The organism is Sediminibacillus halophilus, assembly GCF_900103695.1.
Lineage (GTDB): Bacteria > Bacillota > Bacilli > Bacillales > Amphibacillaceae > Sediminibacillus > Sediminibacillus halophilus.
The window spans coordinates 115,343-230,685 of sequence record NZ_FNHF01000004.1 but is presented as its reverse complement, the minus strand read 5'-3'; the positions used below and the strand labels follow the sequence as shown (position 1 = coordinate 230,685).

The 115,343-nt window shown below is 43.0% G+C and carries 112 protein-coding genes (1 of these 112 cut by a window edge); 32 read left to right on the top strand and 80 right to left on the bottom strand.

The window, feature by feature from the left end; translation table 11 throughout:
• The first annotated feature begins 95 nt into the window (after positions 1–95).
• The 3 genes from mreBH to BLR82_RS15015 all read left to right on the top strand — a co-directional run bounded on the left by mreBH (position 96) and on the right by BLR82_RS15015 (position 3,179).
• Complete coding sequence (gene mreBH / locus BLR82_RS15025; RefSeq protein WP_074600291.1) at positions 96–1,103, top strand: rod-share determining protein MreBH; 1,008 nt, start codon at positions 96–98, stop codon at positions 1,101–1,103.
• A 99-nt stretch (positions 1,104–1,202) separates the two neighbouring features.
• Positions 1,203–1,547, top strand: a complete 345-nt coding sequence (locus tag BLR82_RS15020; RefSeq protein ID WP_074600290.1) for a DUF1428 family protein — start codon at positions 1,203–1,205, stop codon at positions 1,545–1,547.
• Positions 1,548–1,703: 156 nt separating this feature from the next.
• The gene (locus BLR82_RS15015) at positions 1,704–3,179 is read left to right on the top strand and encodes a UDP-N-acetylmuramoyl-L-alanyl-D-glutamate--2,6-diaminopimelate ligase (RefSeq protein ID WP_074600289.1); all 1,476 of its coding nucleotides are present in this window, start codon (positions 1,704–1,706) and stop codon (positions 3,177–3,179) included.
• A 60-nt stretch (positions 3,180–3,239) separates the two neighbouring features.
• On the opposite strand, the gene BLR82_RS15010 is transcribed toward BLR82_RS15015, so the two are convergent.
• Positions 3,240–3,875 (bottom strand): uracil-DNA glycosylase, encoded by a 636-nt coding sequence (locus BLR82_RS15010; RefSeq protein ID WP_074600288.1) that lies wholly within the window; start codon positions 3,873–3,875, stop codon positions 3,240–3,242.
• Between the two features lie 88 nt (positions 3,876–3,963).
• Positions 3,964–4,182 (bottom strand): YdbC family protein, encoded by a 219-nt coding sequence (locus tag BLR82_RS15005; protein ID WP_074600287.1) that lies wholly within the window; start codon positions 4,180–4,182, stop codon positions 3,964–3,966.
• A gap of 90 nt (positions 4,183–4,272) precedes the next feature.
• Between BLR82_RS15005 and BLR82_RS15000 the strand changes: the two genes are divergently transcribed.
• Positions 4,273–4,500 carry a DUF2164 domain-containing protein gene (locus tag BLR82_RS15000; RefSeq protein ID WP_074600286.1) on the top strand — a complete coding sequence of 76 codons (228 nt, stop codon included), beginning with the start codon at positions 4,273–4,275 and terminating at the stop codon, positions 4,498–4,500.
• Between the two features lie 26 nt (positions 4,501–4,526).
• Here the strand turns inward: BLR82_RS15000 and BLR82_RS14995 are convergent, their stop codons facing one another.
• From BLR82_RS14995 to BLR82_RS14960, 8 genes are all read right to left on the bottom strand, one after another.
• Positions 4,527–5,033: a GNAT family N-acetyltransferase gene (locus tag BLR82_RS14995; RefSeq protein ID WP_074600285.1), complete on the bottom strand. Its 507-nt coding sequence runs from the start codon at positions 5,031–5,033 to the stop codon at positions 4,527–4,529.
• A 139-nt stretch (positions 5,034–5,172) separates the two neighbouring features.
• Positions 5,173–5,700, bottom strand: a complete 528-nt coding sequence (locus BLR82_RS14990; protein ID WP_074600284.1) for a hypothetical protein — start codon at positions 5,698–5,700, stop codon at positions 5,173–5,175.
• Positions 5,701–5,804: 104 nt separating this feature from the next.
• Positions 5,805–6,026, bottom strand: a complete 222-nt coding sequence (locus BLR82_RS14985; RefSeq protein WP_074600283.1) for a hypothetical protein — start codon at positions 6,024–6,026, stop codon at positions 5,805–5,807.
• Positions 6,027–6,061: 35 nt separating this feature from the next.
• Entirely contained in the window at positions 6,062–6,358 is a 297-nt protein-coding gene (locus tag BLR82_RS14980; protein WP_074600282.1) for a DUF5658 family protein, read from the bottom strand.
• Positions 6,359–6,533: 175 nt separating this feature from the next.
• The gene (locus tag BLR82_RS14975) at positions 6,534–7,208 is read right to left on the bottom strand and encodes a TasA family protein (protein ID WP_074600281.1); all 675 of its coding nucleotides are present in this window, start codon (positions 7,206–7,208) and stop codon (positions 6,534–6,536) included.
• A gap of 25 nt (positions 7,209–7,233) precedes the next feature.
• On the bottom strand, positions 7,234–7,830 hold the full coding sequence (gene sipW / locus BLR82_RS14970; protein ID WP_074600280.1) for a signal peptidase I SipW: 597 nt from the start codon (positions 7,828–7,830) through the stop codon (positions 7,234–7,236).
• Positions 7,827–8,711: an amyloid fiber anchoring/assembly protein TapA gene (gene tapA / locus BLR82_RS14965; protein ID WP_074600279.1), complete on the bottom strand. Its 885-nt coding sequence runs from the start codon at positions 8,709–8,711 to the stop codon at positions 7,827–7,829. The genes sipW and tapA overlap by 4 nt, the downstream gene beginning before the upstream one ends.
• 115 nt (positions 8,712–8,826) lie before the next feature.
• Complete coding sequence (locus BLR82_RS14960; protein ID WP_074600278.1) at positions 8,827–9,444, bottom strand: CalY family protein; 618 nt, start codon at positions 9,442–9,444, stop codon at positions 8,827–8,829.
• A 333-nt stretch (positions 9,445–9,777) separates the two neighbouring features.
• On the opposite strand from BLR82_RS14960, the gene BLR82_RS14955 reads away from it, so the two are divergent.
• From BLR82_RS14955 to BLR82_RS14940, 4 genes are all read left to right on the top strand, one after another.
• Complete coding sequence (locus BLR82_RS14955; RefSeq protein WP_074600277.1) at positions 9,778–10,116, top strand: helix-turn-helix domain-containing protein; 339 nt, start codon at positions 9,778–9,780, stop codon at positions 10,114–10,116.
• Positions 10,117–10,145: 29 nt separating this feature from the next.
• Positions 10,146–10,292 carry an anti-repressor SinI family protein gene (locus BLR82_RS20635; RefSeq protein ID WP_083334879.1) on the top strand — a complete coding sequence of 49 codons (147 nt, stop codon included), beginning with the start codon at positions 10,146–10,148 and terminating at the stop codon, positions 10,290–10,292.
• A 152-nt stretch (positions 10,293–10,444) separates the two neighbouring features.
• On the top strand, positions 10,445–11,050 hold the full coding sequence (locus tag BLR82_RS14945) for a YdcF family protein (RefSeq protein WP_074600276.1): 606 nt from the start codon (positions 10,445–10,447) through the stop codon (positions 11,048–11,050).
• Between the two features lie 17 nt (positions 11,051–11,067).
• A complete protein-coding gene (locus BLR82_RS14940) occupies positions 11,068–11,943 on the top strand; it encodes an aminoglycoside 6-adenylyltransferase (protein ID WP_245693834.1) in 876 nt (291 codons plus the stop codon).
• Positions 11,944–12,265: 322 nt separating this feature from the next.
• On the opposite strand, the gene BLR82_RS14935 is transcribed toward BLR82_RS14940, so the two are convergent.
• Together BLR82_RS14935 and sda are read right to left on the bottom strand one after the other, a co-directional pair.
• The gene (locus BLR82_RS14935; RefSeq protein WP_074600275.1) at positions 12,266–13,009 is read right to left on the bottom strand and encodes a Cof-type HAD-IIB family hydrolase; all 744 of its coding nucleotides are present in this window, start codon (positions 13,007–13,009) and stop codon (positions 12,266–12,268) included.
• 936 nt (positions 13,010–13,945) lie between these two features.
• On the bottom strand, positions 13,946–14,077 hold the full coding sequence (gene sda / locus BLR82_RS14930) for a sporulation histidine kinase inhibitor Sda (protein WP_083334878.1): 132 nt from the start codon (positions 14,075–14,077) through the stop codon (positions 13,946–13,948).
• 240 nt (positions 14,078–14,317) lie between these two features.
• On the opposite strand from sda, the gene BLR82_RS14925 reads away from it, so the two are divergent.
• The 3 genes from BLR82_RS14925 (at position 14,318) to BLR82_RS14915 (ending at position 19,558) form a co-directional block, all read left to right on the top strand.
• On the top strand, positions 14,318–14,653 hold the full coding sequence (locus BLR82_RS14925; RefSeq protein WP_074600274.1) for a helix-turn-helix domain-containing protein: 336 nt from the start codon (positions 14,318–14,320) through the stop codon (positions 14,651–14,653).
• Between the two features lie 410 nt (positions 14,654–15,063).
• A complete protein-coding gene (gene thpD / locus BLR82_RS14920; RefSeq protein WP_074600273.1) occupies positions 15,064–15,954 on the top strand; it encodes an ectoine hydroxylase in 891 nt (296 codons plus the stop codon).
• Positions 15,955–16,519: 565 nt separating this feature from the next.
• A complete protein-coding gene (locus BLR82_RS14915; protein WP_074600272.1) occupies positions 16,520–19,558 on the top strand; it encodes an efflux RND transporter permease subunit in 3,039 nt (1,012 codons plus the stop codon).
• A gap of 121 nt (positions 19,559–19,679) precedes the next feature.
• Here BLR82_RS14915 and BLR82_RS14910 read toward each other — a convergent pair whose 3' ends face one another.
• The 3 genes from BLR82_RS14910 to BLR82_RS14900 all read right to left on the bottom strand — a co-directional run bounded on the left by BLR82_RS14910 (position 19,680) and on the right by BLR82_RS14900 (position 25,159).
• Complete coding sequence (locus tag BLR82_RS14910) at positions 19,680–20,564, bottom strand: SMP-30/gluconolactonase/LRE family protein (protein WP_074600271.1); 885 nt, start codon at positions 20,562–20,564, stop codon at positions 19,680–19,682.
• Between the two features lie 135 nt (positions 20,565–20,699).
• Complete coding sequence (gene ppc, locus BLR82_RS14905; protein ID WP_175486827.1) at positions 20,700–23,432, bottom strand: phosphoenolpyruvate carboxylase; 2,733 nt, start codon at positions 23,430–23,432, stop codon at positions 20,700–20,702.
• A gap of 209 nt (positions 23,433–23,641) precedes the next feature.
• A complete protein-coding gene (locus BLR82_RS14900) occupies positions 23,642–25,159 on the bottom strand; it encodes a DUF4179 domain-containing protein (RefSeq protein ID WP_074600269.1) in 1,518 nt (505 codons plus the stop codon).
• A gap of 197 nt (positions 25,160–25,356) precedes the next feature.
• Here BLR82_RS14900 and BLR82_RS14895 point away from each other — a divergent pair, with 197 nt between their 5' ends.
• Positions 25,357–26,031: a serine/threonine protein kinase gene (locus BLR82_RS14895; RefSeq protein ID WP_074600268.1), complete on the top strand. Its 675-nt coding sequence runs from the start codon at positions 25,357–25,359 to the stop codon at positions 26,029–26,031.
• A 298-nt stretch (positions 26,032–26,329) separates the two neighbouring features.
• Here BLR82_RS14895 and galU read toward each other — a convergent pair whose 3' ends face one another.
• Together galU and BLR82_RS14885 are read right to left on the bottom strand one after the other, a co-directional pair.
• Positions 26,330–27,220 (bottom strand): UTP--glucose-1-phosphate uridylyltransferase GalU, encoded by an 891-nt coding sequence (gene galU / locus BLR82_RS14890; protein WP_074600267.1) that lies wholly within the window; start codon positions 27,218–27,220, stop codon positions 26,330–26,332.
• Positions 27,221–27,375: 155 nt separating this feature from the next.
• Entirely contained in the window at positions 27,376–28,953 is a 1,578-nt protein-coding gene (locus BLR82_RS14885; protein ID WP_083334889.1) for an alpha,alpha-trehalose-phosphate synthase (UDP-forming), read from the bottom strand.
• Between the two features lie 446 nt (positions 28,954–29,399).
• On the opposite strand from BLR82_RS14885, the gene BLR82_RS14880 reads away from it, so the two are divergent.
• Positions 29,400–30,356, top strand: a complete 957-nt coding sequence (locus BLR82_RS14880; RefSeq protein WP_074600266.1) for an LCP family protein — start codon at positions 29,400–29,402, stop codon at positions 30,354–30,356.
• Positions 30,357–30,402: 46 nt separating this feature from the next.
• Here BLR82_RS14880 and BLR82_RS14875 read toward each other — a convergent pair whose 3' ends face one another.
• The gene (locus tag BLR82_RS14875) at positions 30,403–30,633 is read right to left on the bottom strand and encodes an excisionase family DNA-binding protein (RefSeq protein ID WP_074600265.1); all 231 of its coding nucleotides are present in this window, start codon (positions 30,631–30,633) and stop codon (positions 30,403–30,405) included.
• Positions 30,634–31,126: 493 nt separating this feature from the next.
• Here BLR82_RS14875 and BLR82_RS21120 point away from each other — a divergent pair, with 493 nt between their 5' ends.
• Entirely contained in the window at positions 31,127–31,288 is a 162-nt protein-coding gene (locus BLR82_RS21120; RefSeq protein ID WP_175486826.1) for a hypothetical protein, read from the top strand.
• A gap of 82 nt (positions 31,289–31,370) precedes the next feature.
• On the opposite strand, the gene BLR82_RS14870 is transcribed toward BLR82_RS21120, so the two are convergent.
• The 4 genes from BLR82_RS14870 to BLR82_RS14855 are packed head-to-tail and all read right to left on the bottom strand — an operon-like array spanning position 31,371 to position 34,735.
• A complete protein-coding gene (locus BLR82_RS14870) occupies positions 31,371–31,907 on the bottom strand; it encodes a thioredoxin domain-containing protein (protein WP_074600264.1) in 537 nt (178 codons plus the stop codon).
• Positions 31,894–32,442: a MauE/DoxX family redox-associated membrane protein gene (locus BLR82_RS14865; RefSeq protein ID WP_074600263.1), complete on the bottom strand. Its 549-nt coding sequence runs from the start codon at positions 32,440–32,442 to the stop codon at positions 31,894–31,896. Before BLR82_RS14865 ends, BLR82_RS14870 begins: the two co-directional genes overlap by 14 nt.
• Entirely contained in the window at positions 32,443–34,251 is a 1,809-nt protein-coding gene (locus BLR82_RS14860) for an ABC transporter ATP-binding protein (RefSeq protein WP_074600262.1), read from the bottom strand.
• A 13-nt stretch (positions 34,252–34,264) separates the two neighbouring features.
• Entirely contained in the window at positions 34,265–34,735 is a 471-nt protein-coding gene (locus BLR82_RS14855) for a thioredoxin domain-containing protein (RefSeq protein ID WP_074600261.1), read from the bottom strand.
• 483 nt (positions 34,736–35,218) lie between these two features.
• On the opposite strand from BLR82_RS14855, the gene BLR82_RS14850 reads away from it, so the two are divergent.
• Together BLR82_RS14850 and BLR82_RS14845 are read left to right on the top strand one after the other, a co-directional pair.
• Positions 35,219–36,475 carry a helix-turn-helix domain-containing protein gene (locus BLR82_RS14850; RefSeq protein WP_074600260.1) on the top strand — a complete coding sequence of 419 codons (1,257 nt, stop codon included), beginning with the start codon at positions 35,219–35,221 and terminating at the stop codon, positions 36,473–36,475.
• A 174-nt stretch (positions 36,476–36,649) separates the two neighbouring features.
• Entirely contained in the window at positions 36,650–37,135 is a 486-nt protein-coding gene (locus BLR82_RS14845; protein ID WP_074600259.1) for a hypothetical protein, read from the top strand.
• Positions 37,136–37,234: 99 nt separating this feature from the next.
• Here BLR82_RS14845 and BLR82_RS14840 read toward each other — a convergent pair whose 3' ends face one another.
• Positions 37,235–38,719: a methyl-accepting chemotaxis protein gene (locus BLR82_RS14840; RefSeq protein ID WP_074600258.1), complete on the bottom strand. Its 1,485-nt coding sequence runs from the start codon at positions 38,717–38,719 to the stop codon at positions 37,235–37,237.
• Between the two features lie 189 nt (positions 38,720–38,908).
• On the opposite strand from BLR82_RS14840, the gene BLR82_RS14835 reads away from it, so the two are divergent.
• Positions 38,909–39,952 (top strand): ketopantoate reductase family protein, encoded by a 1,044-nt coding sequence (locus BLR82_RS14835; RefSeq protein ID WP_074600257.1) that lies wholly within the window; start codon positions 38,909–38,911, stop codon positions 39,950–39,952.
• A 195-nt stretch (positions 39,953–40,147) separates the two neighbouring features.
• Here BLR82_RS14835 and BLR82_RS14830 read toward each other — a convergent pair whose 3' ends face one another.
• The 5 genes from BLR82_RS14830 to BLR82_RS14810 form a co-directional block, all read right to left on the bottom strand.
• Positions 40,148–42,121: a methyl-accepting chemotaxis protein gene (locus tag BLR82_RS14830; protein ID WP_074600256.1), complete on the bottom strand. Its 1,974-nt coding sequence runs from the start codon at positions 42,119–42,121 to the stop codon at positions 40,148–40,150.
• A gap of 319 nt (positions 42,122–42,440) precedes the next feature.
• Positions 42,441–43,214 (bottom strand): DUF817 domain-containing protein, encoded by a 774-nt coding sequence (locus BLR82_RS14825; RefSeq protein ID WP_074600384.1) that lies wholly within the window; start codon positions 43,212–43,214, stop codon positions 42,441–42,443.
• A gap of 86 nt (positions 43,215–43,300) precedes the next feature.
• Complete coding sequence (locus tag BLR82_RS14820) at positions 43,301–43,522, bottom strand: helix-turn-helix domain-containing protein (RefSeq protein ID WP_074600255.1); 222 nt, start codon at positions 43,520–43,522, stop codon at positions 43,301–43,303.
• Positions 43,523–43,532: 10 nt separating this feature from the next.
• Positions 43,533–44,015 carry a DUF2975 domain-containing protein gene (locus BLR82_RS14815; RefSeq protein WP_074600383.1) on the bottom strand — a complete coding sequence of 161 codons (483 nt, stop codon included), beginning with the start codon at positions 44,013–44,015 and terminating at the stop codon, positions 43,533–43,535.
• A gap of 364 nt (positions 44,016–44,379) precedes the next feature.
• On the bottom strand, positions 44,380–44,880 hold the full coding sequence (locus BLR82_RS14810; RefSeq protein ID WP_074600254.1) for a hypothetical protein: 501 nt from the start codon (positions 44,878–44,880) through the stop codon (positions 44,380–44,382).
• A gap of 172 nt (positions 44,881–45,052) precedes the next feature.
• On the opposite strand from BLR82_RS14810, the gene BLR82_RS14805 reads away from it, so the two are divergent.
• Positions 45,053–45,775, top strand: a complete 723-nt coding sequence (locus BLR82_RS14805) for a class I SAM-dependent methyltransferase (RefSeq protein WP_074600253.1) — start codon at positions 45,053–45,055, stop codon at positions 45,773–45,775.
• On the opposite strand, the gene BLR82_RS14800 is transcribed toward BLR82_RS14805, so the two are convergent.
• Together BLR82_RS14800 and BLR82_RS14795 are read right to left on the bottom strand one after the other, a co-directional pair.
• Entirely contained in the window at positions 45,772–46,020 is a 249-nt protein-coding gene (locus BLR82_RS14800; RefSeq protein ID WP_074600252.1) for a DUF3949 domain-containing protein, read from the bottom strand. The two genes, BLR82_RS14805 and BLR82_RS14800, sit on opposite strands and share 4 nt — an antisense overlap.
• A gap of 138 nt (positions 46,021–46,158) precedes the next feature.
• Positions 46,159–46,920 carry an SDR family oxidoreductase gene (locus BLR82_RS14795; RefSeq protein ID WP_074600251.1) on the bottom strand — a complete coding sequence of 254 codons (762 nt, stop codon included), beginning with the start codon at positions 46,918–46,920 and terminating at the stop codon, positions 46,159–46,161.
• A 190-nt stretch (positions 46,921–47,110) separates the two neighbouring features.
• On the opposite strand from BLR82_RS14795, the gene BLR82_RS14790 reads away from it, so the two are divergent.
• Positions 47,111–47,722 carry a TetR/AcrR family transcriptional regulator gene (locus tag BLR82_RS14790; protein WP_245693832.1) on the top strand — a complete coding sequence of 204 codons (612 nt, stop codon included), beginning with the start codon at positions 47,111–47,113 and terminating at the stop codon, positions 47,720–47,722.
• Between the two features lie 347 nt (positions 47,723–48,069).
• Here the strand turns inward: BLR82_RS14790 and BLR82_RS14785 are convergent, their stop codons facing one another.
• The 10 genes from BLR82_RS14785 to BLR82_RS14735 all read right to left on the bottom strand — a co-directional run bounded on the left by BLR82_RS14785 (position 48,070) and on the right by BLR82_RS14735 (position 63,415).
• Positions 48,070–49,743, bottom strand: a complete 1,674-nt coding sequence (locus BLR82_RS14785) for an alpha-glucosidase (protein ID WP_074600250.1) — start codon at positions 49,741–49,743, stop codon at positions 48,070–48,072.
• Positions 49,744–49,757: 14 nt separating this feature from the next.
• Complete coding sequence (locus tag BLR82_RS14780; protein WP_175486825.1) at positions 49,758–52,016, bottom strand: glycoside hydrolase family 31 protein; 2,259 nt, start codon at positions 52,014–52,016, stop codon at positions 49,758–49,760.
• Positions 52,017–52,020: 4 nt separating this feature from the next.
• The gene (locus tag BLR82_RS14775; RefSeq protein WP_074600248.1) at positions 52,021–55,356 is read right to left on the bottom strand and encodes a glycoside hydrolase family 31 protein; all 3,336 of its coding nucleotides are present in this window, start codon (positions 55,354–55,356) and stop codon (positions 52,021–52,023) included.
• A 74-nt stretch (positions 55,357–55,430) separates the two neighbouring features.
• Positions 55,431–56,699 (bottom strand): ABC transporter substrate-binding protein, encoded by a 1,269-nt coding sequence (locus BLR82_RS14770; RefSeq protein ID WP_074600381.1) that lies wholly within the window; start codon positions 56,697–56,699, stop codon positions 55,431–55,433.
• A 40-nt stretch (positions 56,700–56,739) separates the two neighbouring features.
• Positions 56,740–57,585 carry a carbohydrate ABC transporter permease gene (locus tag BLR82_RS14765; protein WP_074600380.1) on the bottom strand — a complete coding sequence of 282 codons (846 nt, stop codon included), beginning with the start codon at positions 57,583–57,585 and terminating at the stop codon, positions 56,740–56,742.
• Positions 57,586–57,630: 45 nt separating this feature from the next.
• Positions 57,631–58,506 carry a carbohydrate ABC transporter permease gene (locus BLR82_RS14760; RefSeq protein ID WP_074600247.1) on the bottom strand — a complete coding sequence of 292 codons (876 nt, stop codon included), beginning with the start codon at positions 58,504–58,506 and terminating at the stop codon, positions 57,631–57,633.
• Between the two features lie 19 nt (positions 58,507–58,525).
• Complete coding sequence (locus tag BLR82_RS14755) at positions 58,526–59,743, bottom strand: ROK family protein (RefSeq protein ID WP_074600246.1); 1,218 nt, start codon at positions 59,741–59,743, stop codon at positions 58,526–58,528.
• A gap of 697 nt (positions 59,744–60,440) precedes the next feature.
• The gene (rlmD, locus tag BLR82_RS14745; protein ID WP_074600244.1) at positions 60,441–61,838 is read right to left on the bottom strand and encodes a 23S rRNA (uracil(1939)-C(5))-methyltransferase RlmD; all 1,398 of its coding nucleotides are present in this window, start codon (positions 61,836–61,838) and stop codon (positions 60,441–60,443) included.
• A 191-nt stretch (positions 61,839–62,029) separates the two neighbouring features.
• Positions 62,030–62,311, bottom strand: coding sequence for a DUF4260 family protein (locus BLR82_RS14740; RefSeq protein WP_074600243.1), 282 nt, complete (start codon positions 62,309–62,311; stop codon positions 62,030–62,032).
• Positions 62,312–63,064: 753 nt separating this feature from the next.
• Positions 63,065–63,415, bottom strand: a complete 351-nt coding sequence (locus BLR82_RS14735; RefSeq protein ID WP_074600242.1) for a hypothetical protein — start codon at positions 63,413–63,415, stop codon at positions 63,065–63,067.
• 439 nt (positions 63,416–63,854) lie between these two features.
• Between BLR82_RS14735 and BLR82_RS14730 the strand changes: the two genes are divergently transcribed.
• Complete coding sequence (locus BLR82_RS14730; RefSeq protein ID WP_074600241.1) at positions 63,855–64,142, top strand: YhdT family protein; 288 nt, start codon at positions 63,855–63,857, stop codon at positions 64,140–64,142.
• Positions 64,139–65,572, top strand: coding sequence for a sodium/pantothenate symporter (gene panF / locus BLR82_RS14725; protein WP_074600240.1), 1,434 nt, complete (start codon positions 64,139–64,141; stop codon positions 65,570–65,572). Before BLR82_RS14730 ends, panF begins: the two co-directional genes overlap by 4 nt.
• Positions 65,573–65,635: 63 nt before the next feature.
• Here panF and BLR82_RS14720 read toward each other — a convergent pair whose 3' ends face one another.
• From BLR82_RS14720 to BLR82_RS14710, 3 genes are all read right to left on the bottom strand, one after another.
• Positions 65,636–66,133: a hypothetical protein gene (locus tag BLR82_RS14720; RefSeq protein WP_139186976.1), complete on the bottom strand. Its 498-nt coding sequence runs from the start codon at positions 66,131–66,133 to the stop codon at positions 65,636–65,638.
• A 352-nt stretch (positions 66,134–66,485) separates the two neighbouring features.
• On the bottom strand, positions 66,486–67,022 hold the full coding sequence (locus BLR82_RS14715) for a GNAT family N-acetyltransferase (protein ID WP_074600238.1): 537 nt from the start codon (positions 67,020–67,022) through the stop codon (positions 66,486–66,488).
• Between the two features lies 1 nt (position 67,023).
• Positions 67,024–67,743: a GNAT family N-acetyltransferase gene (locus BLR82_RS14710; protein WP_074600237.1), complete on the bottom strand. Its 720-nt coding sequence runs from the start codon at positions 67,741–67,743 to the stop codon at positions 67,024–67,026.
• Positions 67,744–67,860: 117 nt separating this feature from the next.
• On the opposite strand from BLR82_RS14710, the gene BLR82_RS14705 reads away from it, so the two are divergent.
• The gene (locus tag BLR82_RS14705) at positions 67,861–68,718 is read left to right on the top strand and encodes a LysR family transcriptional regulator (RefSeq protein WP_074600236.1); all 858 of its coding nucleotides are present in this window, start codon (positions 67,861–67,863) and stop codon (positions 68,716–68,718) included.
• 125 nt (positions 68,719–68,843) lie between these two features.
• A complete protein-coding gene (locus tag BLR82_RS14700) occupies positions 68,844–69,761 on the top strand; it encodes a class I SAM-dependent methyltransferase (RefSeq protein ID WP_074600235.1) in 918 nt (305 codons plus the stop codon).
• Between the two features lie 207 nt (positions 69,762–69,968).
• On the opposite strand, the gene BLR82_RS14695 is transcribed toward BLR82_RS14700, so the two are convergent.
• The 3 genes from BLR82_RS14695 to BLR82_RS14685 are packed head-to-tail and all read right to left on the bottom strand — an operon-like array spanning position 69,969 to position 72,605.
• Positions 69,969–71,771, bottom strand: a complete 1,803-nt coding sequence (locus tag BLR82_RS14695; protein WP_074600234.1) for a M3 family oligoendopeptidase — start codon at positions 71,769–71,771, stop codon at positions 69,969–69,971.
• Positions 71,772–71,812: 41 nt separating this feature from the next.
• Positions 71,813–72,142: an HIT domain-containing protein gene (locus BLR82_RS14690; protein WP_074600233.1), complete on the bottom strand. Its 330-nt coding sequence runs from the start codon at positions 72,140–72,142 to the stop codon at positions 71,813–71,815.
• A 25-nt stretch (positions 72,143–72,167) separates the two neighbouring features.
• On the bottom strand, positions 72,168–72,605 hold the full coding sequence (locus tag BLR82_RS14685) for an RDD family protein (RefSeq protein ID WP_074600232.1): 438 nt from the start codon (positions 72,603–72,605) through the stop codon (positions 72,168–72,170).
• A gap of 183 nt (positions 72,606–72,788) precedes the next feature.
• Here BLR82_RS14685 and BLR82_RS14680 point away from each other — a divergent pair, with 183 nt between their 5' ends.
• Positions 72,789–73,301, top strand: a complete 513-nt coding sequence (locus tag BLR82_RS14680) for a hypothetical protein (RefSeq protein ID WP_074600231.1) — start codon at positions 72,789–72,791, stop codon at positions 73,299–73,301.
• Between the two features lie 86 nt (positions 73,302–73,387).
• On the opposite strand, the gene BLR82_RS14675 is transcribed toward BLR82_RS14680, so the two are convergent.
• From BLR82_RS14675 to BLR82_RS14640, 8 genes are all read right to left on the bottom strand, one after another.
• On the bottom strand, positions 73,388–73,942 hold the full coding sequence (locus BLR82_RS14675; RefSeq protein WP_074600230.1) for a cysteine hydrolase family protein: 555 nt from the start codon (positions 73,940–73,942) through the stop codon (positions 73,388–73,390).
• Positions 73,943–74,056: 114 nt separating this feature from the next.
• A complete protein-coding gene (locus tag BLR82_RS14670; protein ID WP_074600229.1) occupies positions 74,057–74,608 on the bottom strand; it encodes an alpha/beta hydrolase in 552 nt (183 codons plus the stop codon).
• 102 nt (positions 74,609–74,710) lie between these two features.
• The gene (locus BLR82_RS14665; RefSeq protein ID WP_074600228.1) at positions 74,711–75,406 is read right to left on the bottom strand and encodes an aspartate/glutamate racemase family protein; all 696 of its coding nucleotides are present in this window, start codon (positions 75,404–75,406) and stop codon (positions 74,711–74,713) included.
• Between the two features lie 485 nt (positions 75,407–75,891).
• On the bottom strand, positions 75,892–76,467 hold the full coding sequence (locus tag BLR82_RS14660) for a histidine phosphatase family protein (RefSeq protein ID WP_074600227.1): 576 nt from the start codon (positions 76,465–76,467) through the stop codon (positions 75,892–75,894).
• A gap of 14 nt (positions 76,468–76,481) precedes the next feature.
• The gene (locus tag BLR82_RS14655; protein WP_074600226.1) at positions 76,482–76,772 is read right to left on the bottom strand and encodes a hypothetical protein; all 291 of its coding nucleotides are present in this window, start codon (positions 76,770–76,772) and stop codon (positions 76,482–76,484) included.
• Between the two features lie 127 nt (positions 76,773–76,899).
• Complete coding sequence (locus tag BLR82_RS14650) at positions 76,900–77,742, bottom strand: ion transporter (RefSeq protein WP_074600225.1); 843 nt, start codon at positions 77,740–77,742, stop codon at positions 76,900–76,902.
• A gap of 162 nt (positions 77,743–77,904) precedes the next feature.
• Positions 77,905–78,225, bottom strand: a complete 321-nt coding sequence (locus BLR82_RS14645) for a hypothetical protein (protein ID WP_139186975.1) — start codon at positions 78,223–78,225, stop codon at positions 77,905–77,907.
• Positions 78,226–78,255: 30 nt separating this feature from the next.
• Positions 78,256–79,650 carry an alpha/beta fold hydrolase gene (locus BLR82_RS14640; RefSeq protein ID WP_074600223.1) on the bottom strand — a complete coding sequence of 465 codons (1,395 nt, stop codon included), beginning with the start codon at positions 79,648–79,650 and terminating at the stop codon, positions 78,256–78,258.
• A gap of 109 nt (positions 79,651–79,759) precedes the next feature.
• Between BLR82_RS14640 and BLR82_RS14635 the strand changes: the two genes are divergently transcribed.
• From BLR82_RS14635 to BLR82_RS14610, 6 genes are all read left to right on the top strand, one after another.
• Positions 79,760–80,038, top strand: a complete 279-nt coding sequence (locus tag BLR82_RS14635) for a DUF1433 domain-containing protein (RefSeq protein ID WP_175486824.1) — start codon at positions 79,760–79,762, stop codon at positions 80,036–80,038.
• 18 nt (positions 80,039–80,056) lie between these two features.
• On the top strand, positions 80,057–80,398 hold the full coding sequence (locus tag BLR82_RS14630; protein WP_074600222.1) for a DUF1433 domain-containing protein: 342 nt from the start codon (positions 80,057–80,059) through the stop codon (positions 80,396–80,398).
• Positions 80,399–80,421: 23 nt separating this feature from the next.
• Entirely contained in the window at positions 80,422–80,760 is a 339-nt protein-coding gene (locus tag BLR82_RS14625; RefSeq protein WP_074600221.1) for a DUF1433 domain-containing protein, read from the top strand.
• Positions 80,761–80,845: 85 nt separating this feature from the next.
• Complete coding sequence (locus tag BLR82_RS21115; protein WP_074600220.1) at positions 80,846–81,136, top strand: DUF1433 domain-containing protein; 291 nt, start codon at positions 80,846–80,848, stop codon at positions 81,134–81,136.
• Positions 81,137–81,151: 15 nt separating this feature from the next.
• The gene (locus BLR82_RS14615) at positions 81,152–81,490 is read left to right on the top strand and encodes a hypothetical protein (RefSeq protein ID WP_074600219.1); all 339 of its coding nucleotides are present in this window, start codon (positions 81,152–81,154) and stop codon (positions 81,488–81,490) included.
• A gap of 19 nt (positions 81,491–81,509) precedes the next feature.
• Complete coding sequence (locus BLR82_RS14610; protein ID WP_074600218.1) at positions 81,510–81,776, top strand: hypothetical protein; 267 nt, start codon at positions 81,510–81,512, stop codon at positions 81,774–81,776.
• Between the two features lie 250 nt (positions 81,777–82,026).
• Here the strand turns inward: BLR82_RS14610 and BLR82_RS14605 are convergent, their stop codons facing one another.
• Positions 82,027–83,022: a tRNA dihydrouridine synthase gene (locus tag BLR82_RS14605; RefSeq protein WP_074600217.1), complete on the bottom strand. Its 996-nt coding sequence runs from the start codon at positions 83,020–83,022 to the stop codon at positions 82,027–82,029.
• A gap of 261 nt (positions 83,023–83,283) precedes the next feature.
• Here BLR82_RS14605 and BLR82_RS14600 point away from each other — a divergent pair, with 261 nt between their 5' ends.
• Together BLR82_RS14600 and BLR82_RS14595 are read left to right on the top strand one after the other, a co-directional pair.
• A complete protein-coding gene (locus tag BLR82_RS14600; RefSeq protein WP_026569252.1) occupies positions 83,284–83,745 on the top strand; it encodes a DUF4879 domain-containing protein in 462 nt (153 codons plus the stop codon).
• A gap of 13 nt (positions 83,746–83,758) precedes the next feature.
• A complete protein-coding gene (locus BLR82_RS14595) occupies positions 83,759–84,100 on the top strand; it encodes a hypothetical protein (RefSeq protein ID WP_074600216.1) in 342 nt (113 codons plus the stop codon).
• Between the two features lie 148 nt (positions 84,101–84,248).
• Here BLR82_RS14595 and rlmD (BLR82_RS14590) read toward each other — a convergent pair whose 3' ends face one another.
• From rlmD (BLR82_RS14590) to purH, 25 genes are all read right to left on the bottom strand, one after another.
• A complete protein-coding gene (gene rlmD / locus BLR82_RS14590; RefSeq protein WP_074600215.1) occupies positions 84,249–85,628 on the bottom strand; it encodes a 23S rRNA (uracil(1939)-C(5))-methyltransferase RlmD in 1,380 nt (459 codons plus the stop codon).
• A 248-nt stretch (positions 85,629–85,876) separates the two neighbouring features.
• Entirely contained in the window at positions 85,877–86,812 is a 936-nt protein-coding gene (locus tag BLR82_RS14585) for a diacylglycerol kinase (RefSeq protein WP_074600214.1), read from the bottom strand.
• Between the two features lie 255 nt (positions 86,813–87,067).
• Complete coding sequence (gene gatB, locus BLR82_RS14580) at positions 87,068–88,498, bottom strand: Asp-tRNA(Asn)/Glu-tRNA(Gln) amidotransferase subunit GatB (RefSeq protein ID WP_074600213.1); 1,431 nt, start codon at positions 88,496–88,498, stop codon at positions 87,068–87,070.
• Positions 88,498–89,967 carry an Asp-tRNA(Asn)/Glu-tRNA(Gln) amidotransferase subunit GatA gene (gene gatA / locus BLR82_RS14575; RefSeq protein WP_074600212.1) on the bottom strand — a complete coding sequence of 490 codons (1,470 nt, stop codon included), beginning with the start codon at positions 89,965–89,967 and terminating at the stop codon, positions 88,498–88,500. Before gatA ends, gatB begins: the two co-directional genes overlap by 1 nt.
• Before the next feature lie 15 nt (positions 89,968–89,982).
• Positions 89,983–90,273, bottom strand: coding sequence for an Asp-tRNA(Asn)/Glu-tRNA(Gln) amidotransferase subunit GatC (gene gatC, locus BLR82_RS14570; RefSeq protein WP_074600211.1), 291 nt, complete (start codon positions 90,271–90,273; stop codon positions 89,983–89,985).
• 484 nt (positions 90,274–90,757) lie between these two features.
• A complete protein-coding gene (gene putP / locus BLR82_RS14565; protein WP_074600210.1) occupies positions 90,758–92,272 on the bottom strand; it encodes a sodium/proline symporter PutP in 1,515 nt (504 codons plus the stop codon).
• A 551-nt stretch (positions 92,273–92,823) separates the two neighbouring features.
• Positions 92,824–93,033, bottom strand: coding sequence for a hypothetical protein (locus tag BLR82_RS14560; protein WP_074600209.1), 210 nt, complete (start codon positions 93,031–93,033; stop codon positions 92,824–92,826).
• A gap of 12 nt (positions 93,034–93,045) precedes the next feature.
• Positions 93,046–94,311 carry a helix-turn-helix domain-containing protein gene (locus BLR82_RS14555; protein WP_074600208.1) on the bottom strand — a complete coding sequence of 422 codons (1,266 nt, stop codon included), beginning with the start codon at positions 94,309–94,311 and terminating at the stop codon, positions 93,046–93,048.
• Positions 94,312–94,557: 246 nt separating this feature from the next.
• Positions 94,558–96,105 carry an L-glutamate gamma-semialdehyde dehydrogenase gene (gene pruA / locus BLR82_RS14550; protein ID WP_074600207.1) on the bottom strand — a complete coding sequence of 516 codons (1,548 nt, stop codon included), beginning with the start codon at positions 96,103–96,105 and terminating at the stop codon, positions 94,558–94,560.
• A 119-nt stretch (positions 96,106–96,224) separates the two neighbouring features.
• Positions 96,225–97,340: a CamS family sex pheromone protein gene (locus tag BLR82_RS14545; protein WP_074600206.1), complete on the bottom strand. Its 1,116-nt coding sequence runs from the start codon at positions 97,338–97,340 to the stop codon at positions 96,225–96,227.
• Between the two features lie 12 nt (positions 97,341–97,352).
• Entirely contained in the window at positions 97,353–99,356 is a 2,004-nt protein-coding gene (ligA, locus tag BLR82_RS14540; protein ID WP_074600205.1) for an NAD-dependent DNA ligase LigA, read from the bottom strand.
• Between the two features lie 15 nt (positions 99,357–99,371).
• The gene (gene pcrA, locus BLR82_RS14535; protein ID WP_425440907.1) at positions 99,372–101,585 is read right to left on the bottom strand and encodes a DNA helicase PcrA; all 2,214 of its coding nucleotides are present in this window, start codon (positions 101,583–101,585) and stop codon (positions 99,372–99,374) included.
• A 26-nt stretch (positions 101,586–101,611) separates the two neighbouring features.
• Positions 101,612–102,301 carry a heptaprenylglyceryl phosphate synthase gene (gene pcrB, locus BLR82_RS14530; protein ID WP_074600203.1) on the bottom strand — a complete coding sequence of 230 codons (690 nt, stop codon included), beginning with the start codon at positions 102,299–102,301 and terminating at the stop codon, positions 101,612–101,614.
• A 297-nt stretch (positions 102,302–102,598) separates the two neighbouring features.
• Complete coding sequence (locus tag BLR82_RS14525) at positions 102,599–103,186, bottom strand: class I SAM-dependent methyltransferase (protein WP_074600202.1); 588 nt, start codon at positions 103,184–103,186, stop codon at positions 102,599–102,601.
• A gap of 40 nt (positions 103,187–103,226) precedes the next feature.
• Positions 103,227–104,126: an NAD(P)/FAD-dependent oxidoreductase gene (locus BLR82_RS14520; RefSeq protein ID WP_074600201.1), complete on the bottom strand. Its 900-nt coding sequence runs from the start codon at positions 104,124–104,126 to the stop codon at positions 103,227–103,229.
• 64 nt (positions 104,127–104,190) lie between these two features.
• Positions 104,191–104,634 (bottom strand): Rrf2 family transcriptional regulator, encoded by a 444-nt coding sequence (locus BLR82_RS14515; RefSeq protein ID WP_074600200.1) that lies wholly within the window; start codon positions 104,632–104,634, stop codon positions 104,191–104,193.
• 436 nt (positions 104,635–105,070) lie between these two features.
• Positions 105,071–105,913 carry a DUF4037 domain-containing protein gene (locus BLR82_RS14510; RefSeq protein WP_074600199.1) on the bottom strand — a complete coding sequence of 281 codons (843 nt, stop codon included), beginning with the start codon at positions 105,911–105,913 and terminating at the stop codon, positions 105,071–105,073.
• 29 nt (positions 105,914–105,942) lie between these two features.
• The gene (locus BLR82_RS14505; protein ID WP_074600198.1) at positions 105,943–106,626 is read right to left on the bottom strand and encodes a VOC family protein; all 684 of its coding nucleotides are present in this window, start codon (positions 106,624–106,626) and stop codon (positions 105,943–105,945) included.
• 13 nt (positions 106,627–106,639) lie between these two features.
• On the bottom strand, positions 106,640–107,044 hold the full coding sequence (locus BLR82_RS14500; protein ID WP_074600197.1) for a VOC family protein: 405 nt from the start codon (positions 107,042–107,044) through the stop codon (positions 106,640–106,642).
• A 216-nt stretch (positions 107,045–107,260) separates the two neighbouring features.
• A complete protein-coding gene (locus tag BLR82_RS14495) occupies positions 107,261–108,247 on the bottom strand; it encodes a Gfo/Idh/MocA family protein (protein WP_074600196.1) in 987 nt (328 codons plus the stop codon).
• 70 nt (positions 108,248–108,317) lie between these two features.
• Complete coding sequence (locus tag BLR82_RS14490) at positions 108,318–108,632, bottom strand: YerC/YecD family TrpR-related protein (RefSeq protein ID WP_074600195.1); 315 nt, start codon at positions 108,630–108,632, stop codon at positions 108,318–108,320.
• Positions 108,633–108,671: 39 nt separating this feature from the next.
• Positions 108,672–109,736 (bottom strand): DUF3048 domain-containing protein, encoded by a 1,065-nt coding sequence (locus BLR82_RS14485; protein WP_074600194.1) that lies wholly within the window; start codon positions 109,734–109,736, stop codon positions 108,672–108,674.
• Positions 109,737–109,789: 53 nt separating this feature from the next.
• Positions 109,790–111,532: an adenine deaminase C-terminal domain-containing protein gene (locus tag BLR82_RS14480; protein WP_074600193.1), complete on the bottom strand. Its 1,743-nt coding sequence runs from the start codon at positions 111,530–111,532 to the stop codon at positions 109,790–109,792.
• A 964-nt stretch (positions 111,533–112,496) separates the two neighbouring features.
• Positions 112,497–113,768: a phosphoribosylamine--glycine ligase gene (gene purD / locus BLR82_RS14475; protein WP_074600192.1), complete on the bottom strand. Its 1,272-nt coding sequence runs from the start codon at positions 113,766–113,768 to the stop codon at positions 112,497–112,499.
• Between the two features lie 77 nt (positions 113,769–113,845).
• On the bottom strand, positions 113,846–115,343 hold the 3' portion of the coding sequence (purH, locus tag BLR82_RS14470) for a bifunctional phosphoribosylaminoimidazolecarboxamide formyltransferase/IMP cyclohydrolase (protein ID WP_074600191.1). It continues 35 nt past the right edge of the window; only the last 1,498 of its 1,533 coding nucleotides appear in the window; its start codon lies beyond the right edge, outside the window; its stop codon occupies positions 113,846–113,848.

The window sequence follows — 115,343 nt, the reverse complement described above, 5'->3', positions numbered from 1 at the left end:
AAAACCAATAAATCCCACGCTGTTCACCCCCATAAACCAAAATGCGGGAGAGAAAAGCTATAATTGAAAATTGTCATCAATGGAGGAAATGATATATGTTTTCTAACGCTGAGATTGGAATCGATTTAGGAACTGCAAATATATTAGTGTACACAAAGTCTAAAGGAATTGTTTTAAACGAACCCTCTGTGGTCGCTATTGATATGGAGTCAAAAAACGTTGTAGCTGTGGGCAGTGAAGCGAAAGAAATGGTCGGGAAGACACCACAAAACATTGTACCGATCCGCCCGTTGAAGGACGGCGTTATCGCGGACTATGATGTCACAGCCCAAATGCTTAAGGAAATTTTGAAAAAAGTCAGCAAGGTCGCCGGTTTGTCAATGCGCAAGCCGACGGTAGTCGTTTGTACACCGTCTGGAAGCACGTCTGTGGAAAGACGAGCGATCCATAACGCCGTGAAAAGTTATGGCGCCAAGGAAGTACATCTTATTGAGGAGCCGGTTGCTGCTGCCATAGGCTCTGACCTGCCAGTGGACGAGCCTGTCGCCAATGTTATCGTTGATATCGGCGGAGGTACTAGTGAGGTCGGCATCATTTCCTTCGGAGGCGTGGTGTCATGTCGTTCTGTTCGCACCGGAGGGGACAAAATGGACGATGAAATCATTCAGTATATCCGCAAGCACTACAATATTTTGATTGGAGAAAGAACAGCCGAAAACGTCAAAATGGAAATCGGTTATGCCTTGATTGACCATGACGAGTTGTCCATGGATATTCGCGGCCGCGATATGGTTACCGGTCTGCCGCGTACGATCACGATCACTTCCACGGAAGTGCAAGACGCTATTAGAGAATCGTTGGAGGCGATCCTGGAAACCATCCGGACAACACTGGAAAACTGCCCTCCTGAGCTGAGCGGGGACATCGTCGATCATGGTGTCACGTTGACAGGCGGCGGTGCACTGTTAAAAGGCATGCAAAAATGGCTGGCTGATGAAATTTCGGTACCTGTCCATATTGCCCCGAATCCACTTGAATCGGTGGCGATCGGAACAGGTCGTGCGCTGAAAATGATCAACAAATTGCAAAAAGCAGCGAAATAACGCTTCCTGCATATTTTTTACGGTGAATACATGCAATCTGCTTCTTTTTCACACTTTATTCTGCCTATTCATATAGTGAAGGAAAAGGAGTGGGTTGCTTTGTTCACTGTTGTCTCTTTTTACCGAGTAAAGAAGCATCATACAAACCAATTTATCGCCCTTAATCAACAAGTCGGTGTGATTAATATGTCTCACGGCGCAATTGAACATGAAATTTATCTTCCTTCCAGTTCCGATGCGGCAGCAGGCTTAACCTCTTACTTACAAACGGGAGCAGATGAGGATCTTTTATTCGGACAAATTACATTCCGTAATCAGTCCCACTATGAAGAGGTTTCCGGGAAATTAAAAGAAGATGAACAAATCCAACTGCTTACCCGTGAACTAGCTAAGCTGATCGATACATCGCATATCGTAACAGCTTCTTTTTCATCTGAAAAATAAAATCCAGCTAACCATCCAATATACACATCATAAGATTAGTTGCTTGTAATCTTGGGTATAGGGGTACTATCGGAGAGAGTCTCCTGCCCATTATCCGGAAAACAACTACATATAATGGACAAGCCAAATAGACATTTTGGATTGAGAGGTTGCGATATGAATACAGCTGAACTACTTTCATCACTTAAAATCAAACAACTATATGGAACATTGCCTGAAGAAGTGACTGCGATCCATAACGATTCCAGGCGGTCAGTCCCGAACAGTATTTTCATCTGTACACGCGGGTTTACCGTTGACAGTCATGATTTTTTCCAGCAAGCAATAGATAACGGGGCCTCGGTTATTATCGCCGAAAAAAAATTGGATGTCGACTTGAGCAAGGCAGCGCTTGTCGTTGTCAATGACACTTATAAGGCCACTGCTATTCTTGCCAATCATTTTTATGATTTTCCTTCTACAAAAATGAAGCTGTTTGGCGTGACCGGAACGAACGGTAAAACGACGGTAACGAACTTGATTCACTCCCTTTTGCAGAAGGATGGGAGAAAATCGGCTGTATCCGGAACAATCGGCGTGGAATTATCCGACGAGAAAATCACAAGTGCCAACACGACCTGTGATGCGCTGACCAATCAACGGATACTACAGCATGCGTTGGATCAGGATATCGATCATATGGCTATGGAGGTCTCTTCACACGGGTTAAGCCAGGGCAGACTTTGGGGTGTCGATTTCGACATCGTGGTATTCACCAATTTAACCCATGATCATTTAGATTATCATGATACGATGGAACAATATGGCTACGCAAAGGGACTTTTATTTGCCCAGTTGGGGCAAGATATGACCAAAACCAAGTATGCGGTGCTCAATCAAGACGATGCATGGTTCGATACGTACAGGGCGGCCACTGCAGCAGAAATTATTTCCTACAGCCTGCAATCGCCTGCAGATTTCCAGGCAGAAAATATCCGCTATTATCCAGAGAAAACGGTCTTCACCCTGCAATCCCCTGAGGGATCTTATACGGTCTCGATGAACCTGCTCGGTGAGTTCAATGTCTACAATGTGCTCGCAGCAATAGCCGCTTTGTACGCGCACGGCGCGTCGGTGAAACATCTCGTCCAATTCATCGGGAAACTGCCGCCAGTTGACGGGCGGATGGATAAGGTTGACATCGATGCCCCCATATCCATGTATATCGACTATGCCCATACACCAGATGCAATTGAAAAAGCAATTGATTCCGTAGTACCTTTTAAAGAGAATCGGTTGATTTTCATGGTCGGTACGGGCGGTGACCGGGATGAATATAAGCGACCAGCCATGGCCGAAAAAGCGTCCCGGGCAGATTATGTGATTCTGACGGTCAATGATCCTCGATTCGAAGAGGAAGAGGCGATTTTACATGACATGGAAAAAGGGATGAAACACGCCAATTACGCGATGATTGCCGATCGTAAGGAAGCAATCAGCCATGCAATCGAACAAAGTGAACCTGGAGATATTCTTATTTTTGCCGGCAAAGGACAAGAGGATTATCAGATTATCGAAGACACCAAATATCCGCACAGTGACCGCAAAATCGTAGAAGAACAATCGCTGCTTAAATATGGAAGTCTGGAATAGTACTGATTTATATTAATTCATGTTTAGCAAAAGGACAGCCTAACTGATCAGTTGGATGCATCAGAGGCTGTCCTTTAGTTGCTTTAAGCGATCGATATCCTGGTAGGCTTTTGTTTCCAATCGACGTGCATACAAGATTGCCGCCGGGTGGTAAATGGGAAACACGCGATAGGTTTCTTCTGTCAGCCTGTAAACCGGTTGATCAAGGCCCGCCAATTGCATAATCGGGATTTCAAACAAACGGCCGGTAACTTCCTGCATACTTACATCCCAGCCGGTCAACCGCCATACTGCAGTCTTTCCCATCGGAATCAATAGCTTCGGTTTTACCTGTCGGATTTCTTCATCCAAAATCGGCGCATGGGCGAGTATTTCTTTTTTATTCGGGGTGCGATTGTAATTTTTGGTGACGGGCTCGCCTTTCACTATTTTTTCAACAATTTTATATGGCCTGCTCCGTACGGCACTTGTAATGAATACTTCATCTCTGGTTACGCCCAGCCTGTCCAAATAGCCGGAAAAAATCTTTCCTGCCTGTCCGATGAATGGCCTGCCAATCTCCAGTTCCGTCTTACCTGGCGCTTCGCCGACAAACATCAAATCGGCTGCTTCAGGACCACGCCCCCGTACAAACCCCTCACAAGCATAAGGACGCATCCGCTCCTTCGCCAACTCAATTAGATCCTCCGAAAGCATCCAGCTCCCTCCTAACTGTGGGGTCAGTCCCCCACCACTCTACCAAGACGCAGTGCTACTAGAGTGGGGGACTGACCCCGCGTGATTTTTAATCGAGGTTTTCGAGTGCTTTTTTTAGGTTTTCTGCTTCTTCTTTGGTCAAGGTGATACCCTTCCCCATTTTTTCATGATCCGGAGCCCAGTCTCGTATGTCATATTTCGGATCTCTGCCATTCCAACTGACCAGGTTCAATTCCTTTTTCCAGCCTTTCGGTGATTCAGAAATCACTCCGATTGTTTCGATAATTTCATAGTCTAATGCTGCCATTAGGCTGCCTCCTTTTCTTCTATCTTCCATGCAATGACTCTGCTATACTCAAACTAACTACTATATTATCATTCCCTGGAGGGTTTCACGATGAAACAAAGCTTTGAACTCACACCTCAACAGAAAGAAGATATGACCGCTGCAATTAAAGCCTACTTTTCCAAAGAAAGGAATGAGGATTTAGGGGATCTTGCAGCATCGCTTATTCTGGATTTCTTTATGGAAGAGCTTGCCCCGAAGTTTTATAATATCGGTGTGGAGGATTCCCACGCTTTCCTATCTGCAAAACTGGAGGATATTTTCGAGATACAAAAATGACCCACCTCCGTCTCCAACTGAGCCTATCAACGATTTTCCACATGGTAAATCGCTATGGTCTTGTTCCACTTGGTAATGTTTTTTATGTATTCCATGCCGATTCTCCTGGCAACCTTAATGGATGGCTGGTTGTCAGGATCAATCAAAGAGATCAATTTGTCACATTTCAGATGATTAAACCCATATTCCTTACAAGCCAGGGCCGCTTCTGTCGCATAGCCCTTCCCCCAATGCTTTCTCACGAATAAATAACCGATTTCCATCTGTACATTTCCGTCGACTTTTTGTGGAACCAATCCGCACATCCCTAAAAATTCTCCTGTGGCCAAATCCTCGACGACCCACAGCCCGACGCCGAATTTCCGGTAATTATCGAGCGTCCAATTTATCCAAAAGTTCCCCTCTTCGTCGTTCTTCATACTCGGATAATAACGCATCGCCACTGGATCAGAAAAAATTTTCATTATGTCAGCATGATCGTCCCATTTCATCAAGCGCAATCGCAATCGCTTGGTTTCCGTTACTACTGCCATTCGATATCCCCCTAGTCTTCCATTATTCTTCCGCTTTCATCCTTTCCCTTCCAGGATACACAATAGCTTTCGAACATGCACCCATACAAAAAGCACCCCTCTTTTAACGTTCAAAAAGAAGTGCTTCATTTCCTACTATTCAATGAACACCGGATTGCTTGTTATCCGTTCCATCCAGGTAGAAGTCAATATCCTCCACTTGAAAAAGGTCGACTTCGTCCGCAACCAAGCCTGTTTCGTCCCCCAGACCAGCCTGCTTCACCTCATCACTGGTCAAAATGGCTTTATCCTGCAACAAGGCAAGCAGCTTTTCATTGGCCCGTTTCAGCTTGATGACTGTATCTGCCAAGTCCTCTTTTTCCTGCTTCCCATAAAACTTCTGCAGCTCTTTGGTTCTGTCTTTTTCAACCAGTGTGGCTCTCCATTTAACAAAATCTCCGTGATCGGAATAAATGATTTTGCCAAAACGCATCGGTCTCACGTAATCGGCGATCATCACATGGAAACCCTCTCCGTTCTTGGCCGAATATTCCCTGATTTTATCGAGTTTTCGATATTCTTCCCTGGTCAATTTAACATTTATCGTTAACATATACTGATCCGACTGCTCTTCTTCCCATTTATACGCCTGTAAGGGAATCTCATTGATTAACAAATGCAACGACATCTTCAACGCTCCTTTCCCTGTTGTCGATCCAATTCCTATACAATAAGTATAATACATTTGTCACAGTTTGTCGGTACGAGCAGTCTATTCTTCAGGAAAAATCCTTAAATATAGGTCGAAAAAGCTGGTGGATGATCTGGCTGTTGTCGATAGCGCACTTTTAGCTTATCTGTCTGGTAATCGTTCCGCGGCATATCTCGTGGATCATTCGGATCGCGCGCCTTCAGATGGGATAAATCTTGGTTACAGACAGGGCAAAACCAGCCGCCGATTTTGGTACTGCTGTACGAAGGCTGGGAACAACGATTACACGTTTTTCGATACATGACAAGAACCTCCTTCTGTGTCTATGAATATGCCATCAGGTTAGCTGCCATAACCAGAAACCATGCATCAGGCAGATAACCGAGTACAGCAAGGCTGCCGCACACGACAGCACCCTTGCCACTAGTGATCGCGGAAGCTTCTGTATCACACAAAAACCGATAAGCATCGTGGACAACAGTAGTTTCACGAGCAAGAAAAAAAGTGGACCACTCTGGTAGAGACTTTTCATTAACGGATTTGCTTCCGATATATATTCATACTTGATTCCCAGGAAGGTAATCACACCATCCAACAAATTAAGCAATGCCAAGTACATGAAACACGTTTTCATCCAATTCCCCGTTTCTCATAGAGAAGTCAGGCATCCCGATTTGCGACCTTTGCTAAAGACATGCTAGATCTAAACCTTTTATATTCTCCCTTTTAAAAAGGACGTTCTTTATGAAGAACGTCCCTTGTATAGAAAAAGGCCCTGATTATTGGGGGTAATGCAAGACCTTTTTCAGCTAACTTATTTTTATGCCCTTCCTGCTGCGTCTGCTGTACAGATAAATGGCTGCCCCGGCAAGGAACAAAGCTGTACCAGCAATCAATAGATTAAACATGTGGGTTGCGGTATCAGGCAGGTTTTTACCTCCACTTGGAGTAGTACCGTCCGGTTCACCTGAGCTTGAGTCTGATCCGGTATTTGGTGAAGTACCGACTGGCGGGCTTCCCTCCGCACTAACTATGATGGCAAAATCACTGATTAGCCCTTGAAATTCGTTGCCAAGCTCTGCCGGAAAATCAACGGTGAATGTCAATTCCTCCTGATCATTCACAGTCAGCGGTCTTTTCTCCAAATCGGTAAAACCGGCAAGGCTGCCGCTGTATAAAGACTTTTCTCCATCTTTTACTTGAAGCATCAAGGCTTTATACAATTTTTCTGATCCTGATTTAAACTGGGCTGAAAGGTAGTAGTCCATATCCTGGGTACCCTTGTTTTGGATGGTGTAAGTCCTGGTTGCCCAGTCACCAGGTTTCATATTGTCCACATCGAATAAGATGTCTGTTGGCAAGGTTTCGATATCTATTTCGTTACTACTGGCGAACGATTTGTGATAACCGACTGTAGAAAAAATCATGATAAAAACCACTAGACCGCATGCCGTTGTAAAAAGAAACCGGGCTTTATTTTTCATCCTTCTCACCCTCTATCTTTATCAATTATGACTCCGTTGTTTCTTCCTGATTTGCAGCTGCTGCTTTTTTGCTTTTAGCATCAAGCTGGGAGATGGTCTGCCAAATAGTGAACCCAGCATAGCCCAGCAGGAGAAATCCCGGCAGTATCAAAAGCAATGCACTTCCCTCTTTAGACTGGGCAAAACTTATAAAATAACCGACAAAAGGAATTGTGAACCCAGTGTACTCGCCGATGACATTCTGCGACAAAACCGGTTCTCTGTCTGCAGCATCGTTATTATCCCCTTTTGTTTCATAAAGAACGTTGTCACCACTGCTTGTAACGTCGACGATTCTATGGGTGATCAGCAGTTCCTCTTCTGTCTGAAACGTAATTACGTCGCCTTTTTCAAAACGTGTCATATCGCCGCCTGGCTTTACCGCAATGATGGAACCTGTTTTAATGCCTGGCTCCATGGAACCTGATAGGACTGTTTTCAACTGATAGCCCATCACTTGTGGCTCGCCGCCAGATGCTTTCGATGAAATAACCACGAACACCATAAACAGGAGTGTCGCAAATAATGTAAAAGTTACGAGGCGGCTGAGCCACCTCATGATCCATTTCATTCCTTTCTTCATTCCTTGTCACCCTCGCTCTTTTCTTTGGATTGCGATTCTTCTTGTTCCTTCGCTTTATCCTGCTGGCCTTCGGAAGACTCTGTTTTGGTGTCTGTAGCTTTTACCTGCTTTTCCTCAGACTGCTTTTTCTGATCCTGTTGTTTTTGTTCCGATTCTTCTTGGTTATCCCCGATTGTTTTGTCAGAATCCTGCTTATTGTCCTCTACTTTTGGTTCCTCTTTTTCGGTTCTCTCGGTCTTATTGCTGTCTTTTTCTTCGGTTGCCTTGTCTTCTGACTCAGTCTTTTTCTCAGCTTCTTCCGCAGGCTGTTCCTCTACCTTTTCATCCTCACTGGCTTTCTCTTTATCCGATTTCTTGCATTCTACTTGGATCGTTTCGCTCCAAAGTTCCCCTTTGCCCGGATGTCCTTCAACCTGATAAGCTTTGAATTTATAATTTCCATGTTCTCCAGCCAAGAATGTCAACTCGACTTCCTCGCCGCTTTTCAATTTCTTTATCGTACCTTCATCCGTTTCCAACTCCAGTTTCTTCCCTTTTTTCGGATTTCCATCGGCTGCATAATACACCTCATAGCTAGAGGTGACCTTCATATCTTCTCCGCCGTTTTTAAGCTTGACTTTGATTTTTTCCGGTTCACACGCTTCCACCTTTTGATCTTTTTCACCAAGGAAAACAAGTGAACTCTTATCCCACTCATCTGTCTCCCACTCGCCAATCGGGATTTTCGTGATCGCTTCGGCAGTATCGTTAAAGTACGCTCCAGTCGGAGATGTCAGCAACGCAGCACTGAACACGGCGGCATACCAGATTGCAAGGATTTGCAAGGCTATCACAGCCTTTTTGTATTTTCTTTTATATTTTGCTAAACGCGTGCTTCGCATGTGGGAGCCTCCCTAATATTTATTCTTTCTTATCAATATACAAAGTTGGTTGCCTATTCATGAGAAAGAATAAGGATGGAAAGGTGAGGGCTAATCACCTTTCCAGAAAATCAGCTTATCTGCTTTCGCCAGCTTCTTGATGGGCTTCAAAAGTCCATTCAAGCTCTAGAGAGTCGCCTTGGAATTGATTTTGATCTTCGCCATTATCTACAAACTCGAATTGCACATAAAGCGTGTCGGAATCACCAGCTTGCAATCCATCATTTTCTTCAAACCATGGAACGAAGATATGATTTTCCACTGCGTCTGGAGACATGGATTTCAGTTCTGCCAAGGTGGTTTTGTAGATAATATCATCGGAAAGCAAATCGTTTGGCGGAATAGTAGCCTTGTCGTCGTTCCAAAGGAAGTTAACCCGGATATGTTCACCGAAATCTTCCGTGTTATCATCCTGGGCATCGCCTACGGAATAATTAGTGCTAAGCAAAACTTCTGCAATATCCAACGACCCTGTGTTTTGTAATTCAAAAGACCTTGTCATCCAGTCACCTGGCTTCAAGTTATCTACATCAATGATGGTTGTTGGTTCTGCATTCAGGTCCAATGTACCAGCAGCAAAGGTGCTATTTGTTTCGGCAGTATCGCTGAAATACGCATATGTACCTCCTCCGATCAAAGATAATCCAAGCGCTGCCGACATAACTCCCATACCTAGTTTCTTTTTAACGCTCATTCTTTCTCCTCCTCTTTCTTTCCTTTTTTATATTTTGAACTCCTACCTACTGAAGGAGTTGCAAACAAGGAATGCATCTGTTCGTTATTCATTCTTGGTTGTTCTTTTTAAAGAACTAACAATTGGAGTATATTCCATTATCGCTAGATTGAAAAACCGCAAATTCATCCATATTTCTTAATTAAGAACGATTATCGTTCGTTTTCAAGAAAATACGCGCGTTTTCTTTCTATTTTGTATTTTTTATAGAACGTATTGTTTTATATAATGAACAAAACAGCATCGTATGCATTTGCTCTGTTCTTTATTACAACCAAAGATGGGAAGAAAGCCATGATTGGTAACCGGGTTAGAAACCAAAGGAAGAAAAAAGGGTACTCGATTACAGAGCTTGCCAGGGCGGCGCATGTGTCAAAGTCTTATCTGAGCTACATAGAGCGTGACATACAACAAAATCCGTCCCTTCAAATACTATCCAAGATTGCTTCAGCGCTTGATACGAGTATTGATTACCTGCTGGGACAGCAGCCAGAGGATAACAAGAAGACCAAAACAGCCAAACTAGATAAAGAATGGGAGGGACTTTTTCAAAAAGCGATCGAGGAAGGCATGAGCAAAGATGACTTTCGGGACCTCATGGAATACGTCAAATTCAAGAACTGGCTGGATTGAAAAGAAAATGTCCATAATGGGGGAAAACAATGAGAAAAACGAATGAACAAGATTTTCTGGACCAGGAATGGATGCAACTGATTCTCAACGCTAAAGGACTTGGAATGACCCCGGAGGAAGTTCGCAGCTTTCTCCATGCTAACGACAGAATAAAAGAGAGAACCATAAAAGAATGAAAGCACTCAGCTTAAATCTCTCAGAGATTTAGGCTTTTTTATTATATTTTTAGCAGGAACAGGCGCTGATTCCTACTGGGGTATGATACATTTAAATGGAAAGCTACATATTCTAAAGAAAGACAACCAATCCATTGGAGGTGAGGTGACAAATGTACATTTCGGAACTGAACGAAAACAAGCTTACCGATGCCCAACTGGAAACGTTATTGTTTTCCGGTGTGGAGGATGACAACCAAAGCGGGGATTGTATCGTAGTGGCCGGCAGCAGTATGGCTGTCCAGTACCGGCTCCCCAAAGCCATCGAGCTTTACAAGCAGGGGCGCGCCGGGAAGATCCTGTTCTCTGGTGGTGTGAAGTGGGAAGAAAAAACCGTTCCTGAAGCAATCGAATTGAAAAACGAAGCAATGACACTGGGCATTCCGGAAGAAAATATTCTAACCGAAGACCTGTCCCGGCATACGCTGGAGAACGTACTCGCCTCCCTGCTCGTGCTGGATCGTGCTTTCCATCTGTATAAAATTGAAAGACTTCTAATCGTAACCGCATCCTATCATATGAAAAGACTTTACTTAACCATGAAGACCTATATGCCAGGTTGGATAGCCTTTTCTTTATGTCCTGCAGATGATTTTCTGACCAGCAAAAACAATTGGTTTCAAACCGAACATGGAAGAAAACGCGCCTATGCCGAGGCGATTAAAATCATTCGTTATGTGAAACAAGGAGCGTTGATAGATGAACGAATTGGCGAGTAATAAAGAAGGGGGATTGTGTGATTTCTCAAATAACCTTTGATGATCTGATAGACCGTTTTGTTCTCTATGCAGAAGAAAGTGAAAACATTCGTGCAGCCTTCCTTGTCGGTTCCAGAGCAAGAGTAGAAATGCCGGCAGATGAATGGGCGGATCTCGACCTTGTCGTTTTCACTAAAAACCCTGCCCTCCTTTTAAACAATACGAACTGGTTGTCACACCTCGGGAAACCTGTTATTACCTTTCTGGAAAGGACTGCTGTCGGAGATAGTACGGAACGAAGAGTTTTATTTGAGGGGGGACTGGATGTCGACTTTGCCTTCTTTCCAGTGGCCTCCTTACCTGAGCTGGAAAAAAATGCGGAAGTTCTCGATGTTCTTGCCAAAGGGGTAAAAGTAGTAATCGATAAAGATGACATCACCCGGTCGATCATCCAAAAAGCAGAGGCGCTACCACCCAGTGATCGAGGGGTGGCGACTATGGATATAGAAAATCTCATCCATGATTTTTGGTATCATGCATACCTGGCAGCAAAAAAGTTTCGACGGGGAGAACTGTTGGACGGGAAGTCCATTTGTGATGGCTATATGAAAGATTGCCTTACCTTAATGATGAAGGTGCAAGTTAAAGCACGTAAAGATGCCGACTTCCAAACCTGGCATGGCTATCGTTTTTTTGAAAGGTGGACGGGGCCAAAAGTCAGTGAAGAGTTTAAGAAGCTGTACGCACGCTACGAGCTGAAAGAAATGTGGGAAGCTTTGAAAAACACCATGGATTTTTTCCGTACGATTTCCGCTGATGTTTGCAGACAATTAAATATCGTCTATCCTAACGAAGCTGCAGAATACGCAACGGAACTAGTTGATACGTTGAACGACAATCGTGACGGTACCTAAGAAATGCGGAAACGCCTTGCTCACTCCCGTCAAGCTTAAGCAAATCCTCGGAGGGGCGCTTTCTTGCCGCACAGAGGACTTGTTTAAGACCTCGAGGGGTTAGGCGTTGAAGCTGGACGAAGAAATGCGGAAACGCCTTGCTCACCCCCGACAAGCTTAAGCAAATCCTCGGAGGGGCGCTTTCTTGCCACACAGAGGATTTGCTTTAGACCTCGAGGGGGTAGGCGTTGAAGCTGGACAGCACTACATCGGAAATTTATACTCGTACCCTGAAATAACAAACGCCTGGATTAGCATCCAGGCGTTTGTTGACTTGCGGAGATTACAGAATCCAATGTTCGATTGCTTTGGCAACTCCGTCATGATTATTATCCGTTGTAACCCAATCGGCAGTCTGTTTTACTTCTTCCTGAGCATTGCCCATCGCTACTCCAAGTCCTGCCTCCTGAATCATTTTAATGTCATTAAGACTGTCACCTACAGTCATTACCTGATCCAGCGTAATGCCCATCAACCCGCAAATTTTTTCAAGGGCTCTCGCTTTGTTGATGCCAACAGCGTTAATTTCGATATTCATCGGATGGGAATTACTAAGCTCAAGCAAATCGTTTCCTTCCAATTCTTCTAGGATTCGATCTTTGACCTCTTCACTGTCGATATCGATTCCGACTTTAAGCCATTCGTACCCTTCTAAATCAGTCGGGAACTCTCCACGGAAGACTTTTTCTGTGGAGGCCATCCATGCGCGTGTGCCATAACGTTCATTAAGATCGACCAGTTTTTTAATGGTTTCGATATCTAAAGACTGGCGGGATACCAGTTCACCTTCTGAAGTCCAAATCTCACTCCCATTTACGGTGATCAAATAAGAAGAAAGATTCAAAGATACGGCATGCGCTTCGCAGGATGACCGGTGACGTCCGGTGGAAAGAACAACCTCCACCCCTTTATTGCGGGCTTCAGTAATCGCCTTGCGATTCGCTTCCGAAATCTCCTCGTTCGAATTCAGCAACGTTCCGTCCATGTCTAATGCAATTAATTTTATGTCAGGTTTACTTACCACCAAAACAACTCCTTTAGTATGAAATCATCTGTATTAAATCCTCAACCCTCCCCATTATAATACAAAACATCAAAACTGCCAGTCCAGCCAACCGGTAGCAGGAGAGGGATCAGAGATGGGGTCAGTCCCTCTCATCTTCTATCCTGGGAAAAAGCGGTCACTTCCGAAATGGGAGGGACTGACCCCATCCTCCAAAAAAGCCACCCTCAATAAGGCTAGATTCCTGCCAGGTCACTACTTTTCTCGGTTAAAGGTATGTCCCCCGAATGGCCCTTCACTCTAACTATATGGCTCTCAGTGTCTGACCCTCCGCCTTTTCTTTTACCCGGTTTTCTGGCGTTTATTCCTGTTTTGGGGCCTGACCCCCGTGTGCTGACCCCCTTGTGTTTTTCTGGGTAATTTTTATCATTCTATTTTTTGGAGGGTTAAGGTAAGGCCGGGATGGGTATATTTTGTATGTGCACATAATGGAAGTGAACATATAGAGTATTGACATTCCACCGGCAGAGTGTTATATTTAAAAATAGACTTCGCCAAAGAAGTAACTTACTAAGAATGACAAGTCTCATTAAACTGGCATTCTGCTTAGTTTTTAGCAACACTTATTCACACTGGATCGGCTTCGGAGCCGTGAGGATGTAAGAGAGGTAGGGCTTACGTCGTTTAAGTTTTAAAAACATCCAGGTGGAACTTAGACCGCGGCAACATTCATTTGGTTTGATACTTGTTAAAAGAAGACAAGTTGCTTATAGTGTTCATAAAATTAGGCGCTCCCAATTTATTGGGGGCGCCTTTCTAATTCACGCTTATTGTCTGATTTGCCTGTCCTGGTACCTTGTACATAAAAGCATGAGGGTTCTTCCTGATCGTTTGGTGATTATTTCTCCGAGACGTTTATATGTTTGATCAACCTGTCTTTCCCTTAGCTTTCAGCGTTCTTCACTTCGGTACAAACAGGCCCCGATACACCAAGGCCTTTTCCAGCAGGGATATAAAATCCTTTTCCAAATCCAGTTCTAGCGCTTTCAAATAAGCGTCCATCAAAATATCATCTGACAAGCTATCAAACATTTTTACATCACCTTTAACCAATAGTTATTTCATTCAATTTAAAGTTGTGTCTAGTTGAACTGCAACAATACCTACTTATTTCCATCTCTACTTATCCATAAGGTTTTTTACCAATAGGGATAATTGCCTATAAACATCTTACTAAAATACCTATAGTATTTCAACGCTTACAAAACACTATTTATAGTATCTTCGATTGTTCCCGAATACCATGTATATTTCTAGTATAGAGGTGATAGTATGCACCAGAAGCCAATTTCGGTAGTAATAGGAGAACGGCTCAGAGCAATCAGGAAACAGCAAGTACTTAGTCAGGAAGAACTGGCTCATTTGTCCGGATTACATCCCACCTATATAGGCCAGCTTGAAAGAGGAGAAAAAAACCCTACCATCAATACCATTCACAAAGTTACCATTTCATTGGGGATTCCTATTTCCGAGCTTTTCCATCTCGCTGAAAATGTTAAGGATGAACAGATGAATACCCTCTTACATTTAAACCAATTAGGTGAAGAAGATCGCCAGGCACTAATTAAAATTATCGATGTTATGTTGGAATGGAAAAAAGCAAAATAAGCGATAGAAAGAGGGTCCCTCATGAGGAGAACCCTCTTTTTTTCGCGAACTTTCCCAAAAGAGCTTACAGCCACATCCTCCACCTTGCTCAACCAAGCACTAGATAAACAACTCAAGTGCTAAATATTTCTTCTCAATCGCCTTACAGACAGCTGTATTGACCGAGAATCGCTCTCAGCGATTTTGCCAATATAGCCTTTGTCTATTAGGGTTGGAGGTGAGATAGTTTTCTGAATGTTTATAAAAAAAGGAGGTGGCCTTCTCCGCTTGGACTACCGGACACTAACACATAGGTGATTAATTTCGAGGGGTCCGGATTTGTTTGGACAGACTTAGAAGCTAGTTTCTTACTTAGCAGAAAGGCAAACTGAATCATTCCAAAACGAAAAATCAAAAAGGAGTGGCGATTTATGCAAGATCTATATCCGTCCAGAAAAAGTCAGGAAGTCAGCATAATTCCGAGAAAGGACCCGATCATTCATGCTGGAGAAGGTCAAGAAAATCATTCTCCACTTTCACAAGAACAGATAAACTCGTATGAAAAAAACGGCTTTTTGATGTTGGAGAATTTCTTTTCGGAAACAGAAGTAAAAGAAATGAGTAAAGAAATCTACGGCTTGGCTGATGAATACAAGCAATCGGACAAACCGGAGGTCGTCCGCGAACCGACCAGCGAGGAAATCCGTTCTATTTTTGCCGTACACCAGAACAGTGATTATTTTGATAAGGTTTCTGCAGACCAACGACTGCTCGATATCGTCAATTACCTGCTCGGAGGCGATGTCTACGTCAATCAGTCCAGAATCAACTATAAGCCAGGGTTTACCGGAAAAGAATTTTATTGGCATTCCGATTTCGAAACCTGGCATGTCGAAGACGGAATGCCGCGGATGCGTGCGGTCAGTGTATCCATTGCATTGTCTGACAACTATTCCTTTAACGGACCGCTAATGTTGATTCCTGGTTCACACGAGCATTTTATTTCCTGTATCGGAGAAGCACCTGAAGACCATTATAAAAAATCATTAAAAATGCAGGAGTTCGGCGTACCAGACCACGACAGCATGCGTTGGCTCGCCGACGAATATGGCATTTCGGTTCCGACCGGACCAGCAGGCAGCGTGCTGCTATTCGAGTGCAATACGATGCACGGCAGCAACAGCAATATCACGCCATTCGGTCGCAATAACTTGTTTATGGTGTATAACAGTGTGGAGAACAGGCTGGTCGAACCATTCTCCGGTGCAGCACCTAGACCTGAATTCATCGCAGCTAGAAAAAAACTCCCGGTACTAGGCTGATTTCTATAAAGCGTCTTACCACCTTAACACAAAGTAAAACCATCAGCGTCTTCCATACGCTGATGGTTTTTTCATTGGCATAAGAGTGCCATAGCAAGTAACGAGAACAAGGGAACATATGTAAGAGATCGTATTTTCACAACTGGCAAAACCTTTTCCTTCTCGCGATAAGAAATGAAATTTCTAAAAGTTCTCAGAACACCTATTCGACATATCGAAAGCCCAATACATAAATGAATGGATGACCATGCAAACGCAATGCCGACTCAGGGCACCCTTTTTTACTAGAATTGCCTTATCGGTCTAAGGGCTTAGCCGAGATACATCCAAAGATCATTATGCAACGAATAAAGCAAAGGTAAGATATACATGCGATGGAAAAGGCATGTGAAACGAGGCAACGTTTGTTTCCCTTAAGAATTCATGAACTTTTTACTGTTTCTCCCCAAGAAGTTAACACCTAGGGTTTAACATGAGATTTAACTACTTACCTCTGCGGAACAAAGCAGAAATAGATGTTCGTTGTCATTGTGCGGGTTCCACAAAACAATCAAGGAGGATGTAAATGAGGCTTTTGGATTTTTTTTTAAAACGAAAGATTTTAATCGGGCTGTTGGTAGTACTTATCTTGATGATTGGCAGCTATGCTGCCGTTAAGTTAGACAAAGAGTTGATGCCTGCAATCGACATGGACGGCGCCTACGTAGAGATGCTTGCAGGAGAAATGGCGTCTGCTGATGTAGAACGTTCAATTACCACTCCAATCGAAAAACAGTTGCTGGCTATAGACGGTGTAACAGGCGTTGAATCAACAACAGGTATCGGAAGAAGCTCCTTGCAGGTAACCTTTGATAGTGGAAAAGGCGATGCCCTTTATCCAAAAGTAGAATCGGCGGTTAATGCTGCTGCAGCCGACATGCCTGCAGTTGACCATATCGAAACAGGTCGTTACGGTTCCAACCAAAACTACGAGTTTTACATGGATGTTTCCGGCGGATCGATGGAAGAAATGACTACTTTCGCCCAAGATGTACTGGAGCCCAGGCTGGAGGATTTATCCGAGGTGCGTGATGTATCACTATCCGGGATTGAAGAACATGAAGCAGTGATTGCTTTCGATGAACAAAAGCTAATGGATCATGCACTGGATGCCCAACAAGCGGTTCAGGCTATACAGGCAGCCAATAGTGAAGCGACGCTGGGAAGCTTCAGCAAAGACAAAGACTCTCCAGCCCTTCGTTGGGATACCACTTACACCGATTTACAAGACATCGAAAATACAGAAATCGCAACAAATAACGGGGTTATCCATTTAAGGGATGTTGCCGAGATATCACTGGAGCCTGTTCAAGATGGGTCGTTCGTCTGGAAAAATGGCAGCAAAGACTTTATTTTCGTTCAAGTGGGCCGTACAGATAGTGTCAGTCAAATTGAGATGGCTGAAGCAGTACGCGCTGAAATAAAAGAAATCAAAGATGCAGATCTAGTCAATGGTTTCGAGCTTCATGAGATGGTAGCCCAGGCTGACTATGTCCAGGATTCCATAGATGGTGTTAGTAACAACATATTAATTGGCGGAATCATCGCAATTGCTGTTTTGCTATTATTCCTGCGAAATATCCGGGCAACTGCAATCATCGCCCTGTCGATACCGACTTCCATCCTGTTAACCTTCACGGCCATGTGGCTGTTTGATTACAGCTTTAACATGTTGACCCTGATCGGACTCGGATTGGGAATCGGCATGATGGTTGATTCATCTATTGTTATTCTCGAATCCATTTATCGAAAAAAAGAAGCAGGTCTATCAAATCGACAGTCGGTGCTACAAGGGACAAAGGAAGTAGCCACTGCCGTGTTCGCTTCGATGCTTACCACCATTGTCGTGTTTCTTCCTATCGGGTTGCTTGGAGGAGAAGTTGCCCAATTTATGATTATGTTGTCCCTGGTGGTCGTTTTCACCTTAACCAGTTCGGTCATCGTTTCCTTTACGTTGATTCCCGCTCTTTCTGAAAAATTTTTGAAATTCGGGAAAAAGCAAACCACGCTAAAGGAAGGGAAAATGATGCGGCTATACCAGCGCATGCTTGCTTGGACAGTTCGCAAAAAGCGTTATAGCTTGTCGGTAATCGGTCTGTTTTTCGTCTTATTTGCCGCATCCCTGTTCCTGGTCACCAAGCTACCAATGACTATCATGCCGGACGTTTTCAACCGCTATTCCGAATTGATGGTCGAAACGGAAACCGGGACTTCACCAGAAGAAAAAGAAACGCTAGTTCAGAAAATAGATAACAAATTGCAGGAAATCGGTGATGTGGAAACAAACTATGTCATGGACAATGGCGATATGCTTTATGCCATTATCAACATGACCAAAGGCGAAAATATCACCCGTGAGCAAAAGGAAATCAACGAGGATATCATGGCATCACTGCGCAGCCTGGAAGACGAAACACCGTTAACCAATGTTCAAAGCGCCATGACGGGCGGCGGTGGTTATCCAGTTCAAGTCCATATTTCCGGCGAGGATTTTTCCGAATTGAACAGGATAACCAAACAGTTTATCACCGAATTAAAGGAAATAGAAGGAATTGTCGGGGTTACCCATTCCATAGAAAATGCTTCTCCTGAACAAGTTGTGGAGCTGAAAAAAGAAAAGATTGAGGATGCCGGCTTGTCGCAAGGACAAATCAAACAGTATATCGAGCAGGCATTTCTGGACATACCGGTAGGTGAAATGGTCACCGAGGATGAAACCATATCGCTTACAGCTGCCTGGAATGATGAAACAGTCAGTCAAAAACAATTCCTGGAGAAGAAGATCCCCACAGCGAAAGGGGAACAGGAATTATCTGAATTTGTCTCGTTGAGAACAGTTGAAACACCGAATGAGATTTCTCATACAAATGGAGAACGATATGTGTCGGTATCTGCCGATATTGAGGGTAAAGACTTGGGCACGATAAACCGGGATGTACAAAAACTGATTGATGACTATGAGTTACCTGGCGGCTATTCAATATCGGCGGCAGGAGACCTGGAACAGCAGCAGGAACTAATAATGGATATGGCAGTAATTTTCCTTTTGGCTATTTTCCTTGTCTACCTGGTGATGGCTGTTCAATTCAATCATCTCGCCCATCCGCTTATTGTCATGTCGATTATCCCAATGACAGTAGTAGGGGTTATTGTCGGTTTATTTCTTACACAGCGCGAACTAAGTATCATGTCAGGCATGGGGATCGTCATGTTGATCGGCATCGTGCTTAACAACGCCATTTTACTGATTGATCGCACTAATCAACTACGCAAGACCGGGTCTAATGTAGAGGAGGCTTTAGTGGAAGCGGGAAAAAACCGGATTCGCCCGATATTCCTGACTACACTGACGACTGCCGGCGGAATGCTTCCATTGGCGTTTGCTTCTGGAGCATCCGGTAACTACCAGGCGCCTATGGCAACGGTAATTATTTCCGGCCTGCTGTTCGCAACCTTTATTACGTTGTTCCTTATTCCAGCAGTCTACCGGCTGTTCACTCGCAACAAAAGGAAGCAAATACTGGAACAAGAACCGGTCCTTTCAACAGAAGAAGAGGTCATCTAACTCCCCTCTTACCAAAGAGTTTTCTATTTAAAAGTCTGTGAGAAACGAAAACTTCTCACAGACTTTCTTTTCAGGTATGACCTTCTCCTTACTAGAAGCAAGCATTGCCATTACCACCCCACTAGGATTGATCAGCAAACTTATTACTGGCCGCTCCTTTTACATCAAGCTTGATCCAAAACAAGCCTCCGGCATGGGGCTGCTGTTTCAGTTGCTCTGCTCTTAAGTGCTCACGCGCCGTGGTGATATACAGCTCATCCAGATCAGCTCCTCCAAACGTACAAGACGAAACATGCGCTGCTGGCAGTTCTATTGTCTGGAGGCACTTTCCAGTCTCCGGATTCCACCTGCCAACTCTGGCGCCGCCCCATTGTGCAATCCAAAGCATCCCTTCCTCGTCGATGGTCATTCCATCTGGCGCTCCCTGCTCTTCCGGAATACGAATAACCGTTCTTCGATTGGAAATGGCCCCGGTTGTCGGCTCATAATCAAACGCATCGATCTTTTGAGTGGGCGTATCTGCGTAATACATCGTCTTTTTCTCTACCGACCAGGCTAATCCGTTAGAAATCGTTACGTCTGATACCATCTTGTTTACCGTATGATCTGCGTCGATTCTATATAAGGAAGCTGCCCCCGGCTTGGCGTTCAATTCCATCGTTCCGGCCCAAAACCTTCCTTCCGGATCACATTTCCCTTCATTAAAGCGGTTCTCCGGCTTGTTTTCCTCGGGGCTGGTGATCAAGGTTAATTCTTCGTTCTCCGGATTCCACTGATGAATTCCATGATGCATCGCCAATAGCAGGTTCCCGGAAGCTGTCATGGTCACTGCGCTCACAAACTGATCAAATTGAATTGCTTCATCCTTTCCACCACCCGGCGAAAAAACATGCAGCTGATGGTTATTGATATCCACCCAATATAGCTGATTTCGATTTGCATCCCAGTATGGACTCTCTGCTAACTCTGCTTTAGCGTCGAATAGTAAAGTTGCTTGTGCTGTCATATTTATTTCCTCCTTGCTACATGAAAGGTTAACTTGCCGTGATAGCTGGTCAGAGGCAAGCCACACCTTATACTTTATCCAATCAAATAAAAATCCCGGGCAATAGATACCCTATTACCCGGGGCTGTCTTGTTATCAACCGGTGTTGCGCAAGCCGGCGGCAATACCGCTAATGGTCAGCAGAGCTTCCACAAGCAGGTCATCATCCGGATCTTCTTGTTCCCGCAATTCTTTGATCAAATTGACTTGTAGCAAGTTCAACGGATCGACGTATGGATTCCGGCGATGAACCGATTCTTGGATATTCACCGTATTGTCCAGCAGTTCCTGATTTCCTGTGATTTTCAACAGAACTTCTTTCGTCCTATTATATTCCTCCACGATGTTACCGAAAATCCGATCAGCAATTTCCTCATCCTCCACCAAGGCTGCATATTCCTTAGCTGTCGTGATGTCCGCTTTCAACAAGGCCATCTGAAGGTTATCGACGGTCGAACGGAAAAACGGCCACTTTTCATACATTTCCTGCAGCTGATGTAAATGTCCGGCACTTTCCGAAGCGTAGCTGTTCAACCCGGTTCCAGCCGCATACCACGCCGGTAACAATTGCCTGCTTTGCGTCCATGCGAAAACCCACGGAATCGCACGTAAATCTTCAAACCGGTTCCGGTTTTTCCGGCTCATTGGACGTGATCCAATATTCAGAGCACCTAATTCATTCAGCGGGGTTGCCTGATGAAAGTAAGTCAGGAAGTCTGGATCACCGAACACGAGTGACTGGTATTTTTTCAGGGAAACATTGGAGATATCCTCCAAGATGCTCCGCCATTCCTTTTCCTCAAGTTCGTTGCCAGCGACAAACCCGATTGTATTGTCGACTGTTGATTCCAAAAGGGTTGAAGTTGCCTGCTCCAAGCTACGATAGGCAATATCCTCCAATAAATAGCGAGAGGAGAGCACTTCTCCCTGCTCAGTAATTTTAACCCCGTCACCCAATGTTTCTGGCGGCTGGGACAAGATACTGCGGTTCAATGGACCGCCGCCCCTACCCAGCGAGCCACCGCGTCCGTGGAAAAACTTCAGCCCGAGGCCGAACTTTTTGGCTACATCGTGAATTTCTTGCTGCGCCCTGTACAATCTCCAGTTGGCAGTGAGCGTACCTCCGTCTTTACTTCCGTCGGAATAGCCCAGCATGATTTCCTGCTGATTGCCATGCTTTTTTAAGTGGCTGCTATAGCACTCCATCCGGAACAACGTTTCCATGATTTCCGGCCCAGCAATCAAATCATCTACCGTTTCTAACAACGGGGCAACATTCAAGTGCGTTTCCACCGAACCATCGGCATGTACCCGATATATACCCGCCTCTTTTGCCAGTACAAGAACTTCCAACAGATCGCTGGCCGATTCGGTCATACTAATCAAATAGACCGTGATAGCATTCCGGCCGAATTCATCATGGGCATTTTTAATCATTTGGAAAACCTTGAGCATTTCCTGGGTTTCCTCAGAATAATCTTCATTCAATAGCAACAATGGCCGAGGATCATTCAGAACGTCTTCAAGCACTTTCTGCTTTTCCGTTTCCGACAGTGATGCATAATCATCGGCAAGTTGGACTTTCTTCAGGATTTCCGTTATCGCCGCTTCATGCTCTCCACTATGGTTACGTACATCCAGCGAAGCCAGATGGAAGCCGAATAACTGCACCTGTCTGATTAATTTGCCAAGCGCCTTCCACTCTCGATCGACAGGCTGGTGCGACTTGACACTATCCTCAATCAATTGCAGATCGTCCAGGAGCTCGGCTGCATCCTGATAACCTATAGCCGATTTCCCTGTCTCTTCAAGCCGCTTCAGCATTACCGCAAATTTACGGCGGTATATTTCTGCCTCGACAGCCCATGCCTGACCATTCTCCATGTACTTGGCCTCATCTTTTTCAACGGAATCTACCAGTTCTTTACTGATGACCACCCGCTCGGTCGAATGACTGAAACGCTTCATCAGCTGTACAATGATTTCTTTGTACTTTTTCAATGCCAAATTGCGTTGTTTGTGTAAGGTTTCCCAGGTTACTTCCGGTGTTACATTCGGGTTGCCGTCTCTGTCACCGCCAATCCAGGAACCAAAGTGCAGAAAGTTTGGCACTTTCCAAGAGCTGCTGTCGAAGTTTTCCTTCAACTGTTCTTCCAGCTCCTGATGGATTTCTGGCAGCACATCAAAAAATGTTTGATCGAAATAATATAAACCGTTACGCACTTCATCCATCACTGTTGGTTTTCTATGTCGCAGTTCATCTGTCTGCCAAAGAATGGTCACTTCGTTCACCAGACCATCTTCCAGCTCTTTCCGTTCTTTACTGGTAAGCTGGGGCTGATCAAGTTTTTGCAGTAAACTGGCAATTTGTTTTTGAATTTCCAGTACAGAATGCTTCGTTGCTTCCGTCGGGTGGGCTGTAATGATTAATTCCAGGGATAACTCATCGAGCACCTGTTGAATTGTCTCTTCATCGACTTGTTTATTTTTCAACGAAACAACAGCGCTTTCAATCGAACCGGGTTGTGCCATTTCTCCTTCTTGTAGCTGATATTCCCTGCGCCTGCGAATGCGGTGGTTTTGCTCGGCGGCATTGATCAAATGAAAATATACCGAAAATGCCCGAATAACCTGTTGCCGCATAGGCGCCTTCAGGTTTGCGATTTCCTGTTTCAACGCTTTATATGTGCCTTCATCATATTCATTACGAAGCTTTTTTGTGGTGACCCGGATCTTTTCCACTTTTTCCAAGAGTTCAGGTCCGCCATGATGCAACAATACCTCTCCAAGAATATTACCCAATGCTTTCACGTCTCGCCTTAATGACATACTACTGTCCCTTTCCTTTTCTAAAGTTTGCAAAGTGTCACCTTCCCCTAAATCTTCTGAATTTCGTAAACGTTGTCTTATTCCTATTCTATAATGAATCGGCGAAAGTATCACGGAAAAACCATCGATTAATCTAGAAACGATATAGATTAAGAAAATATTAATCTATTAATTAGATATTAATTGTAACACTTTGCTTTCTCCTCCACCTATAAGTCCAAAGAAATGGTTTCTGTCGGAAAGTACGTTTTTTGGTAACTGCTTATCCTCACTTCTATCGGCTTCACCTCTTCCGTACCATTCCCATCCAATGTATAAGTATTTTCCAGCGGAAAATAACGGAGTTTCTGCATCTCGTCCCACGTTTGAACCTGATTCGGGTCATATTCGTTTCCATGTTCATCCACAAGAATTCCGTCCTTTTCCTCCTGTGTGATCGACATACTTTCCGGATCGGTACGAATATCATACTGAACCCGTTCAAATTCTCTATCCTGATCCCAGTCCTCTTTGATGGTTACACTGGTTTTTCCATCGATTTTTATATCGGTTACCGTAATTTCTGTGCCCTTAAAGGTAAAGGATTGGGGTTCATCTTTATCCGGATCGATTGGGAAGGATTTGTCGGCCGCGATATATTCTTCTATCCTGGCAATACCAAGCTCCAGTGAGTCTTCCGGGGCACGATACATCGATTTGAACAGTGCATGCTCATGCACCCATTGGTCGTCCAGTTGCTGTTCCTCCGCATAGACCATGCCCAGGTCTTCCCGCTGATAAGTTTGCTTTTCACCGATTAAACGGTCAAAATAAAAGAACTTGTCGTTTCCATCCGGACCATGTTGATATTTATAGTCGACCATCGTGCCAGTCGGCCCAATACTTACTTGGTCGATGACAATCTGGTTCCCTTCAATTTCCGCCTCTATGTTCACAGGTTTCTCGATTATGTCCTCTTTGTCCGCTTCAATAGTGAACTCCCATTTACCATTTAGAGCAGTGCCCGTTGAATGGGAAGCACCGTACTGGTATGGATCGTTCGAATCGGCTAAGTCTTCAGCAGAAACCTCCCTCAGCGTGCTGATTTCCAAATCAAAAGCAGCGCTGTCTTCCTTGATCGGCGCCAAGGCAATACGCCCACGATACTTGCCCTCCTGCTGTTGTTCATCATCGTTTAAACCATTGACAAGCTGTCCGTAAGAACGTCCGATGTCAAAAACGCCCTTTTCACTGTTGATTCTTGGAGGCTGGGAATAATCCAGCCGGAGCAACCTATCTTCTTTATGGTCCTCCACTTCATAGTAAACAAAAGTTTGAAAATCATCGGCAATTACGTGGGTGATGGTTACTTCAACGCCCTGATCCTGCTGACTGACGTGCACTTCATTTCCGATACCATATTGTTCAACCTCCGCCAAACTGTCTTCTGTCGGCATCCGCATGCTCTTCCACCAATCCGCAGCTTTGTTCACTCCACCAAAAGCAAAAGCTGCAACTGTCAGACAGAAGCATCCGATCAACACAATTCCCCAAAATCTCGGAGTTGTTTTTGCAAACCATTCCTTTATCCCTTTTCCACTCTTCACCTGATATTCCTGGAAATACTGACGACAATCAGGGCATTGACTGACATGCATTTCTAATTTTTCTTTTTTCCTGTTCGACAGTTTTCCTTGTTTATACCTTTTGACTACCCGTCTCGATTGTTCACAGTCGATTTTTTCCACCTACTTTTCTCTCTCAATTCCCATCTTTTTATATTCGACAATATCCTGCTTCACTCCTGTCACCTTCTACTTTTTTCTGGTAAATGGAAATCAATCTTTTCTTTTGATAAAAGAAAAAACTAACGAATGACGGGTCTCTTATCGTATAATGGTAAGAAGAACATGGATATTAGTGCCGGGTAAAGGGCGGGAACAAGATGACAGAATGGAAGCTGGCCGAACAAGCTTTATCGCAAATCGAAGTTCATTCCACGACTGACAATAAGCTGGTAACCGTTACTGGAAGCATGAATGGATTGACGATTGCCGGGATTGGAACGGATGCGGCAGTTTTCCGTTTTCATTCACTTCCCGGTTATGCCTTTAAGCTTTATGCAAATGAAAAAATTGCTAAAAAAACGATTGAATATCAAGTTTATCAGCAGCTGGGGCAAAACCGGCATTTCCCTGTCTGTTATGATGCCGGGGACCGTTATCTTGTATTGAGTTATGAACCTGGTATTACGTTATACGATTGCCTGGTCCGCGGTATTTCAATCCCTCGCCAATTGATAACGGATGTGGAAGCTGCCCGTCAGTATGTACGATCTTCAGGCCTCAATCCACGCGATATTCACCTGAAAAACATTCTGATGCAGAACGGCCGGGCGAAATTACTGGATGTTTCCGAGTATATAAAGTCTGGCAGTGACTACCGTTGGGATCATTTAAAAAAGGGCTATGACTTGTACTACCACCTTATCGAGGGAAAACCTGTTCCTATCTGGTTGATCGATCGAATCAGAAAATGGTATCAACCCGGAAAAGGGCAGGTTCCAGCTTTTGAGGAAGTTGTTATGCGCGCAGCCAAGCTGATGAAATCGAGAAGATGACAGGGGAGTAAACTAAAAGGCTGGTTCCGATCCACAAACCTTGTCCCTCTTTCCTTCCCAATAGGCTAATAGCAATTGCTTAATCCCCCTCTAGATGGTACATCTCCCTGGGGACTACTAGTAAGCCAGACATGCCAAGAGGTGGATTGGAATTACGGAAAATGAGGGTTCAGCCCAGCAGTTGCGCAAGGCGACTAACTTCTGTTTCATTTGAGTGGAGTGCCGTAGCTATACCCCTTCATATAGAAAAAAGCAGATGACTGCGTGCCTGCTTCCACGCCAGTCGTCTGCTTGAGTATTAATTGATGCTGTTTTCTACATCTTTCTCTTTTAGTGCTTTGCGAAGGAATTCGGTAAGCTGTTCGCTCATTTCTTCATCCTGAAGCGCCATTTCGATGGTACTTTTGATAAAGCCGAATTTTTCCCCTACGTCATATCGCTTACCTTCAAAGTTATAGGCAAACACGCGCTGGATGGTATTCAAATGTTGAATCGCATCCGTAAGCTGAATTTCACCACCCGCACCTTTTTCCTGCTTATCAAGATACATGAAAATTTCTGGTGTCAGAATGTAGCGTCCCATAATAGCCAGGTTGGATGGCGCAGATCCTTGAGGCGGCTTTTCCACAAAGTCCGAAACTTCGTACAGGCGCCCGTTCTCGCTGGAGGGATCGATGATACCATAGCGTTGCGTCTCGTCCTCTGGAACAGATTGTACGCCGATGACAGAAGATAAGGTTTCATCATAGATGTTCATTAACTGTTTCAAACAAGGGACGTCTGATTGAACAATGTCATCCCCCAACAGGACAGCAAACGGTTCATTCCCGATAAACTTCCGCGCACTCCACACTGCGTGTCCAAGGCCTTGTGGTTCTTTCTGACGGATGTAATGAATGTCCACTTTTGCAGGCTGTTTGATTTTTTCCAGTAAGTCATATTTTTCTTTTCTTCTAAGATTTTCTTCCAATTCAAAGGAATAATCAAAATGGTCCTCAATAGCACGTTTACCTTTACCAGTCACAATGATAATGTCTTCGATGCCAGCTTCTACTGCTTCTTCCACGATATATTGAATCGTCGGTTTGTCCACTATCGGAAGCATTTCCTTCGGCATCGCCTTTGTCGCCGGCAAAAATCGTGTTCCTAACCCTGCTGCTGGAATGATTGCTTTTTTGATTTTGGTCATTTACTCTCACCCTTTTGCTGAATTTTGTTTGTCTTGTCCGTACCATGATTCAGAAAGGAAAAAGCCCTTTCCGGCATTTGCCTGGGAAAGCTCCTTTCTTGTTCATCTTATCAACTTCTATTATAACAGAATGTAAATTTTTTCATAAATTTTCTTTAGTCAATTCCCAAGTCATGCAGAATGTCGCTCGCCCAGCGGTCGACATCGTATTCAAACACATGATCCCGCATTGTGCTCATCCGGCGTTTCTGCTCCTCTTCCGATGCATCCCAGGCTGCTTTGACTACTTCCTTCATGCCATCGATATCATGCGGATTGCATAACCACGCATCTTTCAGTTCCTGAGCAGCGCCGGCAAACTCACTCAAAATCAGGTTCCCATTTCCAAAAATGCGGGAAGCGACGTATTCCTTACATACGAGGTTCATCCCGTCTCTAATCGGCGTTACCATCATCAAATCAGCGATGCGGAACAACGCGGCAAGTTCAGTACGGTTTAAGGAGCGCGGGATATAATCGACAGCCGGTAGTCCAAACCGTCCAAATTCTCCGTTAATGCCGCCGATCTCCCTTTCCACTTCTTCACGGAGTTTTGCATAGCTTCTAACCCGTTCACGAGACGGCGGTGCCACTTGGACGAGGACTACTTCCTCCGGATCCAGCATGCCATCAGCAAGCATTTCGCGATAAGCTTTCAAGCGTCGGTCAATGCCTTTGGTATAGTCCAAGCGATCGACACCAAGGATGATGCGGCGGTTACCAAGTTCACTAAGGTATTGATGGATCAACTTTTCCACCTCAGCACTGCGCGCCAGGTTGTCATACTCCTTACTGCTGATAGAGATAGGATAGTCGGCGACTTTTACTTTCCGGCCGTCTTTGGCGACAACCGTATTTTCCGTCGGGGATAGTCCGAGGAAGTCACGGGTCAAATCAAGGAAGTTACGAGCAGCTCCTTGTACTTGGAAACCAATCAGGTCTGCTCCGAGCAGTCCTTCCATCACTCTGCTTCTCCAAGGTAGTTGGGAGAACAACTCTTTTGGTGGAAAAGGTATATGCAGGAAGAATCCAATCCGGACATCCGGCCTTAATTCCCTTAGCATTTGCGGGACAAGCTGCAGCTGGTAATCCTGAATAAACACGGTACCGCCTTCTGCTGCTTCTTTGGCCGCAGCATCGGCAAAACGCTGGTTCACTTCCACGTATTTATCCCACCAGCTACGATCATATATCGGCGTTACCATGGCATCATGGTAAAGCGGCCAAAGCGTTGCATTGGAAAAACCTTCATAGTATTCTTCTACATCCTCTTGCGTCAGTTCGATCGGCACTATTTTCATGCCATCCTCTCTAAATGGTGCTGGCGGTTCACTGGTTCCTCCAGCCCAGCCAATCCAGGCTCCTTCTCTCTTCTTCAACATTGGTTCCAATGCTGTAACGAGTCCGCCTGGCGACCTTTTCCATTGGACATTTCCATTTTCGTCTGTATAACTATCTACCGGAAGCCGGTTCGCCAACACAAGAAATGTCGAACCTTCCTGCTCTTTTTTATCTTTTTTACGTTGTTGTTTATTTTGACTTGTTTCCGCGTTATTTTCCTGCAATGTACTGGTACCTCTATTAACTTTTATCGATTTATTATCATATGCTGTTTTTCCTGTTTGTATTTCCTGTTCAATAACCGCAGATGAATTCTCCGGCGATCCTTTCTCTACGTGTTTCACTGGTTTCATTTCCCCATCCTCCTTGATAATATTGTCAGAAAAATAACTGGTAACCAATAGATACCCCTTCTTTTTCTGGGTAAAACAAGTTTTATTTTGGCTGGAGTGGCAAGATCTTCTTTGCAGGGAGAAATTGAGGCGAAAGTCCGAGAATGAAAATAGTATGGGGAGCTTTTTACTGGTCTAAAGGCATATAATAAAGAAGAACTTGAGGACTGAAATGTCTGTAGTAAGTCACATTATAGATCAATTGTTAAGAAATCGTTACAGTTTTGTAAGGTAGTCTGACAATAGTTTCTACAATTCACCTTTTCTTCCTGTCAGATTTCCGGAAATGATTCACAATAAGAAAACCACCAGGATACTATAGTTATCTTCCACAACATTATGGTAGAATAATGTTGAAAGCTGTCCGAATAGTGGACCGCTATTTAAGCAAATTAGGAGAGTTTCTCATGACAGAAGTAAATGATAAAAGGTTGGAATATAGAAGAAAGAGGCGTAAACGCAAAAAAAGAAGACGTTTTATTGCCATCTTTCTGTTGCTTATACTCGCAATCGGCGGATATTCCGTCTATCAATGGTATCAAGCAAAGTCGACAGCTGAAGAAAAACAGCCAAAAGAAGAGTTCGAATTTCATGGAGCGGAAGAAACAGCCGACAATTTCAACGTACTGATGATGGGTGACGATTCACGCGGCGATGAGCCTGCGCGCACGGATACGATTATGATCGCCCATTATGATTCCAGTTCGAAGCGTCCGAAAATCGTATCGATTATGCGAGACACCTATGTTGAAATACCAGGTCACGGCTATAACAAGATCAATGCGGCTTATGCGATTGGCGGCCCTGATTTACTGCGCGAAACGATTAGCCATAACTTCGGAGTAGATTTGCATTACTATGCAATTGTCGGTTTTGAAGGATTTGTCGATGTTGTCAACACGATTGCTCCAGATGGAATTGAAGCAACGGTAACGCCGGAAATGACCCAGGATAAAAAAGCGCTCGGGATTCAACTGGAAGAAGGAACACAGAAGTTGAATGGAGAAGAATTACTCGCGTATGCCCGCTTTCGTCACGACGAGAAAAGCGATTTCGGCCGAGTACAGCGTCAGCAGGAAGTCATCCAGAAGCTTACCGACAAGGTGAAAAGCGTCTCAACTGTCACCAAGCTTCCCGAACTGGTTGGGTTTGCTCAAGGGTATATTGATACCAACGTTCGTACTGGTTTGATTACCAGTATGGCAAAAGATGTCGTGTTGGGAAAAACGAAGGAATTTGAAACATTGAGAATTCCAGAGGACGGCTCTTATGAGGATGTTCGATATGAGGGCGTCGGTCTGGCATTATCGATAGATGTGGAACACAATGCGGCCTTGATGCAGGACTTTCTACACGACGAATAATCAAAAAGATGCTAGATGCCACGTATGGCGTCCAGCATCTTTTCTTTTAATCTTCATCCTTCACATCAATATCCTCCGGCAAGGGGTCAGCAAGGTATTCCTGAATCATCTGCTTGTACTTTTCCATTTCTTCCAGATGGGAAACAAACTGTTCCTTGTTGATCAGGTACTGCTCGCCATCATGGATGGCACGGATACGGTTATGCAAAATCAGCGTTTCGATCACCGACTCTTTCACAGATAAATAGTCAGCCGTTTCTTTCACCGTTAAATACATAGCATCACCCTCTTTTCTTTGGAAGTTTTGCTCCCTCCGCCTGGATTCATTTTCATTCTCTAGTATCTGTTTTCTCCCTTCTATTGTGGCAAAAACCAACACAGATTACCAGCAGATAGACACTGGATACTATATTGTAAAACCGACTCATCCTCAAGTTCTTAAACAAGCCACCCCAACAGTATACTATTAAAGAAGAAACAACCGAGTAACTACCGGGGGGTCAGTCCCCAAACAGAAAGAGTCTCCCCCAGCTCGGACCCGGGGGGACTGACCCTCCACAGGCGTTTTTTATCACTTTCGACTGGGGAGGTATTCCGGGAACCCTGTCACGAGGCGGTTTTGTAAATTCGAGGGTCTGTCCCCATTCAAGGTCAATCCAACTGCGCACACCGAGTCGGGGACTGACCCCCTTTATTTCTGAACTCTTTATCGTTATTCGGCCCTTTTATTCCTGTATTTATTCACAAAGAGGAAGAAAGGAGGGGGATTAGTGAGGGGGATGGATTGGCAGTTGGTTTTGTTTGTTGGTACTTCTTTGATGCAGGAATACTGGCTGTATTTCGGCCTGCCTCGGGTTTATTTTTGGGATGTAAAGAGCGAGCTTTATCGCAATACAGGGGTTCCAGAGGATGAGGATCATCGAGCGGCATAGCTTCTGGCAATGAACAAAAAAGAAGCATCCCGGTGCATGAGGTTTCCTTTGCACAGGACTGCTTCTTCTTAAACATTTGTGGTTAGCTTGCTTTAAAATAACGCTCGCCTACGATTTCACTGAATTCCTCCACATTCGTCCTTAACAGCATTTTTTCAATTATTCTGCCGTTTTCAATAGTAAGAACGGCCGGAAAATCAGTTATCCCATAATTTTTAATCACCGTTTCTGATGTTACCAGGTGGATTTGCTCAGAAAGTTGAGCCGAATTCTGCACGATTTCTTCTTTTGAAAAAATAAAGACATCAATACCAAGCGTCGTTTGTTCTTTTATATAAGAAAGGATTTCTTTACATTTAGAACAAGACGGCTGCAAAAACAGGAGGACTGCTTTCTTGTCCGCTCTTAACGTCACAATGGCATTTTTGTGATCGTATTCACGAAATGCAGGGGCAATATCTCCTTCTGTCACGTTGCTCCCCCGTAACTTGATGTTCATATTCGCTTCTAGCTGATTCAACTTTGTTATATAAGAACCGACCAATCTCGCCAGCAGAAAAATGATTGCCATCTGAATAATCATAAACGTCCAAAGCAACAGTTCATTAAAATTGGCCATGTGCATCATCTCCAGTTAAGGATTTGTATTCACCATTCATATCTCCAATTTTCGAAAGAGTCGCAAGCATCAACAAGATAACAAAGGCAATCAGCAATGAAAGGAATAGTCCATATAAATCATTGAAAGGGAAGAATGTATGGTTAAACGTGGTAACGACCATTCCAATCAACGCTACATTCCTCAGAATCAAAAGGTATGACATTCTATGGTTTCCCAATATGCCTCCACACCCGCAATCCATCTCTGTATTTCGTTCGATCAGGTTATTAAGCACTGCAATCGAATAGATCACTAACAGAATAACTGCCAAAACCACCCCTGCCCTTCTTTGTATAGATAACAGCAGCGAAATACTAACGAAACTTTCCCCGGTCACCGCCGCCATGGCGGTGATTTTAGTGATCATCCCATTCCGCTTGATAATTGTTTGGACCTTGGTATGAAAGGATTTGAAAGCGATTATTTTTGATGCAGCGGTAGAAATAAACACCAATATCAATGTCCATGTAAAAGCAGAAGTCAGAAGTTCCATTCAACCACTCCCTCTTAGGCCCGTTTCCGTTTGATACCATTGCGCCTGGGTATTATACATATCGTAATAGCTTCCCTTCACTTGCATGAGTTCTTCATGCGTGCCAAGCTCCTTGATTCGTCCATTTTCCATCACCAGAATCCTGTCAGCAAACCTGGCGGCGGACATTCGGTGTGAAATGTACAATACTGTTTTTTCTCTAGTTATCTGTTGAAATTGATTATAAATTTCAAGTTCGGATATAGGGTCTAGCGATGCGGTCGGTTCATCCAGTACAATGACCTGGCTGTCCCTATAAAGCGCACGTGCTATGGCCATTTTCTGCCACTGTCCGCCTGAAAGCTCTTCTCCCTGTGTCAAAAATCTGCCTAACTGGGTATCATAACCTTCCTCGAACTCTTCAATAAACTTATCGGCACCGCTTAATCTGGCTGCCTGCTTCATTTTTTGCTCATTTATTTGGTCCAACTCTTTCCCAACAGCAATGTTTTCACTAGCTCGAAAAGAATATCGGATAAAGTCCTGGAAGATGACCGTTGTGTTTTTATGTAATTCTTTTTCACTTATTTTCGTCATGTCGATTCCATCATAGAAAATCAAACCTTTGGTCGGCTGATAAAGTCCAAAAAGCAGATTGACCAATGTTGTTTTCCCTGAGCCGTTTTCTCCTACGATTGCAATTTTTTCTCCCTGTTTTATCGTGAAAGAAATGTTGTCAAGCGTATCATTGTTTGCATTTGGATACCGGTAGGATACATTTTCGAACCGGATTCCTTTTTCTAAAGCAGCCGGGAAAGGCAATGTCCCGGATTGGTGCCCGATTCTGCTTTCCTCAAAATCAAGAAATTCGAAATAATCACGGATATAAAAACTGTCTTCATAAAGGCGGGCCAAGTTATTGGAAATTTGCCCTATTGCTTCCTGGGTCCCCTGTACTGCCTGTCCAATTGCCACAAACTCGCCAATCTTGACCGTCGTCGTCCTGATAAGCCATATAATCACGAGGGCTGCCCCTGCATACATCAGTGCAGTCAATGAATCCAGCCCTATTTCTGCATATTGTTGTCTCTTGATCAAAGCTAATTTTTCACTTGCATTTTTTTGGTATTTTTTCGACCATCTGCCGAGCAAGTAGTCGGCAATCCCAAACAGCCTTGTTTCTTTTGCAGCCTGTTTGTTGTTCATTAAATATTCGATATAGTTGATTTCTCTGGCGGCAGGGGTTTGCATGAACATCAGCCAAAAGTTCTTCCTGCCGTAAATTGCCTGGACGATAAATATCGGAATTGCTCCAAATACGCTGATGACCACCAATATCCAGTGAATCGTAAACAAAAAAACAAGAAAGGATACAATCTTGATAGCCGCCTCACCGATATTCAGGAGGTTCCTCAACGGAGTTAAAAACTTTGCCCCAGGACTGCCGGTAACCCGCTCCAAATGATTGTAAAACTCCGGAATATCATAAAAAGAATATGGAGCAGCCATCGCTTTCCGGGAGCTCAACGCTTTTAAATCATGTTCTAGAACAATTTGCACCTTGTCATCCATGAAACTCTTCAAACCGTCCATTATCGAACTAAGCAACATAATGGAAAATTGAATGGACAGCAATATGAAAGCACCGCTAAAGTCTGCGCTTTCCTGTTGGATGATTACCGCCACAGTGTTAATCAACTCTTTCATCACCCAAACAAGTGCTACAGGCGCCAAACCACTGACAATGGCAAATATAATAGAACATATCACCCATAGCTTCGCTCTCTCCCAAACAAAGCGGATGGCTCTAAACATGCTTTTAAAATTCATGGTATTCCCCTCACTACTCCTGATTGTTATAGTCTACGCCAACCCTGGATACCACTCCCTGTTCATCATAGCTAATAAAAGCAGGTGTAAAGGTGAGTTTCATTTTATTAAAATGTTCCTTATTCAACCGGTTCAACCTGATCACATCCTTGTATTTATCCACAAACCTTTCTGTTTCCCCCGAGGAAGTCTCGTTCACATACAAAGACAGGTTAGCAGGATAATAATCTGCATCCTCGATAATCTCCTCGAGCACTAAGTGACACGGCGGGCAAGAGGGAGATAAAACAACAACGCATCCCTTTTCTCCAGGCTCTGCCGGAACGGTGTCGATATAATCCGTCAGTTTTTCTCCTTCTAAGATGCTCCCTTTGAAAGAATCATGTTTTGCACTTTCCGCGTGAAGCCGTCGAAAGCTTCGCAAAATCTGTATCAGGATGATGATGGCAAACATAAACCAAGGCAACATTATTCCGTATTCCACTGGTCATCCCCCTTTAACTGAAAGAGGAGAAGGCGGCAGCCTCCTCCTGAATATTAACATCCGCAATGCTTAAATACGGGTTTTCCTCCAATTTCCACATAAGTACCTTGATAAGGGGAAGAACAGCGGTAATCACTAAGGCAGTACACCGGCACTCTTTCAGGGCCTCCAGGAGATTTTACACCAATTAATTTCGAGAATAATTTTGACATAATAACCACTCCTTCTACTATTTTTGAGAATATTCTCATAATTATCGTAGCATGACTCGTCCCAGAAAGGTATTGAGAAATAAATGTCAAGAAGCCCCCTGTTATAGAGCGCTTTCTCTTTCCTTTTTCTCAACTTCTTAGGATTGGAGAAACGCAATAACTGGAAAAAGAAGAAAATTTTATTGTATTGAGAAAGTTTTGAAAATATAATTGTGATAATAGTACTTTTTGACATTATATTTCTCAATACAATGTTTAGGAGGAACTTGTTATGATTGGAGATAAGATTAACTATTATCGAAGACAGCGCAAAATGACGCAAGAGGATTTGGCACAAGGGATATGTTCTATTTCCTATCTAAGCAAAGTTGAGAACAATAAGATGGAGCCAAGCGAGGAGATTCTCTCCCTTCTGCTAGGAAGACTGGATATTGATATCCCTCTCGAAAACAAGCAAACATTAAGAGTGCTGACGGAGGCAATCTTCCATTGGTATGAGGTTCTTCGGGAACAAGACATGAAAGCAGCAGATAATCAGTATGCCGAATTGAAGTTAAAAGTAAAAACCTCTACCAATATAGAGATTAAACTAACATTTGCAGTATTTGAATTCCGGTATTTTTTGTTGAAGCAAGATATTAAACAAGCACAAAACCTGGCTGAGTTCTTACAACAATATCAGGATGACCTCCCCCCAAAGTTGGCCTATTACTACCATTCTTTCAACAGCATTTATTTCTATCTTCAACATAACTACCAACAGGCATTAAATTTTTGTAATAAAGCAATTGATTTAGGCAATCTTATTGCAGAAAAAATAGAACCAGAGGTTTATTACCAGGCCGCCTTGATTTACAGCCGGCTTGCCAAAACGCCTCTCGCCATGTCACTGGCCGAAAAAGCACTCTATTTATTCACGGAGACAGGAAATATTAAAAAATGCATAAGCTGTCAAATTATTATCGGGGTTTGTTTGAACCGGCTGGAGCAGCCAGAAGAAGCAAGAATCAAGTTCACAAAGGCCCTTCATTTGGCTAGAGAGCTTAATATCATAACCGCCCAGGCTTATCTTTATCATAACATCGGAATATTGCATAGCAGCTTACATAATAAATCAGCGGCAATTGACTGCTTTTCAACCAGTTACGATATTAAAATTAATCATCAAATAAAAAGTTACCTGAATACTGTTTACCATCTAGCTCAAGAATTTTCCTCTATACAGGAAAACGACCGAGCCCTTGAATGGATAGCAAAAGGATTGTCCAACTGCGAGAAGTTGCCAACCGATCGCAAAGATTTCTTAATGCTTTGCATTTTAAAGTTCCAAATCCTTGGTGCTGTGGAGCAATTGGTACATTTTATCCACAATGAGGCCATTCCTTTCTTTAAAAAAAGTAAACTATGGTTGCAGGAATGTGAATGCCATGAAATTCTCGGCGATTACTATTCAAAAGTACATCATTACAAAAAATCCAGTTATTATTTTTCTGAGTCGAACAGGCTCAGGAAAATGAATACAATATAACTTCAAGGAGGATGGAATAATGAAGAAAAAATTAGTCATCTTATTTTGCACTGCGATGATGGTACTGCCGATCATGCTTATGGAAGAGGATTTGCCAGATCCAATCGTTCCCCCTTCCCAACAGGATGTTTAATAAAAAGTAACCCACATCAAGTCTGACGCTCAGGAGGTATTATGAAAAAAACACTGCTATTCTTACTGCTATCACTCACGCTGCTTGCTGCCTGCTCGAATGCAGATTCAAAAGAAAGCTATTCAGTCGAGGACGCCCTGGAGAACGGTGATGTAATCGCCCAGCATCAAGCCAACAGCTTCCAAGAAATTGCACAGGGTGCTGTCGAAGTAGAAAATGCTGACAAGCTCTTTCAACTGATGAATAATGTGGAAGAAAACAAAGAAGACGAAGTAACGATTTCGGTGTTTGATCTCGATGGGAGCCACAGCGAAAATAAGATTTCCTATAATGGAGAAACCATCACATTCGAAAATAACTATGGCAACTATGAGCAATCCCCTGCTGGTACATACGAATGCTCCTACATATCACAACGGGGCCCTATCGTCTATCTAAGTTCATGTACTGCGGAGGATGGAACAGAGCTTTCCACAATGATCGGTTTTGTCGGAACAGAGGAAGCATTTCGCGAAGCGCAAAACTAAACGTTCACCAAAAAAGGAACAGTTACGGTCCTGCCGCCGACTGTTCCTTTTTCATTCCCCTTAATATTTTTCATACTCCATAATGAAACGACCGATTTCTTACTTGTTGTTGACCATATCTTTCAACTCACCACTTAGCTTATTAATCTCTGCTACAGCGTCGTTAATCGCAGCGATCAACTCATGTTCATTTTCCAGTGTCGAAACAATCTCCTGGGTGGATGCCGCATTCTCTTCCGAGATATTTGCTACATTTTCAATTTGGGTCTGAATCTGTGCGAAGTTATCCGTTGCCGACTTGATTTCATCCATTCCTAACGAAAGCTGTTCGTTTGTCCCCTGGAAGGAATCCTTCATTTCCTCAAAAACCTGCGAGACCTCGGTTAACAGCTTTTGTCCTTCTGCTACGGCAGCCTCACCCTGGCTCGATTTCTCTTGGGCTTCCTGTGATTTATGGAAAAGCGTATTGGTTACCTCGGTAATATCCACGGTGATGTTTGCGCTTTGCTCCGCCAGCTTACGTACCTCATCTGCTACGACAGCGAATCCTTTTCCTTGCTCACCGGCCCGTGCGGACTCAATTGCAGCGTTCAATGCTAGTAGATTCGTTTGATCGGCGATTTGTTTAATGCCTTCCAACAGGGAGTTGACAGTTTCCAAGCTCGACTGCAAATCCGAAACCGTTACTGTTGTTGTCCCAATCGCTGAATTTACCGTAGTAAAGTGTTCTGTGACCTGGTTGATTTTATCCCAGCCGTCTTGCACTTTATTATTCATGACGCCCGACTGATCGGCTATCTGCTGGGAAATCGCAATCGTCTGATTGGTTTTTTGCAGTGAACTCCCCATCGATTCACTAACCATCGTAACGCTGTTCGCTTCTTCCTGGATACCGGCAGCCATTTGCTGGACCGAATCCAAGATATTATGACTGGAATCATAAATAGTAGAAATATTGGTGTTAAAATTACTTATATTGCTCTCCAACGTAGCGGTTCCTTCTTCGATCGAACGGAACGTTTCTTCCAGTTTCCCTATTAACTGCTTTGCTTCCAGTTCCTTTTCATAGGACGCATTGATCAACTCACGACCCCAGTTGGTCAACAAATACAGAGAAGCCAATACCCCATTGACCAATACAAAAACAGTGATGAATCCTTTGAAATTATCATCTACACTCAGCAACTCAGCAGAATTGAACAAATATGTCATCACTAGTCCGATGTCGACTACGATTCCGAACACAAGGATCAATTCTTTCTTAAAATAAAGTGCAATCATGGCGATCGATAATAGTAGTAAATAGTGCTTGTTCAACGCATAGCCATCTGTAAAGAAAAGTGCGATGACAACCAAGTAAGGCAGTAATGCGAAAATAAATCCTTTCCAGTATGTACGAATCGGCAAAAAGTAGTTACCCACCGATAGTAAAATAACAAGTACCCCTGCAATAATAATGCCCATGCTATCACTAAGCCCGCGCTCGATGACAATCGGGATGACTAACAGAAAAACGACAATTAACAGCAACACCAAGTTGACTTTATGTACCCGCTGCGTATTATAGCTATCATGCTGTTCCATACAATCTCCCTTTCCCCTATCAATCTGAAATTAAAGAATATTTTTCCGTAGTTTCCATCGTAATACATTTTACCCATAAAAGGAATACAATTTGATAAAATATTCCCATTTTGTTATAATTTTAATGTTTTTTACCATATTTTTTAGGTCTATTCACCTAATCATTCATACACCATGGGAGGTTTTTCAATGAGGATTGCAGTTATGGGAGCCGGGTCTTTAGGAACAATAATTGGTGCTTATTTATCAAAAGGAAAGAAGCAAGCAGTGGATTTAATCGATGTAAACCAGGAGCACGTTGATGCGTTGAATAAGTCAGGGGCAACGATAGTTGGTACAGTGGAGGAAACAATTCCCGTAACAGCCATTACCCCCGCTGAGATGAACGGTGTTTATGATTTGGTATTACTGCTTACAAAGCAGGTCTATAACGATCAAGTATTGGTAAACCTTAGGCAGTACATAAGCGAAGAAAGTATCGTTCTTTCTTTGCAAAACGGTGTGCCGGAAGAAGGACTTGCAGCGGAACTGGGGGAAAAACGCGTCGTTGGCGGTTCAGTGGAATTCGGCGCTACCTGGATCAAACCCGGGGTATCAGAGTTGACAACCGCAGCAGAATCCTTCAAAGCCAACGCTTTTCAAATCGGAGAATTGGACGGCAGCATCACGGAACGAGCGGAAAAACTGAGGGACGTCCTTAATCTTGTAGGGGGAACAGAAATCTCCACAAACCTGATCGGCACGAAATGGTCCAAGCTGTTGGTCAACGTTGCAATGAGTGGTACTTCTACCGTGTTCGGCTGTACTTACGGGGACGTGCTGGCAAATGACACGGCTGTAACCAGTGCGGTCATGCTTGCGGATGAAACTTTGGAAGCCGGACAAGCATCAGGTGTAGAATTCACCTCTATTGCAGGCATCGATGTTGCCAAGACATTTAAAATAAACAAGGACAAGAGCAACCTATCAGAGGTAATCAGCATGGCAAGAAAAGTATTTGAACCTCAGGCTCTGTTGCGGGCGAGTATGCTGCAGGACTTGGAAAAGCATCGCAAATCAGAAATTGACTATATAAATGGAGAAGTAGTCGCAAAAGGAAAAGAAACCGGGACTCCTACACCATTTAATGATCTGCTGGTCCATTGGGTCCGAAAAGCAGAGGACGAAAAATCAGTACCTGTATTTGAAGAAAGCCTTGTACCTTTCAAGCAGTTAATCGAAAAGAATATATAAAGAACTCGATAGGGGCAGGCGTGGGAACTACAGATCTGTTCCCCCAATGATTATCCATAAAAGTCACATAAAACATTCATAGGCAAAAGAAAAAAACAGCGGTCATCACCCTTGATGACCGCTGTTTTCAAATGAGAAAAAGGCCCAAATTTCCATTTGGGCCTTCCGGTCTGTTTCTCCACTCTATCCTTTTCCTTACTCTGTTTTAAACTGTTTAACCATTTCCTCTAACTCCTCTGACAATTGAGCTAATGAGTCAGCGTTCGTTGAGATATCACCAATCAAACTACTGACCTGAACAACAGATGCTGTCGTTTGTTCGATACCTGCTGCAGATTCTTCGGAAACGGAAGCAATATTTTCGATAGATGAATTTATTTGATGACTGTTTTCATTGATTTCTTCTAAGTCCCCGGTTATGTTTTCGATATTAGCAACCATTTGCTCCACCGATTGACTGATTTTTTTAAACTCTGATCCAGTTATCTCCATGACTTGAGTTCCTTCGTCAACTTGCTTGTAACCAGCTTTCAAGGATTCCGCCACACTTTTCGATCCCGATTGTACGGATTCTACAATGCCGGTGATATCAGAGATGGATGCTGATACTTGCTCAGCAAGTTTGCGCACCTCATCTGCCACCACAGCAAAACCTTTGCCATGTTCTCCTGCTCTTGCCGCTTCAATCGCAGCATTTAAAGCAAGCAAATTAGTTTGTTCTGCGATTTCTTCGATAGCACTGACTAGTCTGGATATTTCATCAGATTGCTTATCAAGCGACTCCACTTTTTGAACAGAGTCTTTTACTAAATCGTAAATACTGTTCATTTGTGTAACGGAATTTTCCATCAGTTGATTTCCATACTTGGTGATTTCAGAGACTTCATTTGATGACTGATGAATCAAGACACCATTATCTGTAGCCCGGTTGATTCTGGAAGAGAAATCCGCCATTTGTTCCGACAAGCTTGTTGACGCTTGTGCCTGTTGCTCAGATCCGGAAGCAAGTTCCTGCATTGTAGATGCCGTTTGACCGCTTCCTTCATCAATTTCGCTACTTGCTTGTTTTACCCTTGCAGACTGTTCTTTAACTACCTCGGAAAGTCTTGCTATCTTCTCAATCATTTCCCGTAAATTAGCTTGCGTGGCTGAGGCTGATTTCGACAACTGCCCCAGTTCGTCCTCTCTTTCCTCGCCTTTGACTTCATTATTCAAAAACCCATTTGCCAACCTATCCATCACGGAAGTGACTTGTTGAATAGGTTTTGTAAAGCCACTACTTAAGAAAAAAGCGATGACAGATACAATGAGAATAGTGATAAGTACAATTGCTATTACATAAAGCAATATTTTGTCATTTAAACTTTTAACAGCTGAAGCATCCTGATCTATTTTTATGATACCGATAACCTCAGACTCGGTAGGATCCTTCAAAGGCATATAATAGTGCAAAGACGAATCATTTTCCTTGAACACTTCTTCACCTGCATTTACCTTCGATAGAAGAGACGAATCACTTGACTTCTCTCCTATATTTTTTTCATTAGAGGAAACAAGTGTCTCCCCTTCTGTATTCAAGATACTAAGTTGTACTCCCTTTAACGAATCGGTGATCGATTGAATAACTTTTCCATCTAAACCCGTTTGCAGTGTGCCAATCACCTTGTCGTTGTGAACAATAGGGGCAAAAGCACGTACCGATAACCCGCTGCTGCCAAACTCGAAGCCTGCAATCGTATTTTCCTCTAACGCTTCCTGGACAGCCGGTATATCACTTTTATCATCACCGTATTTTTCTATATCGTGGCCGCGCAGCACTACTTCGCCTTCTGTATTACCAAATTCAAAAACATCCATCCGGTGTTCTGTCTGCAATCTGGTAAAAACCGGTTCAACCTCCTCTATTAATTGCTGCTGATCACCACTTCGGAACGCTTGTATTAAATTTTCATTTTCAGCATAGGATTGAGTGAGATTCAAAAGGTCTTCTGAAACATTGTTTAATTGTGCGGTAATTGATTCCTTTGAAGAGAGAATATTGTTATGAAGAATGTTTTCCAGCCCTTTATTTGCAGTAGAATACAGGATGATACTTATCAATACTAAGGGGACAAGTGAAACTAGCAACAACGAGGCAAACAGTTTTACCCTAATCGATTTTTTGAACATTATCCGGCTCCTTTGTGTTATCTTTCGATGTTTTATGTAAATCCTTTATAGAATAGCATGATTTTTCGACAAAATCCACCAAATTTTTAGTATTTTTTATGCATCCAAAAAACGAGACTTATTACTCAGATATTAATAGTTAGCAAAAGAGGAATGGTCTATTTATAATGGCCGAATCTAGTATTATAGACCTGGCGTTTAATAAGTTAAGCGAGTTCCAAGAGTAAAACCTTTATTTATACAATTTCTAAACGGACTTTGCGGATTCTCAGTATCCCGCTATGTAGCGGATGAATGGTAAAAGGGGAATTTCACATAATCATCGACCTTGTGCATTTCTCTCTTTCACTTGTTTTAATGTCGCCACTATGAGAAAACTGACAATCACTAGTAACAGCCAGGAACTCACCTTTCCCAAGTGGACGAGACTCCAGGCATCGGCTTGGTTTGGATACTCCCATGCACTAAAGAAAGTAGCGATATTCTCTGCTATCCAGATAAAAAAGCCAATCAGCACGAAAGACAGTGCCAGCGGCATCCGGTAACGCGTCCCATTGACCTCGTAGGTGACCCAGGACTGCCAAAAAACAATCACCACAAGACCTGACAAAATCCAACGAACGTCCATCCAATAGTGGTGTGTGAAAAAGTTTAGGTATATAGCAGCCGCAAGAGGAACAACGACCACATACGGGGGCCACTTAATCAGTTCCACATCCAGCCTTCTCCAGGCCTGGCAAAGATAGCTCGCGACACTTGCATACATGAACCCGCTGTACAAAGGAACTCCAAAGACTTTGGAAAACCCCTCCTCTGGGTAAGACCAGGAACCCATGTGTACCTTGAACAGTTCGAGAGCAAGACCGATAAGGTGAAACAACGTAATTACTTTTAGTTCGTCCTTCGTTTCAAGTCCAGCACGCACCATCAATACTTGCATCAAAAGACAGATGATAAGCAGCCAGTCATACCTTGGAAGCAAGGGAACCGGCATGATTTTTGTAAGAGCCAGAGACGCAAAAATCACGACCGGAAACAAACAGGACAGCGCCTGTTCCCATCCAAACCGAACCAGTTGCTTAAACGGTCTCATATCCTCTATTTTTAAGTGGTGTCTCACTTGCGCCACACCACTTTTGCCCATTTGACTCATCCCATTCCCTCCTCCTGCATACTCTCCTATTCCCTGCCATCTTCATCAGCACGGTATTCCAGTATATCTCCGGGTTGACAGTCTAAAGCCTTACAAACCGCATCCAAAGTCGATAACCGGATTGCTTTCGCCTTTCCATTCTTCAATATCGAAAGATTTGCCATCGTAATTCCGACTTTCTCTGAAAGCTCAGTAACGCTCATCTTCCTTTTCGCCAGCATGACATCAACATTGATTATAATTGCCATCCTATTCACCTCAGACCGTTAAATCGTTTTCTGATTTTATATGAATCGCTTCCTGTAAAAGCCTCTGCAAAACCGCAGCAAACACTGCAATGACAAGTGCAGCAAAAATAACGAGCATTCCAATGAGAATAATTCCAGGAGCATCATCTGCCTCCGCCATAAGATAGAAAAGGGGCATGCCCACTACATAAAAAGCACTGATTGTAACAGCACAATACGTTATCTTCTTTAATGCTTTTACGGACAGTTCCGAAAAGGCTTTGCTCTTGTCAATATAGCTTAAAAGTTTAAATGCTTGATACAGCGCAAAGTAAAAAGGAATTGCTGTTGCATATAAATCGATCCAGACAAGATATTTCAGATATGCCATCTCTGGATATAGTTCCGCTATAAAATTCCCAATTTCCGGGACGACAAAAATGCACAATGCCAGAACCGGAATACCGATTAGGATTACAGCAGTTCGCAAAAAGAGTGTTGTTCCACGTTTCATCATGAGCACCTCACCTGATTAGTATTCATCTGAATAGTATCATGTTATTTATCGAATTTCAATAAATTATTAATGATTTAAACCATTTTTTTATCTTTATTTACGTTTAAGGCATTAAAAAAGAGCATTCATCAGGAAAAGAACACTCTCAAAAACTCCGTACATTATTCTGCTTTCGCCTGGTGTTTAAGTGTTTTATCTATTGGTACAGTCAATTCCAAAAAGTCCTGGTCGATTTTGAAAAATACTTCTATTTCGACGAAGGGCACTCATTTCCCTTTCTCAGATGGATAGACTTCACACTAAATAGATATATATATATAAAAGAGACCAAGTCTTTTTACGACTTGGTCTCTTGAAAATGTCACCACATGATACTTTTTCCAGAAGTCACCTTTGCGCCCTGAAGAATATCTTCAGACCCAGGTCCCACTCCAATCTGTAAATCAAACACTTTAAACAGGGTACCATAACTGTCTTTCTCTGGTCCCTCCAGTTCATCGTAATAGAACGAAGCATTGGAAGAAAGATTTCGCACGAAGTTATCTCCCAGTTCTTTACGCTTGTCCTCGTTTAAACTGGCGTCCACCTGCAAAGTCATGGTGATTTGGTCGCCGTCAACTTCGATATAAGCGTCTTTGACTCCTTCATACCCTTCCATCGTGGAATAGGTCATGTCTTTTATTTCATCCGTTATTTCGATATCGCCCGGTTTAACATCCGTAGAATCCGCTTCTTTTTTGTCAGCAGTTTCTTCGTCTGCTTTTGACGTATCTTGGGCCGTCTTATCCGCGTCACTATCTGAACAGGCAGCGAACAGCACAGCCAATGAAATCATTAGAATGCTTAGTAATAATTTTTTCAATCTGTGTTCTCTCCTTTGATGTATGAATAAATAGCCTAAAAGATTATACCACCTTCCAAGCAGGAAAAGAAAGCACACAAGTTTAGCTTTCTTTCAAAAAAGTGAAAGAGGGGAAGTCCGCTCCCAAACCTACCGAGTATGCATAACATAACTTAATGGAATTCAAAAAAACTTGGAGGTAGCAGAAAGTGGAGAAAAATTATGCAGATTTGCTGGCAGCACTCCAAATTGGTGGGGCGGAAGCCTCAAACAAACGGAACGGATGTTAAATACGTTGGAAATAAACAAGCAATCGAACGTTCTGGATGCAGGCTGTGGAACCGGTCAGACCATCGCTTATATTGCCCAAAAGTACGGGTGCACCGTTTACGGCATCGACCAACATGAAGAAATGATCCAAGAAGCCAGAAAGCGTATCGCCGGAATTTCATCGCCTGTAAAAGTCTTCAAAGGAAATATTGAAGAACTTCCATTCGAAGAGAATAGTTTCGACCTGGTCTTGTCCGAGTCTGTGACGGCCTTCACTCAAATACAAAAGGCTTTGAAGGAATACAGGCGAGTACTGAAGCCTAACGGTACTTTAGTGATGAACGAAGTGACGAAAATTGGTTACTTGGAGCAGAATGAAGAATCAAGTTTTAAAGCGTTCTATGGATTTTCTGAATTGCTAGATGAAAAAGAATGGAAATATTTCCTCGCTTCCGCGGGATTTGACCAAGTGCGTTCGACACGCATTCCAGCATATAAAGAAGCACCTGGAGAAGTGTACCATATAGAAAAGCTGGATAAAGCATATAACGATATGTTGATGTATCATCAATTGTTAACGGAGAAATACGCTTCTAAGATAGGGGCTTGTTTATACGTATGTTATGGAAATCAATTACTTAGTTAAATCTCCTTTTTCCATTTCAACCACAGCCAGGCAATAAAATTAGCCGGAATGATAAAAATGTTTCCCTGAGCAGTTGCATGCAGCATTTCTTCCTGTATCGGCATTTTACTGAAATACTCCTGCTGGGACAGTCTTTTTCTTTTCATTTCTTCTTTCATTGCTTTTAAATAGCGGACTTGCAGGGGTACCATAACCGCTGTTACGACAACTAGAATACTGATCAGCATTAGAAATATAGTCCACATAGAAATCCCTCCATGCCTTGGTATTACTAGTATTTACGGTTTGAAGCACTTTATAGTTTCAGAGTAAATCAAAGCGATGCATAAATAAAACCCGAAACTTGAGAACCTCCATTCTCCAATTCCGGGTTTCTACGTTTATTAAAATGCAGCCGTCCAGCCTCCGTCAGCTGTAACAACTGTTCCATTAATAAAGCTTGCTTCGTCTGAAGCTAAGAACAGTGCAACCTTCGCGATTTCTTCCGGCTTGCCGGTCCGAGGCATAACATCACGGACAGATTTTGTACGCTCAAAGCCAAACTGATTCATATTCTTCATAGAGGAACCAATGTTTGTTTCTACTCCGCCGGGAGCAATGGCATTACAGCGAATGCCTTTTTCGGCATACATGAATCCTGTGTTCTTTGTCAATCCAATCACCGCATGCTTCGATGCACCATAGGTAGCCCCAGCATGTGCTCCGTTCAACCCTCCGGTGGAAGCGGTATTGATAATCACGCCAGCTTGCTTATCTAAGAAAATCGGAAGTGCTTTACGCATCGCTCGCATGACACCTTTCGTATTGACGTCGAAAATGAAATCCCATTGATCATCTTCAATGTCTCCGACAGGTTGAAATCCGTCCATGATGCCCGCGTTGTTCACCAGAATATCCAGTGTGCCGAATTCCTTCACCGCTGTATCGATCATGTTGTCTACATCTTCTTGTTTGATTACATTCACAGAAACAGCTTTTGCATTCCCGCCATTATTGGCGATTTCCTTCGCTACAGCCTCCGCCCCATCCAGGTTGATGTCAGCGACCACCACTTTGGCGCCTTCCGATGCATACAACTGGGCAATTGCTTTTCCCATTCCGGAGGCTGCTCCTGTTACGATGGCAACTTTATCCTTCAGTTTCATGCCTTCCCCTCCCTTTAATCGATTTCATTGAGATTTATTCAACAGATGTTCACTAACAAACATCTATCTATAGTATAATAAGGAGGGAGCAAGGAACACAATGATCAATGAATCCCGCAAATGTCCACTAAGTAACAAATCAAGCCATCTTGTTGAATAACCTACAGATAATGTACAGAGGAGGATTACATTGTCGTCTAACCAAAAGATCGATAAACGAATCAAGCGGACGAAAAAAGCGCTGCAGAACGCATTGATTACCTTGATGCAAAGTCACGATTTCAAAGCTATCACCATCACTGATATTGTGGAACATGCTGATTACAATCGGGGTACATTTTATAAACACTATAAATATAAAGAAGAATTGCTGGAAGATATCATCGAGGAAGTCATCAAAGACCTGGTCGACTCCTACCGCCAGCCGTATCAGCACACCGATTCCTTAACGTTCAATAGTTTGTCCGCTTCAGCCGTGAAAATTTTCGAGCATGTATACGCTCATGCTAACTTTTATCAACTGATCATCCAATCCAACGCATTGCCGGGATTTCATAAACGAATCACCAATGAATTAAAAAAACTGCCCCTCCAAGACTTGGCAGAGATAGAACCAAGCCCTGACATTGATCCGGAACTACACGCCAGCTACCAGGCCTATGCGATTTTCGGTATGATCATGGAATGGGGGGAAGGAGGATTCAAGCTAACGCCGGCTTACATGGCCGATCAGTTATTGGAAATGTTGAAGTTCAGTCCGGTGAATAGCAGGTTTAAGATACGGAGTGATTTGGAAAAATAACGCTAGCACTGTTGATTTAAAGGGATATCGAAATTTTGATAGAAAAGCTTCTAAACTAGTATTATGTATAAAAGGAGGTTTTAATATCACAAAATTACATTTTAACGTTATCTACCCAACTAATTGCCATCATTACGTGGAGGGAATATGTGCGGTTATATAAATTTGCAATCGGCGGAGTAGTTGGTACTCCTATTGGGCAAGTTCAGTTAAAAGTTGTGAAGGCACCTAATATTCTACTAGTTTTATATTTGGTTATTTTCAGTAAAACAAGTAACATTTTGAAAATTAATTTATATTAATTTGATATAACTATCACCTCCTTTTCACATTCTTACATGTATTTATTATTCTTTGTGAATGTAGTAAACAGAGCCCTCAAACGGTTGCAGTTCTCGATATTTGAAGTTATTTTCATTAGAGATCAGTGGAGATGCATTTTTGATGTTAGTCGTTATTTCTTCTTCCAACCTCTGTTCCTCATTTGAAAAATTACACAAAACAACGAGAATCCCTTCACTATTTTCTCTTTGGTACGCAAACACATTCAGGCTTTCTCTCATCAATAATTTGAACGAGCCAGAGGTTATAATATCCCATCCTTTTCTCAAACTAATTAATTTTTGGTAGTAATAAAAAATAGAATCTTTATTTTGAAGTGCCGATTCGGCATTAATAGACTTATAATTATCGTTTACAGGAAGCCACGGCGTTCCTCCCGTGAATCCCGAATTCTTCGAACCGTCCCACTGCATTGGAGTTCTCGCATTGTCTCGGCCCTTCGTATAAATTGCTTCCATTATCCTTTCATGGGACCAACCAAGTTCGGACTTTTCCTTGTACATATTCAGCGTTTCAATATCCTGATAATCGTTCAGGTCCTCAAAGTGTACATTCGTCATTCCGATCTCTTCCCCCTGATAAATGTATGGGGTTCCCTGCATCATATGCAGGCAGGTTGCAAGCATTTTCGCAGACTTCTCCCTGTATGCTCCGTCATCACCAAATCGGGAAACGATGCGGGGCTGGTCATGATTGTTCCAATACAAACTATTCCAACCGGTGCCATGAAGGGAGGTCTGCCACTTTTCAAAGTTCTCTTTCAGATCTCTCAGGTCCAGAGGCTTTATGTTCCACTTATCTCCCCCCTCTTCGTCCAGCGACATATGTTCGAACGTGAAAATCATATCCAGCTCTTGATTATCCGGATCTGTATAAACTTTCGCATCTTCCGGTTCAGCTCCTGGCATTTCTCCTACTGTCATGACGTCACGTCCCGAAAGGACTTCTCCGTGCATCTCTTGTAAAAATTCGTGGATACGAGGACCATTAACGAAATAAGGACCCGGATTCCCATATTTCTCCCCGCTCTTCATTTCCCCATCCGGATAAGCCTGGTCTTTCGATATGAAATTTATGACGTCCATGCGAAACCCGTCGATCCCTTTATCCAACCAAAAGTTCATCATGTTATAGACGTCCTTTCTCATTTTGGGATTTTCCCAGTTAAGGTCAGGCTGTTTCTCCGCGAATAAATGAAGATAATATTGATCAGTCTGTTCATCATATTTCCAAGCTGACCCGCTGAAAATTGATCCCCAGTTCGTCGGAGGTCCTCCGTCCGCTTTTCCATCTTTCCAAATGTAATAGTCACGATAAGGATTGTCCTTGCTACTCTTTGACTCTACGAACCACGGGTGTTCATCTGAGGTATGGTTCACTACCAGATCCATAACGATTTTCAAATCACGGCTATGCGCTTCTGCCAGCAACCTGTCCATATCTTCCATGGAACCGAACAACTCATCAATCATTCTATAGTTCCGTATATCGTAACCATTGTCTTCTTGCGGAGAATCATACACCGGAGACAGCCAAATTACATCAATTCCAAGTTTTTTTAAATAATCGAGTTTTTCAATGATGCCTGGGATATCTCCCACTCCATTGCCTGTCGTGTCATTGAAACTTTTCGGGTAAATCTGATATACCGTGCTCTTTTTCCACCATGCCGTCGTCATATCAACCATCCTTTTTACTTTCCGATTATTTTTATATCTGACACTACTAAATTCGATTCAAAATCACCTTGTTTGTTAGTCTTCATTTCCCCATATGATGAGAGAACAACATCTGTTAATACATACTCTCCCTTTTGGTAATTATAAGTGACGTGATCATCTTCATATAATTGCCCTCTCATATCTCTATCCCCGTTAGAGAAAGCGATGAGCCTAACGCGCTGTTGTTCTTTCGTATTTCTCACCTCATCACCAACAGGTAGAACCGTACCTGCTTTAACAAAGACTGGAATGGTTTCTAAATCGGCATACACAAGGTGATATTTATCGCCATCGATTTCTTCTCCGCTCCACCAGTCGAACCAAGTTCCTTCCGGGAAGTAAACGGAGCGATGTGTCTGGCCCGGGCGAAGCATTGGCGCCACCATCACATCTCTTCCTAATAGAAACTGATCGCTAATATCAATTGCCTCTTTATCCTCTGGGTACTCCATTATTAACGGTCTGACTACTGGTACTCCGCTTTTCTCTGCTTCATGAAACAACGTATAAAGATAAGGGATGAACTGATACCTTAGCTGGATGAACTTTTTGACGATCCTCATCGTTTCTTCATTGAACGCCCACGGCTCCTGGTAAATAGAATCCTGTACACTATGATTTCTAAAATAAGGAAGAAAGGCTCCCACTTGTGTCCAACGAACCAGCAGCTCAGGAGTGCAATCGGATGCAAAACCTCCGACGTCAGCGCCACTGAAAGCTACTCCAGACATTCCAAGATTCATAATCATCGGAAGAGACATTTCTAAATGCTCCCAATGACTACGGTTATCTCCAGTCCATACTGCCGAATACCGCTGTACACCTGCATAGCCGGCGCGCGTCAGGGAGAAAGGCCGTGTATTGGGGATAAGTTCTTTTAACCCTTCAAATGTAGCTTTGCTCATGTACAAACCATAGAGATTATGTCCCTCCCGATGACTGATAAGCTTCCCGTCCTGATTATGCATCACGTCAAGGTCCATCGTTTTACTCTCATTAAAAACAGAGGGTTCGTTCATATCATTCCAAATACCCCGTACCCCTTTTTCTGTATAGAACCCATGAAGGTGTCCCCACCATTTTTGCACTCTCGATTGAAAAAAGTCGGGAAATGCGCTAATGCCTGGCCACACCGCTCCACAATAGATGCTTCCGTCTATATACGTACTGAAGAATTTTTCAGAAACACCTTCACGATACACAGGGTATTCCACATCCTTCTTGACTCCTGGGTCTACGATAGGAACAACATCAATACCGCGTTCATTCAGTTCTTTGATAAGGTTATCTGCATTAGGGAAACGGTCTTTGTCGAAAGTAAAAACCCTATAATCATTCATGTAGTGAATATCTAAATAAATACAATCGAGAGGGATCTCGTATTTTTCAAAAGCCGCAGCTACCTCTCGTACTTCATCTTCGGAACGATAGCTGTAACGGGACTGATGATATCCCAAGGACCATTGAGGAGGCAGTGGTGTCGTGCCTGTTATTGTTGTATAACCTCGAATTGTATCTTTGATATCCTCTCCAAGAATGATGTAAGTGTTTAATGGACCTCCTTCTGCAGAGATCCTCACTCTATCCTTGAATGTTTGCATATCGAATCCTGTACGGTGAGAGTTGTCCAGAAATACACCGGTCGTCGTTTCTCCAGGATCATGGATCAGTGCAAATGGGATCGATTGATACAGTTCGACCGTATCCTTGTTGTGAGGGGTAAATACATCTGTATTCCAGTTCGTAATTTTCTCTCCGTTTTTATTGAGGAACCCACTCTTCTCTCCCAATCCGTATACAGGAGTTTTGGCATCTTTTTCGAATGTACCAAACACCTTCTTATCTTTATTGAAAGATACCCCAGATATCTGAAACGCTGTTTTTCCATTTCTTTGAGCTGTAATAGATAAACGCTTCTTTTTGATAGTCACTTGCAGATTTTTGTAGGTCAAGAAAAATTCTGCATCAGATTCAGAGAAATCTGCATCTTTGACAGGTTCATCCTCTACGACTGCCAGCGTGCTGTCTGCGGAAACTTTCTCAAAAGGATGAACACTGAATCGGAGTATCTGGTCATTAAGAAGATAAAGGAAGAATGTACCTTCGGTTAACGTTCCTTCTACTACTTTCCCATTCCATTTTACCGATTCTACAGCACCAACCTCATGTACCTGTTCCTCAGTCCCTCCTTCTTCTGAAGGCAGGATGGCATAACTCGTATGTTCAAGCAATGGTTCACCCCTCCCCTTCTTGCATGACGCGTACTTCCTTGTCATTACCTATAACTTCAATCATCAGGTCATTTATTTCAGTATCCGCCTTCACCGTTACTTCCTCTTCAGATACGTCTACAGAAAGTTCTATCGTATGCCCGAGATGATCTGTCAGCGTTTGATGAAAGGATGCATCACAATAAACTCGACACAATGGTTGCTTATATGAAGATAAGTCATTACCCACAGCACTTCCAAGGCCTTCTGAGGGAGAAACGTTCAAAAGTATTGCTCTGTTCATACGCATGAAGACTGGAATATCATTCACCTTTGCCGTGCAAGTTATATAAGCAGGCCCTTCATGAGTCTCTTCTGTCCATAGGTTCACCCATTTCCCTTCCGGAAGATAGACCTGCCGCTCAATATGATTTTCCTCAATAATAGGAGCCACAAGCATTGATTCACCGAATAAATACTCATCATACATACCCGCCACTCGTTGATCTTCCGGGAAATCAAGCATAAGCGCTCTCATTAACGGCTCCCCTGTTTGGCAGGCTTTCTCAGACTCCTGATATATATAAGGCATCAAATTCATGCGCACATTAGCAAAAAATCGATATACATCAATAACCCGGTCATCCCCTGTTCGGGAAGCGATATTCCATGGGGTACGGTCCTGACTGAACTCTGCCTTACTCTCCGCGTGATATTGCATAATCGGACAAAAAGCTGCCATCGAAGAAGAACGCATGAATAGCTCTGCCGTAGGGATATCTCCGTTAAATCCTGCCAAGTCCCATCCCCAGAAGACAATGCCTGCCAGACCAGCATTCAAACCGGCTACAAGCGATCTCTTAAATGCATCAAATGTAGACCGTTCATCCCCGGCCCAGTGCGCAGGGAAATTTTGTGCGCCAGTATAGCCTGCACGGCTGAACGTGATGCCATCGTTTTGTTGTGCAAAGTCGTAATAAGCCTGAATGTAATCGTTGGGATACTGATTTCGCATTTCACTTCCCGTCTGGCCGTTCGCAAACTGCAGGTTCTTACCGAAAACGAATTCTCCTCCATCTGTTTTAAATCCATCAACTCCTATATCCAAAAGGTACTGGCGTTTCTGAAACCACCATTCACTCCCTTCCTTGTGACTGAAATCCATGATCAGGCTATTTGTAAACCAGTTCTCAGGAATTCTGTAAGGAGTGCCGTCTTCGTGCTTAACCACATACCCTTCTTCAATCATGTATGCCTCATCCTGATCTTTTAGCGGATGCATTTGTTTATTTAAGTATTTTTGAATCGGAATCTGCCATAAGATGAGTTTCAGATTTTCCTCGTGTATATGTTCTACCAGCCCCTTCGGATCCGGCCAGCGCCCCCAGGAAGGGAACTCCATTTCTTCATAACTGTGAACGTATCCCGGTTCCTTCAACTCATAGGTGGCGTCATTGAACATATAATACGTCGCTTCATCACTCCATTGTTCCAATACGATAACTGTAGCGGGGATATCATGTTTATTCGTCGCTTCGATTTCGTTCTCTACAATAGATTGACGATCCCAGTTATTACTGGACATCCAGGGGCCGAGCGCCCAAGCGGGAACCATCGCAGGCTTTCCCGTATCTTTCGTAAATTGCTGTACTTGTTGTTTATAATTACCAAAATAAAAATGGACAGTCGTTTCCTGAACGTCGTTATTTTGTTCGAACGTCCACGTCGTCTTATCTTTCAAAGATGCTGCCAGATCAAACAATGTGTACATTGCAGTATCCACATAACACCCATATCCTCTGTTAGTCATATAAAACGGAATAGGGATATACGTCCTTGTCCCCTGGTCTCTGTATTGGTTATATACATAGCAGTCAATTATCTCACCGCGTTGTTCAATAGAATTGTATCGTTCGCCGAACCCATAAAATTTTTCGTTTTCAGGCGTGTACCAGTGGACCTGAAATTCGTGGACTATCCCATCTATGTCCTCTTTCCATTCAAATGTCGGCAATAGTGAATGAGTACGAAGAATCTCTTGTTCCTTGTAAAACAATGCGATTTCGGCATTTTCAGCGTGTACTCTAAGCTGATAATCTCCTCGAAAAATAGAAGTTTCCTCATCTTTAGAAGCATCTATTTTATTACCATACTGACGAATACTCATATCCATACCATCGTCATGCATAATAAAAGTTAGGATATGCCCTTCACCGAAGCAAAGTTCCAGCATATCTTCTGTTTTATTCGTCACTTTGAAAGAGTTCGCATACTTCTTTTGCCTTGTATAGAGGGGATACGTATCAGAAGTAAGATTTCCCCCCTCTTTAAATGTCACATGAAAACTATAAGAGTATTCCCCATGATCCGGTAATGGAGAAAGCTTTCCCTGATAAATAAGTGTTTCGTCCTTCTTTTTCGACTGAAGCTCAAGAGAAGCTTTCCAGTCCTGATTCTTGTTTTGAATATGGACTTCTACACCCTCAATTTCCTTTTCACTGACTACCTGACAAGCTATATGAACATAATCTTCGGTCGTAGGGTAGTGAGGAAATCTCTCTGTCAGCTGTGGCAAGTACACATTCTCATTACCCAAAGGATCATGGATGATCTTTTCTCCTTCTCCAAACTGAGAGGCATAATAATCAAATAGAGAAAGAACAATTTCGCCCAGCTCATCTTCCTCCATGTGGGCTCGTGCTAAATGAGAGTAATGAAACGCGTTTTCTTTATCGGATTTTTCAAGAAAGTAAAGGGCCATCAAAGCTGTTGCAGATTTTGAAGTATGGTCAGCCCCTCGATAAGGAAGCATCCCACTCTCTTCTTCCAGATGCAGTACCATTTTGTTGGTAGCTTCTACGATAATCAGGTCTTCCGGAGAGAACAATCCGTAAGGCATGACGGCAAGCGTTTGATCTACAGAAATTCCTCTTGTTTCTTTTCCATTTAAAGCCGTGCCTCCGGAAAGTAATTCATTGAATACAAAATCACGAATCTCTGTCATCACTTTCTGCAGGGACATCGCCTGTCGGTTATTCTTCGTTTCGGTCAATGCTGCGTATACCATAGAAACGTTGGAAAGATAGATATCTTTTTCGTTCCCCCATAAATCAATGTTCGGCTTCTTCCACTCCTCAGCCAAATAGGCAATATGAGGCTTATAGTCGATACCTGTGATTTCTTCATTATTTGGTTCCAGATGGACTTGTTTCTGTAGAAGCCATACCCATGTCGCTATGGTATATAAAGGATCTTTTTCTACATCCGGCTGATAGTCTTTGATTGTTTCTTCGACCTTCGCATGTTCTCCTCGCAATTGATCAACATGAGCCCGAAATAACTGTATATAAGTCTTATCCACGGTTATCACCCCTTCATGAAAAAGGATATATGTGTACGTGCTTCACATATATCCTTCTCCTTTCATACAATTAATTAGTTCAAAATATTTTCGTATTCGGATTGTAGTGTCTTAATGACTTCTTCCGTTGACTTGCTTCCGTTTAAGGCTTTTTCGAATTCCTGGTTCGTCACATCATTGATTTGACTCCAGTTCTTCACTACTGGCGGAAGTACCAACGTGTCCAGTGCATTGAATACAGCTTCACGATTTTCCGGAGGAGTCTGCTCAAGGTAAGGTTGAAGTACTTCATCGTTGTTTACAGCTGGCAGATCCCAGGAATTTTCTACGCGCAGTTCAGCTACCTGATCACTGGCACTCATGAATCGAGCAAATTTATAAGCAGCTTCTTTTTTATCCGTATCGGCGGAAACAGCCAGACCATTTGCAAAGAAGTGGTGAGCTTTTTGCGTGTTTCCTGCTTCCAAAGCTACATCCCATTCAAAAGATGCGTCTTTAAATGCGTCAAACATCCAAATACCTGTGTGAACAATACCAAGCTGTCCATTCATGAATAAATCAGCTGGAGCCTGACCGGACATTTCTGCCGGAGATGGAGTTACGCCTGATTCCGTCACTTTATCAACCATATAATTCATAGCTTCCAAGTTTTCTTGTGTATCTACAGTAGGCTCCCCATTTTCATTGAAGAGTTGCCCCCCGTTTTGTGCAGCAATTTTAAAGTACTCATTCATTGTTGCTGGAGCATAAGTACCCCATACATTATTCTCTTCGTTTGTGATTTTCTCAGCTGCAGCCAACTCGTCTTCCCACGTCCAGTCAGCTGTTGGATAATCGACACCTGCTTCGTCAAACAAGTCTTTGTTGTAGAAAGTTAAAACGTTCGAAAAGCTCTCTACCATTCCATACTGTTTCCCCTCATATTGGTAAGCTTCAAATGCTTCCTGATTCAATTGAGAAGGATCGAAATCCTCGTCTTCTTCAATGAATCCGGAAAGGTCAGCTAAGGTACCTTTTGAAGCGTATTGAACGAAGTTTTCATAGTTCAATTCAAATACATCCGGAGCGTTCCCGCCAGCCAGTCGCGTTTGCAACTTCGTGAAGTAATCATCATAAGCAGCTAATTCTGTATTTACTTTGATATTCGGGTTCTCTTCCTCAAAGGCCGTTACAATATCAGCCAGTACGTCTTCATAGTTAGGTGCAGCAGAAAAGCTGTAATAAGTTATTTCCGTAGTGCCATTGCCGTCCCCGCCTTCTCCACTTCCATCACTTTCTCCTTCTGAGGAACAACCAACCAAACTAATAACAGCAACCAAGAAAAACAAAGATAAAAGCCACATTATTTTCATGTCATTCTCTCCCCTTTTAATAAAATTGAATTTATTCTTTCATTCCGCTCATGGTCATGCCTTGGATGAAATATTTCTGAGCAAAAAGATAGACAATTAAAATCGGTAGTACACTAATAACAACACCAGCCATCATCAATCCCCAGTCTGTAGCCCAACGCCCCTGGAGCAGGGACAGACCTAGCGGTAGAGTAGCTAACTCCTGGTTACTGATTACGATCAATGGCCACAGGAAGTTGTTCCAGGATTGCATGAACGTGAAAATTCCCAGAGCGGCCAACATCGGTTTGATCAATGGAAGGCACACGCGATAAAAGACTTGAAAGTGATTTGCGCCATCCATGAATGCTGCCTCTTCCAACTCTCTTGGGATTCCTAACATCGCTTGCCTCATAAGGAAAGTTCCAAACACCGCAAACATGGTAGGAATGATTAGTCCAGGATACGAATCCAGCCAGCCAAACTGTTTAATCAAAATGAACTGTGGAATCATCGTGACCTGCGTCGGCACCATCATTGTGGCAAGATACAAAAGGAATAATTTATCTCTTCCTCGGAATTGCATGCGTGCAAAAGCATAAGCCGCCATGGAACTGAAAATCATTTGTCCGATGGTCGTGAGCACTGCAACAACGATAGAGTTCCATAAAAAGCGCATCATAGGAAATTGTTGCGTAACTCTTTCGTAATTTTGAGTAGTAGGCTCGTTTGGCACAAATTTCGGAGGTAAAACCATTGTCGCTCCATCCGGTTTCAAAGATGTAGAAACCATCCAGAGAAAAGGAATGAGCATGATGGAAGCGCCTCCAATTAATAATAAATAAAAAAGGATTTTGTTAATGATTGGACGGCGTTTCTTTGATTTTTTTGACTTTATGTTCTGATAAACTAACGCTTTACTCGAATTCTCCATAGCCATATATCAATTTACCTCCCTGTCTTGAACTTTCATTTGAATCCATGTGAAGAGGAAAATGACTAGAAACAACACCCAGCTCATGGCAGAAGCATAGCCCATTTCAAAGTAACGGAAAGCATGGTTGTAAATATTCTGTACCATTACTTCTGTGGATCCACCTGGTCCTCCACCTGTCATAATCATGACCTGGTCGAAAACCTGAAAAGAGTTAATCAGAGAAATGATTGTCACAAAGAATGTTGTCGGTGCCAGCAGTGGAATCGTGATGTTCCACAGTTTCCTCGCATTTCCTGCGCCATCAATTGAAGCCGCTTCATAAAAAGAGGGTGATATGTTCTGTAAACCACCTAGGAACAATACCATTACGAAACCTATATCTTTCCATGCACTGGCCAAGATGATACCTATCATTGCTGTGTTAGGGTCACTTAGCCACTGTGGACCATCAACACCTATAATCGATAAAGCGTAATTTATAAGACCATATTCCGGGTTGTAGAGCCACTTCCATACAAGGGAAACCGCTACCCAACTTGTAATGACCGGCAAGAAGAACGTAGCCCTGAAAAATGCCCGAAATTTCATTTGTTTATTTAATAACAATGCACAAGCTAAACCAAAAATCAAAACCAGTGGGATATAACCAAGGATAAAGAAAATAGTATTTCGAAAGGAAACCCAAAAATCAGGGTCCTGCGCTAAACGTATGTAGTTTTCAAAACCCGTAAATTGCATCTCTCCAAGTAGATCCCAATCTGTGAAACTGATAATCAACGAAGAAACAATCGGAGCTCCTATAAATGTTAGAAAACCAAGCAGATTGGGTAGAAGAAAGATACAAAGCCAAATGAATGTTTTTTTCCTTGTCATTCCTACCATGCATCCCTACCTCCTTCGCTTATATACTTTGTTTCTTTTGTTCATAAATCGGCTCTTGGAAAAGTTGGCTTATTGCTAATAGGGCTCCTCCGGTGAACCAGGAATCGTCTTTCAATTGAGAAAAAACAATATCTGTATCAATGCTTACTTTCTCGAAGAAATTGTCGTTAGCAATAGCAAGAACCTCTTTTTCAAACAGATGTTTGTATTTCACACCCTCCCCGACAATGATAATCTTCTCAGGGTTTAACGTATTGATAAGGTTTCTAAGTCCATACCCGAGGTGTGTGCCCATTTCCTTCATGAGGGACTGAGCGAACACATCGTCTTCCGCGGCTGCTTTTGCTACTGCCGAGAAATGATGGTCCTCTTCTTCATACGCTGAATCTTCCTTTGATTTTTCTTTATATCTATTTTCGAAATAGAACTCTGAAGCGTACATTTCGAGACATCCTTCTTGCCCGCAGTGACAAGAATACCCCCCCATGACGAGATTCGTATGCCCGAATTCTCCAGCGCTACCTACGGCTCCATAATAGATTTTCCGATCAATAACAATAGACAACCCTAAGCCGGCTCCAATCGAAACAACTAAAAAGTTATTGTCTTTCTGACCTTCTCCCTTTTCTAGCTCAGCTAACGTATATCCATTAATGTTATTATCCACAAACACTGGAACTGTGGGAAACCTTTCTTTAATCATCTCTGTGATAGGAACATTCTCCCACCCCAACATGGAGGCTCGAATGATTTCCCCTTCATGGCGATTCACAAGTCCAGAAGACAAAACCCCGATTCCCAAAAGACTGGATAAATCCTTATTCCTTTCGGAGAAAATCATTTTCACTTCTCTCTCAATTAAAGAAACAATTTTCTCAGGTGTTGTGTGCTTTTCAAATGGAACGTACGTTTTTAAAAGAATACCTCCCTCCATATCTGTAAGTGCTATCAAAATTTGGACTTCCTCAATTTTGATACTGACAATATACCCATGATTTTCATTGAACTTTAAAAGTTTAGCCTTTCTCCCCCCTGTCGAGGAAGCTTCTCCGACTTCATAAATAAGGTTTTGAGCTTTCAACTCATCCATGATATAAGAAAGCGTTGAAACCCCTAATTCACATTGCCGTGAGATTTCCGCTCTACTAACCGGTTGCTGGTGACGAATAATATTTAAAACCTTGAATCTATTAATTTCTTTGATAAGTTCCTTGCTTCCAGTTCTTAAAGCTTTCATATAATCACCTCAATTATCTAACTTACTTCTTTCATTGAACGAATTAAGTATATCTAAACTATACATTAATGTTAATTATATGACAACTATATTTTTGATTTTTAAGAATTTTCTTTTTGGTATGATATTATTTAAATAAAGGAAGATACCATTTATATTTCTATGGCACCTTTCTTTTAATTATTATCCTATTGCTCTACATTAACCAAGAAATGCCATAATAACACCATCCACCAGCCCTATAATTTACTTACTAATTCATCTTTCATTTTTCTTCCTCCTCCCTTATACATTCCTCAATGTTTCCTTGACAGCTAGCGAGTTCTCTTTTCTAATACGATTATTAAAAAAATTTTTTAATTAAACTACTATTTGTTACTTCAATCAGCATTTCATTTTTTTTCGAACATCTTCTAAGTATTTAGTTACTAAACTTGAGAAATAGTAATCAAAATCCCTCTAAACTGCGAAAAATCATTTAGTTGATCGTGTTTCAATAAGGTTAATAACTTGTCATAATCCTTTTCCTTCATGCATCTATTAATTGATTCTTCCAAAAAGTTATTCCGCTTAACTCCACAACCAATATTTACTTCCGTAATAAATGATTTAATCTTTTGAATACATTCAATTTCTTGCCCAAACATGTCCACATCTTTAAATAAAGAGGACTTAAAAGAAGGCAACAACCTAAGGGTTAGTTGCCTTCTTTTAAAATGAGTTGTGCCACACACTCAACGTGCACCGTATGCGGAAATAAATCGACCGGCTGTACTTCCTTCAACGAATACCCAAATTGCTCCAGTTCCTTCACATCCACAGCAAAAGATTCGGGGTTGCAGGATACATAAATAACTCGCCGTGGTTGGGCACGGCCGATTTTGCGCATCACTTTTCCGCCCGCACCTGCACGAGGAGGATCCAACAGCAGAATATCCGGAGTTCCAAGGTCTTCAAGCACCTGGTCGATTCCCATCCTGGCATTCTCCGCAAGAAAATAAGTATTGGAGATGCCGTTATCAGCCGCATTTCTTTTTGCCGATTCAATCGAACTTTCTACGATTTCTATGCCGGCAAGTTTTCCGACTTTGCTTGCGAATGGGAGGGAAAAAGTTCCGACTCCACAGAAAAGCTCCAACATTTTTTCTGTTTCCTTTGGCTGACCCATTTCCAATGCAAGGTCGATCAGCTTCTGTGCCTGGGTCGGGTTGGTCTGGAAAAAGGTATCGAACCAAAGACGGTAGCGATAGCCTCCAATTTCATCATAGATGAAGTCCCGGCCGGACAGCAGGTGTGTTTCTTCCGCCTGGGTGCGGTCTGCCCAATCGGTGTTCACGAGCCATAACAAGCTTTTCACCTGTGGATATTTTTGTTCTATTCTTTTCTTTAACTGGTCGGCAGCAGCTGCCAGACTACCGTCAGGACCTTCCGTCGCAAACAATCCGAGCATGATTTCTCCTGTTATAAAAGACTGTCTCACCATCAAATGACGAAGCAGCCCCTCGTGGGCATCCTTTACGTAACCGCTCAATGCATGTTCTTTCGCCCAGTCGGCTACTTCCATGACAGCTGCCGTCATCTCTTCGCCCGCAATCAAGCATGTTTCAAGCGGAATGATATTGCGGAAGTTTCCTTGCTCGTGCAAGCCCATCGAGCCGTCCGGGGCAAATGTGAACTCCATTTTGTTGCGGTAATGCCAAGGCTTGTCCATCCCGATGGTATCGCGGACCAATTCCGGATTAAATCCTTGAGAGATCAAGGCATCTTTCACGTGGGCAGTCTTTTGCTTTAGCTGCCCTTCATATTGCCAATGCTGCCAAGCACATCCTCCGCATTTGTCAAAGTGCGGACATGGTGCTGCCGTTCTTTCCGGATGAACCTCTAATAATTCTGCCAGTGCTCCTTTGGTCCGCTTCGCTTCCGGATGCTCAACAGATACCCGCACTTTTTCGCCGGGAAGCGTCTTGGGTACCATCAACTTTAATTTCCGAGGGTTCTCCTGCCCGGTGTCCCGCCAGACAACCGCACGGCCAGACCCTTTTTTATCTAAATGGTTAATTTTCGTTTCCATGATTTCCGCTTTTGAATTCGGCATTTTTATTCCTCCCTCCATAACGGATTCTATTATTCTATCACATCCATAAATGCCATTACTCGTTTAAGTTGATTCCTATCCTTTTTTAACATGTTTTCCTGCAAGATGCCAGATAAATTTCTTGCCAGTTCAATATGACTAGCAACCCTTATGGAAAGGTCAATGGCAAGAGAAACAGTCATCCAAAACTATCAGTCAATCTTTTGCAAATGTGTTACCTTGAAACCTTTCGAATACTTAAGCCCAAAGCCAAGGGAGCGATCTAAGTAAATATGGGCAATCCAAATCAAAGCAACCGTCAACAGGAGAGACAATCCACCCAGATAAGCGATAAAAAGTAGAATGCCCGGCAATATTAAACTATGTCCGATATTATAAACAAGAGAACCCGTTCTAGAGTTCAAGAGATAACCAACCATGGTAATATCCGGAACAAATAACAGGAGAAAAAATAACAGAATGGAGTAATCCAATCTTACTCTCTTTTGTGGTTAAAAACATGAGCACTATTTACATATTACAGCAAAGGAACATTTCTTGGAGGAAATAGGATACTAGAAGGAGAGATTAATTTGAAAAGGATTAGGATTAGTTTTCAACTTTCATGACTGATATTGCAGTATTGATGACTTAAAGGAACTACATCACTAATGAAGATAACAGGGAAATCAGCGATTAAAGGGGAGTATATGGTTTAGTTGCCCAAAATATTGGTCGGCGGGTAAGTGTGGCTTGAAAACAAGGTTTTAAACCAATCATTACATCATATTTCACTTTGATTCAAGTTCGGTTAAAAACATAATAATTGCAAATACAACTATAGATTCTAAAATATTCGTTAGCCAATTAAATGAGTTTGTGAAAATATAATCGAATATGCAAAGTAAAAAATATAAAGATATCAATAAAATAAGTCTGGTTTTGTTTTTCATAATAGATCTTCCTTAACTTTGGGATTTCATTCAGAATTATACAGAATATAATTGAACAATTAAATCAATTACTTATGTATTGTTTATAATTTGATTGGTCAGGTTTCCTGAAAACTAACAAAAAAGAGCCATACTGGAGAAAACACCAATTAACAATTGTTTTCTTAGCAATAATAATATAAATAAAATAGCGGTTAAATTAGCACACAAAAACGCTTGGGTTTTAGCATCCAAGCGTTTTGTCAATTAAGTTTGTCTTGGTCAATCATTTCACCGTTTATTAAAGAAGAAATCTTACTCACCAACTTGAAGTAGGTATCGTTTTTCCTTTCCGTCATACTCAACAATTAAAATATCTCTTCTTTCTTCTGGTGCAAATATTTTTGCTCCGATAGGTAATTTACTAGCCATACCTTCAGATATTTTTCCTATTTGTTCACCTTTTGTTAACTCTTCCTCTTCAACCCAACGAATACCCGTACTATAAACTTTGCCGTCAAGTACAAAAAGGTCTGCATCTGGATTTAGTTTTAATACTTGATTCTTACTTAAAGTCCCTCCTTCATTTTTTCCAGGACTCGATGAACAACTAATCAATATTGAAGGGATTAACAATAAAATAAGAATAGTAGAAAATAAACGCATAAAATACCCCTTTTATTTAAAGTATATGATTCTTTTTAGAGGGTTTAATGAAAACAAGGAAATGTCTAGGATATTAATGAAATAATTAATGCGTTCCACAGCATAAATTCCCTCTTTCCATATGTTTTTCGAATAATCATTATATATGTGATCAAGAGGATTATCTCTCATTTCCTTAAAGACTTTCGCGTGGCAGAGCGAGGGTCTTTTTCGTTTGGCGTCGATTCAACATAGCTGTTCAGCAATTGACTTTCCTATTCAACAAGAAAAACCAGGATTCCTCTAAGTCAAGCTCCCAGAGTTGAATAACGAGGAAAATCGCGCTAAGGTCTATAAGGGTAAAACAATCACCAACAAGTTTCTCGCTTTTCAGGGTACTAAACCTTTAAAATAGAGGAATAAGAGAAAGTTAAGAATTCTAACAGGGGAGGGATGAACCTTGAACGAAAAAACTTCGGCAGAAAAAGATCCACGCTTTAAAATCGCCAACAAGGAGGCACTTATCGGGATTGGTTTGGTGTTATTCAATTTCATCTGGTGGTTTGCCTTCGCCTATGGGTTAGGCGGAAAGGACCCCTCAGAATATACATATGTTTTTGGCTTACCAGCATGGTTTTTCTACAGCTGTGTAGCAGGTGTCGTTGTAATGGCGATACTCGTATTTTTTGTCGTGAAGTACTTTTTCACGGATGTATCCTTTGATGATGAGGTGGATAAGGACCAATGAATTGGGATGCAGCAATTACGTTATTCGGTTCCGTTGCCCTTATCTTTTTCATCGGGCTGACGGCAAGCCGAAAAGAAGCAGTCAGTAAATCGTTTGTCCAGGATTATTACTTGGGCAGCCGGAGTTTAGGCGGTTTTGTTCTTGCCATGACCATGACGGCAACCTACGGAAGTGCAAGCAGCTTCATCGGCGGCCCGGGTGTGGCATACAATGAAGGATTAGGCTGGGTATTATTATCCGTCACACAGGTGGCAACCGGATACTTTACCTTAATGATCCTCGGAAAAAAGTTTGCGATTGTCACCAGAAAATACAAAGCAACCACGTTGATTGATTTTTTGAAGGAACGCTATCAATCCAAGCTTGTCGTCCTTCTATCGGCCGTCAGTATTGTCGTCTTTTTATTCTCGGCAATGGCGGCGCAATGGATAGGCGGGGGTAGACTGATTGAATCCTTGACCGGCTTGTCTTATACATCGGCCTTATTCATTTTTGTTGTGACGGTGTTGATTTATGTAACATTTGGCGGTTTCCGTGCCGTCACCTTGACCGACGCCATCCAGGGAAGCATCATGTTTATCGGAACGCTGGTGCTGCTTATAGCTGTCATCATCGCAGGAGGCGGTATTTCGGAGATCATGGCAGACTTGCAGGCGGAAAATCCCAACCTGATTACCCCATTCGGATCGGATGGAACGTTAACCGCTCCTTACGTATCCTCTTATTGGATTTTGGTTGGGGTCGGGGTGGTCGCCCTGCCGCAGATCGCCGTCCGGGCCATGTCCTACAAAAATACAAGGTCGTTTCATTTGGCTTTGATGATTGGAACGATCGTCGTTGGGGTCATCATGCTGAACATGCACTTGATCGGAGTATTCGCCAGACCAATTTTGCCGGGTATTGAAGTTGGCGACAGAGTCATGCCGCTGGTCGCCCTGGAAGTTCTGCCACCCTGGCTGGCAGGGGTTGTCTTGGCTGCACCACTGGCGGCGATTATGTCAACGGTCGACTCGCTCTTGTTGATTGTCAGTTCCACTATCGTTAAAGACGTCTACATCAATTATATAAAACCGGAAGCGTCCAGAAAAAAAGTACAACGAATGAGCATGGGCATTACCGCATTGCTTGGCATCCTGGTCTTCCTGATGGCGGTAAATCCGCCGGACTTGATCATTTGGCTGAACCTGTTTGCCATCGGCGGATTGGAAGCAGCGTTCATCTGGCCGATCGTAATGGGGCTTTATTGGGAAAAAGGCAATAAATACGGGGCAATCGCTTCGATGCTGGTCGGCATCATCTCTTATATATTATTCCAGTCTTTTTATCCCGAGCCATTCGAAATGCATGCGGTGGTCACTTCGATTTTACTGGCATTACTTGCCTATGTCGGATTTAGCTTGAGTATGAAACAGGAACCTTTGAAGCATTAAAGAGAATTTTATTTATGTTAAATAAGCCCCGGGAAAACTGTTGTTTTTCCCGGGCTTAAGCTTTCATTCTATTTCCGATAAAATGATGCCTGTGACCGTTTCATTGACTATGAATTCGATATTTATTTGATTGGGCTTGTCAAAATAGCCAATCACGTCTGTGCCTGTATCCACCCGTTCGTAATAATCATCTCCGAACGCCTGAAGAACAGCTTGTTCAGACCTACCAATCAGGTCTCCAAGGTCCGAATCAATGTTTTTCGCCAGAAAATACCGCTTTGCTTTCCCATCGACCAGCCTGATATCCAAATCATAAAATTTCTCGTCTTCTCCGTATATGTAGTAGGTGGATGGAGGCTCCTCGACTGTTTCCGTAAAATCTAGCTCCCCCAATGCCTCTTTCACCTGGGTATCTTTTGCATTCAACGTCAAAGTGTTGATCGTCACTTCTGATAAATCCGTGCTTTTCGTTTCCTCGTAAAAATCCATTCTCTCTTTTGATCCGCACCCGCCAATCAGGATAGTACACGAGACTAACGCAAGTATGAATATGTTTCGCATGTAATTGCCTCACTATTTTCTATTTTGAAGTGCTTTGCATTGCCAACGAATTCTTCTTACCGGAATTAACAGGATTCCTTTTCTTTTTTTCTCGCTTTTACCGCTTTTCTCACATAAATAGAGGAAAGCAACAGATACAAAATGGTGGCAATGGCTAATAGCACGGTGTTATTCCTGAAGCCCTCCTGGCTTGAGACAACTATTGTGTAAGTCACCCACATAAGGATAATCCGAATTGTATAGTTTACAAAATCTGACTTAAACACGAACCTCACCATCCAGTTACAATTTAACCAATACTAACATAAACCGTGATTGTATAAAATGACATTTCACAATATCCCATTATCCTCTAACCATTTCCGTTATAACTCTCCCATCCCAAAGCAAAAACCTCATGCCCAGCTGTATCCAAATCCGGCCTGCGCTTTAGTCCGCTTTTTTGCGCGACTTTCCGGGAGGGTGTATTAATCGGACGGATTCTTGCCAGGACAGGAAGTTCCGGCAGATAATTGCGGGCCATTTCAATCGAACTAGCGGCCGCTTCTGCCGCATAGCCCTTCCCCCATGCACTAGGAGAAAAACGATAGTACAAATTCAACACGTCCCTTTTTCGCCAGCAAATCCGTCTGATTCCGGTGATACCGATTACTTTTTCTGTTTCCGGCAAAACGACCAGCCAATACCCATAACCATCGGTCGACCAGTTATTCCGCCATTCCTTTATGGTGTCGACCGCTTCTTCCATGGACTCCATCGGCCCGGCTGGTCTATAGCGATTGGTTTCCAGATCACTTTCTATCTTAAAAACGTCCCCGGCATCTTCCAGCCTTGGCTTCCGAAGCAATAAACGATCTGTTTTCTCCTGTTCTGGGAATGGGTATTTCACTCTATTTCTCCTCCTCCGTTTTGCGTTGAAAGACATACATGGGGGAAATAATGGCGAATCCCAGTTTTTCATACAAAGGCATCCCTTGTTGAGAAGCTCCCAAGATACAACGACTGCAGGATTTTTCCGCCGCCCTGGCAAGCAAGTGGGAACAAAGCTTTTTTGCCAGACCTTTTCTGCGATACTTGGAGTCTATAAAAATATTATCCAGGCAACAGAGATTTCTACCTTCCAGAAACGAAACCCTCCCGTGTCCCGCCAATTGGCCGTTATCATATATGACATAATACTCAACAGAAGAATCCTCTAACCGCTCCCGGTCGGCAAAGTCTTTGTCAAAATAAGCATTGAGCTTGTTGGCCAATGTTCTCGTTTCAATTCTCTTGACAGAGTTGTCTCCATTTTCGAAGAGATTCCAGTCCTCGGATTTAATAGAGGAATGGTACATCAAGTATTCTTTCACGACCTGTTCATAATGGACGAGTTCTCCTGGATCTTCGTCACCAATCACGGTTACCCAATGGTCTTCCTGATCCGCCAGAAAATCCCCCTTATTGATAGAATCCCGCACAACGAAAAACTCTTTCCTTCGTCCTGCCACTTCCTCCCCAAAATCCACTTTGATAAAGTGTGGTTTTCGTTCCAGATGGGTGTTCGGTTTTCTTCTCACTTCCATCCATGCATTGGCAAACGTCTCGATATACGCTTGAAGATTTTCCATCGTTTTCGCCTCCCGATCCTCTTGACACCCATTTTAATCCAACATGCTATAATAGACAAAACGAATTTTTCAATAGCAAATATCGAATTCTTCAATGATAGAGGGGCGACTTGCACAATGGATTACGAACAATTGAAAACTTTTTTGACCGTGGCCAATGTGAAAAGCTTTACCAAAGCAGCAGAGCTGTTACATATCACACAGTCTACCGTCACATCCAGAATACAAGCAGTAGAAAACTTTTACGGCAAACAATTGATCGTCAGAAGCAAGAGAGGGATAAAATTAGCAGAAATCGGAACAGAACTGTTGCCATATTTACAAAGGCAAATGGAATTATGGGATAAGTCCTTGCGAATGGTTTCTGATCATAATGCCGCCCTTCGCACAATCACAATTGCAGCTACCTACTCCCTATGGAGAGGAACGATTGTCCAACTAGTAAAAGAATTCCAATCACCTGCCTTTTCCTTAAAATTGGAAACGGATCATTCTCCCATCATCGTTGAAAAAGTTCTCGATGGCACAATTGATGCCGGCTTCGTCTATAACAAACCAGTTAGCCCGAACATCGTCTCCATCCATGTGTTGAATGATACCTATCGTTTATACGGGCACAAGCGCTTCGCTGGTACAGACCTCGAAAACATGCTAGCACTCCCCCACTTGCCTTGGATTTATATGAACTGGGGTTATCATTTTGAAAACTGGTTGAAACAAGAATTAGGCAGTGACTTGTTCAAGCCGTTAATAGAAGTCGGACATAGTGAGCTGGAAATGAAGCTGATCGAGGAAATGGAGGGTGTAGGTTTTTTGCCGAATGAAATGGTGGAACGTTCAAGAACAGACCTAGTCCCCGTTACCGTCGGATCCCAAAAACCGATTCCTGCTCAAAATGTATATTTTATCTACAAGAAAAGCAGAGGACAAGAAGAGGCAATTCAAACGGTGGTGGAAAAACTCCGGAACAAATAACGTCAGACTAAACATTTGACAAAAAATTCTAGTTATGCTATAATTTACTTATATATAACTTGAATGTATAATAAGATTCTCCTGGCCAGGGGAATCTTATTTTGTTTAAGGGAGACGGTCAATAAATGAACAAAGAAAAGTCCAGTTTAACTTCTCTTGTTTCTACTTTCGCCCGTGTTTATCACAGTGAATACGACCAGCCAAAGGTTTTTGATGACTTTGTTGCAAAGAACCTGATTACCCAAAAAGAATTCGCCGACATCCGGGAAAATATGATCAACGGGGTTCCTTTTTTCAGTGAAAAAATAGCCCGACAGTTTCAAGACCAACCGGATGAAATATTAAAATGGATTACACAAGTTCAACTTTCTCCTACTCCTCTCGCACGTGCAGCATATTGTGAAAGTCTATTGCTTCATGAAATCCGATTAGGTGTGAAGCAGTATGTCATTCTTGGCGCTGGCATGGATACCTTTAGTTTACGCCATCCCGAATTAAGAGATCAGTTAAAAATATTCGAAGTGGATCACCCAGCAACACAAGCATTTAAAAGGGAACGGATGGCACAGTCGGACTATGAAGTGCCGGCCAATCTTTCTTTTATCCCCATGGATTTCACCAGGGGATTTACGGAGCAGCCGCTAGTGGAAGCAGGTTTTTCTCCCAACAAAAAAACATTCTTCACTCTTTTAGGTGTGTCCTTTTATCTGACGAAAGAAGAAAATGCCGATTTATTGAAGAAACTGTTTGCCAATGTGCCTTCGGGCAGTTCGATCGTTTTTGATTACCCAGACGATACACTTTTTGAGGAAAAAGGAATATCGAATAGGGTACAGCATATGGTGCAAATGGCAGCAGCAAGCGGGGAACCAATGAAATCTAGTTTCTCTTTTAACCAACTGGAGAGAATGTTAGAGGATGCAGGATTACTTATTTATGAACATTTATCACCGGAGAAAATCCAGGAGCGATTTTTCCTTAACCGTTCTGACTATTTGTCTGCATTTGAGACGGTGCATTACGTTCATGCGGTCAAAAGATAAGCAGTCTACCATCAAACGAACATTCCGATTGGGATGTTCGTTTTCTTTTGCTAGATTGAATCATGCAGGCAGACTATGAGTATAAATCTTTGCTAAAGGAGTCAAATAATAATGCGGTTCAGGAGCTCCATTTATCTTTACCAGAGAGAGAACAATAGCCTTTGCAGCCAAAAAGACCACAACCTTATTTCTCCCTGCTATTTGCGACTAAAAGAGCATTGCCGACAAATGGCAAAATTCCTCAACATCTTTCCTGCACATTTCCAGCCCTTTTTCCCAAAAAGTCTCGGATGTAATATCTTCTCCAAGATGTTTCGCTGCTAATTGTTCAGTAGACATTCTGCCTGAATCACGCAGTAATGCTAGATAAGCCTGCTCAAACGACTTCCCGCCTTCCTTTGCGTTGGCATAGAGGCCAAGGGAAAACAAATAACCGAATGTATAGGGAAAATTATAAAATGGTGAATTCGTAATATAAAAATGCGGTGTCCAAATCCACGAATGGGCAGATCCGCCTTCAAGAGAGCCTTGATACCCTTTATCCAACGCTTCTTCCATCAACTCGTTTAGACGGCCAGCTGAAATGGTGCCCTTTTTTCGCTCTTGATAGAATTTTCCCTCAAATAGAAAGCGGGAATGTATATTCATAAAGTTCATGACACTCCGTTTTAATTTTTCATCTAGCAAAAAAAGCTTCTCTTCTTTTGAATCTGCAGCTTTAATCGCCGCATCAAAAATAACCATCTCAGCAAAAGTCGAGGCTGTTTCCGCTAAACTCATCGGATATTGCTTATTCATCCCGTCGACCTGCTTCATGGCGTGATTATGGAATGCATGCCCTAATTCATGGGTAAGTGTCAAAACATCCTTGAAGGTCCCGCCATAGGTCATAAATATCCTGGATTCTTCTGTGAGCGGGAAGCCCGCACAAAAAGCCACAATGGACTTGTTGGGACGGTTTTCCGCTTCTATCCATCCTTTTTCAAAAGCTCCCCGTACAAAATTTTCTAATTCGGGACCGAATCTTCCTAAGTGCTTTATAATAAAATCAACGGCCTCTTGATAGGAAACCTTATTCTTGCTTTCTGATATAGGAGCCCAAAAATCAGAATCTTCCAGTTTCCTTTTACCAAGAATGCGGGCTTTTTCGTTTAGATAAGCTGTAAAAGGCTGTTTATTGTTAGTTACTGCACGCCACATTGTATGGAGGGTTTCTTGTTGAATTTGGTTTTCTCTTAAAGGCTCTTCCAGAACATCCTCGATCCCTCTTTTTTTATATACTTGCAGGCGAAATCCAGCTATATGGTTCAGAATTCTGGCGAATAGATTCTCCTTTTCCGCCCATGTTTGTTCCAATGCCTCATGTGCCTCTTTTCGTACTTCTTCATCGGGATGGGATCTTAGATTTATCGCTTGTCCAATTGACAATTCGTTCGGTTCTCCATCAATGGAAACTTGCACAGTCAAATCATTTATCAAAGCCTTATAAAATCCCCCCCAAGAATGATACCAATCGGCCGTCAGATTGGTTAATAATGACTCCTCTTTCTTTGAAAGCCGCGCTTTTCCATTTCGTCGCCATTCCTTCAAGATAAATTCGTAGTTGCTGACTCTTCCCTTGTCGAGGAATTCCTGCCAAGATTCTTCCTCTATAGCTGCCAGATTATTTTTCATACTTAGTGTGGCAGATTCAAAACGCGCGCTTATGGATTCTAACTCACTTTGAAGTGAACTGGCAGTCTGTTCTTTGGAATCCTGTGCCAATATACATGTCACAAAGGATGTAGCTTGTGATAAATATTCACGAACTTTCCCGATTTGATTCAACAACTCTACAATCCGACCACTTGTGTCTTCTGCTTGCGATGGAGTGAAATTCCCCAAGTCGTTTTCAAGTTTCGCGAGCCTAATTCTTAACATTTCCAAATGAGCTTGAAATGATCGGGAATTGCTCCCACCCTGGAACAAAGAATCTAGATTCCATACTTCCTGGTACTTTGTCTCTTCCATTCTTTCCCCTCCTACCCTATTCTCCCACGCAGAATCATTACTCATCTTAAAGCTTTTCCAGACACGATATGCCAATGGAGATGTTTGGAATCCTGATAACTTCCCAAATTAGTAATTACTCTGCAGGCACCATGTTCTTCGGTCACCATTGCAGCAACCTTCCTAATGACATCAAGCAGTTCCAGCAATAGTTCATTATCCTCTTCCTCCAATGTAATCAATGAGGAAATATGTTTCTTCGGTATAGCGACAATATGTAATGGCCAAAATGGCTTGGTATGATAGTAAGCTAACGCGTTTTCTGTTTCTAGCACCTTGTGAACTTCTGTTTTACCACTTAACACCTCATCGCAATAAAAATCCGCCGTCATGACTTCCCACTCCCTTTTTCAGATTTCACGAAGCATTCTCGACTTTTTCTGGTGGACATCCTGTCACATAGGTTCCGGCAATAAAGTCATGAATCGCACGGTGGTCTTCCCTCATCCCCACCATAAAGACACTGACAATCAATCCAACTCCAAACGTGAGCGCATAAAAAATACCTGCTACTAATTCCCGTAATAACATGGTGCCTATGCCGACTTTTCTTCCGTCGAGCCTGACAATTCGATTCCCCGCCACTTTTCTTCCCAGCGTATAGCCATACCAGAGTACAGGTAAGAGCAAACCATATAAAAACCCGATAAAATCAATGAAACGAAATTCATCTCCATTAGTAAAATCCCCGTATGAGATATAGGTGATTAGTACGGTCCCCAAGGTGATAATAATAGCATCAATAAATCTGGCAATAATTCTATTGTCCAGTCCTGCTGGTTCTGTCGTTTCCACTCGTCAGTCCCCTTTTCCTTATCCAACATACATTCCTTCTAGGTCACTATTTATTTTAACAGTTTTCCAAACATTTCTAAAATTTCGTCGAACCCACTTACAGATATGACTTCTTAATAGAGTACCAGTGAGAAAATTAACCAAAACGTGTTAAAATTGTAAATGGAAAAGGAGGAAACTGCGATGAAAAAAGTAGTTGCGCTTTTTATTTTGATAGCAATCTTGTCTACTATAGTTATTTCCTGGCCCACCATAAGAAAAAATTACTTTCCTGAAAAAGAAGCAGAACACCTGATAAATAAATACTATCAGTCCCTTATCAATGAAGAATACGAGGAAGCGTTTGACGTTTTACTTCTTTACGATGGCGAAGGAAATGGCACGGATGTTTTTTCTTTTGATACCACCTTGACAAAGGAACAGGCCAAAGACTTTTATATGGAAAAGATTGCATTTTTAAAAAAACAGGATTACACGATAAAGGATTACAATATTACGGATGTAGAATATGCAGATGGTCATACATTTTGGCACCATTTGATGTTGGAAGTGGAAGTGAATGGAACGAAGCAGAAATATCATGAAACCGCACACCTACGGGAAGAAAAGTTATTGATTGGAGAAAAGGATGACCCTTTTGTTCAGTATAGGGACGGGAGAATGAAGGTAAAACTTGAAAAGCCTGCGTTGGAATGAACAGGATTAATCCTTTTAAAAAGACCCTTATTTTCTAGCCACAAGGGTCTCTCTATCCATATTTCAATACATATGAATACAATATCCTATCTGATTTTATCCAGGAGCTGTCCGGTGGAAACAATCGTCGCAAATTCACCGTGCAAGGTGGCCAGTGATACATGATGAATAGTCTCTGCATCATGGTAAATGTTATCATGATTCGGTAATCCGAAGGCTGCCGTTGCATCTGAGACAAGGTAGGTATCGAAGCCTAAATTGCCGCTCATTCTTGTGGTGGTGGAGACACAGTGCGGAGTGGTCAGTCCTGTTATGACTACCGTTGAAATGTCATTCCGTTTCAAAGTCCCTTCCAGATCCGTGCCAATAAAACTGCTATTTACTTTCTTAGTGATTACCTCTTCACCATCCTTCGGCTGAACGGATTCTTTTATCGAAAACCCTTTGTTCCCAGGATGAAATAGCGAGTCGGGGTTGTCCGAGGTATGTTGGATATGGATGACCTTCCATCCGTTTTCTCTCCATAGAGTCAGGATTCTGCTAATATTTTCTTCCGCTTGCGGATTGTTTCTGACTCCCCACTTTTCGTCTTCAAAAGCTTCTTGTACATCGATGATAATCAATGCTGTGTTTTTATTCATCCGTTTTCTCCTTTTCTCAGGTAAACTTTTGCTATGCCGATAAGCGTTTCACATCATCGGGAAATCTTGATTTCACTTTTCCATCGAAAACCGGAAAAATATTTAACGAGTAACTTACATCCCCTCTATATCCTGGACCAGTATAGGCAATCCATTAAGAAATAAGTGTTGTTTTCCCTCCAATTCCCTTGTGGTTGCTTGTGGAAGCTTTTCAGCATATGCGATATGGTGGGCGAAAGGAACAATGTCTTCATCCACACTATGATAAAGGAACAAATTCGGTATGGAAGGGAGCTTTTGTTCGAAATTACGCTGGAGTGTAAATTCTTTCGACTGCCAATTTTTGTCCAGTCCCCAGTATGGTGAGGCGATTATAAATAAACCGGAGATAGCCAAGTCAAGCGAGTGCTCTGTTAGATATTTAAGTAAGACAGAACCACCCAATGAATGACCAATCAAAGTCACTTCTCCAGTAAGCTTATGGAGTTCTTTCTCAAGCTGCTGTTTCCAATGGGCGCACACCGGATTTTCCGGTTCCGGCATTTTAGGAGAAACAAAACGATAGGTCTCACCAAGCTCCTTGCTTAAATAGGAAGACAAATTACTGCTTCCCTGGCCCTGACCTTGAGGACCAGCACTATGAATAAACAAAACCGTTTTTTTCATAAAGATATCCCTCCCTATGGGAATAAACACACCTGTTTCATTAGTACTTCAACAAATATAATGTTAATCCTGCACCGTTATAATGAATACTAGTCCACTTGCCTAATTATGGTCTAACGCCTTTTTTACTGCTTCCATTGCATGAATAGCAGTCGTATCAAACAAGGAGACTTCTGCGTCTTCAGGCTTAACTAATAAACCTATTTCCGTACACCCTAAAATGATCCCTTCCACTCCATCTTTTACTAAATGGCGGATTACCTGTTGGTAATAGTCCTTGGACGAGGGATTGATTTTCCCTAAACATAACTCATCATAAATAACTCTGTTCACGTTAACCCGTTCTTCTTTTGACGGAATCACTACCTTGATTCCGTTTGCCTCCAATCTTGCCTTATAAAAGTCTTGTTCCATCGTATACTTCGTCCCAAGCAAACCGACCGTTTTGATACGTGCATTTCGAATTTGAGATGCCGTAGCATCAGCAATATGCAGGACAGGTATTTGCACTTTTTCTTCTATGTAATCAATTACTTTATGCATGGTGTTCGTACAAATAACAAGAAAGTCTGCACCGGCTCTTTCCAGAGATGTGGCCACTTCACCTAAATGGTTTCCAGCTCTTTCCCAATCCTCTTCCGCTTGATAACGTTCAATCTCCTCAAAGTCCACACTATACAACAAACACTTGGCCGAATGTAAGCCACCCAACTTGTTTTTCACTTCTTCATTTATGATTCGGTAATACTCTAGTGAAGACTCCCAGCTCATACCGCCTATAAGTCCGATCGTATTCAAAATTGTTTCCTCCTGCCCTGGGCTCCTATATTAAAAACCCTCTTTTTTTGATAGGCAAATTAACTCGACATATCTCCTCGAATACTGATTTGCCCCATTTCTTTTTATGTAAATTTGATTGTCCAATTGGATTCGTATCCGCTTGAAAAATCCAGACCAACCAGTCTCATTCTTACAAGCAGGCTTATAAAGTAATAAAAACTTAGCACTATTACCTCTATGCATCCACTTTTAGAAGTCATAAAGTCTATTGCCAATTATGTCCAAAGTTATGTGTAAGAACCAACGTTAAATCCCTCGGTAACCGCACTGATCTTAACCGTATGTCTTTGTTCTTCCTTACTCTCATCATTTCTCCCTTGAAATATCGTCGAAATGCAAGTCATACACGATAAATTCACCAAATGGAGCCAACTGTTTAAGTCCCAGCAAATATCTAAAGGATGCTTGTTTGTCCAATCCTATCTCTTTCTTTCCTTCTCGCCTCAATTAATAGTCATTCTTACCTCGCCAGTTTCTTTTGGAAAGTCACTACGAGATAATTTTCTACCCGTCATATATTGTCTGTAAGCAGTAATGGTTCCATCATGCGAAACAATATAAATTCTTTTTTTGCCTGTTTGCTTACACCTGTTCAGGAATCTTTCTGCAATACGCGTAAACGCTTGTTGAGAGGACTTATTGATACCCTTTGACCACCACTCGCCAGAAGGATCTTCTATGGAAAACTCATTGAATTCCTCTTTTACTTTTTCTCTTGGCAGGAGCGAATCACAAGGCAAGGTCTGCCACTCTGGATTTTGAGGAAACATTCTCGGAGAAACGAGCGGGCTCACCATTTTCGCACAGTCAGTACCCTCACTCCATATTTGAGTTGTTTGTAACGTTCTTCTGAGAGGACTGCTGATAACTAGTTCTGTATCTGATAAAGGGAACTGCTTTCGAAGTGATTTTGCCTGAAGGATTCCAGCTTCGGTCAATCCAGGGTCTGTAATATGTAAACTTTCAGGTGGATTCAAGGTATGTTCTCCTTGTCCGTGCCTGATAAATAGTAACTCCATCATTCCCCTCCCTTTCAAGGCATGGAACTGGTCGTTAGTTCAATGAAGATAGCCAAAGCACCTAAAAATATGGTCATTAAAGTTGAACTGAATATCACTCTTTTAATAACCATAATACTTTTATCTGACAGATTTAACTTTCGATAAACCAAGAAAGCAATCACACCCAAAACAATGGAACCAATCCAACAAATCAAACCAATTTCTGTAACTAATTTTTCCCAATCAACCATCCAAAAGTACAGAATAATGAAATGAACAACAACTAAAGATATTGTAATAATCAATGATAGTTTTTTGAACAATACTTTCCCTCCAACCATCCAACATCAAAGCAAAACCACTAATTCGCCACAGAAATTAGTGGTCTTATACTCTTTCTTTCTCCCATTCTTAACTATGATATTACCCGACGAAATACTCATCTTCCTTTTACTGTTGATCCTCCCTGTCTGTCTCAAAGTTCTTCTTCTCCGTAAGCAATTGCTTGATCTCCCGAATTTCCGCTTTCAGTTCCTGGTTATCCTTCGACAGCTTCGTCAACTGATCCTGATGCAGATCATCCCCTTCCTGACTCAGGAAATCTACAATCACCGCTACTACCAGGTTGAGAATTACCAAGGCGCCGATCACGATGAAGGAGATAAAGTAAATCCAGGCCCATGGTATTTCGTTGATTACCGGTCTTGCTACCTGGCTTGCCCACGATTCAAATGTGACCACTTGCGTCAGGGTGAACAGGGAAGCATGGAAGCTGCCAAAGTATTCAGCCGGCAAGACATCCCTGAAATAGGTGGTTCCGATAATCGCGTAGATGGAAAAAATCAATACCGTCAAACCCAGTATTCCTGTTAAAGCGGGGATTGACCGCATCAAAGAGTCGACGATTTTTCGTAACGCAGGAACGGCCGGTATCATTCTTAACAGACGCAGGACTCGTACCAGCCGTACAACCGTGACAAACGGGGCTGTATAAAAAATCAAGCTTGCAGCCACGATTAAAAAGTCGAAGACATTCCAATTATCCGAGAAATATCTTTTAACACCGAGTCCAACCAATTTGATCACCATTTCCGCCACAAATATCCAAATAATAATCCGATCCAACAGTTGGAGCATTCGATTGCCCACAAAGTAGGTTTCTCCAATGATGACCAATCCATTTAACACAATGATTGCAATAACAATTGCTTGAAAGTATTTATTTTCTGCTATCTCCCCGAGTTTATTTCGGGGAATATGCTGCTGATTTGATACTCGTTTGTTTGCTGACATGCTGCCTCCCTCATAACCGTTTTTGTCTTATATATCGGTTATATCTCCTTCGCATTATATCAGAATTGTGTGTTTCTTATTACTTGGAAGGCTTAAATTAGAGAACTGTATGAAATCCAAAAAAGTTACGCTTGATCATTCAGAACCTCGAATGGACACTTTTTACCAAAACCATGATTTCAGCTTTATATTTTCATAGATATCCATGTAAAGATTGTTGATTTCCGTAAGATCGGATTGATTCTTCTCAAATCGCCGGATCAGTGCTTGGTTCGCCTTCCCGTCAAAATTATGTTCTAGTTTACCGATGATATCCCTGTGTTTTTCGGAAAGAGGCTGAACCTTATAACATCGGGCAAGGTATTGCTTGTAGAACTCCGCTTTTGCTTCCAAATCACTTTTGATGCGGTTCTTCAACTCATTCTCTTGCCTTTTTGTTTCTAAATAATTTTCCCACCAGTCCGCTATATTCGTTTCTTTCACTGAATCCACCACTTTTCTTCTTGTATTGCATTATTGGATTTTTAACCATTGGGCAAGCAGCTGATCCACCTGGGTAAAATCCTTGCTCATTTTTTCCATATTATAAGCAATATCCCCTGTGTCCAAATGGGACCTTTGAAGTTTTGCCAACAGGTCTTCTAGTTCATCGATTTCAAGTAACATCGGTATTCCTTCAGGTCCAATCTCTGTCAAACCACGAAAGGCTTCTTCCACGTGGGAAGGGTTCAACTTATCATATTCACCATAGCCTACCATATTTATGTACTTACTCTTCAACTCCGTCATCGTTGCCAGGTAGTCGTCGAGAAAATGTGTCACAGCCTTTCTTGTCACTGCTATTTGGTGCTCACTGTCCTTCAGCTCCGTCGCGTAACTATCCAGTAAACTCGCCTGGATACGGATAGGAAAGTCCGAAACACCACTATTTTTCAGAGCTAAAGGTGACATTGTTAATTGATCTTGAATCTTTTCATCATATAAGAGACTTGGCAGAAAATAGCCGTTTTCATCATACATGCTGTTGTCCATATAATTCTTGATGCCATGGCTCGATAATCCCCAGCCGCCAGGCGCAGGATCCCCCATATAATAAACGGAACCTACGGATTTTTTATAATAGGTCCCTACAGAATCATCAGGGTAGGTGTAAGAAATGATGTTATCTTTAAATTCACCATTTAATGCTCGCTTTTGATTTTCATCGGACAGTAAATCAAAAACATCCGCTGCAGCGAAGGTAATGGCATTGGATTCATACTTCACCGCATAGTATTGAGCAAGCCCGCCGCCTAACGAGTGGCCGACAAAGGTTATGTTGTTGGCCCCAAATTGCTTTACATATTTATTGACGACGTTATCCGCTTCGGTAAATTGGTTTTTGTTGGTGTATGTGATGGTTTTATCATGGGGATTTAACTTAGCTGTACCAGCTAGAAGCGCAGCATCTTGTGAGGGGCTTGCTATATAAGGTGTTTTTCGATATTCCTTTTTGCTATAATTGGAATTACCAAGGACGATACCTTCCACATCTTCTTTCACATCTTTTGCGAATTCAGAAAAGTCCGTGTCTTGCGTTTCATAAACCAGTTTATCATCTTTTAATTTCGCCCCTCCGCCAGCTCCTGCCAACCTTGCATCCTGTGAGGGGGAACCAACATATTTTTGTTCGACTTGTTTCGTGGTAGTGGTCGGAAGTTCTGTTCCACGGAAACTGATAACTACCTCTTCTGTCTCGGGATTTTGCAGGACGTAACCGTGAAGGCCGGTGTCTTTGTCAGTGATGGTTTCGATGGTTTTCCATTTAACTTTTTTTCCATTGACTATGTGTTTGATTTCTTCCTTGTTATCTTTGTATGTTTCGTTTGAAATAAAACTTGCTTCTAAATCGGAGATATGTAGAACCATAGAAGTTCTCCTTTCTCTATTATTCTCCTTATAAAGAGGTGGTATTATGAAAATTTTCCATAGATTTATAATTTTTTCCACTATTATTATACTATTGGGGGGGTGCAATGTGAACTTAAACGAGAATAATTTTGACGAGAAAACAATTTTAAAAATGGAAGAAACTGCTAAAAGTTATATTGTAAACAACTATAAAGGTGTTGAATCAATAACATTTGAAGAACCCTATCAGAGCCCCATGGGAGCTTTTACGATTGATGGTAAGGTAAATAGTAAAGGTGGTTTTTCCATAACATTTAATGATGATTTTACAGTAGCCGGAATTAGTTTAGAAGAAGGCTTCCCCGAAGAAAAAGAAGAGTGCGTAAAAAAAGTTTGTGATTATTAAAACAGGTAGGTTTTAAAAGTGTGGAAGTTTCTATTTACTGTAATGTTGATCACTTCCATTATTCTTACTGGTTGCAATGTGAACTCTCCCAACAATTCCTATAATGAGGAAACAAAGGAAAAAGCTATAGAAGCTGTCGAGAAGTATTTGCAAAATAATTTCGTGGGAATCACCTCTGTGCAAGTTACTGACATTTATCAAAGTCCGATGAGTGGATTAACCGTTGATGGCAATGTTAACGATGGAGAGGCAGATTTTTCAGCAGGGGTTGAAAGTGACTATACTATAGGGAGTATAGGAGTAAGTAAAGAGTTTCCTGAAAGGAAAGAAGAATGTAAAGAAAATACTTGTGGTGATTAATTGAAAAAGGATTGGTATTCCTTATGCGTGAAATTACTTTCATTATTTTGTTCATACTCTTAACGCTGGCAGGTTGTAATGTGTATAGTAATAAAAACAACTTCGATGAGGAAGCAATCAATAAAGCTAAGAAAACAACAGAAAGTTATTTAAAAAACAATTATGAAAACATCCAAACAATAGAATTTAGTGATGACCATAGTAACCCAATGGGGGGCTTGATGATCCGAGGCACCGTTAATGGAGAAGCAGGTTTCTCAGTTAGTGTTGATCCGAAGAATTTTGTTGTTAACAGTGTTGGCGAGAAAAAAGGCTTCCCCGATAGAAAAGATGAATGTAAAGAAAAAAGCTGTGATTATTAATGGAAAAGGATGGATAGCAAGTCTAGGAAAATTTCATTTCTTTATTCTTTTGCCATTCGTTTTGTTAACAGGATGTATGACCGACATGGTAAAGAATGACTTCGATGAAGAAACGGTTAATCAAGCTAAAGAAACAGCCGAGAGTTTCTTAAGAAATAATTATGAAAACATCCAGACAATAGAATTTAGTGAGGATTACAGTAATCCTATGGGTGGGTTGATGATTAGGGGAACAGTAAATGAGCAGGAGGACGCAAACTTTTTAATTGATATTGATTTTGGTTCCGAGAATAAATTGCAAGTAAGCAGCATCGGAAAAGGAAAGGATTTTCCAGTAGAAAAAGAAGAGTGTAAAGATAAATTTTGTGATTATTAATTAAGGTTGGTTTTCATGATGCATAAGTATCTTATTACTTTTTTGTTGAGCACTTTACTGCTTATAGGATGTAATGCGAATTCATCGAATGGAGATTACGATCAAGAAACAATATCTAAAGCTAAAGAATCAGCTAAAAGTTTTATTGAAAATAACTACGAAGGAATTCATTCTATTGAACTGGAAGAGCCATACCAAGCACCTATGGGAAGCATGACAGTAGATAGAACGGTAAATGGAGAAGTCGGATTCTCGATTAGTCTAAACAAGGATTTCACGGTATCCAGAATTGGGGAAAACGAAGGATTTCCGGAAGAAAAAGAAGAATGTAAAGAAAAAACATGTGATTACTAATTTAAGGATGGTATTCTCCGTGTGGAAATTCCTTTTTGTATTAACCACTATCATGTGTGTTGGGTGTAATTCGTCTAATAATAACTATGAAAACATTCGTACGGTAGAGTTTAGTGATGATCTAAGCGACCCGATGGGGGGCTTAATGATTCGCGGCACTGTCAATGGAAATGCTGGTTTCTCTGCAAGTGTCGATCCACAAGAATTTACGGTGAATAGCCTTGGCGAAAAGAAAGGCTTTCCTAAAGTAAAAGATGAATGCAAAGAAAAGGTTTGTGGTTATTAATGAGAACTAGCGTTTTATCCCTCCCACGTTAATTTCCTCACTTATGTTAGCACTCTATTCCCCTGCATGTATTTTATAATATTTGAAGTGCAAGCAATATAAAAAGACCCCGAATTTCGGAAAAAACTTTTTAACGAAATCAGGGTCGTGTCTGCTTTTCTTTAATTAGGCTTTGAATAACGTACTTATAGAGTGAAAGCTGGTAGATATAATCCTGAATCAGTAACGAATTAATGTAGGTAATCCCACGTTATGCTTCGCTTTTTTCCACCATCTCATGAGAATTCTTTCCTTCAAAGTCATCAAGCACTGCCCGCACTTCATCTGTTGACTTAGTACTCATCAATTGATTTCTTAATTCACTCGCCCCTCGGAACCCCTTCACATAAATCTTGAAAAAGCGAAGAAGCGGTTTGAACGGACGTGGCTCGAATTCTTCGGAATATTTGTCATGGAGATCAAGGTGCAGCCTTAACAGATCTAGCAATTCCTTACTGCTATGATCTTGGGGTTCCTTTTCAAAGGCAAACGGATTATTGAAAATACCGCGGCCGATCATAACTCCATCTACATCATATTCTTGAGCGAGCTTCAATCCGGTTTGACGGTCGGGAATATCCCCATTGATCGTCAACAGAGTATCTGGTGCCACTTCGTCGCGAAGCTTCTTAATCTCTGGGATCAGCTCCCAATGGGCATCTACTTTGCTCATTTCCTTTCTTGTACGCAGATGAATGGAAAGATTGACAATGTCTTGTCTCATTAAATGCGCTAACCAGTCTTTCCACTCGTCCACCTCTGTGTAACCGAGCCTTGTCTTCACACTTACAGGCAATCCTCCTGCCTTCGCAGCTTGTATGATCTCCGCTGCCACGTCGGGACGGCGGATAAGGCCGCTGCCCTTCCCTTTTGGTGCAACATTTGCTACCGGGCAGCCCATGTTAATATCTATCCCCTTAAACCCTTGCTTTGCCACACCGATACTCGTTTCACGAAACAATTCGGGCTTGTCCCCCCATATATGGGCAACCATTGGCTGTTCATCTTCTGTAAACGTCAAACGCCCGCGCACACTCTGGTTTCCCTCCGGGTGACAATAACTTTCTGTATTTGTAAACTCTGTAAAGAACACATCAGGTCTGGCTGCTTCACTCACCACATGGCGAAAGACAACATCTGTCACATCTTCCATTGGTGCCAGTACAAAAAATGGCCGTGGTAGATCGCGCCAAAAATTATCTGTCATGTTTTACTCCATTCCTCTCATTATGGGACGTAACAAACCCTTATCCCAAAAATAAAAAAAGCAAAATGGCTTTGCTCCCTTTACACTTATACCATGCTTAAGCACTATTTATCAAACACTAAAAGCTTAGTTGATAAAATTCCCAATCAATAAGATAGTTAGACCACTCTTCCTATTTTTCAGAAGATTGTTGTTTTTTGTAATAGATTGGGTTAGGATGGTGATGTAGGGATTTATTACCAAAAAAGAGGAGGACGAAGAATGAAAAAGTTGTTAGGAGTACTTCTTATTGCTTTCTTGGCCATTCCATTATTACCGGCTGATAAAGCATCTGCAGCACCTGCGCCGGAATTGACAAATGTCCAAATATTCGGGGTTACTTCGGACGCAGCCAATTATGTATGGGAAGATGTTAACTTCAACCAGCAAAGCGCTGTGAATCCGATGGGAGGAGAAACGGGATACTTAGCCGTCTATGTAGAGGGCACGATTCAACAAGGTACATTCCGGGTTTACAATAATGGAAATAATATCACCTCCCAAACCTTTAAAGCCTTAGATGATGAATATGTAACCGACAGCGGCAATAATGTGATAGGCACGATCAAGTATGTCGGCTTTCCGTTATCCGCAGTTTCAAGTGGAAGATTCACCATTTCCGCGAACAACTACTATCCACCAAATAATACACTATATGAAAACTTATATATTGAAGTAGAATAGGAGTTTTTTAGATATGAGAATTACCCCCGATAATACACAATTCGCTGCTTACAGCCGCCTTACGGTTTCTGCACATTTGCGAAACCAATTAAGGGATGGTACAAGTATGACGGAACAACAGGAGGATCTCTCTTTTTCTAAGTTTCAGGAACTTCTGGACGAAGAAAAAGTTGTGAATCAAAAGAATGCAAGAGAAATGTCCGACTTTCACCGGAGTGCTTTAGAAACACAAATGAATTACACAGATAATCCAAAACGCACGCAGGAAGTGAAAGGTATCATGGAAAAAGCGTTCGCCTTAGGGTTGGTGGATGAGGATAATACACTAATCAATAAGTTTGATCAAAAAGCCTGATATCAGGGATAAATTACAAAAAAGCCTTTTCCTTTTTAGGAGAAGGCTGACTTCTTTTTATTTCACTTAAATAACGTTTTTCCTTGGAAATAAAGCGACCCTGATTTCGCAAAAGAATTATTTTCGAAATCAGGGTTTATTTGCATAATTATTTTTTTAACCGAATCTCCGCCACAGCTTCAATATGTCCTGTTTGCGGGAACATGTCGACTGGCTGTACTTGCTTGGTTTCGTAGCCGCCGTCTTCCAAAATGCGCAGGTCTCTTGCAAGAGTGGATGGATTGCAGGATACGTAGACGATCCTCTCCGGTTTCATGGTGACCATTGCTTCAAGCAAAGCTTCGTCACAGCCTTTTCGCGGCGGGTCTACCACAATGACATCTGGGCGCAGCCCCTGGGCCGTCCACCAAGGCATGACCTTTTCTGCTTCCCCGACGTAGAACTCTGTATTCTCAATATGATTAAGCTTAGCGTTTTTCTTGGCATCCGCAATGGCTTCCTGGACGATTTCCACGCCATAGACCTTTTTCGCCTGCTGGGCTAAAAATAGAGAAATTGTGCCGATTCCACAATAAGCATCAACGACTGTCTCTCCTCCAGTCAATGCTGCATATTCCAAGGCCGTATCATACAGCCGTTTCGTTTGCGGCGGGTTCACTTGATAAAAAGACCGTGCGGAGATGGCGAACTTAATATCGCCGATGTTATCATAAATGTACTCATTCCCCCACAATACCTTTGTATCTTTTCCAAAGATGACATTGGTCTTCTTTTTGTTGACGTTATGCACGATGGATTTGACATGCGGATAGGTCTCATGTATCTCCTTGACTAACTCTTCCTGATGGGGGAGCTCTTCTGTCCTGGTGATCAGAACAATCATTGTCTCGCCGGTTTCTTGTCCGGTCCGTACCATAATATGGCGAAGGACTCCTTTATCGTGTTCCTCATCATAGGCGGAGATTCCCAGGCGTTCGGCCATACGACGGACGACTTCCACCATCCGGTCATTGACTTCGTCCTGAATGACACAGCGGTCCATGCCTTCGATGATTTTGTGGCTGCGCTTTTGGTAAAAGCCGGTGATTAATTCGCCGTCGCGTTCTCCGACAGGAATCTGCACCTTATTCCGATAACGCCATGGGTCTTCCATTCCCAGCACCGGATGAACCGGCACATCCTCCAGGTGAGCGATTTTACGCAAGGCATTCTTCACTTGATTCTGCTTCATCTCCAGCTGCAGCGAATAGCTCATATGCTGCAGTTGACAGCCACCACATTGGACATACACGTCACAAGGCGGCTCCACTCGCTCTGGGCTTACTTCTTTTATATCCAACAACTTACCGAATCCGAAATTTTTATTGACTTTGACAACCTTCACTTTTGCTGTTTCGCCCGGCAATGCATACGGAACAAACAGCGGATAACCTTCCACTTTTCCTACACCTGCTCCTTCATGGGTCAAATCCTGGAAAGAAAGCTCGATTGTTTGATTCTTTTTTACAGGCGGCTTCTGTTTAGCCATAACTATCATCGTCCTTCTTGTCAATTGCTGACAAAAGTTTACCACATATAGGGACGGAAAGAAAATATCTGTTCACAAACTGACATTTCCGGTAATTTCCCGGGAAATATTAGTCTTTTCGACATATCCTTCTCTGTCCAGTTGTAGTTTTTCTTGGAGTATTCTTTATAAAACTTGTTGATCCTAGTGTGGTCAAAACGGCAGAAAGACAACAAAAGACGCACAGACGAAATGCTGTGCGTCTTTTGTCAGGAATTTTCAAGTCTGGCCGTCTTTTTGGCTTCTTCTTTCTGGATAAAGCTTTCCGGAACAAAGTATTCAATGTGTCGATAGAGGTTGATAAACTCTCCCGGAAGATCGCCGCCATATTCCCCGTCGACATTCAGCTGCATCTTTTCCTCTGTATGCACCTTGATTCGGTTGGCTCTGGCATGGAATAGGAGAGCATCCTCCAAATGGGCGCCTCGCAGTGCCAGCGTGGCAATGCGGATAAATTCGGCAATGTTCGCTTTCTTCAGTATCAGCAAATCAAACATGCCATCATCCATCGTCGCACCAGGTGCCAATTTTTCGAAGCCACCAACCGAATTGGTGTTGGCCACCAAAAACAGCATAATTTCATCCTCGAAAATTTTTCCATCATACTCGATGGTTACTTTAATCGGCCGCAAAGACGGCAGCATTTCTATTCCCTTCAAATAATAAGCGAGTTGACCAAGCACCGTCTTAAGCTTGCTCGGTACTTCGTAGGAGAGCTCTGTCAGTTTTCCGCCACCGGCAATATTCATGAAGTACTGATCATTTACCTGGCCGATATCGAGTGCTTTCACCCGGTCTGCCAGGATAACGTCCACCGCCTTTGGAATATTCCGTGGTATGTGCAATGCACGCGCTAAATCATTGGTGGTGCCGACCGGAATGATACCGAGTTTGGGACGAAAATCATTGCCGGCAATGCCGTTGATTACTTCATTGATCGTACCGTCTCCGCCAGCGGCTATAACGATATCGAATTTCCGATCCACGGCTGTTTGGGCTGCTTTAGTAGCATCTCCCGCACAGGTGGTGGCATGGGCGGATGCTTCGTATCCAGCTTGTTCAAGCGATTGTAAAACGCCGGGAAGTTCTTTTTTAAAGGCTTCTCGACCTGATGTTGGATTGTAAATAATACGGGCCCTTTTCATAAGGTCTCCCCCTGTTCCATCTATCATTGCAGGCAGCTGTAAAGCCAGTCTGCCATATTAAAAAAAACAAAGACAAGCACCATTTGCTAGTCCAACTTCCATCATAGCCCTTTTCCGCCGGTTTGAAAAGTTTTTTCCTCGATTTGACGAAGGAATAATGATGCATTCTACCCGGAGGCTTGGAATGACTGCTTTTCTGTCGATAAGGAACAAAGAGAATGGCTTCCCATTAGAAGCCATCCCCTTTTGGTTTTATTAATGCTTATCCATTTCTTCTTTCAAAATCTTGTTGACCATCGGAGGATTTGCCTGGCCTTTAGTGGCCTTCATCACTTGGCCGACCAGGAATCCGAGTGCCCGGTCTTTTCCGTTCTTGTAATCAATGATCGACTGCTCGTTTTCATCAAGAATGCCGGTGACAATTTCCTTCAACTGACCTTCATCAGAAATTTGCACCAGTCCTTTATCTTTGACGATTTGCTCCGGATCGCCGCCTTTCTCCACCAATTCGGCAAAGACTTTCTTGGCAATTTTCGAAGAAATCGTGCCATCTTCGATCAGCTTGATCATTTTTGCGAGTCCTTCTGGTGTCAAAGCCAGATCGTGCAGCTCCATCTGCTGCTTGTTCATGTAGGCAGACACCTCTCCCATCAACCAATTGGAAGCTTGTTTCATGTCCGCTCCTTGTTGAATGGTTTCTTCAAAGAAATCGGACATCTCCTTGGTACTGGTCAATACCATGGCATCATATGCAGGAAGCTCAAGTTCATGGATATAGCGCTGTTTGCGGGCATCCGGTAATTCAGGAATCTCCGAACGGACGCGCTCTTTCCAATCCTCATCGATAAAAAGAGGTACCAAATCAGGCTCAGGAAAGTAACGATAATCGTCCGAACCTTCTTTCACCCGCATTAAAATGGTTTCTTTTGTCTGCTCATCGTAGCGCCTTGTTTCCTGCAGAATTTCTCCGCCGGAAAGCAGTACTTTCTGCTGGCGTTTTTCTTCGAACTCCAACCCTTTTTGCACAAACGAGAAGGAATTCAAGTTTTTCAATTCGGTTTTCGTCCCGAACGCTTCCTGTCCGATCGGACGAATGGACAAGTTGGCGTCACAGCGCAATGAACCCTCTTCCATTTTACAGTCCGACACACCAGTATATTGAATGATGTTTTTCAGTTTTTCCAAGTAAGCATACGCCTCTTCCGGTGAACGCAAGTCCGGCTCTGAGACGATTTCAATTAATGGAGTACCCTGGCGATTGTAATCGACAAGCGAATAACCATCGTCACTGTGCGTCAGTTTACCGGCATCTTCCTCCAAATGGAGCCGGGTAATGCCAATTTTTTTCTTCTGACCGTCCACCTCGATCTCAATCCAGCCATGTTCACCGATCGGCTGGTCAAACTGGGAGATTTGATAGGCCTTCGGATTATCCGGATAAAAGTAGTTTTTTCGGTCAAATTTAGTATCTGTGGCAATTTCACAGTTCAGTGCCATCGCCGCCTTCATCGCGAAGTTGACTGCCTCCTCATTAAGGACCGGCAGTACTCCTGGATATCCTAAATCAATCGGATTGACGTTGCTGTTAGGATCCGCACCGAAGTGATTGAAGCTGGGACTGAATATTTTCGAATCTGTTTTCAACTCAACGTGGACTTCCAAGCCGATAATCGTTTCAAAATTCATTAGTTGGCACCTCCCAATTCAGGCTGTTTTTTGTGGTGGTCGGTTGCCTGTTCAAATGCATAAGCGGTCCGAAGCATGGTCGCTTCGTCAAAGTGCTTGCCGATGATTTGCAACCCAATCGGCAGACCATCGCTGGAAAAGCCGCATGGTACGGACATCCCCGGGACCCCAGCAAGGTTGACTGGAATCGTCAAAATATCGTTCGTATACATGGTTAGTGGATCATCGATGATTTCGCCGACTTTAAAAGCAGGAGTAGGCGTTGTAGGACCAACAATCACATCGTATTCCTCGAATACTTTTTCAAAATCGTTTTTAATCAATGTCCGGACTTTCTGTGCTTTTTTATAGTAAGCATCATAATAGCCGGAGCTTAACGCAAAGGTTCCGAGCATAATCCGGCGCTTCACTTCATCACCGAAGCCTTCGCTGCGGGAACGCTTAAACATGTCCATCATGTTATCTGCCTGCTGGGAACGGACGCCGTAGCGGACACCGTCAAAGCGGGCCAGATTGGCGGATGCTTCAGAAGATGATAACAAGTAGTATGCGGCTACTGCATAGCGTGAATGCGGAAGGGAAACTTCTTCCCAGGTAGCCCCTAAATCTTCATATACCTTCAAAGCGTCGAGTACTGCTTGCTTCACTTCCGGGTCGACCCCTTCGGATAAGTATTCAGAAGGGACTGCTATTTTCAATCCTTTTACTCCCTGGTAAAGGGTTTCCGTATAGTTTGGAATATCGATATCAGCAGAAGTAGCATCCATCGGGTCATGGCCTACTATTGCCTGCATTAAGTGGGCATTGTCTTCCACCGTGCGGGTAATCGGACCGATTTGATCCAGCGAAGAGGCAAATGCCACTAAGCCAAATCGGGATACAAGTCCGTAAGTGGGTTTCGAGCCGACCACCCCACAAAAGGCTGCCGGCTGACGAATCGAGCCGCCTGTATCGGAACCAAGGGAGAAGAATACTTCTTTCGCTGCAACAGCTGCTGCTGAACCACCGCTCGAGCCGCCCGGTACATAATCGGTATTCCATGGATTGCGTGTTGCAGAATAGCTCGAGTTTTCATTGGATGATCCCATCGCAAATTCGTCCATGTTCAATTTTCCAATAGTAACTGTATTCTCTTTATCGAGTTTTTCGACGACCGTAGCATCGTATAACGGATCGGTAAAATTATCGAGGAACTGACTGGCACACGTCGTGCGCAAACCTTTGGTCACAATGTTGTCTTTTATGCCGATTGGCAAGCCATATAATAGGGAGCGAGCGTCTCCATCCTGCTGATCGAGCTCTTCCGCCCTGGCTTTTGCCCTTTCTTCATCCAGCGTCAAAAATGCTTTGACTTGGTCATCGACAGCGTTGATGCGCTTATATGATTCGGCGACCAAATCGCTGACGGTGATTTCTTTATTATGTAACTTGTCCTGTAATTGTTTTAACGTATAATCAAAAAGCGACATGCTTTGTAAGCCTCCCTATTCAAGTATTGATGGGACACGGAACTGTCCATCCTGTTTGTCCGGCGCATTTTTCAGTGCATCTTCTTTCTCAATCCACTTTCTAGGCTCGTCCTTGCGCATGACATTTTTCAAATCCAGTACGTGGGTAGTCGGTTCTACATCTTCCGTATTCAGCTCATTCAGGCTTTCAGCGTAATGGATAATATCATCCAATTGTTTCGTCATTTTTTCGACTTCCTCATCGCTTATTGCCAGCCGGGCCAGATGGGCCACATGTCTTACTTGTTCCTTCGAGATGTTGGACATCTCAGTCACCTCCATTTGTTTTATTCGTCTAGGACAAAAGCGCAAGCGCCTGTTTAAGGAGTACAGGCTAAATCCGCCACGTCCTGTGGCAACGCCAGCATGCCAATCCTGTGGGCCTCCGACAAGCTTAAGAACAGCCTCGGCGTGGCGCTTTTTGCCACACTGAGGGTGGGATTTAGACCTCGAGCGAGTAGGCGCTGTAGCTGGACTTGGCTGTTTCAGCCAATAATTATCCACCGACAATTAAATTTATAAATTCCTTTACAATAAAAAAGGTTCTCCGTTGTTTTACCGGTTTGATAAGCTACCTGTTACGAATAGAAGCAATATTTATGATAATAGCAAAAATACCAGGCCATTGGCAACTTGTACAACAGCCCACCATCTGCTATTTTACCACGTTTCGGCAGCATGCTGAAACGGAATGGTCCTTATCCTTTCAATAAAAAAGAGCCCTTCCCAGCGGAAGGACTCCTGTGCTTTATTAATATTGAGATTTTGCTTCATCGAACTCCGCTTCTGCCTCTGGATGGGGTTTACCGGTCATACTAACCAGAACCGAAACAATCAGATTAAGCAAGAAGCCAGGGACAATTTCGTACAAGTCGAAAATGCCACCCTGTAAGAAGTCACCCCAGATAACCACGGTAATCGCACCAACGATAATACCCGCAAGGGCGCCGTTTCTGGTGATGCCTTTCCAGAACAAGGAAAGTAAGATAATTGGACCGAATGCTGCCCCGAATCCTGCCCATGCATAACTAACTAGTTCCAATACAGAACTATCCGGATTGGAAGCAACAAACGTTGCAATCAAGGCAATCGCAATAACTGCTGCACGGCCAACCCATACCAGTTCACGCTCGCTGGCATTCTTGCGCAGAATCGCTTTGTAAAAGTCTTCTGCTACTGCGGAAGAAGAAACAAGCAGCTGAGAGTCAATCGTACTCATGATTGCGGAAAGAATTGCCGCCAACAGGATACCGGCGATAATCGGGTCGAACAAGATTTGCGAAAATGCAATGAATATTTTTTCCGAGTCAGCCAGCATCTGCACGCCATTTTCGCTGGTCACTTCAATACCGAATTGCGACAACATGCCTACATCCTGTGTGTTGATGAACGCTAGTCCGGCAAGACCAGTAAACACTGCTCCATACAAACCGAGAATCATCCAAGTAGTACCAATAAACTTGGCCATCGGTACGTCCTTCGGTGAACGAAGTGCCATAAAACGTGTGATGATGTGTGGCTGGCCAAAGTAACCGAGACCCCATGCAAACGAAGAAAGGATGGAGATTATTCCTACACCGGCTACCATATTCAAGTGGCTCGGTTCGATTTGTCCGACAGCATCGATTGTAGCATCCCAGCCACCGATTACAAAGATGGCACGAATCGGTACAACAATCAGTGCAAGGAACATTAAAATCCCTTGAATAAAGTCCGTCCAGCTTACTGCCAGGAATCCGCCAAGGAATGTATAAGACACAATGACAATTGCACCAATCCACAGTGCCTGACTGTAAGATAGTCCAAACGATGCTTCAAACAGCTTCGCGCCTCCTACCATACCGGATGATGTGTAAAAAGTGAAGAAAACTAAAATTACTATTGCTGAAATCACACGCAATATGTGGGATGAATCGCGGAATCGATTTTCCAGGAAATCCGGAATCGTGATGGAATTGTTGGATACTTCCGTATAAACCCGTAAACGTTTGGCGACGAATTGCCAGTTTAAATAGGCACCGATTGACAGTCCTACAGCCATCCAGCCCTCTGCAAGTCCCGTAGCATATATAGCTCCCGGCAAACCTAACAATAGCCAACTACTCATATCCGAAGCACCGGCACTCAATGCGGCTACTCCAGGACCAAGCCTTCTACCGCCAAGAACGTAATCTGATAAGTCATTCGTTAAGCGATATGAAATTACTCCGATTAACAGCATACCGATCAGGTATACAATAAAAGTTACTAACGTTGCTGTTCCCATGTTTTCTTATTCTCTCCTCTCAGTGAATAACGTGATAATTGATAAAATAATCAAGATTGGCATAGGTACAAATAACCAAAACCAAGTGGCACCAGTCAGCGCAAAGTCTTCCATTTTTTCTCCTCCTTTTTTTATACATTATGTATGCATTTTCGTTTTTATCATTACGCGAAGGGTAAAAGCGAAAATACAGACACAACTTCTTCACTATATCATACATTATTTTTCAGAACATTGTAAAATTTATCGAAACTCCATTTCAATTAATAAATATGCATCAATTTGCCGATTTTTGTTTATATTTTGCGGTTAGGATAATATCTATTCACCAAAATTAATAAAATTAAATAACCATTCTTTGCTTAAAGCGTTTTTATTTGGCAGTTTTTACTGGTTTACAAAATTAAAAATACTTACCGGGCTCTTGTTTGAAATTCCCAATGAACTATCTACATAAAAAAAAGACCCGGAATAACGTTTATAAAACGCCATTCCGGGCAAGTAAGGTTTAGTAGGTAGTAGTATAATTAAAGCAATATAAAATTGCTTTATTAATAAAATAACTTTTCAGAAAAAATGCTTGGTTCTGCTTCTTTTGATAATTCAAAAGAGAAAATACTTGGTTCGGCCTCTTTTGATAGCTCAAAAGAAAAGATACTTGGCTCTGCTTCTTTAGAGAAGAACTCAGCTTGATTTCCAAACAAGTATGCCCCACCTAAGAACAAAATAGCTAAAAGTAATTTAGTAATACTTCTTTTCATTTTTTATCCTCCCTATATTTTAATTAATTGTTCATAAGCATAATTTGCTAGCTTATAATATTTTGTTGCTAGTTTATATTTTTTTAAATTCTCAAAATGGTTCCCAACCATATTAGTGTAAATTATTAAAGATGCATAATCCTTTTGTTTTTTCAAAAAAGGTATAAACGAATCTATAACTACTTTTTCAAACTTTTCATATTCATTGTTTAAAGCATGAGTATATGTTTTAAATTCGTAATCAAATAGCATGTATCTCTCTTTATCTACATTTTTCATCAACTTTAATCCTTGATCCAGCATTTCTCTGGATTTCTCATAATTTTGGCTCAGATAGTATTCCCTCATTAAAGAAGTAATAACTACCAGCCTATCCTTCATTTTTAAATGACCTTGTTGATCTAGGACATCCTTGAAACATGCTATTGATTTTTGTGTTTCACCTCGGGTTGCATATAAATGCCCTAAATTTATATTTGTAAGTTGGATCAGTTCGTCATTTTTATTTAACTTAGCAAGGTGTTGTGCCAGATTATAATTCTTTATCGCCTTGTCATAAATTCTAATTCTTCTATAAGAAATACCCAGTAAAATATGACATTGCGCACAACGAATGAAATTGTAGTTCTTACTGTATGCTTCTAATGCTTTGTTTGCATAATCAATAACTTCCAGTGTGTTACGTAATTTACTGTAAGTGACTGCCATGGTATATTTCAGATCAGCTGCTTCATCATCTGAAATGTCAATTTGATTGGCCTTTTCTTCAGCTAGTTTATATAAGCGGATCGCCTGACCAAATTCTTCTATGACGGAATTATAATTGCCCTTGAACTTCATCCAGAAATACAGCTGGTAGTTATCAAAGGTATTGGAAACTTCTTTCAGGTTGTTAATCTGCTTCAGAGCTAAATTGACTTCATCCATAATCAAGTAATAGCGGATTTTATGAATTTCGAATAATACCTGGGTGTGGGAATAGTTGTTATCGATAGTTTCCTGTAATTCCTGATACTTTGCCGTAATCTCTTCCTTGCTGTTGACCTCGAACAACATATCAAACCATGCCTGACACTTTTCTTTCAGCAAAGTGTCTTCTTCGCTTTTGACCTCAACTCCAAGCTTGGTGCACAGCAAGTTGATAACATCTGCACTTGGCTCTGTTCGGCGATTTTCAATCTTGGATAAATAGGACTCTGAAACAATTCCCTCTGCCAGCTCTTCTTGTGTCATGTTTTGTTTGATTCTATGCAGTTTGATAAAAGGGCCAATTTCCATAGATTGTCCACCACCTTGTACCTTTTGGGTAAATAACCTATGTTTATAGATGACCATTAGACCTATTGGACTAATCTATAAATATGGGTTTTTCCTGTACTTCCATCATATCACATTTCATAAAAATTCATATTGGGAAAGTTGAGAGGTAATTATGATGATTAAGTAGTCAAAAACTTTCCTACTTTCCTAAATAAAGAAACCCATTCCTTTTTATTACAAAAGGAATGGGTTTCTTATGGATATTTATAGCATTTCCGAAGTTGTCTTCGGTTGCATTAGATGGGACAAATAGTCTGGTCCTCCGGCTTTTGAATCAGTTCCCGACATATTGAAGCCTCCGAATGGATGATAACCGACGATTGCTGCGGTACAGCCTCGGTTGAAGTAAAGGTTCCCAACATGGAAATCTTCCCGTGCCTGTTCGATATGCTCTCGATTGTTGGTAATTACTGCACCAGTCAAACCATATTCGGTATTATTGGCAATTTCGATTGCCTCGTCGAAATCTTTTGCTTTTGTAAAGCCAACCACCGGACCGAAAATTTCTTCTTGCATAATCCGGGAATCCGGTGCTAGATCGGCGAAAACAGTCGGGTGAACGAACCAGCCTTGGGATTTATCCCCTGTTCCACCGGCCATCAGCTTGCCTTCCTGTTTGCCGACTTCAATATAATCAAGAATCTTATTATATGCTGCCTCATCGATAACCGGCCCCATGTACGTATCGTGACGGGTTGGGTCCTGGACATTTACTTCCTTGGTCTTCTCGACTACGCGCGCCAGAAGATCATCATAGATAGCTTCATGCGCTACGACACGGGAACAAGCCGAACATTTTTGGCCTGAGAAACCGAAAGCGGAATAGGTAATCGCATCGGCGGCAAGCTCAAGGTCAGAATTGTCGTCGACAATAATGGTATCTTTTCCTCCCATTTCAATAATGGAGCGTTTCAACCATTTTTGTCCCGGCTGTACAACCGCTGCACGTTCATAAATTCGGGTTCCAACTTCACGGGAACCAGTGAAGTTTATGAATCTAGTACGTGGATGGTCGACTAAATAGTCTCCTACTTCCGAACCACTTCCAGGAACGAAGTTTACAACACCAGCCGGCATACCAGCTTCTTCTAGCACTTCCATTAGCTTGTATGCAATGATTGGTGTCGTACTTGCTGGCTTTAACAACACCGTGTTGCCGGCTACCATAGGTGCTACAGTTGTTCCAGCCATAATCGCGAATAAGAAGTTCCATGGAGAAATGGTGATTCCCACTCCAAGCGGGATATAGTGCAGCCGGTTGTTCTCAACTTCGCGGCTGTTCACTTCAACGCCATTTTTCATATCAAGCATCTGGCGGCCGTAATATTCCATGAAGTCAATTGCTTCTGCCGTATCGGCATCCGCTTCTTTCCATGGTTTTCCGCCTTCTTTTACGAGGTGGGCAGTAAATTCATGCTTACGCCTGCGTACAATTGCTGCAGCGCGGAACAAAATATCAGCACGCATTTCTGGATTGGTTTTCCTCCACCATTCAAACGTTTCATCTGCTACTTTCATTGCTTTTTCAGCAAGGTCCTGATTGGCCTTTGATACATATCCAATCACTTCCGATTTATTCGCAGGATTGTAAGAAACGATTTTTTCCTCGGTAGTAATACGCTCTCCACCAATAATCAGCGGATACTCTTTGCCAAAGTTTTCTTCAGCTTTCTTCAGTTCCGCTTCCAACGCTTTACGGTTTTCATCAATCGTAAAGTCTGTAAAAGGTTCGTGCTTGTAAGGTGTTACCATGAACATGACCTCCTTATTCTATCAAACATTCTGGCCTGAACTTGCTTACTAGATTGTCAGGCTCAACCATTACCCATTTTAACCGAAAATGTCGCGCAATTCAAACGCTTTCGTAACGGTTACTGATAGATATGGACTTTAGGTTCATCCTCGCCCGCATCCCTTGTGATTAGGCTTTCCTGGCGCTGGTTGGACTTGATATTAATTTCCAGGTCATAATAATTTTCAAAGGTTTCCATAGCTAAACCATAGACATATTGGGTAAACCCTACTACTTCGGCTTTCCCTTGGAATTCAATCGGAATTTCTATTCTCAATTTTTTCAATTCATCATCGATATAGAAACCTTTACCGATTACCCCTGTATAATTCGGGAAATACTCCGCTACATCTTGTTCAAACGTCTTCATCCGATCGCTTTCTTCGGAGTAGTTTTCTTTCGCATCATCGGAAGGAAACAGCACGTTTTCTTCATCAATCGATTCCCAGTCACCGATGGAAGAAGAGTTGGCAGAAACGGAGGTCTTGGCTACGAATTCACCCGGAACAAGGGCATTGCGCTCTTCTTCCCGGTAAAGTGCAATCATGATCGGAACATTCGGCATGTCTTCCATCCCTCTGACACGCTCCAATATTTGCTGGGCTATTTTCTTCCCTTCGCTCAGCATCTCTTTCTTGCTGATGTCCTCATAATAATAGGGACCGCCTTTTTCTGTCTGGAAACGGTAGTTCGATTTCAAGGCGATTCCAATTGACATACCACCCAGTTCGACCGTGTTTTCTCCAGTTTTTTGCAAGTAGTCCTGTTCCAAAATGTGGGACAAGTACCTTGGATTATTCCGGTATACTTCTTTTTTCGCTCCCTCTTCAATCTCCGGGTTTAGCTCCTCAATCCAAGTGAGGACCGTGTCTTCATCGATTTTCTGGCCCTCTTGAAAATAGAACTTATCCGGGTCAAAGGTTTGCTTGGAATGCCTGCGCAAACCTTCTTCAAATTCCCCGATATCGAGACGGTTGGCAATTTGATCAACGATCACTCCCCGGGCTTTACTGACCTTGTATGGAAGAATTACCTTGTATTCTTCTTCCTTTACATTGTAGCTGGGAATGATGGCCGTTTCCTGGTTGGTATCATCCTGGTTTTCCTCGATGATCTCCTCATCATTATCAAAGGAAGGTGCACACCCAGCTATTGCTAGAAGCACACATAACCAAATGACTGCTTTTCTTTTCATTTCTGTTCACCCCTACTCTTCCAAGGCTCTCTTCAATTGTTCTTCGTCCCAGATTTCTACATCTAACTCTTTTGCTTTATCATACTTCGATCCAGCATCTTCTCCGGCAATCAATAAATCTGTTTTCTTGCTGACGCTTCCGGTCACCTTGCCACCAAGCATCTCGATTTTTTCTTTTGCTTCCGGCCTTGAGTAGGTTTCCATCTTCCCGGTCAATACGATTGTTTTGCCGGCAAAAATGGAATCCTCGGTCTTCTCCGATTTTTTCACGCCTTTATATTCCATGTTCAATCCGAGTTGCTTGAGTTCTTCTATTAATTCCTTCACTTGCGGTTTTTGGAAATAACGGACAACAGAATCAGCCATTTTATCGCCGATTTCATAAACAGCAGTCAACTCTTCATACTCGGCGGTCTGCAGTCTGTCCATGTGTTCAAATTCTTCTGCCAATGTTCTGGCCGCTTTGGCTCCGACGAAACGGATACCGAGACCAAACAAAAGGTGTTCTAAAGAGTTTTCCTTTGATACTTCGATGGCCTTCAACAAGTTGTCAACGGATTTTTCTCCCATTCGCTCCAACTTTAACAGTTCATCGCGTTCCAGTTTATAAATATCGGAAATATGGTGGACAAGGTTTTCATCAAATAACTGCTCGATCACCTTTTCCCCCAAGCCGTCAATGTTCATGGCATTACGGGAAACGAAGTGAATCAACCCTTCTTTCAACTGTGCGGGACAGTTAGGGTTGATACAGCGCAATGCTACCTCCTCCTCAAGACGGACGAGCTCGCTTCCACAGGCAGGACATTGGTCAGGCATATAGAATTCCTTTTCTTCGCCTGTCCGTTGTTCTTCTACTACCCGGACAACCTCAGGGATGATGTCACCGGCTTTTTTTATCACGACGGTGTCGCCGACTCGAATATCCTTTTCCCGGATCAAATCTTCATTGTGCAATGAAGCTCGTTGAACCGTGGTCCCGGCAACCTTGACAGGATCCAAAAGGGCAGTCGGCGTCACCACGCCGGTTCGGCCGACACTTAGTTCGATATCGTATAGCCTGGTGACCGCTTCCTCGGCGGGGAATTTATAAGCGATTGCCCAACGTGGGCTTTTGGCAGTGAAACCAAGCTGCTCCTGATGGTCCAGCCGGTCCACCTTAATCACGATTCCGTCAATATCATAGTCAAGGCTCCCCCGCTTCTCGACCCATTCGTTGACAAATTCGATTACTTCCTCGATATTTTCACACTTGCGCCATTCAGGGTTGGTTTTCAAACCGAGCTTCTGCATGTACTCCAGACGTTCACTATGGGAAGACAATGTACCGGCTTCCCACTGACCTACCCCATACAAAAAGACACTAAGATTACGTTTGGCCGCAATCCTCGGATCAAGCTGTCTCAATGACCCTGCTGCCGCATTGCGAGGGTTGGCGAACGGCTCCTCCCCATTCTGTTCCTTCGCTTCATTCAAAGCGAGAAAAGACTTTTGCGGCATGTATGCTTCGCCACGGACCTCGATTGGTTCCTTCTCGCTTATTTTCAATGGAATGCTGCCAATCGTCCGAAGATTGCTGGTTATGTCCTCTCCAACGGTTCCATTGCCACGGGTCGCCCCCTGAACAAACTTGCCATCTTCATATTTCAACGAGACAGCCAGTCCGTCGATTTTCAATTCACACACGTAGGTGACGGCTTCGCCAACTCCTTCACGAGCCCTGCGGTCGAAGGCGCGGAGATCCTCCTCGTTGAAGGCATTACCTAGGCTGAGCATCGGTACAGTGTGTTGGACTTTTTTGAACTCATCGATTGGTTCTCCCCCGACACGCTGCGAAGGAGAATCAGGCGTAACTAATTCAGGAAACTGCCCTTCCAGCTCAAGCAGTTCCTGTAGCCGTTTGTCGTACTCGGCATCTGGCACACTTGGTTTGTCCAATACATAATATTCATAACCATATTGATTTAGTTTGTCTCGTAATTCTTCGACTTTTTCTTTGGCTTGTTCCAGATTCATCTCATACACCTCAATTTATTCTTTAGTGATTGGTGCGAACTTTGCCAGAAGCCGCTTGATGCCTGTCGGTGCAGGAAAGGCGATATCCAGTTCCATCGCTTCGCCTTCGCCATGGACTTTGACCACCGTTCCCTGTCCCCATTTTTTATGATTGGCCTTATCCCCCGGCTGCCAGCCAATGCTTTCTCCACCAGTAGTCGCCGGGCGATTGATTTTCTTCGCTGATCGTTTTGGTGCAGCGAATGGATCTGGTTTCGATTGGGTCGGCCCGAAGCCGAACGGGGCTTGTTTAGCCTCTTCCAGTCCTTCCATCAACTCTTCGGGAATCTCATTGATGAAACGGCTGACCGGGTTCATATTAGTACGACCGTATAGCGTCCGCATTTTGGCATGGGTAAGGAACAATTGCTTCTCGGCCCGGGTAATGCCGACATAAGCAAGCCGGCGCTCTTCCTCCATCTCTTCGTCGTCCATGATCGAGCGACTGTGCGGAAAGACGTTTTCCTCCATGCCGATCAGGAAAACGACCGGAAATTCAAGCCCTTTTGCCGCATGCAGCGTCATAAGGACGATTTTATTATCACCCATAGGATCTTCATCGACCTTGTCAATATCGGCGATCAATGCCAAATCCGTCAAAAAGGCAATCAGGGTTTTATCCTCGCTGTTTTCTTCAAAATGCTTGGTTACCGTTTTGAATTCTTCCAAGTTTTCCAGGCGGCTCTGCGCTTCGATACTGCGCTCATTCTTAAGCATCTCTTCATAGCCTGTCCCTTTCAATACTTGTTCAACCATATCGGTGGCGGACAGGAATTCCTGTTGTTTCGTCCAGTTGCGGATCAAGGCACCGAATTCGGAAAGCGATTTGGCTGCCTTAGCACTCACACCGGTGAAATCAACTTCCTGGACGGCTGTGTACAAGGAGATTCCGTGCTCAGCCGCATAAGCCTGCAGCTTTTCCAAAGAGGTTTTCCCCACACCACGTTTCGGTTCATTGACGACACGCGCAAAGCTTAAGTCATCATCCGGATTGGCAATCAACCGCAGATAAGCGAGCATGTCTTTGATTTCTTTCCTGTCATAGAACTTGGTTCCGCCAACGATTTGATAAGGAATGTTTGCTTTGACAAACGTTTCCTCGATAGAACGAGACTGGGCGTTGGTCCGGTACAGGATCGCGATATCTTTGTACGTATAATCACCGGATGAAATAAACTCCTCCACTTTATCGGCAACGAACAACCCTTCATCCTGTTCGGTAGCTGCCTGGTAATAACGGATTCTGCTGCCCTCGTTGTTTTCCGTCCATAGATTTTTCGGTTTTCTGCCGGAGTTATTTTTGATGACCGTATTGGCCGCATCGAGAATCGATTTGGTGGAACGGTAATTTTGTTCGAGCATGACGGTGGTCGCATTCGGATAGTCTTTTTCAAAAGACAGGATGTTTTGAATATCCGCTCCACGCCAGCGGTAAATAGACTGATCGGAGTCCCCGACGACACAGAGATTCTGATAGCGGTCTGCCAGCTGTTTTACCAGGTAATATTGCGCGTGGTTGGTATCCTGGTACTCATCGACATGGATGTATTGAAAACGACGTTGATAATACTCCAGTACTTCCGGAACCCGGTCGAACAAGTTGATTGTCTGCATGATCAAATCATCAAAATCAAGCGACTGGTTCTTTCTCAATGTCTTCTGATAACGTTCGTAGACTTCGGCGATCTGTTTTTCATAAAAGCTTCCGACCGTTTTGCTGTATTCATCCGGGGTGACCAGCTCGTTTTTCGCCGAACTGATGGCTCCAAGCATAGCACGCGGCTCAAATTTCTTCGGATCGATATTCAAATCTTTCAAGATTTGCTTGATAACAGACAGCTGATCGCTGCTGTCGAGAATAGAGAAGTTGCTGTTGATGCCGATCCGGTCGATATCTCTGCGCAGTATTCGTACACACATCGAGTGGAATGTCGATACCCAAATATTAGCTCCATCTGGTCCGACAAGCTGATATACCCGATCCTTCATTTCCCTTGCCGCTTTATTCGTGAAGGTGATTGCCAGAATACTTCGTGGAGAAACTTCTTTTTCTCCAAGTAAATAGGCAATCCGGTGGGTAAGCGCACGGGTTTTGCCACTTCCGGCTCCTGCCATGATCAGTAGCGGTCCTTCTGTATGGGTTACCGCTCTCCTTTGTTCTTCGTTCAATCCTTTCAGCAAGTCATCCATCGTTTGACTCACATGTGACACCACCTTTATTTATTTCCCTTGACTGCTTTGACAGTTTTCAATGCATTTTTCAGATCATCGTACACACTGTTTCCGACGACAACTACGTCTGCATATTGCTTCATTTCCTCTGCTTGGCCAGGCGCTGATACGCCTCCGCCGTAAAATAGCAATGTTTCGTCAAGCACCCTGCTAACTTTTTCAACCAGCTGGGGATCTCCATAAGTACCACTATACTCCAGATAAAAAAACGGCAAATGGAACATGTTCTCTGCCATTTGCGCATAGGCAACGACATCTTCATCGGACGGAATAAAACTGTCGGTTACCTGAAAAGCCTTTGCCTTCTCATTTAAAATACAATAACCTTCGACAAACATCTCATTCCAGTCGATGACCTCGCCGTATTCTTTGACAGCTTGGTGCTGCAGATCAAGCATCCACTTCTTGTCTCGGCTGTTGAGCACCATCGGTATATAGTAAAAATCAAAGCCCGGGGTGATTGCCTCCAAGTTGGAAACCTCCAAAACGACAGGAACCGTAAAACGGCGAATCCTTGCCAACAGATCCAGGACGTTATCCAAAGTGACATTGTCGGTGCCGCCGACGATCACTGCGTCCGTGCCCGATTCACATATCCGTTCCAAAGCTTCCTCCGATATGTCCTTATCGGGATCCAGCTTGAAAACATGCTCCCACTGCTTCATATCATACATTAAACAACTACCTCCATCCGGAGCCGGCCACGGCCCGGCTGCTAAAGTGAGCCCCTGATTGCACAGAGGTTCTAACATATATCCATCTAATCATTATACCAAAAAACAATCAATGAAAAGAGTGAAAAAAGAGTGAAGTTTTGGATGGATTCCGAAAGAAGGACCTGGGGACAGTCCCCCAACACACTAATACTGCGTCGTTCTACCGAGACAGTGCGTTGGGGGACTGTCCCCGAGAAAAAACCGCCTGGTTTCGGTTCCAAGCGGTTTTCCTGATTGTCTTCCTCCGGAGGAGTGCTATTTTTGTGCAAGGAGAATGTACACCTTATCGGTAGGTTTCAGCTTCTTGACGACACGGAAACCCTCCTTTACCATTTCCTGTTCCATATCTTCGGCGGCAATTCGAGGATGATGGTTGTTGTCCTCCTCGCGCTTTTCCAACTCGACACAGACAAAATATCCTTCCGGTTTCAGTACTTGCCTGATTTGCTGCAAAGATTTGGATAAGGGGTCGATTTCATGAAGAACCAGCGACGCAATTGCTATATCTACCGAATCTCCAGGTAATGGTATATCATCAATCCGTCCGTTTAATGTCCGGACATTCATCAGATTGTGTTTTTTCGCCTTGGATTGGATAACCTCCAACATGTCAGGGTCTACATCCAATGCATAAACCGGTCCACCAGACGTCTTTGCGGCGGGAATCGTTAGATAACCCGTCCCGGCTCCTAAGTCCAAAAACGTGTTTCCCTGCTTGACCGGAATCATACTCAAAAGCTGATCCGGGGGTATATCCCCTCTTTTATGCGGATTCTCGAGGAATTCTATTTTTCTCGCCAACCGTTCCTTTTTCATCCGTTCACCATGCTTATGTTTTTCCATTTAGTTTACTCCTCCTCTTTTTCAATACCTGAGATCGTTTTTAAAAGTCTTCATTCACTAAATCTGCTACTACGCCAATCGCTGTTCTACTCCCCTCGCTTGCGGCGATAACCAATTGGGCAGGGGCAACAAGGGCATTATCCCCACATGCATACACCCCTTCGACCTCCGTACGGCCGAAATCATCTGTTTCTACTCCGCCCATTGTGTTCAAGGAACACCCTAAACTTTCTATTAGTGAGGATGCCTGCTTGAGCTCGCTCGCAACAAAGCCGCCTTCTCTTTCCAATTCCTCTCCTCCCTTGAATCTGATTATTTTCAGCTGGCCCTTGTCACCTTGAAAACTTTCTATTTCCTTGTCGATGACCCGGATATTTTTCTTCAACAACAATTCACTCTGTTCTGCTGTGAAAGGAGTTTTTCCATTCGTACAAACAACCAGGTCTTTACTCCAGTTAGCTATCAATTTCACTCCATGCATAGCACGCTCATCTTCTGCTACGACGACTAGTGGACGGTCTCTTAATTCCCACCCATCACAAAACGGACAACTGAACAAACTCATCCCATAAAATTCATGAATTCCTTTGATATCAGGCAATACATCTGTTAGTCCTGTGGCTAAAATGACCTTTCTGGTTCGATAACTATTACCATCATTCGCATAAACCAAAAAAGTCCCTTCTTCTTTTTGAATATCCGTCACCCGTTGATTCTGGATTTCAATACTGGGGTATTCCTCCAATTCTTCCTTGGCAAGTCGTTTGAATTCCGATGGTTTAATCCGATCTCTTGTGATAAATCCATGAGATTCATACGTGACAGCATTTCTTGGTTTGTCTTCATCGAATAGCACGATTTTCTTTTTTGCCCTAGCAAGGACGAGTGATGCATTTAATCCCGCCGGTCCTCCTCCGACAATTACACAATCTAACAACATATCTGTTTCCTCCTTAAATAAAGTATATTAAAGACTCTTAATATCTATGATTTGGGTAAAAAAATTAGTGAGAATGGTTTAATGTGTTTTTCTCATCCCGTGCAGCTTCCATTTGCTTGGCAATATCACTGATATATTTTTCGTCTAATTCCTGTCTCAGTTTTTCTTCTGCATCGAACATCACGTTTTCAATCAAACATTCCCCATTTTTGGATTCTTCATGTTCCATGGAACAACTGAAAAGCGTTGTCTTCCCCTCAATCGCCTGTATTACATCCAAAAACGAGATTTCGCTGGAACGCCTTGCAATACTGTATCCGCCTTTCACACCAGGTGTTGACTCAATCAATCCCGCCTTCACCAGCTTGGTTAAAATTTTGGACAAGTATGTCGAGGACAGATCTTGAGCCTTCGCCAGCTGGTCTACACCAACTGATTTCCCCCTTGGCACCATCATTAAATGCACCATGGTGTGTAAGGCGTAATTGGTCGCTTTGGAATATTTCATTTAATGTTCCCACCTCTCAAAATACATTAAAGACCTTTAATATCTTTAATTAGTGTATACGAAAGAAATAAAAATTGCAAATGGATTACCGGCATTTTTAGGAGACTTATTCATCTACCAGCTAAGCATAGGTAACATAGGTGCCTCCGACAAAGTCGTGAATTCCCCGGTTATCTTTTAGAACAAGCACCATTACAGCGCTAATAAGGGTAGTGAGCTAAACCTACTATGTTGTAAATCTACGATGGATTCCTCTAATGAAAGCAAGCGTTCTATGCTGAGAACTAAATATCCCCTTGAATCTTTTGAATAATTTCCTTGCTCAACGAGACTGAGCAGGGTCTCTCTGTACTCTTCACTTCTCATAACATATTATCTAATCTTCTGCGTCCATTTTTAGCGTATCCTTGCTTACTAACCAATCTTGGCTTTTATTCTATAACGACTTGTTACTTTGCGGTCTTACAAAACTGGTTCTTTCGATTGCTTTTGCTAAGTCGATTTCGGGATGTTCCCGATGGACCAATCCATAGATTTCTTGAAGCAATCCTTCAAGTTCCCGAATGCTTTTCTCAGGAGGAGCCATGAAGACAGACGGAAGGCTTATCGAAATTTTTTTTGGTGCTACTTTCATTCTTTCCAAGGTACGCTTTTGCCATTTAAAAGCAGGGTGATGAACATATAACCGATTTAACCCAAAAAGCATTCCCATGATGTTCGACTGGACAGAAGTGACCACCTTATAGAGCATCAGCCAGTCTTCTCTTGCGAGTAGTGCCTCGCGATTACTCCATCTGTTGCCTAAGTCAAGATTTTCTCTAATCATGGCCGAGCCCAGTTCTTCAGGATATACTTCCACTTTTTTCTTCAGTTGATCAATGATGTCCTCACCGGCAAGTGAAACCCCGTCATAAACAGTGGCCGCCAAGCATTGTTTATCGAAGTCTGTATCATAATTTAAGACTACCTCATCGAGTATCCGGTAGATGGTATTAGTCAAAAAGTTACTTATCTCTAACTTGACTCCTTGTGTTATGTAGGTTTCCGACCACTCTTCTTCCTCATAAGGGCAATAATCGATGATCCTACCGTTAACATCATTAATAGGACTTTTTCTATCCTCATCATTTGGACTTTCTTTCCAGAATACAAATAATTCGATGTCAGAGTATTCATCCTGCCAATTGCGCGCCACCGAACCCCCAAGCAAGACCCCTTCAACCTTATCGTTTTGCATGTATATTTCCGACAGGTCCGTTGCCAATCGTAATAAATCCATCTAACTCCCCCTTTCAACGTCTTTCCCACTCAACCTGTATTATCGATCACGAATGGATGGTATTCATCAACCAAGATCTGCACATTATTCGCTAACGATAGACGGAGTGGATACACAGCTGCTGCTTTGTTCGAAAAGATCCATCTTCTCCCCGGCTGGGTCAACAATAGGAAGACCCCTGTCTCCCTCTCTCCTATAAAGTTAAGCGACGAGGCATTTATTGGCTCGTTATCCCGTTCTTTTATCCCGAACTCCTGTAGCTGTTCACCCGCTGCAATGGCATCCTCTACTGTCAGACTTACTTCGCTGATGTTTACAATGTTTTTTGTCGAGAAGGCCTCCTCCTCAGTTTCCGTGATAGAATGCCTGGCAATGAATTCTACAATATTACCTGCCGGATCATAAAAATAAAAGGAACGCGCAGATAAGTGTGGAAAGTCAGCTTCATCTTCTCCGTTCTCCAGATTTAAATCGACTTTCCGTTTCACCCATGCCTTTGCTTCATAGAACTTGGTTCCCGGAATGGAAAAGGCAAAATGATAGTAAGGTTCTCCTCGTGCATCCCTCCCAGTAAATACTAGTTTGCTGGAGCCCGCAGCTATTTGAAAGCTATCTCGATCTTCATCTATTAACGGAAACCCTAGAACGTTTGTATAAAAGTCTTTCATCTCCTCTACCTTACTGGTTTTCAAGGTAACTTCCTTAATTTGCATCGTTTTCCCCCCTTTAAATACCGTGCGTATTCATTAGCACAATTCGCCAGCCATCGGGATCTTCGATTGTTTTCCCCTTTTCTTCCCAATAATGATTTTCCGGTTCCACTTCACCATAACCCATATCGTTCAGCCGCTGAGCTACCTTCTCTTGTTCATCCGTATCAGGTATATATAAAACCAACAGATTGTCTTTTGTTGGAGCAGGACATGGACTTCCGTCTACATGACGAGTGAATTCTAAATGGTAAGGAAGATCAGGCAGGCCAAAAATAACACCTTCATACCCTCGGTGACCCGAGAATGTTGTAAGTATCTCGAGCCCCAGCCCTTTTTCATAAAAACGAATCATCTCATCAAATTTATCAGTGGGTCTCGCGATTCTAATTTGAGAGGCGGAAAAATCAGTAAACTTCATCGTCTTCCCCTTTCCTTAACAACAGATATACGCATCATGCTTTGTATATTTACCCTATTAGCTACCCTCATTTTAACATCCATTTCCATTGTTTATTAGAAAAATCTGAAAAAACAAGGAAATACGATAGCTATCAACCAGCATCACTCGATAATAAAAAGCCTAAACCATCGTGTGATTTAGGCTTTTACTTGTCTTCTGTTTTACCATTTGTATCTATCGCTCATCTGCCGGAAAATGAACACCCGTCTGGTTACGGATTTCTTCCAGCACCCTGGCCGTTTCCAGCGAGCGCTCGAGCGTACAGATTTCCGATTCGGTTTTCCCCTGCTTTATCAGTTCAATAAACGCTTCTGCCTCATAAAACATTCCATTTTCCACTTGTGGTCTGCTGACATCCTCACTCGTGCCGTCTTTATACTTAACTTCCACATGCGTCGGTGTGTTGATATTATCCACCAGTATACTGCCCTTCTCTCCCTGGATTTCAGACGGTAGATAGGAATCAGCTATTTTGGAGTACATCACTGCTCCGTTGAATTCCGGATAGTCAAAAATGGCGCTACCTTGCCCATCGACGCCGGACTCCAACATCAGACTGCTAGCCGTTACACGTTCCGGACTACCAAACAAGGTAACCATCGGATAGATGCAATATACGCCGATATCCATCAACGATCCGTTGGAAAAAGCCGGGTCGAATGCATTGAGCACGGTCCCTTCCTTATAGGCGTCATAGCGGGAAGAGTATTGGCAGTAGCTGGCAAAGTAACGACGAACTGGCCCGATCTTTTCCAAGTTATCCTGCACTGCTTGAAAATTAGGGAGGAAAACAGTCTTCAACGCTTCCATCAATAAAACGCCGTTCCGTTTTGCCGTCTCGATCATCCGCTCTACCTCACGACTGTTAGAAGCAATCGACTTTTCCACCATCACGTGCTTTCCATGTTCCATACACTCTATCGCCTGTTCAGCGTGCAACGAATTGGGACTGGCAATATAAACAGCATCGAAAGTATCGCTGGACGCAAACTTATGTAAATCTGTGTAGGTATGTTCAGCTTTGTGCATCAACGCGAATGTACGTGCTTTTTCCTCTGTCCTTGAATAAACTGCTTCCAACTGGAAATCTTCCACTTGTACAGCGCCATCAAGAAATTTTTCCGTGATCCAATTAGTACCGATTATCCCGAATTTGACCATGTTATGACCCCCAAGACTTCTTATTCTTCAAAACAAACGCCGGTCTGCGTTACGCAGACCCGGCGCCTTATTACCTTTCCTCTTCATCCTTATCGTTTTGCTCGAGCCGATCGAGGACCATCGAATAAGCGTCGTTGCCGTAATTCAGGCAGCGTTTGACACGGGAAATGGTTGTCGTCGAAGCATTTGATTCCTCGACAATCACCCCGTACGTGTCCCCTTCACGGAGCATTTTTGCGACCAGCAATCTTTGTGCCAGTGCCTGAATCTCACTGATCGTAGCGATATCATCGAAAAAACGATAGCATTCTTCCCGATCCTCCAGGCTGAGAATGGCATCAAACAATCGATCGAGCTGCTCGCCCCGCAGTTTATCTATTTGCATTTTCCTACACTCCTTGTAAGAGGTTGTCCAATACGTTTCCTAATTGATGGTGACAGTCCCTTCCAGGCTTTGTCTGTCCGGCACTACATTGATCCAGGTCTTGCCAGGGACCAGTCCTACTGGTTCTCCGTCTTTCACCGGAAGGATTCTCCCATCGATATTTGCCCATTGGACTTCCTGTACTACACCTTTTTGAAGCAAGTACGCCTTGCCGCCAGACTCCATGTCCACTTCACGCCTGCCGGCATCGTCGATGACTTCATGATGGGTGGCCATAATCAAGACGTTATCTAATTGTACCGCTTCATCGGATTCCAGTTCAACTGTTTGGCTGTCTCCATTATACCGCAAATATTTCTCCAGTTCCTCATCATAGACATAACGCACAGGAGTATCATTGTAAGAAAACGAAACCTCGGAAGCATTATCCCCGGAAATAGCAGCAGTTTCCTCCTCGTCCAAAAACGGAAGCGGCTCATATTCTGCCTTCATATCATAGCCTTTTTCCTCGGCGACCTCCTTCACGGCGTCAAACTGCAAATACGAGTTATGGGGTGCCACCCGGTTCTGTGACCGCTTGAACAGATGACCGTCATTATCATAGTAAGCCCCATTCAAATGATCGGCGGCCCCGTTTTTCAGCATGTCCTCAATAAAGTTGGCAGCACCGTGATACACATAAAGAGCACCATAATCATCCGCCAAATTGAAATAATACGGACGGGCACTTCTCACCGGCCCGACTACTTCCGGCTGTTCACTGTGGAACAGTGCCATGAATCTTGTAATTCTTCCTTCGGCCAGAATCTCAAAAACCATATCTGCTTTTGTCAAGCCGGACTGCGGCCTTGCCTTATGGTGGTTGTTGACCATGACGGCAACAATCCGATTATCGACAGGATCATTTGTGCCAATTCCGGTCAACGGATAGACATTTTCATATGCTGGTTCTTCCGGCTCTTCCGGCTCGCCAGCCGGTTCCTCCTGTCCCTGATCATCCGGTTCCGATTCAGGCTTCTGTGACTGCTCGTCCTTCGAGCAGGCTGCTGCCACCACGACAATCAGCAACAAACCGAGAGCCAGTTTCAACCAATTATTTCGCATTTCCCCACACACCTTTGTCTGTTATCTCTCTCTATTTTGTTTTAACTTCTATTTTACCGCATGATTGCTGGAAAAAGAACCTCCTTCTTTTTCACATCAATGATTCCTTTCGGGGTAATCCGGATAAACGGCAAATGGGTTGATGATAAAAACAGCAGATTATAGACCGGATCATTGTACTGATAGCCAAATGCCTTCAGAGTTGATTTCAGTTCTCTTTCTTTCTCGATTAGTTCTTCCATTTTACCGGAAAACATCATACCCGCCAAAGGCAGCGGCATCTCGTAAATGATCTCACCTTGATGTGCCAGGACGATCCCGCCGCCGATTTCTTTCATGTGCCGGAAAGCCAGCATCAAATCCTGTTTGTTCTTACCGATCAATACGATATCCCCGGTGTTGGAATAAGAGCTGACCATGCCCCCAAGCTTGTTAGTAAACCCTTTGATCACCGTATTGACTCGCCATTTCCCTTCGCGGCTTGCGAGCATTAGAAATGCTTCATCATATTTTTCCTCGATTTCGTCCACCGTGACATCCAGGGTCAGGGCAACGGGTTTGATAATGACATCATTGACCATCTCCAAACCGATTGGAATGGAAAACTGCAAATCGCTAACTTCCAAGTTCCAGTCCAGCTCCAGCGGTCCGATTCCATACTCCTTCCAATCAATGGAACAGCCAAGTGATACCTGACTGCCATCTCGTTTCATCCACTGGCCTTTGGCAATTACCGAGACAGGGTCTGGATTGTCCTTCGCTTCGAGCAAGTTGATATGTGCTACCTGTCCTGGCGCGATGCTTCCCAGCCTGTCTCGCATATTGAAATGCTTGGCGGCATTGTAACTGGCCATCATATAGGCATCTTCGACAGGAACTCCTTGTTTCAATGCTATACGGATGCACTGGTTCATCATGCCTTTTTCATAAAATGAAGGGGTAGACCCATCCGTGGTCATGGTAAGCTGGTCGAACTGATCTACGCCCAGCTGTTGGATTTCTTCCAGGATTTTCGGTAAATCCGGTCGGATCGAGGAATAACGCAAACCCGCCTGGTAACCGGATTGCAGGCGATCCACCACCTCCTGGCCGGTCATGGCTTCATGATCGGCACTAGCACCAAGCAGTTTCATTTTGATCAATGTATGTTCCGAGGCGCCCGGAAAGTGGCCCTCTATTGGTTTTCCCAACCTTTTCGACTCCTGCATCCAGTATAAAATCCGGTCATCGTCTTCCAAAACCTGTGGCCAGGAAGTGAGTTCGCCTCCCTGAACAACAGCTTCGTGTTCGAGCCAGGAAATGACTTGGGAGTTACTGAACACACCCAGCTCATCCTGCAAAGAAGATTGGGGATCGAATCTTGCCCACCAATACATCGACACGGGCAGGTCCATAAAACTATCCAATAGTGTAAACGCTTTCTTTATTTCTAATAAATATAACCAAATCAAGTTGTCGTTCATCAGTGTTGTCGTACCGGTTTGGGCAACATATTCACTCAGCTGATGCGGATTGTATAATTGGAATGGATGGGCATGCGGCTCTATGTACCCAGGTACAGCATACTTTCCTTCACAGTCGGTAACTTCAGTGCCATTTGTGTTTTTTGGAAGGCGGTCTCCGACATAAACAATGCGGTCTTGATATACCCAAATATTTGCTTTGATCCATTTTTTCAAGAATACATTTAAGTAAACGACATTTTTCAAAAGCAATGTCGGTGCAAGCAGGCCGTCGATAACGGAAACGTGTTCGCGCAGTTGTTTGTTTCTCCAGCGATAGCGGTGCTCATTCATGGCAAATTCTCCTGTTCTCTGATTGTTTTTTCTATCGTAACACAAGGTAGAAATCAAAGATAAGCGTTTGGAAGATAATATAACAAAATCTTCATATTTTTACTATCATTCTATTCACGAAAACCTCAATTATTATGATGATTGCTGGTCCTTTACGAAACCATGCTTTATTCCTATAAGCAGGAGAGCCGTTTAATCCTTAGTCGAAACCCTAAAGCCTTGATAATCAACGTTGATAGAAACTCCTTATATAGTTTGAATTTATCTTTCTAACTTCTTGCATTGGTTGAGTGGAATTCGGCGCTGCGGAAATACCCTCCACTTTCCGCGGGCGGGCTGGTGGGCTTCCTCGAGCTGACGCTCTGCGGGATCTCACCGAAGCCTTTCCTCCCGCAGGAGTCTTCGGGTATTTCCTTCGCTGGGGCAAGTTTCCTGTTTAGAAACATTCAACTAGGCATTTTTTTATTCATGGTACTCGACGCACCGTTTTACAAAAGACATAGCTAGAAAACAAGCAGAAAGAAAGTCCATGAAAAGGGGAAAAGACAGAACTCCAACTGTTTTCTGGGAAGATAAGCATGCGTTTCCTGACAACCGTTTTTAAGAATTCTTGTTGGGTTTCAAGGAAAGAGTTTCTACGCTTCTACGCTTGCGATAATCAGCATACTTCTTGGCGTAGGTAGCATACGCAGACTCCTGCGGGAACAGCGCGAGCTGAAGATCCACTTGGTAAAGCGGTTTTCTTTATCAAGTTAGCTGAAGCCGTGCCCGCGGAAAGCGAAGTATGCTACCGAAGCGTTGATTAGCACGCTTTTTGAATAGGCAATGAAACTACCCATTACAGTTACTGCGCAGTTTATATTTTTTCCGCAAAGGTAACACATAGATAAACATCTTATCTTATTATCGGAAAAATCATCAAGATTGTGTAGGCATGGAAAAAGGACAGCCGGCGGCTGTCCTTTTATGCTTTTTCCGTTTTGTCGGCAATACCGATGTCACGACGATAAAAAAAGTCCTGACTGGCGTCAAATCTTTTTAAGAAGCGGTAAACTGCCTCCTGTGCAGCCTGCTGCTCCTTTTGTATCGAGCCAGCAAGCAAGACACGGCCGCCTACGGATACATATTGATCGCCCTCCTGTTTCGTGCCGGCATGAATTACAAAACAGCCTTCTTCCTCCGCGCCCTCCATAGTCGGCAGCGGTTTCGCTTTTTCATAAGTTCCAGGATAACCGGCAGAAGCAACAACCGTACCGATACAAGCAGCCTCTTTCCAAGTAAGCTGAGGGTCCCTTCCAGCTTTTACATCGATGATGACCTGCAGCAAGTCATTTTCCAGCAACGGGAGGACGACCTGAGTTTCCGGATCACCCATTCGGGCATTGAATTCAATCACTTTCGGTCCGTCAGAGGTTTCAATCAAACCCGCATAGAGCACTCCGGTAAACAGCCGGTTCTCTGTGACCATTCCGGCGGCGGCAGGCCTCAGAATATCAGAGATGGCTGATTCGATAACCGCATCACTCAAGTCAGGAATCGGCGCATAGGCGCCCATTCCGCCGGTATTTGGCCCTTGATCCCCGTCATGTGCCCGCTTATGGTCACGGGCAGGCACCATCGGAAAGACCCGGTGGCCGTCTACAAAAGCCATCAAAGAAAACTCTTTTCCTTCTAAAAATTCTTCAACGACAATTCTGCTTCCCGCATTTCCAAATTCGTTTTCGACCAGCATATGATCAACAGCTAACAGCGCCTGTTCCAGCGTCTTGGCCACTACCACTCCTTTACCGGCTGCAAGTCCGTCCGCTTTGATAACAATCGGGGCACCTTGATCACGGATAAAAGCCTTGGCTTTGTCAGCGTCGGTAAAGGTTTGATAGGCAGCAGTCGGAATATCATATTTATGCATGAATCCTTTAGCAAAATCCTTGCTGCCTTCAATGATAGCAGCTTCTTGCGCCGGACCGAAAATTTGCAGCTGTTCTCTTTCAAAAGTATTAACAATCCCGGCTGCCAACGGATTTTCCGGACCTACGATGGTCCAGTCGATGTCCTCTTCTTTTGCAAACGCGGCAAGTTCTTCAATTTGGTCGTCCTTTATCGGGACACACTGCGCGTCCTGGCTGATCCCGCCATTTCCCGGTGCGGCATATAGCTTATCGACAAGCTTGCTCTCCTTGAGCTTTTTTACCATGCTATGTTCCCGTCCACCACTGCCAATTACTAATACGTTCATCGAATCCCTCCCTCTTTTTTGGCCTTATTGAAAGCAGCGGAACCCCATTTTTCCCAGGTCCCGCTTTCTCCGTGCTGTTAGTGCTTGAAATGCCTCATGCCAGTAAAGACCATAGCGATTCCATGTTCGTTGCAAGCAGTGATGGAATCTTCGTCCCGCTTTGAACCTCCCGGCTGGATAATCGCAGTGATTCCTGCTTTTGCAGCTGTCTCCACCGTATCGGGCATCGGGAAAAAGGCATCGGAAGCCATGACGGCTCCATTTGCCTGTTCACCTGCTTGCTCAAGCGCTATTTTCGCAGTGCCTACGCGATTCATTTGCCCGGCACCAATCCCCAATGTCTGATCCTGATTAGCAATCACGATGGCATTGGATTTCACATGCTTTACTGCCTTCCAGGCAAATAACAAGTCTTTCATTTCCTGCTCATTCGGCTTCCTGCTTGTCGCCACATTCACATCCTGTTCGGCCACTTTTCCATCATCGATGTCTTGCACGAGTAAACCGCCAGTGACGCTGACGACTTTTTGCCGGTTTTGGTTAGCGGTCTCCATCGATATTTTCAATAGACGAATATTTTTCTTCTCCGTCAACAATTCCATTGCCTCGTCTGAGAAGGAAGGGGCAATGACGATCTCCAAAAAAATCTCCTTCAATTGCTCTGCAGTCGCTGTATCCACTTCACGATTTAAAGCGACAATACCGCCAAAAATGGAAACAGGATCTGCCTGATAGGCCTTATGGAAGGCCGAGCCGATTGTTTGACCAATACCGATTCCGCATGGATTCATATGTTTAACTGCGACTGCAGCGGCTCCTTCATATTCCAAGACCATCTCCAATGCCGCGTTGGCATCCTGAATATTATTGTAGGAAAGCTCTTTCCCGTGTAGCTGTTCCGCGTTGGCAATGGAGGCTCCTTTTCCATTCGGCTGTTTATAAAATGCTGCATGTTGGTGAGGATTTTCTCCATAACGCAATGATTGTACTTTTTCATATGTAATCGTGTAAGTCTCCGGAGCAGTCTCCCCGGTAATTTCGGAAAAATACCCGGCAATCATGGCATCGTAGTTGGCTGTATGGCGAAAAACCTTGGCAGCTAACTGTTTACGGTCATCCACTTGCAGTCCGCCATGCTCCAGCTGTTCCAACACCGGCTGGTAATCTTCAGGATCTACTACCACTGTGACATCCCGAAAATTTTTCGCCGCTGCCCGAAGCATGGACGGACCGCCGATATCAATATTTTCAATTGCTTCAGCTTCGGTAACACCAGGTTGATCAATCGTTTGTTTAAATGGATAAAGATTGACGACTACGATATCGATTGGATCAATATCCCGCTCTTCCAGCTGCTTCAAGTGTCCATCATCCCCGCGTTTCGCCAGCAAACCGCCATGGATGTTCGGGTGCAGCGTTTTTACCCGTCCGTCCAAAATTTCATCGAATTTGGTTACATCGGAAACTGGAATAGCCGGCAGGCCTGCCTCCTGCAGCTTTTTCAAGGTCCCACCGGTAGATACCAGCTCATAACCCAGCCGGTCCAGTCCTTTTGCAAAATCAACCACATTGCTT

Bases quoted from the DNA above. Each gene is read 5' to 3' on its own strand.
- mreBH (WP_074600291.1), top strand. From the start codon at position 96: ATGTTTTCTAACGCTGAGATTGGAATCGATTTAGGAACTGCAAATATA.
- BLR82_RS15015 (WP_074600289.1), top strand. From the start codon at position 1,704: ATGAATACAGCTGAACTACTTTCATCACTTAAAATCAAACAACTATAT.
- BLR82_RS15010 (WP_074600288.1), bottom strand. From the start codon at position 3,875: ATGCTTTCGGAGGATCTAATTGAGTTGGCGAAGGAGCGGATGCGTCCT.
- BLR82_RS15005 (WP_074600287.1), bottom strand. From the start codon at position 4,182: ATGGCAGCATTAGACTATGAAATTATCGAAACAATCGGAGTGATTTCT.
- BLR82_RS15000 (WP_074600286.1), top strand. From the start codon at position 4,273: ATGAAACAAAGCTTTGAACTCACACCTCAACAGAAAGAAGATATGACC.
- BLR82_RS14995 (WP_074600285.1), bottom strand. From the start codon at position 5,033: ATGGCAGTAGTAACGGAAACCAAGCGATTGCGATTGCGCTTGATGAAA.
- BLR82_RS14990 (WP_074600284.1), bottom strand. From the start codon at position 5,700: ATGTCGTTGCATTTGTTAATCAATGAGATTCCCTTACAGGCGTATAAA.
- BLR82_RS14985 (WP_074600283.1), bottom strand. From the start codon at position 6,026: ATGTATCGAAAAACGTGTAATCGTTGTTCCCAGCCTTCGTACAGCAGT.
- BLR82_RS14980 (WP_074600282.1), bottom strand. From the start codon at position 6,358: ATGAAAACGTGTTTCATGTACTTGGCATTGCTTAATTTGTTGGATGGT.
- BLR82_RS14975 (WP_074600281.1), bottom strand. From the start codon at position 7,208: ATGAAAAATAAAGCCCGGTTTCTTTTTACAACGGCATGCGGTCTAGTG.
- sipW (WP_074600280.1), bottom strand. From the start codon at position 7,830: ATGAAGAAAGGAATGAAATGGATCATGAGGTGGCTCAGCCGCCTCGTA.
- tapA (WP_074600279.1), bottom strand. From the start codon at position 8,711: ATGCGAAGCACGCGTTTAGCAAAATATAAAAGAAAATACAAAAAGGCT.
- BLR82_RS14960 (WP_074600278.1), bottom strand. From the start codon at position 9,444: ATGAGCGTTAAAAAGAAACTAGGTATGGGAGTTATGTCGGCAGCGCTT.
- BLR82_RS14955 (WP_074600277.1), top strand. From the start codon at position 9,778: ATGATTGGTAACCGGGTTAGAAACCAAAGGAAGAAAAAAGGGTACTCG.
- BLR82_RS20635 (WP_083334879.1), top strand. From the start codon at position 10,146: ATGAGAAAAACGAATGAACAAGATTTTCTGGACCAGGAATGGATGCAA.
- BLR82_RS14945 (WP_074600276.1), top strand. From the start codon at position 10,445: ATGTACATTTCGGAACTGAACGAAAACAAGCTTACCGATGCCCAACTG.
- sda (WP_083334878.1), bottom strand. From the start codon at position 14,077: ATGTTTGATAGCTTGTCAGATGATATTTTGATGGACGCTTATTTGAAA.
- BLR82_RS14925 (WP_074600274.1), top strand. From the start codon at position 14,318: ATGCACCAGAAGCCAATTTCGGTAGTAATAGGAGAACGGCTCAGAGCA.
- thpD (WP_074600273.1), top strand. From the start codon at position 15,064: ATGCAAGATCTATATCCGTCCAGAAAAAGTCAGGAAGTCAGCATAATT.
- BLR82_RS14915 (WP_074600272.1), top strand. From the start codon at position 16,520: ATGAGGCTTTTGGATTTTTTTTTAAAACGAAAGATTTTAATCGGGCTG.
- BLR82_RS14910 (WP_074600271.1), bottom strand. From the start codon at position 20,564: ATGACAGCACAAGCAACTTTACTATTCGACGCTAAAGCAGAGTTAGCA.
- ppc (WP_175486827.1), bottom strand. From the start codon at position 23,432: ATGTCATTAAGGCGAGACGTGAAAGCATTGGGTAATATTCTTGGAGAG.
- BLR82_RS14895 (WP_074600268.1), top strand. From the start codon at position 25,357: ATGACAGAATGGAAGCTGGCCGAACAAGCTTTATCGCAAATCGAAGTT.
- galU (WP_074600267.1), bottom strand. From the start codon at position 27,220: ATGACCAAAATCAAAAAAGCAATCATTCCAGCAGCAGGGTTAGGAACA.
- BLR82_RS14885 (WP_083334889.1), bottom strand. From the start codon at position 28,953: ATGAAACCAGTGAAACACGTAGAGAAAGGATCGCCGGAGAATTCATCT.
- BLR82_RS14880 (WP_074600266.1), top strand. From the start codon at position 29,400: ATGACAGAAGTAAATGATAAAAGGTTGGAATATAGAAGAAAGAGGCGT.
- BLR82_RS14875 (WP_074600265.1), bottom strand. From the start codon at position 30,633: ATGTATTTAACGGTGAAAGAAACGGCTGACTATTTATCTGTGAAAGAG.
- BLR82_RS14870 (WP_074600264.1), bottom strand. From the start codon at position 31,907: ATGGCCAATTTTAATGAACTGTTGCTTTGGACGTTTATGATTATTCAG.
- BLR82_RS14865 (WP_074600263.1), bottom strand. From the start codon at position 32,442: ATGGAACTTCTGACTTCTGCTTTTACATGGACATTGATATTGGTGTTT.
- BLR82_RS14860 (WP_074600262.1), bottom strand. From the start codon at position 34,251: ATGAATTTTAAAAGCATGTTTAGAGCCATCCGCTTTGTTTGGGAGAGA.
- BLR82_RS14850 (WP_074600260.1), top strand. From the start codon at position 35,219: ATGATTGGAGATAAGATTAACTATTATCGAAGACAGCGCAAAATGACG.
- BLR82_RS14845 (WP_074600259.1), top strand. From the start codon at position 36,650: ATGAAAAAAACACTGCTATTCTTACTGCTATCACTCACGCTGCTTGCT.
- BLR82_RS14840 (WP_074600258.1), bottom strand. From the start codon at position 38,719: ATGGAACAGCATGATAGCTATAATACGCAGCGGGTACATAAAGTCAAC.
- BLR82_RS14835 (WP_074600257.1), top strand. From the start codon at position 38,909: ATGAGGATTGCAGTTATGGGAGCCGGGTCTTTAGGAACAATAATTGGT.
- BLR82_RS14830 (WP_074600256.1), bottom strand. From the start codon at position 42,121: ATGTTCAAAAAATCGATTAGGGTAAAACTGTTTGCCTCGTTGTTGCTA.
- BLR82_RS14825 (WP_074600384.1), bottom strand. From the start codon at position 43,214: ATGAGACCGTTTAAGCAACTGGTTCGGTTTGGATGGGAACAGGCGCTG.
- BLR82_RS14820 (WP_074600255.1), bottom strand. From the start codon at position 43,522: ATGGCAATTATAATCAATGTTGATGTCATGCTGGCGAAAAGGAAGATG.
- BLR82_RS14815 (WP_074600383.1), bottom strand. From the start codon at position 44,015: ATGAAACGTGGAACAACACTCTTTTTGCGAACTGCTGTAATCCTAATC.
- BLR82_RS14800 (WP_074600252.1), bottom strand. From the start codon at position 46,020: ATGTGGACTATATTTCTAATGCTGATCAGTATTCTAGTTGTCGTAACA.
- BLR82_RS14795 (WP_074600251.1), bottom strand. From the start codon at position 46,920: ATGAAACTGAAGGATAAAGTTGCCATCGTAACAGGAGCAGCCTCCGGA.
- BLR82_RS14785 (WP_074600250.1), bottom strand. From the start codon at position 49,743: ATGACGACGGCATGGTGGAAAAAGAGCACGGTATATCAGATTTACCCG.
- BLR82_RS14770 (WP_074600381.1), bottom strand. From the start codon at position 56,699: ATGTGGCTTTTATCTTTGTTTTTCTTGGTTGCTGTTATTAGTTTGGTT.
- BLR82_RS14760 (WP_074600247.1), bottom strand. From the start codon at position 58,506: ATGGTAGGAATGACAAGGAAAAAAACATTCATTTGGCTTTGTATCTTT.
- BLR82_RS14755 (WP_074600246.1), bottom strand. From the start codon at position 59,743: ATGAAAGCTTTAAGAACTGGAAGCAAGGAACTTATCAAAGAAATTAAT.
- rlmD (WP_074600244.1), bottom strand. From the start codon at position 61,838: ATGCCGAATTCAAAAGCGGAAATCATGGAAACGAAAATTAACCATTTA.
- BLR82_RS14735 (WP_074600242.1), bottom strand. From the start codon at position 63,415: ATGCGTTTATTTTCTACTATTCTTATTTTATTGTTAATCCCTTCAATA.
- panF (WP_074600240.1), top strand. From the start codon at position 64,139: ATGAATTGGGATGCAGCAATTACGTTATTCGGTTCCGTTGCCCTTATC.
- BLR82_RS14720 (WP_139186976.1), bottom strand. From the start codon at position 66,133: ATGCGAAACATATTCATACTTGCGTTAGTCTCGTGTACTATCCTGATT.
- BLR82_RS14710 (WP_074600237.1), bottom strand. From the start codon at position 67,743: ATGGAAAATCTTCAAGCGTATATCGAGACGTTTGCCAATGCATGGATG.
- BLR82_RS14705 (WP_074600236.1), top strand. From the start codon at position 67,861: ATGGATTACGAACAATTGAAAACTTTTTTGACCGTGGCCAATGTGAAA.
- BLR82_RS14700 (WP_074600235.1), top strand. From the start codon at position 68,844: ATGAACAAAGAAAAGTCCAGTTTAACTTCTCTTGTTTCTACTTTCGCC.
- BLR82_RS14695 (WP_074600234.1), bottom strand. From the start codon at position 71,771: ATGGAAGAGACAAAGTACCAGGAAGTATGGAATCTAGATTCTTTGTTC.
- BLR82_RS14690 (WP_074600233.1), bottom strand. From the start codon at position 72,142: ATGACGGCGGATTTTTATTGCGATGAGGTGTTAAGTGGTAAAACAGAA.
- BLR82_RS14680 (WP_074600231.1), top strand. From the start codon at position 72,789: ATGAAAAAAGTAGTTGCGCTTTTTATTTTGATAGCAATCTTGTCTACT.
- BLR82_RS14675 (WP_074600230.1), bottom strand. From the start codon at position 73,942: ATGAATAAAAACACAGCATTGATTATCATCGATGTACAAGAAGCTTTT.
- BLR82_RS14670 (WP_074600229.1), bottom strand. From the start codon at position 74,608: ATGAAAAAAACGGTTTTGTTTATTCATAGTGCTGGTCCTCAAGGTCAG.
- BLR82_RS14660 (WP_074600227.1), bottom strand. From the start codon at position 76,467: ATGGAGTTACTATTTATCAGGCACGGACAAGGAGAACATACCTTGAAT.
- BLR82_RS14650 (WP_074600225.1), bottom strand. From the start codon at position 77,742: ATGTCAGCAAACAAACGAGTATCAAATCAGCAGCATATTCCCCGAAAT.
- BLR82_RS14640 (WP_074600223.1), bottom strand. From the start codon at position 79,650: ATGGTTCTACATATCTCCGATTTAGAAGCAAGTTTTATTTCAAACGAA.
- BLR82_RS14625 (WP_074600221.1), top strand. From the start codon at position 80,422: ATGCGTGAAATTACTTTCATTATTTTGTTCATACTCTTAACGCTGGCA.
- BLR82_RS21115 (WP_074600220.1), top strand. From the start codon at position 80,846: ATGGTAAAGAATGACTTCGATGAAGAAACGGTTAATCAAGCTAAAGAA.
- BLR82_RS14615 (WP_074600219.1), top strand. From the start codon at position 81,152: ATGATGCATAAGTATCTTATTACTTTTTTGTTGAGCACTTTACTGCTT.
- BLR82_RS14605 (WP_074600217.1), bottom strand. From the start codon at position 83,022: ATGACAGATAATTTTTGGCGCGATCTACCACGGCCATTTTTTGTACTG.
- BLR82_RS14600 (WP_026569252.1), top strand. From the start codon at position 83,284: ATGAAAAAGTTGTTAGGAGTACTTCTTATTGCTTTCTTGGCCATTCCA.
- BLR82_RS14595 (WP_074600216.1), top strand. From the start codon at position 83,759: ATGAGAATTACCCCCGATAATACACAATTCGCTGCTTACAGCCGCCTT.
- rlmD (WP_074600215.1), bottom strand. From the start codon at position 85,628: ATGGCTAAACAGAAGCCGCCTGTAAAAAAGAATCAAACAATCGAGCTT.
- BLR82_RS14585 (WP_074600214.1), bottom strand. From the start codon at position 86,812: ATGAAAAGGGCCCGTATTATTTACAATCCAACATCAGGTCGAGAAGCC.
- gatB (WP_074600213.1), bottom strand. From the start codon at position 88,498: ATGAATTTTGAAACGATTATCGGCTTGGAAGTCCACGTTGAGTTGAAA.
- gatA (WP_074600212.1), bottom strand. From the start codon at position 89,967: ATGTCGCTTTTTGATTATACGTTAAAACAATTACAGGACAAGTTACAT.
- gatC (WP_074600211.1), bottom strand. From the start codon at position 90,273: ATGTCCAACATCTCGAAGGAACAAGTAAGACATGTGGCCCATCTGGCC.
- putP (WP_074600210.1), bottom strand. From the start codon at position 92,272: ATGGGAACAGCAACGTTAGTAACTTTTATTGTATACCTGATCGGTATG.
- BLR82_RS14560 (WP_074600209.1), bottom strand. From the start codon at position 93,033: ATGAAAAGAAGTATTACTAAATTACTTTTAGCTATTTTGTTCTTAGGT.
- BLR82_RS14555 (WP_074600208.1), bottom strand. From the start codon at position 94,311: ATGGAAATTGGCCCTTTTATCAAACTGCATAGAATCAAACAAAACATG.
- pruA (WP_074600207.1), bottom strand. From the start codon at position 96,105: ATGGTAACACCTTACAAGCACGAACCTTTTACAGACTTTACGATTGAT.
- BLR82_RS14545 (WP_074600206.1), bottom strand. From the start codon at position 97,340: ATGAAAAGAAAAGCAGTCATTTGGTTATGTGTGCTTCTAGCAATAGCT.
- ligA (WP_074600205.1), bottom strand. From the start codon at position 99,356: ATGAATCTGGAACAAGCCAAAGAAAAAGTCGAAGAATTACGAGACAAA.
- pcrA (WP_425440907.1), bottom strand. From the start codon at position 101,585: ATGGATGACTTGCTGAAAGGATTGAACGAAGAACAAAGGAGAGCGGTA.
- pcrB (WP_074600203.1), bottom strand. From the start codon at position 102,301: ATGTATGATATGAAGCAGTGGGAGCATGTTTTCAAGCTGGATCCCGAT.
- BLR82_RS14525 (WP_074600202.1), bottom strand. From the start codon at position 103,186: ATGGAAAAACATAAGCATGGTGAACGGATGAAAAAGGAACGGTTGGCG.
- BLR82_RS14520 (WP_074600201.1), bottom strand. From the start codon at position 104,126: ATGTTGTTAGATTGTGTAATTGTCGGAGGAGGACCGGCGGGATTAAAT.
- BLR82_RS14515 (WP_074600200.1), bottom strand. From the start codon at position 104,634: ATGAAATATTCCAAAGCGACCAATTACGCCTTACACACCATGGTGCAT.
- BLR82_RS14510 (WP_074600199.1), bottom strand. From the start codon at position 105,913: ATGGATTTATTACGATTGGCAACGGACCTGTCGGAAATATACATGCAA.
- BLR82_RS14505 (WP_074600198.1), bottom strand. From the start codon at position 106,626: ATGCAAATTAAGGAAGTTACCTTGAAAACCAGTAAGGTAGAGGAGATG.
- BLR82_RS14500 (WP_074600197.1), bottom strand. From the start codon at position 107,044: ATGAAGTTTACTGATTTTTCCGCCTCTCAAATTAGAATCGCGAGACCC.
- BLR82_RS14495 (WP_074600196.1), bottom strand. From the start codon at position 108,247: ATGGTCAAATTCGGGATAATCGGTACTAATTGGATCACGGAAAAATTT.
- BLR82_RS14490 (WP_074600195.1), bottom strand. From the start codon at position 108,632: ATGCAAATAGATAAACTGCGGGGCGAGCAGCTCGATCGATTGTTTGAT.
- BLR82_RS14485 (WP_074600194.1), bottom strand. From the start codon at position 109,736: ATGCGAAATAATTGGTTGAAACTGGCTCTCGGTTTGTTGCTGATTGTC.
- BLR82_RS14480 (WP_074600193.1), bottom strand. From the start codon at position 111,532: ATGAATGAGCACCGCTATCGCTGGAGAAACAAACAACTGCGCGAACAC.
- purD (WP_074600192.1), bottom strand. From the start codon at position 113,768: ATGAACGTATTAGTAATTGGCAGTGGTGGACGGGAACATAGCATGGTA.